Source organism: Sporomusa rhizae, assembly GCF_041428845.1.
In the GTDB taxonomy this organism is placed as follows: Bacteria; Bacillota; Negativicutes; order Sporomusales; family Sporomusaceae; genus Sporomusa; species Sporomusa rhizae.
Genome location: NZ_CP156925.1, coordinates 4,592,229 through 4,707,571, shown reverse-complemented (window position 1 = coordinate 4,707,571; position 115,343 = coordinate 4,592,229). Strand labels below are relative to the sequence as shown.

87 protein-coding genes and 2 riboswitches (2 of these 89 cut by a window edge) are annotated in these 115,343 nt (G+C 44.8%); of the genes, 59 read left to right on the top strand and 28 right to left on the bottom strand.

Annotation, left to right across the window (positions count from 1 at the left end):
- From SRRS_RS22015 to SRRS_RS21920, 20 genes are all read left to right on the top strand, one after another.
- A protein-coding gene (locus tag SRRS_RS22015; RefSeq protein ID WP_371363544.1) for a tripartite tricarboxylate transporter permease crosses the window boundary here: on the top strand, positions 1–194 show its 3' portion. 1,327 nt of this gene lie to the left of the window's left edge; the window shows 194 of its 1,521 coding nt (coding positions 1,328–1,521); its start codon lies beyond the left edge, outside the window; its stop codon occupies positions 192–194.
- Positions 195–269: 75 nt separating this feature from the next.
- Complete coding sequence (locus SRRS_RS22010) at positions 270–1,211, top strand: tripartite tricarboxylate transporter substrate binding protein (protein ID WP_371363543.1); 942 nt, start codon at positions 270–272, stop codon at positions 1,209–1,211.
- 111 nt (positions 1,212–1,322) lie between these two features.
- The gene (locus SRRS_RS22005; protein WP_371363541.1) at positions 1,323–2,264 is read left to right on the top strand and encodes a Bug family tripartite tricarboxylate transporter substrate binding protein; all 942 of its coding nucleotides are present in this window, start codon (positions 1,323–1,325) and stop codon (positions 2,262–2,264) included.
- An 80-nt stretch (positions 2,265–2,344) separates the two neighbouring features.
- Positions 2,345–3,316 (top strand): Bug family tripartite tricarboxylate transporter substrate binding protein, encoded by a 972-nt coding sequence (locus tag SRRS_RS22000; RefSeq protein ID WP_371369910.1) that lies wholly within the window; start codon positions 2,345–2,347, stop codon positions 3,314–3,316.
- Between the two features lie 412 nt (positions 3,317–3,728).
- Positions 3,729–4,895 carry an ABC transporter substrate-binding protein gene (locus tag SRRS_RS21995; protein WP_371363540.1) on the top strand — a complete coding sequence of 389 codons (1,167 nt, stop codon included), beginning with the start codon at positions 3,729–3,731 and terminating at the stop codon, positions 4,893–4,895.
- Positions 4,896–5,013: 118 nt separating this feature from the next.
- Positions 5,014–5,203, top strand: a riboswitch (cobalamin riboswitch).
- 170 nt (positions 5,204–5,373) lie between these two features.
- Positions 5,374–6,414: a nicotinate-nucleotide--dimethylbenzimidazole phosphoribosyltransferase gene (gene cobT / locus SRRS_RS21990; protein ID WP_371363538.1), complete on the top strand. Its 1,041-nt coding sequence runs from the start codon at positions 5,374–5,376 to the stop codon at positions 6,412–6,414.
- A complete protein-coding gene (locus SRRS_RS21985; RefSeq protein WP_371363537.1) occupies positions 6,407–7,465 on the top strand; it encodes a nicotinate-nucleotide--dimethylbenzimidazole phosphoribosyltransferase in 1,059 nt (352 codons plus the stop codon). The genes cobT and SRRS_RS21985 overlap by 8 nt, the downstream gene beginning before the upstream one ends.
- A gap of 5 nt (positions 7,466–7,470) precedes the next feature.
- The gene (locus tag SRRS_RS21980) at positions 7,471–9,273 is read left to right on the top strand and encodes an LTA synthase family protein (protein WP_371363535.1); all 1,803 of its coding nucleotides are present in this window, start codon (positions 7,471–7,473) and stop codon (positions 9,271–9,273) included.
- A gap of 792 nt (positions 9,274–10,065) precedes the next feature.
- A complete protein-coding gene (locus tag SRRS_RS21975) occupies positions 10,066–10,827 on the top strand; it encodes a sensor histidine kinase (protein WP_371363534.1) in 762 nt (253 codons plus the stop codon).
- The gene (locus SRRS_RS21970; protein WP_371363533.1) at positions 10,809–11,450 is read left to right on the top strand and encodes a response regulator; all 642 of its coding nucleotides are present in this window, start codon (positions 10,809–10,811) and stop codon (positions 11,448–11,450) included. The genes SRRS_RS21975 and SRRS_RS21970 overlap by 19 nt, the downstream gene beginning before the upstream one ends.
- 29 nt (positions 11,451–11,479) lie before the next feature.
- Positions 11,480–12,175, top strand: coding sequence for an ABC transporter ATP-binding protein (locus SRRS_RS21965; protein ID WP_371363532.1), 696 nt, complete (start codon positions 11,480–11,482; stop codon positions 12,173–12,175).
- A 24-nt stretch (positions 12,176–12,199) separates the two neighbouring features.
- Positions 12,200–13,324 (top strand): FtsX-like permease family protein, encoded by a 1,125-nt coding sequence (locus tag SRRS_RS21960; protein WP_371363531.1) that lies wholly within the window; start codon positions 12,200–12,202, stop codon positions 13,322–13,324.
- A gap of 930 nt (positions 13,325–14,254) precedes the next feature.
- Positions 14,255–15,226, top strand: coding sequence for a VirK/YbjX family protein (locus SRRS_RS21955; RefSeq protein ID WP_371363530.1), 972 nt, complete (start codon positions 14,255–14,257; stop codon positions 15,224–15,226).
- Positions 15,227–15,250: 24 nt separating this feature from the next.
- Entirely contained in the window at positions 15,251–16,156 is a 906-nt protein-coding gene (locus SRRS_RS21950; protein ID WP_371363529.1) for a VirK/YbjX family protein, read from the top strand.
- Between the two features lie 597 nt (positions 16,157–16,753).
- Positions 16,754–17,515: an ABC transporter ATP-binding protein gene (locus tag SRRS_RS21945; protein ID WP_371363528.1), complete on the top strand. Its 762-nt coding sequence runs from the start codon at positions 16,754–16,756 to the stop codon at positions 17,513–17,515.
- On the top strand, positions 17,508–19,940 hold the full coding sequence (locus SRRS_RS21940; RefSeq protein ID WP_371363527.1) for an ABC transporter permease: 2,433 nt from the start codon (positions 17,508–17,510) through the stop codon (positions 19,938–19,940). The genes SRRS_RS21945 and SRRS_RS21940 overlap by 8 nt, the downstream gene beginning before the upstream one ends.
- A gap of 21 nt (positions 19,941–19,961) precedes the next feature.
- The gene (locus SRRS_RS21935) at positions 19,962–20,879 is read left to right on the top strand and encodes an HlyD family secretion protein (protein ID WP_371363526.1); all 918 of its coding nucleotides are present in this window, start codon (positions 19,962–19,964) and stop codon (positions 20,877–20,879) included.
- Between the two features lie 176 nt (positions 20,880–21,055).
- Positions 21,056–22,846: a WG repeat-containing protein gene (locus tag SRRS_RS21930; protein WP_371363525.1), complete on the top strand. Its 1,791-nt coding sequence runs from the start codon at positions 21,056–21,058 to the stop codon at positions 22,844–22,846.
- Between the two features lie 82 nt (positions 22,847–22,928).
- Positions 22,929–23,837: a helix-turn-helix domain-containing protein gene (locus tag SRRS_RS21925; RefSeq protein ID WP_371363524.1), complete on the top strand. Its 909-nt coding sequence runs from the start codon at positions 22,929–22,931 to the stop codon at positions 23,835–23,837.
- Positions 23,838–24,007: 170 nt separating this feature from the next.
- Complete coding sequence (locus tag SRRS_RS21920; RefSeq protein ID WP_371363523.1) at positions 24,008–24,622, top strand: HD-GYP domain-containing protein; 615 nt, start codon at positions 24,008–24,010, stop codon at positions 24,620–24,622.
- Between the two features lie 113 nt (positions 24,623–24,735).
- Here SRRS_RS21920 and pdxT read toward each other — a convergent pair whose 3' ends face one another.
- Both pdxT and pdxS read right to left on the bottom strand, forming a co-directional pair.
- Entirely contained in the window at positions 24,736–25,347 is a 612-nt protein-coding gene (gene pdxT / locus SRRS_RS21915; protein ID WP_371363522.1) for a pyridoxal 5'-phosphate synthase glutaminase subunit PdxT, read from the bottom strand.
- Position 25,348: 1 nt separating this feature from the next.
- Positions 25,349–26,227 carry a pyridoxal 5'-phosphate synthase lyase subunit PdxS gene (gene pdxS / locus SRRS_RS21910; protein ID WP_371363521.1) on the bottom strand — a complete coding sequence of 293 codons (879 nt, stop codon included), beginning with the start codon at positions 26,225–26,227 and terminating at the stop codon, positions 25,349–25,351.
- Between the two features lie 120 nt (positions 26,228–26,347).
- Here pdxS and SRRS_RS21905 point away from each other — a divergent pair, with 120 nt between their 5' ends.
- Entirely contained in the window at positions 26,348–27,802 is a 1,455-nt protein-coding gene (locus SRRS_RS21905; protein WP_371363520.1) for a PLP-dependent aminotransferase family protein, read from the top strand.
- Positions 27,803–27,820: 18 nt separating this feature from the next.
- On the opposite strand, the gene SRRS_RS21900 is transcribed toward SRRS_RS21905, so the two are convergent.
- Complete coding sequence (locus tag SRRS_RS21900; protein WP_371363519.1) at positions 27,821–28,813, bottom strand: YeiH family protein; 993 nt, start codon at positions 28,811–28,813, stop codon at positions 27,821–27,823.
- 247 nt (positions 28,814–29,060) lie between these two features.
- Here SRRS_RS21900 and SRRS_RS21895 point away from each other — a divergent pair, with 247 nt between their 5' ends.
- The 6 genes from SRRS_RS21895 to SRRS_RS21870 all read left to right on the top strand — a co-directional run bounded on the left by SRRS_RS21895 (position 29,061) and on the right by SRRS_RS21870 (position 34,500).
- Entirely contained in the window at positions 29,061–30,320 is a 1,260-nt protein-coding gene (locus SRRS_RS21895) for a purple acid phosphatase family protein (protein WP_371363517.1), read from the top strand.
- A gap of 259 nt (positions 30,321–30,579) precedes the next feature.
- Positions 30,580–31,476, top strand: coding sequence for a substrate-binding domain-containing protein (locus SRRS_RS21890; protein ID WP_371363515.1), 897 nt, complete (start codon positions 30,580–30,582; stop codon positions 31,474–31,476).
- A gap of 113 nt (positions 31,477–31,589) precedes the next feature.
- Complete coding sequence (pstC, locus tag SRRS_RS21885; protein ID WP_371363514.1) at positions 31,590–32,456, top strand: phosphate ABC transporter permease subunit PstC; 867 nt, start codon at positions 31,590–31,592, stop codon at positions 32,454–32,456.
- Positions 32,456–33,280, top strand: a complete 825-nt coding sequence (locus tag SRRS_RS21880) for a PstA family ABC transporter permease (protein WP_371363513.1) — start codon at positions 32,456–32,458, stop codon at positions 33,278–33,280. The genes pstC and SRRS_RS21880 overlap by 1 nt, the downstream gene beginning before the upstream one ends.
- On the top strand, positions 33,273–34,007 hold the full coding sequence (locus SRRS_RS21875) for a phosphate ABC transporter ATP-binding protein (protein ID WP_371363511.1): 735 nt from the start codon (positions 33,273–33,275) through the stop codon (positions 34,005–34,007). The genes SRRS_RS21880 and SRRS_RS21875 overlap by 8 nt, the downstream gene beginning before the upstream one ends.
- A 19-nt stretch (positions 34,008–34,026) precedes the next feature.
- Complete coding sequence (locus tag SRRS_RS21870; protein WP_371363510.1) at positions 34,027–34,500, top strand: HAD family hydrolase; 474 nt, start codon at positions 34,027–34,029, stop codon at positions 34,498–34,500.
- A gap of 65 nt (positions 34,501–34,565) precedes the next feature.
- Here SRRS_RS21870 and SRRS_RS21865 read toward each other — a convergent pair whose 3' ends face one another.
- From SRRS_RS21865 to SRRS_RS21850, 4 genes are all read right to left on the bottom strand, one after another.
- Positions 34,566–35,453, bottom strand: a complete 888-nt coding sequence (locus tag SRRS_RS21865; RefSeq protein WP_371363508.1) for a LysR family transcriptional regulator — start codon at positions 35,451–35,453, stop codon at positions 34,566–34,568.
- A gap of 330 nt (positions 35,454–35,783) precedes the next feature.
- Positions 35,784–36,650: a CoB--CoM heterodisulfide reductase iron-sulfur subunit B family protein gene (locus SRRS_RS21860; RefSeq protein WP_371363507.1), complete on the bottom strand. Its 867-nt coding sequence runs from the start codon at positions 36,648–36,650 to the stop codon at positions 35,784–35,786.
- Positions 36,650–37,597, bottom strand: coding sequence for a succinate dehydrogenase/fumarate reductase iron-sulfur subunit (locus SRRS_RS21855; RefSeq protein ID WP_371363505.1), 948 nt, complete (start codon positions 37,595–37,597; stop codon positions 36,650–36,652). The genes SRRS_RS21860 and SRRS_RS21855 overlap by 1 nt, the downstream gene beginning before the upstream one ends.
- Positions 37,597–39,306 (bottom strand): FAD-binding protein, encoded by a 1,710-nt coding sequence (locus tag SRRS_RS21850; RefSeq protein WP_371363503.1) that lies wholly within the window; start codon positions 39,304–39,306, stop codon positions 37,597–37,599. Before SRRS_RS21850 ends, SRRS_RS21855 begins: the two co-directional genes overlap by 1 nt.
- A gap of 198 nt (positions 39,307–39,504) precedes the next feature.
- On the opposite strand from SRRS_RS21850, the gene SRRS_RS21845 reads away from it, so the two are divergent.
- Complete coding sequence (locus SRRS_RS21845) at positions 39,505–40,257, top strand: DUF3794 domain-containing protein (protein ID WP_371363502.1); 753 nt, start codon at positions 39,505–39,507, stop codon at positions 40,255–40,257.
- A 172-nt stretch (positions 40,258–40,429) separates the two neighbouring features.
- Positions 40,430–40,987, top strand: coding sequence for a flavodoxin family protein (locus SRRS_RS21840; RefSeq protein WP_371363501.1), 558 nt, complete (start codon positions 40,430–40,432; stop codon positions 40,985–40,987).
- Between the two features lie 194 nt (positions 40,988–41,181).
- Here the strand turns inward: SRRS_RS21840 and SRRS_RS21835 are convergent, their stop codons facing one another.
- Positions 41,182–42,396, bottom strand: a complete 1,215-nt coding sequence (locus SRRS_RS21835; protein WP_371363499.1) for a DUF401 family protein — start codon at positions 42,394–42,396, stop codon at positions 41,182–41,184.
- 107 nt (positions 42,397–42,503) lie between these two features.
- The gene (locus SRRS_RS21830; protein ID WP_371363497.1) at positions 42,504–42,890 is read right to left on the bottom strand and encodes a helix-turn-helix domain-containing protein; all 387 of its coding nucleotides are present in this window, start codon (positions 42,888–42,890) and stop codon (positions 42,504–42,506) included.
- Between the two features lie 160 nt (positions 42,891–43,050).
- Between SRRS_RS21830 and SRRS_RS21825 the strand changes: the two genes are divergently transcribed.
- The 5 genes from SRRS_RS21825 to SRRS_RS21805 all read left to right on the top strand — a co-directional run bounded on the left by SRRS_RS21825 (position 43,051) and on the right by SRRS_RS21805 (position 47,886).
- A complete protein-coding gene (locus SRRS_RS21825) occupies positions 43,051–43,755 on the top strand; it encodes a nitrogen regulation protein NR(II) (RefSeq protein WP_371363496.1) in 705 nt (234 codons plus the stop codon).
- A gap of 199 nt (positions 43,756–43,954) precedes the next feature.
- Entirely contained in the window at positions 43,955–44,677 is a 723-nt protein-coding gene (locus tag SRRS_RS21820; protein ID WP_371363494.1) for an MBL fold metallo-hydrolase, read from the top strand.
- Positions 44,678–44,715: 38 nt separating this feature from the next.
- On the top strand, positions 44,716–45,081 hold the full coding sequence (locus SRRS_RS21815; RefSeq protein ID WP_371363492.1) for a VOC family protein: 366 nt from the start codon (positions 44,716–44,718) through the stop codon (positions 45,079–45,081).
- Between the two features lie 189 nt (positions 45,082–45,270).
- A complete protein-coding gene (locus tag SRRS_RS21810) occupies positions 45,271–45,642 on the top strand; it encodes an ArsR/SmtB family transcription factor (RefSeq protein WP_371363490.1) in 372 nt (123 codons plus the stop codon).
- Between the two features lie 96 nt (positions 45,643–45,738).
- Positions 45,739–47,886, top strand: a complete 2,148-nt coding sequence (locus SRRS_RS21805) for a heavy metal translocating P-type ATPase (protein WP_371369908.1) — start codon at positions 45,739–45,741, stop codon at positions 47,884–47,886.
- Between the two features lie 103 nt (positions 47,887–47,989).
- Here the strand turns inward: SRRS_RS21805 and SRRS_RS21800 are convergent, their stop codons facing one another.
- Positions 47,990–49,285: a dicarboxylate/amino acid:cation symporter gene (locus tag SRRS_RS21800; RefSeq protein ID WP_371363489.1), complete on the bottom strand. Its 1,296-nt coding sequence runs from the start codon at positions 49,283–49,285 to the stop codon at positions 47,990–47,992.
- Positions 49,286–49,981: 696 nt separating this feature from the next.
- On the opposite strand from SRRS_RS21800, the gene SRRS_RS21795 reads away from it, so the two are divergent.
- From SRRS_RS21795 to SRRS_RS21785, 3 genes are read left to right on the top strand one after another with little or no spacing between them, the layout of a single operon-like run.
- The gene (locus SRRS_RS21795; protein ID WP_371363488.1) at positions 49,982–51,685 is read left to right on the top strand and encodes a ShlB/FhaC/HecB family hemolysin secretion/activation protein; all 1,704 of its coding nucleotides are present in this window, start codon (positions 49,982–49,984) and stop codon (positions 51,683–51,685) included.
- A 55-nt stretch (positions 51,686–51,740) separates the two neighbouring features.
- The gene (locus SRRS_RS21790) at positions 51,741–60,503 is read left to right on the top strand and encodes a hemagglutinin repeat-containing protein (RefSeq protein WP_371363487.1); all 8,763 of its coding nucleotides are present in this window, start codon (positions 51,741–51,743) and stop codon (positions 60,501–60,503) included.
- Between the two features lie 29 nt (positions 60,504–60,532).
- Positions 60,533–61,333: a hypothetical protein gene (locus tag SRRS_RS21785; RefSeq protein ID WP_371363485.1), complete on the top strand. Its 801-nt coding sequence runs from the start codon at positions 60,533–60,535 to the stop codon at positions 61,331–61,333.
- Positions 61,334–61,528: 195 nt separating this feature from the next.
- Here SRRS_RS21785 and SRRS_RS21780 read toward each other — a convergent pair whose 3' ends face one another.
- The 5 genes from SRRS_RS21780 to SRRS_RS21760 form a co-directional block, all read right to left on the bottom strand.
- A complete protein-coding gene (locus SRRS_RS21780) occupies positions 61,529–62,899 on the bottom strand; it encodes an ISL3 family transposase (protein ID WP_371363023.1) in 1,371 nt (456 codons plus the stop codon).
- Positions 62,844–63,287 (bottom strand): transposase family protein, encoded by a 444-nt coding sequence (locus SRRS_RS21775; RefSeq protein ID WP_371363025.1) that lies wholly within the window; start codon positions 63,285–63,287, stop codon positions 62,844–62,846. Before SRRS_RS21775 ends, SRRS_RS21780 begins: the two co-directional genes overlap by 56 nt.
- 121 nt (positions 63,288–63,408) lie before the next feature.
- On the bottom strand, positions 63,409–64,986 hold the full coding sequence (locus SRRS_RS21770) for an IS66 family transposase (RefSeq protein WP_371363483.1): 1,578 nt from the start codon (positions 64,984–64,986) through the stop codon (positions 63,409–63,411).
- 98 nt (positions 64,987–65,084) lie between these two features.
- Entirely contained in the window at positions 65,085–65,441 is a 357-nt protein-coding gene (tnpB, locus tag SRRS_RS21765; RefSeq protein WP_371363482.1) for an IS66 family insertion sequence element accessory protein TnpB, read from the bottom strand.
- Complete coding sequence (locus SRRS_RS21760) at positions 65,431–65,808, bottom strand: IS66 family insertion sequence element accessory protein TnpB (protein ID WP_371363481.1); 378 nt, start codon at positions 65,806–65,808, stop codon at positions 65,431–65,433. Before SRRS_RS21760 ends, tnpB begins: the two co-directional genes overlap by 11 nt.
- A gap of 599 nt (positions 65,809–66,407) precedes the next feature.
- Here SRRS_RS21760 and SRRS_RS21755 point away from each other — a divergent pair.
- The 7 genes from SRRS_RS21755 (at position 66,408) to SRRS_RS21725 (ending at position 86,767) form a co-directional block, all read left to right on the top strand.
- The gene (locus SRRS_RS21755; protein ID WP_371363480.1) at positions 66,408–74,750 is read left to right on the top strand and encodes a hemagglutinin repeat-containing protein; all 8,343 of its coding nucleotides are present in this window, start codon (positions 66,408–66,410) and stop codon (positions 74,748–74,750) included.
- Positions 74,751–74,766: 16 nt separating this feature from the next.
- Positions 74,767–75,240 carry a hypothetical protein gene (locus tag SRRS_RS21750; protein WP_371363478.1) on the top strand — a complete coding sequence of 158 codons (474 nt, stop codon included), beginning with the start codon at positions 74,767–74,769 and terminating at the stop codon, positions 75,238–75,240.
- A gap of 527 nt (positions 75,241–75,767) precedes the next feature.
- Positions 75,768–78,185, top strand: a complete 2,418-nt coding sequence (locus SRRS_RS21745) for a filamentous hemagglutinin N-terminal domain-containing protein (protein ID WP_371363477.1) — start codon at positions 75,768–75,770, stop codon at positions 78,183–78,185.
- Positions 78,186–78,272: 87 nt separating this feature from the next.
- Positions 78,273–84,587, top strand: coding sequence for a hemagglutinin repeat-containing protein (locus tag SRRS_RS21740; RefSeq protein ID WP_371363476.1), 6,315 nt, complete (start codon positions 78,273–78,275; stop codon positions 84,585–84,587).
- 19 nt (positions 84,588–84,606) lie between these two features.
- The gene (locus SRRS_RS21735) at positions 84,607–85,011 is read left to right on the top strand and encodes a hypothetical protein (RefSeq protein WP_371363475.1); all 405 of its coding nucleotides are present in this window, start codon (positions 84,607–84,609) and stop codon (positions 85,009–85,011) included.
- A gap of 1,003 nt (positions 85,012–86,014) precedes the next feature.
- Positions 86,015–86,278, top strand: a complete 264-nt coding sequence (locus tag SRRS_RS21730) for a hypothetical protein (RefSeq protein ID WP_371363474.1) — start codon at positions 86,015–86,017, stop codon at positions 86,276–86,278.
- 108 nt (positions 86,279–86,386) lie between these two features.
- Positions 86,387–86,767, top strand: coding sequence for a hypothetical protein (locus tag SRRS_RS21725; protein WP_371363473.1), 381 nt, complete (start codon positions 86,387–86,389; stop codon positions 86,765–86,767).
- A gap of 257 nt (positions 86,768–87,024) precedes the next feature.
- Here SRRS_RS21725 and SRRS_RS21720 read toward each other — a convergent pair whose 3' ends face one another.
- Together SRRS_RS21720 and SRRS_RS21715 are read right to left on the bottom strand one after the other, a co-directional pair.
- Positions 87,025–87,417, bottom strand: a complete 393-nt coding sequence (locus SRRS_RS21720) for an ACT domain-containing protein (RefSeq protein WP_371363472.1) — start codon at positions 87,415–87,417, stop codon at positions 87,025–87,027.
- Positions 87,418–87,490: 73 nt separating this feature from the next.
- Positions 87,491–88,270 (bottom strand): potassium channel family protein, encoded by a 780-nt coding sequence (locus SRRS_RS21715; protein WP_371363471.1) that lies wholly within the window; start codon positions 88,268–88,270, stop codon positions 87,491–87,493.
- Positions 88,271–88,748: 478 nt separating this feature from the next.
- Between SRRS_RS21715 and SRRS_RS21710 the strand changes: the two genes are divergently transcribed.
- Together SRRS_RS21710 and SRRS_RS21705 are read left to right on the top strand one after the other, a co-directional pair.
- Positions 88,749–89,714 carry a S8 family peptidase gene (locus tag SRRS_RS21710; RefSeq protein WP_371363470.1) on the top strand — a complete coding sequence of 322 codons (966 nt, stop codon included), beginning with the start codon at positions 88,749–88,751 and terminating at the stop codon, positions 89,712–89,714.
- 504 nt (positions 89,715–90,218) lie between these two features.
- Positions 90,219–90,782, top strand: coding sequence for a YcxB family protein (locus tag SRRS_RS21705; protein WP_371363469.1), 564 nt, complete (start codon positions 90,219–90,221; stop codon positions 90,780–90,782).
- Between the two features lie 350 nt (positions 90,783–91,132).
- Here the strand turns inward: SRRS_RS21705 and SRRS_RS21700 are convergent, their stop codons facing one another.
- Positions 91,133–91,555 carry an RDD family protein gene (locus SRRS_RS21700; protein ID WP_371363468.1) on the bottom strand — a complete coding sequence of 141 codons (423 nt, stop codon included), beginning with the start codon at positions 91,553–91,555 and terminating at the stop codon, positions 91,133–91,135.
- Positions 91,556–92,151: 596 nt separating this feature from the next.
- Here SRRS_RS21700 and SRRS_RS21695 point away from each other — a divergent pair.
- The 13 genes from SRRS_RS21695 to SRRS_RS21635 all read left to right on the top strand — a co-directional run bounded on the left by SRRS_RS21695 (position 92,152) and on the right by SRRS_RS21635 (position 104,657).
- The gene (locus SRRS_RS21695) at positions 92,152–92,382 is read left to right on the top strand and encodes a hypothetical protein (RefSeq protein ID WP_371363466.1); all 231 of its coding nucleotides are present in this window, start codon (positions 92,152–92,154) and stop codon (positions 92,380–92,382) included.
- A gap of 78 nt (positions 92,383–92,460) precedes the next feature.
- Complete coding sequence (locus SRRS_RS21690) at positions 92,461–93,027, top strand: glycerol-3-phosphate responsive antiterminator (RefSeq protein ID WP_371363465.1); 567 nt, start codon at positions 92,461–92,463, stop codon at positions 93,025–93,027.
- 193 nt (positions 93,028–93,220) lie between these two features.
- Positions 93,221–94,480 (top strand): PTS transporter subunit IIC, encoded by a 1,260-nt coding sequence (locus tag SRRS_RS21685; protein ID WP_371363464.1) that lies wholly within the window; start codon positions 93,221–93,223, stop codon positions 94,478–94,480.
- Between the two features lie 69 nt (positions 94,481–94,549).
- A complete protein-coding gene (locus SRRS_RS21680) occupies positions 94,550–96,070 on the top strand; it encodes an FGGY-family carbohydrate kinase (protein ID WP_371363463.1) in 1,521 nt (506 codons plus the stop codon).
- A gap of 15 nt (positions 96,071–96,085) precedes the next feature.
- Positions 96,086–96,844, top strand: a complete 759-nt coding sequence (locus SRRS_RS21675) for an SDR family NAD(P)-dependent oxidoreductase (RefSeq protein WP_371363461.1) — start codon at positions 96,086–96,088, stop codon at positions 96,842–96,844.
- Positions 96,845–96,860: 16 nt separating this feature from the next.
- A complete protein-coding gene (locus SRRS_RS21670) occupies positions 96,861–97,715 on the top strand; it encodes a ketose-bisphosphate aldolase (RefSeq protein ID WP_371363460.1) in 855 nt (284 codons plus the stop codon).
- Positions 97,716–97,753: 38 nt separating this feature from the next.
- Entirely contained in the window at positions 97,754–98,794 is a 1,041-nt protein-coding gene (locus tag SRRS_RS21665; RefSeq protein WP_371363458.1) for a 2-hydroxyacid dehydrogenase, read from the top strand.
- A gap of 330 nt (positions 98,795–99,124) precedes the next feature.
- Positions 99,125–99,727 carry a nicotinate (nicotinamide) nucleotide adenylyltransferase gene (nadD, locus tag SRRS_RS21660; RefSeq protein ID WP_371363457.1) on the top strand — a complete coding sequence of 201 codons (603 nt, stop codon included), beginning with the start codon at positions 99,125–99,127 and terminating at the stop codon, positions 99,725–99,727.
- Between the two features lie 23 nt (positions 99,728–99,750).
- A complete protein-coding gene (nadE, locus tag SRRS_RS21655) occupies positions 99,751–100,554 on the top strand; it encodes an ammonia-dependent NAD(+) synthetase (RefSeq protein ID WP_371363455.1) in 804 nt (267 codons plus the stop codon).
- 14 nt (positions 100,555–100,568) lie between these two features.
- Positions 100,569–101,459, top strand: a complete 891-nt coding sequence (locus SRRS_RS21650; protein WP_371363454.1) for an NUDIX domain-containing protein — start codon at positions 100,569–100,571, stop codon at positions 101,457–101,459.
- Positions 101,460–101,464: 5 nt separating this feature from the next.
- The gene (locus SRRS_RS21645; RefSeq protein WP_371363453.1) at positions 101,465–102,295 is read left to right on the top strand and encodes an NAD(+)/NADH kinase; all 831 of its coding nucleotides are present in this window, start codon (positions 101,465–101,467) and stop codon (positions 102,293–102,295) included.
- A 19-nt stretch (positions 102,296–102,314) separates the two neighbouring features.
- Positions 102,315–103,652, top strand: a complete 1,338-nt coding sequence (locus tag SRRS_RS21640) for a nicotinate phosphoribosyltransferase (RefSeq protein ID WP_371363452.1) — start codon at positions 102,315–102,317, stop codon at positions 103,650–103,652.
- Between the two features lie 45 nt (positions 103,653–103,697).
- Positions 103,698–104,657 (top strand): hypothetical protein, encoded by a 960-nt coding sequence (locus SRRS_RS21635; protein ID WP_371363450.1) that lies wholly within the window; start codon positions 103,698–103,700, stop codon positions 104,655–104,657.
- A 223-nt stretch (positions 104,658–104,880) separates the two neighbouring features.
- On the opposite strand, the gene grdD is transcribed toward SRRS_RS21635, so the two are convergent.
- The 10 genes from grdD to SRRS_RS21585 all read right to left on the bottom strand — a co-directional run.
- A complete protein-coding gene (gene grdD / locus SRRS_RS21630; RefSeq protein ID WP_371363449.1) occupies positions 104,881–106,035 on the bottom strand; it encodes a glycine/sarcosine/betaine reductase complex component C subunit alpha in 1,155 nt (384 codons plus the stop codon).
- A gap of 10 nt (positions 106,036–106,045) precedes the next feature.
- A complete protein-coding gene (gene grdC, locus SRRS_RS21625; RefSeq protein WP_371363447.1) occupies positions 106,046–107,572 on the bottom strand; it encodes a glycine/sarcosine/betaine reductase complex component C subunit beta in 1,527 nt (508 codons plus the stop codon).
- A 184-nt stretch (positions 107,573–107,756) separates the two neighbouring features.
- Positions 107,757–109,064, bottom strand: a complete 1,308-nt coding sequence (gene grdB / locus SRRS_RS21620; protein ID WP_371363446.1) for a glycine reductase complex selenoprotein B — start codon at positions 109,062–109,064, stop codon at positions 107,757–107,759.
- Between the two features lie 16 nt (positions 109,065–109,080).
- The gene (grdA, locus tag SRRS_RS21615) at positions 109,081–109,551 is read right to left on the bottom strand and encodes a glycine/sarcosine/betaine reductase complex selenoprotein A (RefSeq protein ID WP_371363445.1); all 471 of its coding nucleotides are present in this window, start codon (positions 109,549–109,551) and stop codon (positions 109,081–109,083) included.
- 41 nt (positions 109,552–109,592) lie between these two features.
- Positions 109,593–110,879 carry a glycine/sarcosine/betaine reductase component B subunit gene (locus SRRS_RS21610; protein WP_371363444.1) on the bottom strand — a complete coding sequence of 429 codons (1,287 nt, stop codon included), beginning with the start codon at positions 110,877–110,879 and terminating at the stop codon, positions 109,593–109,595.
- Positions 110,880–110,897: 18 nt separating this feature from the next.
- Positions 110,898–111,224: a thioredoxin family protein gene (locus tag SRRS_RS21605; RefSeq protein ID WP_371363443.1), complete on the bottom strand. Its 327-nt coding sequence runs from the start codon at positions 111,222–111,224 to the stop codon at positions 110,898–110,900.
- Complete coding sequence (gene trxB, locus SRRS_RS21600; RefSeq protein ID WP_371363442.1) at positions 111,224–112,159, bottom strand: thioredoxin-disulfide reductase; 936 nt, start codon at positions 112,157–112,159, stop codon at positions 111,224–111,226. The genes SRRS_RS21605 and trxB overlap by 1 nt, the downstream gene beginning before the upstream one ends.
- Positions 112,160–112,355: 196 nt before the next feature.
- Positions 112,356–112,751, bottom strand: a complete 396-nt coding sequence (locus SRRS_RS21595) for a GrdX family protein (RefSeq protein WP_371363441.1) — start codon at positions 112,749–112,751, stop codon at positions 112,356–112,358.
- A 138-nt stretch (positions 112,752–112,889) separates the two neighbouring features.
- A riboswitch (glycine riboswitch) is annotated at positions 112,890–112,977 on the bottom strand.
- Between the two features lie 1,188 nt (positions 112,978–114,165).
- Positions 114,166–114,810: a pyroglutamyl-peptidase I gene (gene pcp, locus SRRS_RS21590; RefSeq protein WP_371363440.1), complete on the bottom strand. Its 645-nt coding sequence runs from the start codon at positions 114,808–114,810 to the stop codon at positions 114,166–114,168.
- 13 nt (positions 114,811–114,823) lie between these two features.
- A protein-coding gene (locus tag SRRS_RS21585) for a DUF979 domain-containing protein (protein ID WP_371363438.1) crosses the window boundary here: on the bottom strand, positions 114,824–115,343 show its 3' portion. It continues 395 nt past the right edge of the window; 520 of the gene's 915 nt are visible here — the last part of the coding sequence; its start codon lies off the right edge, out of view — the gene reads right to left on this strand; it ends in the stop codon at positions 114,824–114,826.

The window sequence follows — 115,343 nt, the reverse complement described above, 5'->3', positions numbered from 1 at the left end:
TTGGGCCAACCCTAGAAAGTGGCCTGGCGCAGGGGTTAATCATTGGTGACGGCAGTATCTGGTTCTTTTTCTCGCGGCCAATATCGGGAACGATCCTCTGGTTAGGGGTAGCTTTGCTAATTTACCAATTTGCTAATAGGCTCATGACCTGGAAACAGGCTAAAAAATATAAATCTGAGGTGGGAGGTTGTTAAATGGGCTACAGGAAAAAGCTTCTTAGTCTTCTGGTAAGCTGCTCGTGTATAGCCATTATATTAGGGGGGTGTAGCATGTCAACGGGAAGTGTAACTTCTGCTAAATATCCTACTAAACCTATTACTGTGATTGTACCTTTTGCCGCCGGAGGAAGTGCAGATTTAATGGCACGGGCGTTAGAAAAGTCTTCCAAAAAATATCTTGGCCAGCCCTTAGTGATTACTAATGTGACCGGCGGTGCGGGGACGCTTGGTATGAATGAAATAGCTGGAGCAAAACCGGACGGCTATACGATTGGAGCTATTGGGGCGAATGTTATACTGCAACCTCTTTATGGGGAAACGAGATATCATTATCCTACCGCTATGGAGCCTTTAGTTCAGGTAGTAAGCTCGCCCTCGGTAGTAGCAGTGCTTGCTGATAAGCCGTGGAATAACATAAATGATTTGGTTGATTATGCAAAAAATCGTCCTGGAGAAATTAAGTTTGGACATGCAGGATTAGGAACAACAGCACATGTTGTAGGTGAAATGTTTGCCAAGGAAGCAGGTATTAAAGTTGTCCAGGTTCCCTTTAAAGGTGACTCGGAAGCTCTTACTGCTTTGCTTGGTGGACATGTGCAGTTCATTCCAGGTACTCCGTCTTCTTTGAAAGAACATGTAAAAAGCGGGAAAGTTAAAATACTTGGGGTTGCCGAGGAAAACCGCTTGACTATTCCTGGTTTTGAAAATGTGCCGACTTTAAAAGAACAGGGAATTAACGTTGCCTTTAATTTCTGGATTGGAGTAGTTGGGCCCAAAGGCATTCCGGCAGAAGAACGGGCAAAACTCACTGCTGGTCTTAAAGAAATGATTAACGACCCTGAGTTTAAACAAAGCATGCTTGATATTGGAATGTCAGTTGAATACTTGGGCCCTAATGAGTTCAGTGATTGTTGGGCAGAAAATAATGTAAAATTGACCAAGATTATAAAGGAAACCGGTATTGCCGATATCATTAAGGCACAAAAAAAATAGGAGTTTATAAATTTTTTAATTGGGGATAGTCAGATGGGCTATAAAAATAAAGTGCTTACGCTAATGGTAGTTTTTTTATGCATGTCAATTATATTAGGGGGGTGCAGTAATATGTCAAAGGAGAGTACAACTTCGGGACAATATCCTTCTAAATCTATTAATATCATTGTGCCTTTTGCCGCCGGAGGCGGTATGGACTTATTGGCAAGGACGCTAGAAAAGTCTTCTCAAAAGTATCTCGGACAACCTTTGGTTATTGTCAATATAGCTGGCGGTGGAGGTACGCTTGGTATGAACGAAATGGTTGCCGCAGAACCAAATGGATACACGATCGGTGCCGTCGGCACTAGTACAATATTACAATCCCTTTATGGTGAGACAAGATATCATTATCCTACCGCTTTGGAGCCGATCGTTCAGGTAGTGAGTGCACCTAAAGTAATAGCTGTTCTTGCTGATAGACCTTGGAACAACTTAAGTGATTTAGTCAATTATGCCAAAGAGCATCCTGGTCAAATTAAATTTGGGCATGCAGGATTAGGAACAGCGACACATGTTGTGGGTGAGATGTTGAACAAAGAAGCAGGCATTAAGCTTGCTCAGGTTCCATTTAAAGGTGATTCAGAAGCGCTAACTGCTTTGTTAGGCGGACATATACAAATTCTTTCAGGCAATCCGGCTGCTTTAAAAGAACACGTGCAAAGTGGAACAGTCAAAATATTGGGTGTTGCTGAGGAAAAACGCATGACCATCCATGGATTCGAAAATGTGCCAACATTTAAAGAGCAAGGAATTAATGTTTCGTTTAACTTTAGCAATGGAATAGTAGCTCCTAAGGGTATTCCGGCAGCTGAAAAAGCAAAATTAGTAGCTGGACTTAAGAAAATGATTAATGATCCTGAGTTTAAAAAGGTCATGATGGATATAGGAATGGAAGTGGAGTACTTAGGTCCAGATGAATTTAATGACCGATGGGCTGAAGATAATGTGAAATGGACTAAGATTGTAAAAGAAACAGGTATCGCCGATATAATTAGGGCGCAAAAGAAATAGGGGTTTATAAATTTTAAATTGGAGATAGTCCGATGAGCTATAAAACTAAATTACTTGTGGTGCTGATAGGCCTTTTATGCATGTCAATTATATTAGGGGGGTGCAGTAATTTGACAAAGGAGAGTGTAATTGCGCGGCAATATCCTACTAAGCCCATTAATATCATTGTACCGTTTGCTGCCGGGGGTGGTATGGACTTACTGGCAAGAGCGCTGGAAAAATCATCTCATAAACATCTTGGACAACCGTTAGTGGTTGTTAATGTGACCGGGGGTGCCGGTACAATCGGCATGAACGAAATTGCTGGTGCAAAACCTGATGGATACACAATCGGGGTCGCTGGTACTAGTGCGATATTACAACCGCTTTATGGCGAAACGAGATACCATTACGCTACAGCCTTGGAGCCTCTGGTTCAGGTAGTAAGCTTACCAATGGTCGTAGCAATACAAGCGGATAAGCCCTGGAATAGTGTAAACGATTTAGTGAATTATGCTAAAGAACATCCTGGTGAAATCAAATTTGGACATGCGGGATTAGGATCAACAAGTCATATTGCTGGTGAGATGCTTGGCAAAGAAGCAGGAATCAACGTTGTGCAGGTTCCTTTTAAGGGCGATATGGAGTCCCTTACTGCCTTATTAGGTGGTCATGTACAATTTATTTTTGGAAATCCGGCTGTTATAAAAGAACATGTAAAAAGCGGGAAAGTTAAAATATTGGGTGTTGCTGAGGAAACACGTTTGACTATCCCTGATTTCGAAAATATACCTACATTTAAGGAACAAGGAATAAATCTTGCGTTTAATTTTTGGATTGGAATAGTTGCCCCAAAAGAGCTTCCAGTTTCGGAAAAGGAAAGGTTGTTGGCGGGTCTTAAGGAAATGATTAACGACTCCGAGTTTAAGAAAAGTATGGCAGATATCGGAATGGAAATAAAATACTCAGGTTCAGAGGAATTTGGTGATCGATGGCTAAAAGATAACATAAAGCTAACGAAGATTATAAAAGAAACTGGAATAGCCGATATAATTAAAGCGCAAAAGAAATAATAAATGAGTTAAATTAAAGTGTGCTATCTTCTTTCGGGAAGAGGGCACACTTTAATATTTATAAGAAGAGTAAAAATAAAAGAAAAATATAAGCCAAAAGACATGAGTGACGGACAAAGAAACCGTATGTACATTCGATGAGTACAAATGAATAAAAATATAATAATAGTTAAACAAAAAGAGCTAAAAATACCTTGAAATAATAAAAAACATGTAATATAATTTAGAATTATAATGGATAGAGGTTGAAAAAATACTATAAAAGTATTTTAACAGTATACTTTTGCAGTATGTAAGCAAAGGCTCATTTTATATTTTTTGCCTGATATAAACTTATATTATAAAGTTTATTGTGCAATTTTATGCATTCAGGACAAGCAGCTGCAGCCAAAAAAGAGGAGGAATTTTAGCAATGAAGAAGACAGGGGTAAAAACGGCAGCCATGTTAATTATCATGTTGCTCATGGCAGGTATTGTAACTGGTTGCGGGGGAGCGAATTCCAATGAAGTCAAAATTGGAATTTTAAATGAGATGACTGGCGGCAATGCAACTATGGGGACTTCTTCAGCCAATGGTGCGAAGATGGCAATTAAAGAAGCCAACGCCAAGGGTGGGGTACTTGGCAAACAAATTAAAGCTGTTATTGCCGATAACAAAAGTGAACCCTCTGAAGCGGCCAATGCTATGACTAAATTGGCGACGCAGGACAAAGTTGTAGCCATCACCGGTATGTTTGCCAGCTCCAATGCTATCGCTGCCTCTAGTGTAGCTGAGTCCACCAAAGTACCGTTTTTAGCAGTGGGTGCAACTAATCCCAAAGTTACTGTTGATGAGAAAACCGGCAAGGTAAAAGACTATACGTTCCGTGTTTGCTTCATCGACCCGTTCCAAGGAACGGTAGGCGCTAACTTTGTTCTCAATACCCTAAACCTTAAAAAAGCTGCAATGTTGGTTGACAGCAGCAGCGACTACAGTAAAGGTTTGGCTGCATTCTTTAAAGATGCTTTTACCAAAGGCGGCGGCGCGGTTTTAGCCGAAGAGGCCTACTTGCAAAAAGACCAGGATTTTAAAACAATCCTGACCAAAGTTAAGGCACTAAATGTCGAAGTTCTTTATGTACCAGGTTATTACGAAGAAGTTGGCAAAATCGTAAAACAAGCGCGGGAGCTTGGTATTACCGTACCTATTGTTGGCGGCGACGGCTGGGATTCGCCAAAGCTTGTGGAAATAGGGACAGCAGCGGCACTCAACAATACTTATTTCACGAATCATTATTCGGTAGATGATACCAGTGCTACTTCTAGAGAATTTGTTGAAGCCTACAAAAAAGAATATGGACAGGCACCTGACGCTATGTCCGTACTTGGCTATGATGCGGCCAATGTGCTGATTGACGCTATCAAACGCGCCAACAGCCTGGACCCGACTAAAATTCGTGAGGCTCTTGCCGCTACCAAAGACTTTACTACCATCACTGGTTCGACGACTCTGAACGCAACTCATGACGCAGTGAAAAATGCTGTTATTATCGAAATGAAAGACGGCAAGCAAATGTTTAAGGCTACGGTTAAGCCATAGGTATCGTATATAAATTGAAGGGCAACCCTATTATTGCTGTAAGGCATAGATAGGGTTGCTTCTTTATTACTTTACCGTTGACGCTATTTCGCGGGTTTGTTATAATTAGGGCATTAAATGAATAGTATGCGGTTAAGGTGCCTTTAGCTAACGGCTAGGGAGAATAGGGAAGTCTGAGCATGATTTCATGCATAAGCGCGGGCCCGCCACTGTACCGGGGAGAGCTTACAGATGTCACTCGTCAAGGGGAAGGCGTAAGTATTGATGAACCGGGAGCCAGGAGACCTGCCTTACACCGTCTTTACCATCCTTCGTGGAAAAAGAAGGCTTTTTTGGAGATTTACCAAAAGAGTCTTTTGTTTTTGTACTGGCAAAAACAGGTAACTTTGTCTGGATAAAGGCAAACCGGCTGTTGTTTTGGGCGAAGGGTTGGCGAATGAAGTGTTTTCTTTACTTTGTAATTTTTATGGGGGTTGCTATGAGTTTACTCAATGATGCACTTTTACACATTACTTCTACCGACACCGGTATTATGCAGCAAGTAGAAGAATCCTTGCTGGCTGTAGCCGGGCAAAGCGGCAGTCTTGGCCATCTAGGGCAAATGGTTAAGCAGTACGCAGGTATTACTGGTGAGCAATGGCCGGCTTTGCCTAAGACTTGTATGGTGATTAGTTCGGCCGATCACGGAGTTGCCAGGCAGGGAATCAGCGCTTACCCTGTGGAAACTACTATGCATATGACCGCCAACTATCTGATATCAAAAGGTGCCAGCGCTAATGCTTTTGCGAATTTCTGCGGCGCCGATATGGTGGTTGTTGATATGGGTATTGCCGGCGATATGTCCCATGTGCCCGGATTGCGGCACCGGAAGATTGCCTACGGCACCAATGATTTTACCCGCGGCCCGGCCATGACGCGTGAACAGGCTGTGCAGGCAATAGAAGCCGGGATTGAAATTGTTAATGAAAAGGTACGGGAAGGTTATAGATGTTTTAGCCTAGGGGAAATGGGTATTGGCAATACTACCTCTAGCGCTGCTGTTGTGGGCGCGTTTACAGGGTTGTCGCCGGAACAGATTACCGGCAGGGGAACAGGCATTTCTGATAGCCGGATGCAGGTGAAGATTGAAATTGTACGCCAGGCACTCGCTCTAAACAAACCGAATGCCCAGGATGGGCTCGACGTGTTGGCTAAGGTGGGAGGCTTTGAAATTGGTGCGTTAGCCGGAGTCGTTTTGGGGTGTGCTGCTAACCGCTGCGCCGTAGTTATTGACGGTCTGAATACCACGGCGGCGGCGTTGATTGCTAATGCTATTAATCCGTTGTGTAAAGAGTATATATTTGCGTCCCATCTGTCAGGTGAGCCGGCTCATATCATTGCCCTTAGCCATTTACATTTGGAAGCCTGCCTGGATATGGGGGTACGGCTGGGCGAAGCTATTGGTGCGTCGGTTGCTATAGATATGTTACAGGCGGCGATAAAACTTCTGAATACTCTGGGAGGCCGGACTCATGCTTGAAGATATAATTACATCAATAAAACCTCTGGATACGACGGCAATGGAACGCTGCCAATTGCGGTTGGATAACCTGACCAAACCGCTTAACAGCCTGCATTATTTTGAACATATAGCCAGACAACTTGCGGGCATTACCGGTAATCCCCGTCCGAGCGGTCTGGAAAAAAGTATTATTATTATGGCGGCTGATAATGGCGTAGCTGCTGAATTTGCCTGGGACAACAGGCAGTTGACAACAGCACAGAAACTTCACCGATTTTCCCAGGGTAAGTCGATCATCAATGTACTTGCCGGGCATGCTCAGGCAAAGCCGCTGGTTATTGATATTGGCGTGGCCTCCGATTTACCGCCTTTCCCGGGAGTACGGCCGGAGAAAATAGCCTATGGCACTGAGAATATGGCGAATGGTTCGGCCATGACCCGGGAACAAACCATGCGGGCTATTGCTTTGGGAATCACCATTGCCAGAGAACAAATAGCGCAAGGCGTACAGATTATCGGTTTGGGCGAAATGGGGATGGCCGGAAATCTTCCTGGTCTGGCTATTGCCGCTTGCTATGGTGCACCGCTCGCGGCAGACTGGGAGGAAAAGACCTGCGCGATTGTTAGACAGGCACTGCAGGTGAATCATCCGGATAAGCAAAATCCGCTGGATATGCTGACAAAAGTAGGAAGCTTAGCCATTGCTGGGCTTGTTGGCGTGATACTCGGCGCCGCATCGGAGCGTGCAGCGGTGGTACTGGACGGAGTTGCCAGCGGTGCGGCCGCCTTGCTGGCAGTAAAAATAGCACCGCAAGCCAAAGAGTATCTGATTGGTTCGCATTTTGCCGCCGAACCGGGGCATGCCGCTATTCTTACGCTGCTGGACTTGCCTGCGTATTTAAAGTTAGCTATGAATGTCGGCGAGGGCACCGGGGCTGCTATGGGGATGTCGCTACTTAAGGCTTCGCTGCATGTTCTGAGTGATATGAAAACCTTTGGCGAGGCCGAGGTTGCTGTTGCACAGGACGGGCCGGGGGCGCTAAAACAAAACAAGTCAGTCAGAGGGTAGCCGCTATGAAGCAATCCTACAACGTTTATTTGCTGTGGCTTGGTACCTTACTGGCACTGCTGTTTAAATCGGCCCTGGTAATCGGGGTAGTTAATTATACGGAATTTCAAAAGGCTTATTTCGCAGATTTTTGTGCGGTTGTGCCTAGTTACGCGGTATATCTTGCTTTTATCATTATCGTTTTATCACCGGCCTTTTTACTTAAAGGCCGGAATAGAGCATGGTTCTTAATCGGAATCAATCTGATACTGTCCTTCATTTTTCTTTTTGATTTATGGAATTACCGGGCGTTCGCAACATTTCTCTCGCTGCATGCGATAAGTCAGGCCGCCAATCTTGAAAACTTAGGCAGCAGTATATGGTCAATGAGCAGAGGCGAAGATAGTAAGCTGTTCTGGGATATCCCGGTTTTAATGGCGGCAACAGTGTTTGTTTATCGACGCAGTCACCAAATAAACAGAAACAAATTGCTGTATGTTCTATTAACCGGGCTTGCTGCTGTTTATTTGGGCTATGCTCATTACATCTTTGATGTTTCGGAAGAGCGCGGTCAAAAGCAATGGCTATTCTCCATGTGTTGGGCACCCAGCCAGACAGTGACCGGGTTATCGCCCCTGGGCTACCATTTATTTGATGGGTACAACTATATTGCTGACTGTCGGCCCTTGGAGCTTACCACGCAGGAAAAAAATGATATTACGGCTTGGTACCGTGAGAAGAACGAAGTGTTGCCAGGCAATGAGTATAAAGGATTGTTTAAGGGACAGAACTTGATTTTTATTCAAGTAGAGTCGTTGGAGACTTTTTATTTGAAGCATACGTTAAATGGCCGGGAAATCACCCCTGTACTTAACCGTTTACTCGAGAATAGTCTATATTTCGCCAATTTTTATGAACAGGTTAGTAACGGGACTACCGCGGATGCTGAATTTATGGCCAATAATTCGATATACCCGCTGCGCCGGGGTACCGAGTATTTTCGTTATCCGAATAACACCTATAATTCGCTGCCGAAGCTGTTTCGCAAAGAGGGATACTCAACCTTGGCTGTGCACCCCGATAATAAAGCCTATTGGAACTGGCAGTATAACATGGAGTCGACAGGTTATGAATTATGTTTGGACGCGACTAACTTCCAATTAGATGAACAAATTGGACTGGGGTTAAGTGACGGTTCTTTTTTCCGTCAGACGGCACCGCTGATTGCTGAGCGCAAATGGCCATTCTTGGTATTTATGATTACTTTGACCAATCATAGTACCTATGAATTGCCGGATAAATACAAGGAATTAACGGTTGACGCGAAATTTTCCGGAACTATGCTGGGGAAGAGTTTTCATACAGTCCACTACACGGATACCCAGTTAGGCCAGTTTTTGGACCGGCTGGAGAAAGCCGGAATTCTAGACAACACCGTTGTCGTGATTTACGGCGACCATACTGGAGTACATAAGCTGTATCCGGAAGAAGTAAAAAGTATTGCACCGGCGGAAGACTGGTGGCTGGATGACGAGCATAGGGTTCCATTTATCGTTTATCATAAAAATCTACAAGGGCGGGAAATACCAACCATAGGCGGACATATCGATATATTGCCAACAGTAGCCTATCTCATGGGAATCGATGAGCAGGAGTACACGACCACCGCTATGGGGAGGAATCTTTTGAATACCGCTAAAAATTTTGCCGTTCTGTCTGATGGTCAGTTTATTGGTCAGGCGACGACAGAGCGGGATAGGGAACAGGTAGTATCCGGGTGGGAGATAGCAGATAAGATTATTCGCAGCAGTTATTTTGGTACAAGGTGAGATTATTCTGTGAATTATGGTAGATGGTTACTGTGTGCAAATCAGGCAGTCCTTTATAATTAAAGGGCTGCCTGATTGAACTTTACTTGGGATATAGTCGTAGTATCTTAACGTAAATCATGTTAGTTGAATGTAAACTAGCAGGATTATTTTGGTAATAATAGAAACTTTTAAACAGAGATTATACTTGAATTTATTTTCTAAGATAATAACCTGGATGCACTTGTTTAGTAATAATTTCAAAAATATATTATTTCTGTTGCTTTTTTAGCATTAGCGATTAGCTATTATGATTTAATTATATGTGAGGCGGAACAAATGAGGTTTTCAGATAGCAATTTGACTACTGATGAAAAGACCGAAACTACGATTACCCTATTAATATATTTAATTTTATTAATAGGAATAGTTTTAATTGTTATAAAAAATTCGGAAAAATGTTGGTTGCTTTTCTTTATTTCCAGCCTACTGGTGACATCCGTAACAATTCGCAGAGCCATATTATATGACTCAACTCGATATTTGTATCTAGGCAAAATTAATATTATTCTTGATCTGATTATGGTTTTTACCATTAATTATTTTGACCAAAGTTCTTTTTCCTATATTTTTTATTTGGTACTAATTATCGATGTTTCCTTAACTTATTCAACCATTTTTACTGGTGGAGTCACATTGATCGGGTATATTATACACGGATTTGAAAGATACCTTTATTTTCAACCACCTAATTTTAGCTTTTTAGTTTCACAACTCTTGGTCGATTTTATGATTTTTTTAGGCTGCTTCATCATGATGACGTTTATTCGTTATCAAATTCAGCAGAAAGAACATTTGCGACAAGTGACGATTCAATTGGGAATTAAGACCAAAGAACTGGAAAAGACTTATCAAAAACTGAAAGAAACCTCCATGGAGTTGGAGGATATTACTGCTCTGAGGGAACGAAACCGAATAGCCCGAGAAATTCATGATACAGTTGGTCACACGTTGACCACTGTTTTACTGGGACTGGAAGCTGGAGAACGTTTAATTGCGATTGATCCCGGCTTGGCGGCATCCAAAGTCAAATTGGCCAAAAGTCAAATTCGCAAAGGTCTGAAAGATATTCGTACCTCTGTTGAAACGCTTAACTCAGGAAACAATATGCTAGATTTTATTTCTACGATTAAATCTTTGATTCTCGAAACAATGTTACATAGCGATGTTCATATACGTTATCAAATTGACGAATTGCCCAAGCTTACCTCAGAAGAAGAGAAAGCACTCTACCGTGCTCTCCAAGAAGGTATTACCAATGGAATTCGTCATGGAAAAAGTACCGCTTTTGTGTTCAATCTAACGCGCACTAAAGAATGGATTGAGTTTTTACTTCAGGATAATGGCGTCGGCACTAAAAAGCTAATCCCCGGCTTTGGTTTGACAACCATGGAAGAACGGGTTAAAGGGCTGGGAGGAATTTTTAGCATTTATTCAAAACCGGGGGAAGGTTGTCTAATTCGTATTTCAATTCCACTGCAGGAGGGCCCAAAACTATGCCAGTTAACATCATGATCGTAGATGATCAACTGTTATTCAGAGAAGGATTAAAAACAGTCCTGAATTTGGAGGAAAGTATAAATATTATCTCCGCTGTGGCAAGTGGTAAAGAAGCTCTGTCGTTACTTAATCCGATCGCGCTTCCAGATTTGGTATTGCTCGATATCCGAATGGCTGAAATGGATGGTGTTGAGACTGTTAAACAAATTAAGCAAACTTATCCCGAAATTAAAGTTCTTATGTTGACAACTTTCAATGATGAAGAATATATCATGGAAGCTCTGGCTAACGGGGCTAACGGATATGTACTTAAAGACATTGAAATCGAAAAATTAGTGGAAGCCATCCATGATGCTATCGGTGAAAAAATGATTTTACCGCCTTCTGTCGCCGCCAAACTTGCCCAGGGACTGCTTAAAATTACCCCCAAAAAACCAAGTTCAACATTAGCTGAGCTGTCCGAACGGGAAAAAGAAATTGCTACCATGTTAACGCAGGGCTTTTCGAATAAACAAATTGCGATGGGGCTTTTTATTTCCGAAGGTACGGTTCGTAACTATATCAGTAACATTTATAGTAAGATTGGTGTTAATGATCGGACTAATGCTGTATTATTATTAAAAAGTTACTGCCTTTAAAAAAAGATATGACATTAAAGGAGCAAGCAATGTTAGAGGCACGAAATTTAAGTCTTATTTATCGCAATGAACGAAATGATGAGTATTACGCACTTCGTGATGTCAACTTTTTGGCAAACCACGGCGAAATGGTTGGAATGATCGGCCCCTCCGGAAGTGGGAAAAGTTCGCTATTGTATATTCTGTCCGGATTAAAAAAGCCCACTGTTGGTACGGTGTATTATCAAGACCGTGCATTAGAAGGCATGTCTTATAATGATCTGGCGGAAATCCGCAGAAAAGAATATGGATTTATCTTTCAACGCCATTTTCTCATTGATTATTTATCAGTGCTCGACAATGTTTTAGCCGTGGTTAATCAAAGCCAAAAAGCCTGGCACAATACCGCTATAAACCTCCTTGAAATTTTGGGCATTGCCGATTTTGCAAATCAGAAACCTTACAAAATGTCAGTTGGACAACGTCAAAAAGTTGCCATTGCCCGTGCTTTGGTGAATCAACCCAAAGTCATTTTTGCCGACGAGCCGACCGCTTCCCTCGATCACAGCAATGCTCGAATGGTAATGGATATTTTGGCGAGTTTAAAAGGTCAGACCACTATCTTGGTGGCCACACATGATTATTCGATCTTGGAGCAGGCCGACCGAGTAGTTCATATGTGGGATGGTCGTACTATTAAAACTACTCTCCCCTCAAGTCTCCCTAAATCAACAGAAAATGTGTAATTCCAGACAAGGACAGGAGTTAAAATGATCAAGCCGCTTTCCGTTTTGAAGTATTACCAAAATAATCAAAGAAAAATTATAATAGTTTTCTTGGTGACTTTTCTCAGCGCCTTCTTACAATCCGTACTATTGGTTTCTTCAACGACCATGATTAATTTTTATCAAGCGGCAACGCTCGAACCTGTGTCGAGATTGGCCATGATTGATAGTTCAAAACAATCCCCGGAAAACCGAGACCGCTTAAGACAATTACTTGACCAAAACCAAGCAATCTCTAAAGTTCTACCAATTGCAGTTGAAGCCGTCTCGTTGTATGGTATCGAATCTGCCTACATTCTTTTTTTACAATCAAAAGATATTGAAGACGTGATGGACGATTTAAATCTTACCTTAATCAATGGAGAACTTCCAACCCCGGGTATCAGTGATGTAATCTTACATTGGAAAATTGCCGCCAATAAGGGATTGAAAATCGGCGACCATTTTGGCAATAACATCTCTCAATCCGAATTGTTAGAGGGAGAATATCGATTAGTGGGCCTTTTTGATGGACAAACAGTCATCGGATTATCTGAATTAGGCTGCATTAAACAGCAAATTGCTGAAGATCAGCTCTCAACTTTGATTATTCCCCAAAAAGGGCAAATTGCTCAAGTTAAAAATTATTTAGCACACCTTTTCCAACAGGATAGCAAGCTAATTACCACAACTGCGCTAGAAGTTTCTTTTAATAATGTAAATAACAGCATTATCATGATTTTTAACATTGTTTATTTAGTAATTACAGGTATTGTAACCATTTGTGTCAGTTTCCTGTTTTATATCTATTTTTACCAAAGACGTCCTGAGTTCGGCCTGTTGGAAGCGTTAGGGCATACCAGGCAAACTATTATTGGAAAAGCGTTTCTGGAAATTTCCGGGATTAATTTGTTGGGATTCATCAGTGGGCTAGTTGTCGCTGCAGTATGTGAATGGGCTCTAAGCAGCTTTATTTTGATGGAACACGGTCTGCCATTAGTGCTATGGGATCAAAGTTATACTTTCAAACTATTATCCATGCCCTTATTTGTCACTTTCAGCAGTTTATTGCCTGTTTGGCGCATGCTAAAAAAAGTCGATCCGATATCAATCATTGAAGGAGAAGTATAATAAGGATTGGCCTGCTGTTTTATTGAATATTTTGTCATATGATAAATGTCATTTTATTTATTACTCAAAACATGACTTGAGTAAATGGTAAGATGGCATTTTTTTATTTATTATTTAATTGAGGAGATGATGCAACATAGCCCTTTGGAAGGACAGATTCTGACTATATGAATACATCAAAAGTAATGCACCGGCCATTGGCATCTGGGGAACTTGCCCCAGCATTTGCTATTGTAGCCGGTGCTGTACTGTTATTTTATCTTTAACTATTCCTTTAGCACTAAATCCTATGCTCATAATATTGAGCATTATGTTCACTGACACCCAGTACTTTTTTCTTTATATTCTTGCCAGCACATTCAGCAGTTTGGGACACTGAACACATTGCAATTTATCAAAATGATCTTATAAACATCATTTTGATTTTTATATTTTAGGGCACCTTCTTCCGGGTGTTATTACCAATTTCCAAAACCCACTGATCGCTATTCTTTAGTTTGAGAAAATGTAGATATGCTGACTTTGGGCAGTAACTTGAGCCCAGGGAGCATTTTCCGGTCGGGTGGATAGAAAGAGAGGAGTCTAGGTATTGGAACAGATAGATGCGCTAACAGCGTTTATATGGTTTGCACCCAAGATAGTTCTTATTTTCAGTATTCTATTTATAACCAGTGGTTTTTGTATCTTTTATGTCATTTGGCAAATCTATATTGACCCTGAAGATATGGATCGTCATCGTCGTACTTAGTCCACACCCACTGTAAATCCATTTCATATATAAATTCTATCAAATCTTTATTGTAAGTAAATCTGCCTTCATCTATTTTGTAGACACGAAAGTTTACTGAAATGATGGCTCCCGCCGAGTCAGTTTGTAAGATAAAAATAGCTATAGCAATTGGTTTTAGTTTAGAAAAAGAGGTAACGGTAATGACGAGTAAAAATGGTTCCGCTTTTATGGCGTATAAAGAATTTTCATATTGGCAAAAGTTATTATTTTATATACAGAACAAGGACATATGGGGAGGCAATAGTCCAGCACGTTTGATTATTTGGAGACGATTAATTTTTGCCGTGCACGGCATATTTAAGTACAAATTTATGACCAGATTATTGGATTATTTCGGAGTTAATCCTCTAATTTTCAGTATAACACTTAAGCACCCATGTATTATTGAGCAAACGACGCGCCAATGGCTATACCATAAATCAACGATGGAAGAAAGATTTAAAATATTGAAGCAACACTTTTCGCTTTTGCAATTTCATCTATCAGAAGCGGCGCTAAGAAATATTTATTTTGGCGAAGGGATCGTTTTATGGAGTCAACCATATCAAGAAGAAGTCCTTTTTTTGAAATTACACTATGACCGTATATATAGAAAAGAAGGGTTAATGGCAATTAGCTTTAACCTTGGTGAGAAAAGGTTTTATTCAGTGAGTTTTTGGATAGCTCCAGATCGGAAGGACAAACCGGCATTGTGGATTGGTTGCATTCAAGGTGCTCAAGGCGAAGCACAAACTATTCGCGGCTTAACAAAAGCATTCTTTGGTTATAGGCCTAAAAATCTTATGGTTTTTGTTATACGCGTGCTTGCTCGCTTTCTCGAGATTGAGCAACTTTATGCTGCGTCTAATTATGGCGCATATGTTAATCACCGTTTTTATGCGGATCGTAGACTTAAAACGTCATTTGATGAATTTTGGGGAGAAGTAGGTGGTCAAATATCTGACGATGCTCGTTTTTTTGAGTTGCCATGTTACGAAATGCGGAAAAGCTTGCAGCAAGTGGTAACCAATAAACGTAATCTGTATCGAAAGAGATTTGCTGTTTTGGATGCCATTGACATGGCTATAACAAAAGAGCTAGAACAAAATGCCGCAAAATTTAAAATACACTAATATTACCTAGGGGGTATAAAAATTATGATATATTACGTCAAGATGAGCGCTAAAATTTACGATGATAATAATTTTAATGCTTACCGACGTTCATTAGTATTTATCATTCGTTCAATGGTTAATTATAAAAAAATGCAGGAATTAAGAGAATTTCTTCATTCGAATTCTTTACGACGCGATATTCTTTCCGCTCATCCGGCGATTTATGAGCAGGTTACTCGTTGCATTTTTTATCGGGGATCTACCTTCAGTCAAAGAATGGCACTCATTAAAGAACACTTATTCTTTTTCGAAAATAAACTGACTCAGGACGCAATACGACAGATATATATGGGCAAAGGCATTACTATTTGGGAAAGTGATTATCACGGCGAAAGTATCTCTTTAGAACTATGTTTGTTTCATACTTATTATAGAGAAGGCATGATGGGATTAGTTTTAAAAATAGGCGGTTATGCAGCCTATACGGTAACCTTCTGGGTTGAATTGAACAAAAAAGGGGAGCCCATACTAAAAATAGGTGCCCTTCAGGGAACACGGGAAGGTTTAAAAATTAATCGTGAAATCACTAAATATTTTTTCGGCTATAGACCTAAGAACTTTATTCTTTTTGGGTTACGTACATTTGCCGAAGAGTTGTCAATTAAACAAATTTTTGCAGTATCTGATTATGGTTATTATGCTAATAACCACATTCGTCTCAATAGAAAGTTAAAAACATCTCTTGATATATTTTGGAATGAAACTGGAGGATCAGTTTGTGATGACCCTTGTTTCTTTGAACTTCCTATAAATGAATCACGAAAAACCATAGATGAAGTTGTGTCACACAAACGTAATTATTATCGCAAAAGATTTGCCTTACTTGATGAAATTGGAGTAGCAATAAAACAGTCGCTTGACTTACATACTAAAAAATCGATATCTTAAAATCTAAAAGCGTAAAGAGATTCGTAAAATAACTAATAATCAATAACGTTGCATTAAAATCTGACCAAAAATAGTAACCAATAATTTTTGACGAATATCATGAAATATAGCCATATTGGTTTGATTTACCATATTTATCTTGTTGATTAATAAAAAACTCCTTATAATAGAGGCATAGCAGGTAACCCATTTGCTACGGAAGGGTACAGCAGGCTCTATCTACTTCAAAGACTTTGTTGGAGGTAATGAGGCTGTAATTTGCTTGTATCATCCATTTGTGAAAATGGTCAATATTTTCAAGCGATCACTAAAGAATTTATCTGGCCGACAAAGCTTTGATTACTTGTACGAATTTAAGCAACTATCCAAACAACTTGAATTGAATGATATCAGCTATTTAGATGAGGTGCCGAGGAGTTATACGCACAAGACGTTTGCAATGATTATATTTGAATAAATTGTAAATGTGAACACAGGGTTATCTTTAATCCGGTGTTCTTTTCAGTAAGGGAGAAAAATATTGAGTTCTGATTATTCAACTTAATGACGGTTGTTTAAATGCAAAGAACGCGGTGAATGGGAGAAAAGGAGAAATTTATGCTGGGAAAATGGTTGTCCGGACTTGTTAGTGTTGATTTACCGCCGCCTCTTCAGACTAAAGCGGCTGTCGAACTGGCAGCGGTGCGTAAAATATATACGACCGGAGCCGGCGAATTTGAAGCACTAAAGGGCATCGATCTCACGGTTAACGCCGGTGAATTTGTTGCTGTTGTAGGAAAATCGGGTAGTGGTAAATCTACCTTAATTAATATGATTACAGGTATTGATCGTCCGACAGGCGGTGAAGTATGGGTAGCAGGGACGCCGGTACATACCCTGACTGAAAACCAAATTGCCGTGTGGCGGGGACGGACGGTAGGGGTGGTTTTTCAGTTCTTTCAATTGTTGCCTACGTTAACAGTTTTGGAAAATGTTATGCTGCCTATGGACTTTTGTAATATGTATGGGCTGTTAGAACGGCAAAAGCGGGCACTATCCTTGCTGGAAATGGTGGGAGTTCACGAACAAGCCCACAAGTTACCAGGAAATTTGTCAGGGGGACAGCAGCAGCGGGTGGCGATCGCCAGGTCACTGGCCAATGATCCGCCACTCTTAGTTGCTGATGAACCGACAGGCAACCTGGATAGCAAGACGGCATCGGCAGTGCTCGACTTTTTCAAAGAACTCGCCCGACAGGGAAAAACCATTTTAATGGTAACTCATGACAATGATTTAGCCGGCCGCAGCGGCCGGATTATCACCGTATATGACGGGCAGGTTGTAGCGGCTGAAACGCCGGAGCGTGTCAGCCATGTTTAATTTCACAGTAGTTCCGCCGCGCTGGCGCAAGGTAATGGCCGATTTGTGGGGCAATAAACTAAGAACCCTGCTGGTAGTACTGTCGGTTACGGTAGGTGTTTTTGCGGTCGGCATGGTGTATAGTGCCTATCTGATGTTTGAGAGGGATTTAGCCATTAGCTGGAAGTCGGCAGCGCCGGCGAGTGCCAGCTTGTATGCCGATCCGTTTGATGAAGAACTTGTTGACAGCGTCCGTAGTTTGCGTGGGGTTAAAGAGGCTCAGGGCCGGCGTAATGTCGATTTGCGGGTGCAAACTGCAAGCGGCGAGTGGCGGCAGATGTATTTAACCGCTTTGCCCGATTACACGGAACAAAAAGTGAATATCATTAAACCTCAATCCGGAGCTTGGCCGCCCGGGGACGGTGATGTACTGCTTGAACGTACTTCGCTGGCCGATTTGGGTGTAGCCCAAGGCGGCAGTATTCAAGTGGAAACTCCTGCCGGCAAGAAACGGACCTTGAAAGTGACCGGTGTAGTATATGACTCCAGCCAGATTTCCAGCATGTTCAGTGGTCGGTCTTACGGTTATATCAATATGGATACTCTGGAAAAGCTGGATGAAGAACGAAAGCTGGACCAGGTGAATTTTGTTGTCGAACCCTGGGTACTAAAGGGGCAGGAAACCGCACCGATCGAAGCGATCGGACGGCGGGGCTGGAGCAAGCTGGAGCAAGGCAATACAACCGTGTTCTGGCTGCAGGTTAACAAGCCGGGCGAACATCCGCTGCAAAGTATTATAAATGCCTTAATCCTCTTGTTGACCGTTCTGGGAGTTCTCTCATTATTATTAGGAACGTTTTTGCTTGTGAATACAGTGTCGGCTATACTAACGCAGCAAACCCGGCAGATTGGAATTATGAAAGCCATCGGTGCCAGGCGTGATCAGATATTAAAGATGTACTTAATCCTGGTGGGGGCGTATGGCATACTGGCATTGGCCGTTGCTGCTCCGCTGGGAGCGTTGGCGGCAAGTGCGGTTACCGGGTTTATGGCGCAGGTGTTTAATTTTGATTCCGGCGGCCTGGAATTACCGCCTAAGGTTTTATTGGTAGAGGCCGTGGCAGCAATTATTGTGCCGGTATTGGCCGCCATTTGGCCTATCTGGCGCGGGACGGGGATCACTGTGCGTGAGGCTGTCAGCGATTACGGGATTGGCAATGTTGCCGCCAAAAACCGGATCGATGTCTGGGTAGACAGACTATTGGAACGGCTGAGTTCATTGTCACGCCCAATTCTGCTTTCACTTCGTAACACCTTCCGGCGGAAATGGCGCCTGGCGTTAACGCTTTTGACTTTGACTGTTGCCGGTACGGTATTTATGGCCGTTTTTTGTGTCCGGTCTTCGTTGTATTCTACACTTGATGATGCGCTTGATTATTTTCGCTATGATATATCGATCAGTTTTACCCAAAACTACCGGGCTACCCGGATTGAACATGAAGTCCTAAAGGTTCCCGGTGTAAAAGCTGCAGAATCGTGGGGATTTTCTTCCGGCCGGATTCTGCGGGATGAGCGGAAAGAATCTGAGGATGACGCCAGCAAAAATGTCTTTGTGTTGGCACCGCCGGTAGATACCACGATGATTCAATCCAAAATTATTGAAGGACGCTGGCTTGTTGCTGAGGATGAAAGTGCGTTGGTAGTAAATACCGAGGCCGTAAAAGATAACCCGCAGCTAAAAGTGGGCAGCCAGGCGATTATTAAGGTCGGTACCCGCAAACTTAAGTTTACAGTAGTCGGTATTGCTAAGAGCACGTTAACCGGGCCAATTGTTTACGCTCCGTATCCTTGGTTCACCGGAGCCATTCAAGAGGCTGGCGGGGCCAGGTCTGTACAAATTGTTACCCATTCGACTAATTCAAAGGAACAGACTGATTTGGGGCGCAAGCTGGAAAAACACTTGAAGGATAATAACCTGCGGGTACAAAATGTTGATGTTACTTGGGAACAAAAGCAGCGCATTCGATCTCAGTTCGATGTATTAACTGTATTTTTATTGATTATGGCAGTATTGCTGGCTTTTGTCGGAGCCTTGGGACTTACAGGTACAATGGGAATAAATGTACTGGAACGAACCCGGGAAATTGGGGTTATGCGGGCAATTGGCGCTTCCAGCATAGCGATTGGCAAAGTATTTGTAGTGGAAGCGCTGTGTATTGGCGTGTTGAGTTGGCTGTTTGGCGTCATTTTGGCTGTGCCGATAGCCTTTCTCTTAAGTTACCAGGTGGGGGTAATGTTTTTGCAAAGTCCGCTGTCCTTTTCCTTTAGCTTCCTGGGTGTGGGGATATGGCTGCTGCTATCTGCCTTACTTTCGGTTCTGGCGAGTCTGCTGCCGGCACGAAATGCGGCGCGGCTGAGTGTACGCGAAGTATTGGGTTATGAATAAGTGGAGAACGGAGAGAGAGTAATGAATACAGGACGTTTGGGCAGATTGGGCCGATGGCTGAAACGCCACTGGCTATTGACAACCCTTTTTATTATAGCAATAGGTGCCGGTGGCTGGTGGTTTAGCAGCGGACGCCAAGGGGAGAAAAAAGAAATACTTCCGGTTAAAGCCGACAACCGGGTATTGGCGGAAGGCATAGTCTTCCCTGTACGGTATTCCCAGATGGTCATGCCGATCGAGGGCATGATTGGTGAGGTACTAGTGCACGAAGGCGATAAAGTACAGGCCGGGCAGTCAATTATCCGGCTGGTACGCCAAGACTATCAGGCTAAGGTAGGCAGTACCAGCGCCGATATTAGCCGTGCGGCAGCGGCTGTGGAGCAGGCGCGTGTTAACTTAGCCGATGCTGAGCGCGAACTCGACAGGCAAAGACGCCTGGAACAGGCTGGTGCAGCTTCTAAGCAACAGTATGATCAGGCTAAAACCGCAGCCGATCGAAACAAGGCGGCGCTGGCTCAGACTGAGGCCGAACTTAAAACCCAGCAAGCCCGGTTGGTTGAAGCCGAAGGTTTGCTTGACAAAACGGAATTGAAGGCTGCTATCAGCGGTACGGTGTCATATCTCGATGTAAAAGTCGGCGAGCATGCGGCAGTCGGTTCAGTATTGGTGCGAATTGCTGATGAAAGTGAATGGGAGATTCGAAGTGACGACCTGACAGAACTCACTATTGCCAAAGTAAAAAAAGGCGATCAGGTAGCCTTAACCTTTGATGGTATTCCTGGTTTAGAGATACCGGGCAGGGTAAAGTCCATCCGGGCTTACGGCGAGAAGAAACGCGGTGATATTACCTATACAGTCTCTATCGCTCCCGAACGCTGGGACGAGCGGCTGCGCTGGAATATGACGGCTCAGATCGCTATAACACCTACCGGATTGTAGAATCTTAAACCGGACATAACAATAGCCCTTTCAAAAGGATGCCTTTTGAAAGGGCTATACTTTTTGCTAAATTATTTTATTTTCGACAAAGTTCCGTTTTTTCTATCAAAAGAAAAGTATGGGAAAAGGAGAATATTACTAATGACGAACGTGAATTATAACGGAGGCAAATGAATTTGAAAAAATACAGACAAACCCCAAAAATATTCCATTGGCTTATTCTTGCTATTGTCGTGTGTTTCTCCACACAGGTTCAGGCAAGTCCCGAAGCGGATTATGATAATGTGACTGATCTTAAGGTAATATTATCCGGCGGGGAAAAGAATGGGTATATTTTGGCGTCAAACGGCAAGTGGGTGATTGAGCCACAATATGATTTTGTTCAGCCTATTAGAGAAAAAGGGTATAGGGACAATTGGATAAAAATAAATGGTCAGTACGGTTATATTGATCGGACCGGCAACACGGTGCTGGAACCTACGGGGAACGCCAATTTCTTTGAAGATGATGACATAGTAAGAGTAAACCTGAAAAATAAATGGGGATACATTGATAAATTTAACAAGGTAGTAGTTGAGCCTAAGTTTGATGCAAATGAAGGGATGCTCCTGTACTTGGCGGAAGGGTTGGCAAAAGTAAAAATAAATGGCAAATATGGTCTTATTGATAGAAACGGCAAAATTGTAGTACGGGCTGAGTATGATCATATTCAGCCTAATTTTAACGAAGGTTTGACAATAGTAACGGTAACAAGCAGCAAATATGGCTTTGTCGATAGAACCGGCAACATAGTACTCCAGCCGCAATATGATAGAGCCGAGGTTATCGGAGAAGGCCGGAGCCTGGTGTCTTTACATGGTAAATGGAGTCTTTTCAATCATAAAACCAGTCAACTGGTAACAATGCCTAAGCTGAGTGACATTGGCCAAAGTCGTGAGGGTCTGACTCAGGTGAAGGTGAACAACAAATGGGGTTTCGTCGATGGAACAGGCAAAATGGTGCTAGAACCACAGTATGACGAGGTTGGCTCTGTTTTTGAAGGTCTGACCAAGGTCAAACTGAATGGCAGATGGGGTTTTATTGATAAAACCAATAAAATGGTAATAACTCCGCAGTACGAGAGTGTTCGGGATTTTAACGAAGGGTATGCCCAGATAAAAGTAAACGGCAAGTGGGGCTTAATTGATAAAACTAATAACATGGTGATACCGCCTAAATACGACGAGTTTACTACCGTGTTTAAAGGGTGGGCGCAGGTACAGGTCAACGGTAAATGGGGCCTTGTTGAAACAACTGGAAGAGAGATTGAATCAAAGTATGAGTTTGCAGGTCTCTTTGACAACGGTTTGGCAGACGTAAAAATAAATGGCAAATATGGCTTGATTGATGAAGCAGGCAATACCATAGTTGAGCCTAAATATGATTGGATTTTTAAATTTCAGAACGGCTTGGCGATGGTAAGAGTAAATGGCAAATTTGGCTTTATTGATAAAACCGGTACAGAAATAGTAAAAGCTGATTATGATATGATCGGATATTTTAGCGAAGGCTTAGCCCCGGTAAAAGTAAACGGTAAATACGGTTTTATGGACAATACGGGTAAATTTGCAGTAGCTGCACGGTATGACAGGGTTGAAGATTTTAATGAAGGTACGGCTAAGGTCAGCTTAAATGGCAAATATGGGATTATTGATAAAACCGGTAACTGGGTGATACAACCGGTATTTGATAAGCCGATTACCGGATATTTTCCACAGCAGGGAATAATCCGGGCAGGAGATTACTTCTACGATTTAGCGGGAAATAAACTGGATCACTATGCGAATCATATGCAAGATGGGTATCAAGCTTTACAACGGAAAGATTACAAAGCCGCCTTTGTTTTATTTCAAGCAGCATTGAGAATCAACCCTAATGATCAAGCGGCGTTGTATGGTTGTGAGCAGGCTGCGAAGTTTTTAGATTAAGGTTCATAGAACGCCATAAGTTAGCAAAGCAAGTCAAGAGTGAAAGCAACGTCCTGTGCTATGCTTTATGCGGGGTGATTAGATGAACAACTGGGATAAAATCAATGCCGTACAGCGTGTGCAAAACTATATTGAAGAGAACATCAATGAACCAATAACTCTCCATAGGCTGTCGCAGGCGGCCGGTTATTCGCCTTGGTACACTTCGCGTATATTTAAGCAGCTAACCGGAAAAACCCCACTTGAATATATTCGTGTCCTGCGCCTTTCCCGGGCTGCGGTCAAGCTTTGGGATGACGATAAACGGATTATTGATGTAGCTCTTGACTTTGCCTTTGATTCGCATGAGGGGTTTACCCGGGCTTTTTCCGATAACTTTGGCATCACACCATACCGCTACCGTCAAAAAACACCGCCGCTGCCATTGTTTAGGCCCAGTCCTGTTCGTAGTTATTACCTAATGCTGCAAAAGGGGGTACTAAAAATGACAGAGAAGAAACAGATGACAACTGTGTTTGTTCAAGTAGTCGAAAGACCGGCACGAAAGCTGATTTTGAAGCGGGGAATTAGTGCAGATAACTATTTTGATTACTGTCGGGAAGTTGGCTGCGAGGTGTGGGGAATACTGTGCAGTATAAAACAAGCGCTATATGAGCCTGTTGGGCTATGGTTGCCGGAGCGGTTCCGGCGACCGGGCACCTCGGAATATGCACAGGGAGTCGAAGTCCCAATCGACTATAGCGATGAGGTGCCGGACGGATTTGAGATAATCGAACTGCCGCCATGTAAAGTGATGGTTTTTCAAGGGCCGCCATTTGAAAATGAAGAGTTTCAGGAAGCAATTGCCGACGTATGGCAGGCGATTAGTAACTACAACCCCGAACTGTACGGTTTTCGCTGGGCTAAGGAAGACGGCCCGAGATTTCAGCTGGAACCTTGGGGTGAGCGGGGATATATTGAGGCAAAGCCGGTCAGGCCGATTAATGAGTAATAAAGGTTCAGGAGCAAGAAAACTCACAGTCTAGTTCTGTGAGTTTTCTTTTGGTTGTGTTGCTATTTGAAATTATGTTGGGAAATAAAAAATGAACCCCTGCGGGCAGGAAAAAAAATACTAGGCGCAGAATAACGGACTAGAACTACGACTTGCGGGCTATAGGTGACATGGTGGACAAAGAAAACCAACAGCAACTATCTGTCATAAACAAAGTTAATATGGAGGCAATAGAAGAGTTTTGCCGAGAGGTATATTATTGCGATCCCTATACTTCCATGCATGCAGAACATGTTGCTGACCTAATGGCCGGTTTATCCAGTCAAATGTGCATGACCTCGGATGAAATCAGTTTAGCGTTTATTGTCGGGTTAATTCACGATGTCGGAAAAATCAAGGTTCCTCATGATATTCTGAACAAGCCCGGGAGACTGGATGATGAAGAGTTCACAATTATGAAGCAGCATGCTGAGCATGGGGCAGAAATGCTGGCAGTCATTGATGGTGCTGAAGCCATTATTCCCATTATGCGGCATCATCATGAACGATATGACGGCAGAGGTTATCCAAACGGGTTGGCCGGAGAAAACATACCGCTCTTAAGTAGAATGCTTGCTCTCTGTGACTCGTTTGACGCTATGACCACTAAGCGGTGTTACCGGCAGCCTGTGGCATTAGATGAGTGTATTGAAGAAATCAAACGCTGTTCAGGCAGCCAATTTGACCCGGTATTATGTGAACTATTTATTGAGTTTCTGGAAGATCGTTTTGGTGTTCGATTTTAGAGGTAAAAGAAAAGTACTTGCTGCTGGAGTCATCTCCAATCAACAAGTACTTTTTTTATTTATCCTCCATCGGCTGCTGCTTTGGTCAAGACTCGGCGTAAGTTGAGTTTTCTTTATCTTGCAAGGCAAGAGCAGATTGAGTTGTTTTTACTCGCTTTAACTTTTGCGGCAAAATAGCTGTGAAAGGCCAAGTTGTTAGTTAGTTCGGGATGAAACGCTGTTGCCAGCATGTTCTTTTCCTCGACGGCGACTATTTTTCCATCGACAGTTGCCAGGATTGTTACATTGACTGCCGCGTTTTCGACATACGGAGCCCGGATAAACACCAGTGGAATAGCGTCAGGCGAAATTTCCGGGATAACAGCCTCGGTTGTGAAGCTGTCAAGCTGGCTGCCGTACGCATTGCGTTGTACCGTAATGTCCATAAGTCCGAGGTGGCAGTTGTCTTGGCCAACGATTTTTTTGGCCAGAAGTATCATTCCGGCACAGGTGCCCCATACCGGCATACCGGATTGTACTCTATCGATGATTCGCTGTGACAGGTCGAATTCCCGCAGCAGTTTGCCCATAGTAGTGGACTCGCCGCCAGGAAGGATGAGGCCGTCAACAGCGTTGATTTCAGCCGCCTTTTTTACTGCAATGCCCTCAATATCAGGGAGCGCATTCAGACAGTCAAGATGTTCTTGAACCGCACCCTGCAGAGCAAGTACCCCGATTGCCGGCATATTACCAGCCTCTTTCGGCCAACCGTTCAGCAGCATTGATTTTGTCAATTTCTATGCCGACCATAGGTTCGCCCAGGTTTTCGGAAATTTTCCCAAGCAGTTCGGGATCGTTGTAGTGAGTGGTGGCTTCCACGATGGCTTTGGCCCGTTTGGCCGGGTCGCCGGATTTGAAGATACCTGAGCCAACAAAGACTCCGTCGCAGCCTAGCTGCATCATCAGGGCTGCATCAGCCGGGGTAGCAATGCCACCGGCGGCAAAATTAACGACAGGAAGTTTGCCGTGTTTCCAGATGTATTGAATTAAATCATAGGGCGCGCCCATTTCTTTCGCAATGCTCATAAGTTCTTCCTGAGGAGCTGCTTTGACCCGGCGCATATCGGCCAGCATTGTTCTCATATGTCTTACTGCCTCTACGACGTTGCCGGTACCGGCTTCGCCTTTGGTACGGATCATGGAAGCGCCTTCGCCGATCCGGCGCAGTGCTTCGCCCAAGTTTCTGGCGCCGCAGACAAAGGGGATTTTGAAAGCATGTTTATCAATATGGTAGGCTTCGTCGGCAGGAGTTAACACTTCACTCTCATCGACATAATCGATACCGACGGCTTCAAGGATTTGGGCTTCCACAAAATGACCAATGCGGGCTTTAGCCATTACCGGAATGGAAACGGAAGCTTTGATTTCCCGAATCATTTTAGGGTCAGACATCCGGGAAACACCGCCTTCGCGACGAATGTCGGCTGGTACTCTTTCCAGTGCCATAACAGCCACTGCGCCAGCTGTTTCAGCAATTTTGGCCTGTTCCGCATTGGTGACATCCATGATGACGCCGCCTTTTAGCATCTGTGCTAAATTTTTGTTGAGTTCATACCGGTTATCCATGTTAAGAATCCTCCTCTTTGCTAAGAACATTTTTTTTGTTACAATAATTGTACTGATACAATTTTTGGCTTTCAGTACGGAATTTTTGTAATTATAGCAAAGGGGAACGAGAAACTCAATATGAGTGAGGAATTTTTGAATTTTGTATCGATACAATTAAATAAAGAAAACAAAACAGCCCTGTATGTACAATTGTACGATGGGCTGCGCGAGCTTATTTTAGCGGGTAAATTAAGCTATGGTTTTTTGTTGCCGCCGGTGCGGAAACTGGCCGGCTTTTTGGGCGTCAACCCCGGAACGGTTGTCAGCGCCTATAAGTTATTAGAACAAAACGGCTACATATTTTCACGGGCCGGTAGTGGCAGCTATGTTGCCGAGATACCGGATTTGCCGACAGAAGAAGAGCAAGCCGCTCTCCCTGACCCGGAGGTTGAGCTGATTCCCAGTCCGCCTACCGATCTTACAACCGGTTGTATCGACTTTGCAACTGTGATGCCGCCGCCTGACTTGCTGCCCATTGACGATTTTAAAGAGGTTTTGATTGAGGTATTAGACCGGGATAAGGGCAATGCCTTTAGCTATCAGGACAGTCAGGGCTTTCTGCCGCTCAGAGAAGCTATTTCCGTTTATCTGAAAGAACAGGGAATAAGGGCTCAGGCTGGCAATGTGCAGATCATATCAGGAGCGCAGCAGGGGATTGATATCGTTGCGAAAACGCTCTTGAATTTCGGCGATTATGTGTTTACTGAAAACCCTACTTATCCTGGCGCTATTGCTGCTTTCCGTTCCCGGGGAGCCAAAATTGTCGAGATTACTATGCAGGATGATGGGATTGACATACCGGATCTCGAAGCTAAAATTAGAAGCTTCCGGCCAAAACTGATTTATGTCATGGCAAATATTCAAAACCCGACCGGTTTTTCCTATTCGCTGGTTAAAAGAAACCGGCTGCTGGGGCTTGCCCGGCGCTATAACGCCATTGTGCTGGAAGACGATTATATCAGTGAACTGGATGTTTCAAATAATCCGTTAGCCCCGCTCAAAGCACTGGATCGTGATAACCGGGTTATTTACCTTAAAAGCTTTTCAAAAATTTTCATGCCCGGGCTGCGACTGGCTTTTTTGCTAATGCCGCCGGAACTGGTCACCAAAGTATTAACAAGTAAGCACCACTCCGACATATCTACCTCCGGCCTAACGCAGCGCGCCTTTGACCTATATTTGCGCAAAGGTATTTGGCAAAAACATATTGCTGCTGTGCGAAGAATATATTTGGAGCGATACCAGACCACTCTGGCAGCTATGGAAGCGTTTTTGCCGCCCAAGGTGGTCTGTCATCGGCCCCATGGCGGTTTGACATGCTGGCTGGCATTGCCGGAAGGCATATCAGCGCAAAAAGTTGTGCAAGAGGCCCAAGCGCAAGGCTTGCTGCTAACTCCCGGCACTGCTTTTTTTCCGCGACATGCTCCGGACCGTTTTATCCGTCTGAGTTTTGCCGTAACCTGTTCGGAAGCAATAGTGCAGGGTATCCGGAAATTAGGCAAGCTCCTTAATTCCGCGAATACCCTGCGTTAATACTGTACTTTTCTTTTTTTACCACATGCTATAATAGAATTGGGCTCCCAGGGAAACAAGGGCCACGGCGGCCCAACAGACCAGACCCAGCAGAATTGGTTTAAATCCATTACTTAAAAGACTGCCAAGATGGGTATTGAGGCCAATGGCGGCCATCGCCATAACAATAAGGAATTTGCCTGCAGTCGTTAGTCCGCTGCAAATGGCAGCAGGCAGAATCCCCGTTGTGCTGATAATACAGGTTGCCAAGAAGCCCAACACAAACCAAGGAAAAATCTTTCTGAAATTAAAACCGGCGGTATTTCGCTGTTGGCGGGAAATCCAAATAGCTAATACTAAGGTTGTGGGGATAATCATTAAGGTACGCGTAAGTTTGACAATTGTGGCAAAATTACCGGCGGCATGGCTGTAGGAATAGCCTGCGGCTACGACCGAGGAGGTGTCGTTGATGGCTGTTCCTGCCCACATCCCGAACCCTGCATTACTCATTCCGAATAAGTGACCCAAAAAAGGAAAAACAAAGACGGCAGCGATATTAAAGAGAAAGATAGTGGAGATAGAATAAGCTACATCTTTATCATTAGCGCCAATAACCGGGGCAGTTGCCGCAATGGCTGAACCGCCGCAGATAGCAGTTCCGACACCGATGAGGATGCTGGTTTTTCGTTCTATCTGTATAAAGCGGCCGATTAGCCAGGCGGCGATGAACGCGGCGCTAATAGTAAACAGCATGATAACTAAGGATTGACCTCCTACTTCTAAGACAGTAAATAAGTTCATTTCAAAGCCGAGCAGGATGATGGAGGCTTGCAGCAGTTTTTTTGAGGTATAAGTTATCCCTGCATTATATTTTTCCGGTCGTTTCCAAAAGGCAAACAACATGCCAATCAGAATACCAAATACCGGTCCGCCGATCAGCGGAATGGACTTACCCAGCAGCCAGGCTGGAACGGCTAATATACCGGCTAGTGCTACTCCTGGTGAAAATTTACTAAATGAATTACTTGACATAAGATATCCGCTCCTTGTGAGAAGTTTAACCTGAGACTACCCTGTCGTAGGACTTTCGGATTCCAGAACTGAGAGCCTTACAACGGGTCAGTTCCTGGATAAGAATGGCTTAAACCAGCAGATGGGTTAAACCACACCTGTGGTAAGTCTGCTTTATATTTGTATCATACTCCTTGAATAACCATATGTAAAATACTATAATTCAATAAATATCATAGGTAATTACTTATGAATCGGAGGGAACAGTATGCGGAAACCGAAGATCTGGTTATATATTTTATTCTTAGTTGTTGTGTTAGTATTAAGTTCCTCGTCAGCGCTTTTTTCGTCGATAACGGTTGGTGCAACTGAGGCGCCCGACCATATAACCCTTACCTGGTCGGGCGATCCTAAGACAACCCAGACAATAACCTGGCGAACAGGGGCAGGTATTGTGAACGGGCAAGTCCAGTTTGCGGAAGCTGCCAAAGTCCAGCTGTTTCCGTGGCAAGCCGCCACCGCAGCCGCAGGGGTCGAGCCGCTCAATACTAATGTTGGCGATATGGGTATTCACTCAGTTACCCTGACCGGTCTGAAACCGGGAACGCGCTATATTTACCGGGTGGGTGGCTCTGATGGCTGGAGTCAGCCGCACTATTTTACCACAGCGCCGGCCACAGCACGGCCATTCACATTTCTGGTGTTTGGCGATTCTCAGAGTATCAATTATGATGTTTGGCGTACTACGGCGCAGCAAGCCTATAGAGCTACTCCGGAAGCCGTATTTTTTGCCAATGTCGGCGATCTTGTCGATGTTGGTCAGGATTATGCCCACTGGAACGGCTGGTTTGCCGGCGTTAAAGGTATGATTGATACCATCCCGGCTATGCCGGTAACGGGAAACCATGAATCATATACGCCAGCACGAGTATTCTCCATGCCGTTGTTCTTTACCGCCCAATTCAAATTACCGCAAAATGGACCGGCGGATTTAGCCGGGCAAGTGTATTCCTTTGATTACGGTGACGTACATTTTGTCATGCTGGACAGTCAGGAAGGGGAACAAGCAAAATTTGTGCCGAATATGCTTGAGCAACAAAAGATTTGGCTGGAAAAAGATTTGCAGTCCACCAATAAAAAGTGGAAGATAGTCTTCCTGCATCGCCCGCTTTTTAATAACAAGGAAGGCGAGGGAGATAGCCATATTCGCAAAGTGTTTGCGCCGGTTTTTGATAAGTATCATGCCGACGTCGTGTTTACCGGCCATGACCATGCCTATGCCCGTACCTACCCACTACATAGCGGTATCCGAACCTACAGTACGGTCACTGGTACCGTGTATGTGGCGACTGGCCGCAGCGGCACTAAAACGTACCGGAACCTTATCGCTAAAGAATGGCATGAGTTTTTTTACAGTCCGGCTGATGAACCTAATTATCTTACGGTAGAAGTAAATGGCGGGTTGCTAAAGGTCAAGGCCTACAAGCAAAGCGGCGTATTGATTGACGCTTGGGAAATTCATAAATGAGACTTGCTTCAGATGGGGTTTTAACCCCACCTGAATCTTAGTCGAATTATCCTAACGTCTAGCCGTTCTTTACTCCCGCCTGCAGAGGACGGGAGTATTAGAACGGGTTAGTCATCGGATAAAGATAAATAAGGCAAGGCCTATCACCGCAATGCATGTGGCGATAGGCCTTTGTGCTGCTATTTGTTAAATTTTACATTGACAATTTATGCATATGCTATAGAATTATTGTATGAGTTAACAAAATAAGGAGGCAGGCATGAAAAAGTTAATTACTTATTTTCTAGTAGTAGCACTACTGGCTTTTGTTGCCGGTTGCGGCAGTTCACCTACCAATAATCAACCAGCAAAGGATTTATCTATTAAGATTGGCGGTTCCAGTACCTTAGCACCTGTAGTGGCCAAGCTGGCCGACGATTATACCGAAAAGTATAAGACCTGGAAAAAGGTTAAAGATAGTTTTTCTGATGAACCAATTGCTATCTTTGTGGCAACCGGGGGTTCAGGCTTCGGTGTTAAGTCAGCTACCAATGGGACAGTAGACATTGGCTTGGTGTCACGGGTAGTAACTGAGGCCGAAAAACAAAAACTGCCTAACCATAAACTATACACTGTGGGTTATGATGCGCTTACTATTGCCGTACATCCGCAAAACCCGGTTGCAAAAGTTAAACCTAATCTGACCAAAGACGAAGTCAAACACATTTTTTCCGGTGAGATTAAAACCTGGAAACAACTTGACGCTGCTTTGCCTGACCGGCCCATTGTTTTGGCTATCCGTGACCTGGGCGGCGGCGCCAGTCAAGCATTTGATGAAGCTGTGATGAAAGGTACGCCTGTTGCTAAAGAGGCGATTCAATTCCCGTCCATGGGAGCGTTAGCCGGCAAGGTGCAAGAAAATGTGGATGCGGTTGGTTATGTATCTACCGGTTTAGTTCAGCAGAACAAAGGGAAAATCGCCGTATTGTCGGTCGATGGCGTCGAACCAACGAACGAAAATATTGTAAGCGGCAAGTATACAATTGCTCGTCCGTTAATCCTTATTGCCAAAGCGCAGCCTGATGAGCGTCAGCAGGAATTTATCAATTATCTCCTATCCGACACAGGCCTGAAAACTCTTGAAGATATGGGTTTTGTGCCTGCAAAAAATAAATAGGACTCTAAGGTGAGATTGCCTGTTAGTGTTGCAATCTCGCTTTTTCTTTCCTGATGATTTGGATAGAGTTATACTGCTTGGCAGTTATAAGATTTTGCTAATGGAGAATTGGTATGGCAAGTGATCAAAAGGATATAATGCTGCGCTGGTGCAGTCGCTTTTGTGCCGCCGGTTCGGTGCTGGTATTGCTGTCTTTATATATATTTATTGCCGGCGAAAGCTTGCCTTTCTGGCAGCAAAGCAAGGTGGCTTCCCTCGTTAGCAGTCAGTGGCAGCCGCTTGATAATCCGCCGGTGTTCGGATTTGGTATCATGCTGGCCAGTACACTGTGGTCGGCGTTCGGAGCCATGGTGATCGCAGTGCCGCTGGGAATCTGCTGCGGAATATTTTTGGCCGAATATGCGCCGGCATGGTTGTCGGCCGTAATTCGTACAATCCTGTATATACTTACCGGGATTCCGTCTGTAGTTTATGGCTTCCTGGGAGCCAGCGTGATTATTCCCTGGTATGAACGAGTGATCGGCGTACCCAGCGGTGAATCCTTGTTTTGCGCATCCCTGGTATTGTCTATTATGGTTGTTCCGTATATTGTTTCAGGTACGTATGCCGCGTTTGCGGCCATTCCGGCGGCCTACCGGGAGGCTGGTTTTGTGCTGGGTGTGTCTAAACCATATATAGTCGCCAAAATTCTAATGCCGCTGGCCGGGCGAAATATGATTAGTGCTGTAACTCTGGCATTCGGGCGGGCGGCAGGGGAAACTATGGCCGTGTTACTGCTTGCCGGGAATACGCTGGATTTGCCGTTGTCCTGGTTTAGCAAAGGCGAACCGCTGTCGGCGCTCATCGCACTGGAGATTGGTACAGCGCCTGTTGGCAGTCCTCAGTATCATGCCCTGTTTGCGGCAGGATTACTTTTACTGCTGTTTGTTTCTTCCATTAATTTTTCCATTTATTACTTGAACAGCAGGGGGAAAAGCTAATGGGTCGAATGTTTTTATGGGGTTCAGGTTTACTGGTGATTGCCATCCTGGCAGCCATCATGGGGCTGCTTATTTGGCGCGGGGGCGCCGTGTTGTCTTGGGATTTTTTAACCATGAATCCCAAGGGGCTGTTCTTAGGAACCGAGGGCGGAATTTTACCGGCTATCACCGGTACCGCCAGCCTGGTGGCTATTGCTACCTTGACGGCTGCTTTGCCTGCGCTGCTGACAGCAATCTATCTTGTCGAATATGGAGAAACTTCAGCCTTTGCCCATGCCGTTAATTTTATTATTCAGGCCATGATTGGCATACCGTCAATACTTACCGGCTTGTTCGGGTATTCCTTGTTTGTCGTTACTTTAGGTTTTGGCATGTCACTTTTGGCCGGGGGACTTACTTTAGCTCTGATGATTTTGCCAACCTTAGTAGTGTTAATGCGGGATGCATTACGGGCCGTTAATGACGACTACCGGCTTATTGGGGAATCGTTGGGTGTGTCGCGTCAGTATCAGCTAAGGCGTGTCATACTGCCACTGGCCAGTCCGCATCTTGTAAGCGCAGTACTATTGGGTATGGGTTATGCGGCCGGAGCTACAGCACCAATCATGGTTACGGCAGCAGTCGTCATGTCCCGGGGGTCTGTAAGCCTGTTTAATCCGGTTATGGCTTTGCCGTTTCACCTCTATATTTTATTTAGTCAGCACATATCGTTGGAACGGGCGTATGGGACAGCGTTAGTGCTTGTTATTCTGTTATTAATTTTAAACGCTATCAGTCTTTATTTGCGCAGCCGCTACGGAAAGAGGGTAGTATCCTATGATTGAAATCCAGGACTTTGCCGCGTCTTACGGTGAAAAGCAAATACTCCATACTATCAATCTTGCGTTTAACGGGAGTGACATTACGGCGCTAATCGGGCCATCCGGGTGTGGGAAGACGACACTGTTAAAATCAATGAATCGGACGGCCGAATTGCAGCCAGGTTTTCGGGCGAGCGGCCGGATTCTTCTGACAGACAAAGATGTTTATACAGTTAAAAACCCGGCCAACGTGCGGCGGCAAATCGGTATGGTATTGCAAAAACCTATAGCGCTGCCACTTAGTATCAAGGAGAATATTTTATTCGGCCCCAGATATTATGGCGGTAAAACTAAGGCTGAACTGGAAAGCATAGTGGAAGGCACGCTTACGAGTGTGGGGTTATGGCAGGAAGTGAAAGAAAAACTGAATTCGCCGGCCGGTCAGTTGTCAGGCGGTCAATTGCAGCGGTTATCGATTGGTCGTATTCTGGCAGTCGCGCCCCAAGTGCTGCTCTTAGATGAGCCATGTTCCAGTCTTGATATTAAATCAACTCAAATGATTGAAGAATTATTGTTGGAACTACGCAGCCGGGTGACAATTATTATTGTTACTCATAATCTTGCCCAGGCCAGACGAATTGCTGATAAAACAGTGTTTATGGCGGAAGGCCGGGTAATGGAACACAATACTACCAAGCAACTATTCGAACAGCCCGAGAATCCGGTGACCCAGGAATTTTTGGCTTTTTAAAGCCTTAAGGAGTGCTGAAATGATAAATTTTACTTTACCTGATGGCCAGGAGTATAAGCTAACCCAGGCGGTATTTGACTATAATGGAACGTTGGCTGAAGATGGCATACTTACGGAAGAAACCAAGACGCTGCTGCGAAAAGTGGCCGAGTTGGTTAAGGTGACTGTTTTAACTGCCGATACCTTCGGGTTGGCGCGGGAACAACTCGCGGACGTTACCGGGGCTCAAGTCCATATTATTGATAAAGGTGCCGAAGCTGCGCAAAAGCGGGAGTTTGTCAAAAGCTGCGGTAAAGAAAATACAATCTGTTTTGGCAATGGGGCCAATGACCGGGAGATGTTTGGCGAGGCTGTTTTGGCTGTCGGCGTTATTGGTCCTGAAGGCGCATACCAGCCAACCTTGGCGCAGGCTGATGTTGTTGTGACAAATCCGAAAGCTGCCCTTATGCTGCTGTTAAAGCCGGGACGGCTTGTGGCTACCTTACGCGCCTAAAGAAAATAAGGAAAATAAGGAAAAGGTTCCGGATCTGATAGCATATCAGGTGCGGAACCCTTTCCTTATTTATTTTTCGAAAATATTTGGGTGGTTGTGATTAGGTTAATTAAAGCTTTGGCTGCATGGGACAGGTATCTGTCGCGGTTCCAGGCTAAAACGATTTCAAATGGAATGGGGTCGGCTAAGGGGCGGGTTTGAATGCCGGGATGCTTTTTTACAATGGCGTCAAAAAGCAGAGAGATACCCAGACCTTCCTCAACTAAACTGATAATTGTGCCTAGTTGGCTTGACGAGAATACAACCTGCGGGCTAAACTGATGTTTTGTGCATTCGGCTGCGACCGCTTGCCGGATGTAGTTATCTTCTTTTAATAAAACCAGCGGCTGGTCTTTGAGTTCTTCAAAGGGGATGCTTGACAGTTTGGTTAATGGATGATCAGGAGGAAGGCATACAAGAATTTGTCCTTCAGTCAGTGGCAGGAGTTTAAAAATTTCGGACTCCGCTGACTTGGTAATAATGCCCACATCGATTTTTCCCTGTTCAATTAACTTTTGTACTGTCAAAGAGCCGCCTTCGATTGCGGTAAGTTCAAGGTTCGGATATTTCCGGCGAAACTGAGCAAAGATGCGGGGGAAGAATAAGGCGCCAATCATCGGCGGAATGCCAATCTTTATCGAGCCTTTCTGCAGCAACCGCAGATCCTGCATTTCTGTTGCTACGTCACGGACACGGGAAAGAATCTCATTGACCCGCTGGAAAAAGATCACTCCCTCGGCGGTAAGCATAATTTGGCGTTGACTGCGGTCAAACAGCTGTATTCCCAACTCTTCTTCTAATTTTTGGATGGCAATAGATACCGAGGGTTGGGCAACGCTTAATTGCTCAGCGGCTTTGGAGATGCTTTTGAGGCGGCTTGCCGTATAAAAGTATTCTAGTTGCCGAAGTTCCATAGAACAACTCCTTACTATAGTTTAAATATATATTAACATAGTTAAACCATATTTTAAATTAATAAATTAAAAATATATAATAGAAAGAGAGCTTTTTTGTAGGTGGGTGAATCAATTTGTACAACAAAACGATAAATATTCAGTTAATTTTGAAAAAAATGCAGGATGACACCAATTGCGGAAAATTGACCAAGCTGATCCTAAGCCGGTTTTCAGTTTTAGGAGGTTTCTGGTGTGAACTGCTCGAGTGGGATGAAGTATATATTTGATCTATGAACCTGAACCATCACGTAAGAAGATGGTTCGGTTTTTTTTATTGCCGTGTAATGTTTATATGACCTTATTTTTGATAGCCTCGCGGCCGGCGATATGCATATTTAGCCCTAATTGATCGGGGGCCAGACCAATAGCCAGACCAACTAGCTGAGCCAAGTGTAATACCGGCATTTCCATATGGCAGTTAACAGCCTTCTGCCCTTCCGGCTGATTCATGTCGAGTGACATTTGACAGAGCGGACAAGGGGTTACGATACAGTCAGCACCGGCTTTGACAGCGCACTGATTAGTTTCGCCGGTAATACGGATAATATCCTCCGCCGCCGTATAGGTGGCATGAAAGCCGCAGCAGGAAAGTCTTGCCGGGAAATCAACAGATTCTGCTCCCAGAGCACGGATGAGCTTTTCCAGAGTTTGGGGATTAGCATGGTCCTCAACATTCATTATGGCAGGCGGCCTCAGGATGTGGCAGCCGTAATACGGGGCAACTTTGAGTTTGAATAACGGCTGGGTTACATTGCTTTGGAGTTTTTCCAGGCCGTAGTCGTTTACGAGTATCCAAAGTAAATGCGTGATATGACTGGTACCCTGGTATTTGAGACCGGCAGAAGACAAAATGGCGTTGACTTGATCTTTTTGCCCATTGTCCAGTTTGGTTTTGGCGCTGCGCAGCATTAGCGTACAGGTGTTGCATACGGTAAGCAGCGGAAGGTTCATTTGTTCGGCAAGCGCTATGCTGCGCGCGTTAATTGCCGTTGCCGCCAAATCGTCGACGTCCTGGACATGGGAAGCGCCGCAGCAGGTCCAGCCAGGAATTTCGATAAGTTCAATATCGAGTGCTTTGGTGACTGCAGTAGTAGCCAGATAGTTTTCTTTAGCCGCTCCCTCCAGTACGCAGCCTGGGAAAAAGGCGTATTTCATTATTGTTCACTCTCCCTTACTGCCTTTAGGATAGCTGTAATTTGTTCATGGCCTTTGACTTTGCGCGGGAAATGCAGTGGATTAAGTTTGCCACGGCGAACGAGACGCAGAGCAAAAGGGAGTTTGGTGATAGAGCCAATAAGCCCAATGCTTCTTACGGATAGTTTGGTTTCGTTCAAACGGCCGGTATCGGAAATGTCCTTAAAGAAGGCCAGGGCATGACGGGCACCGGCATTTTTGGTGTGACCCATTTTTATAGACAGTTGGCGGAGGCGGGCAATATCGGTACCCGGAGCCAGTCCTTTGGGGCATTTGGTGGCACATTCGGTGCAGTGCAGGCATTTCCACAGGCCTTTGTCGATAATGATTTGCATCCGCGCCGCGGCCGATTTGTCGCGGGTATCGGCAACAAACTTCCAGACTTTAGAATAGGTGAATGGTTCGAGAAAATCGTTATTGTTAGCGCTCAGCTTAGCGCACTCTGAAGCGCACGCGCCACAGAGGATGCAATTAATCTGGGGGGTAATTTTTTTGAAGTCGGCGATGGATTGCCGGCAGCCTTCTTTGGCACTGAATTCATCTTTCGGAGCCAGCCAGGTCTTGGCAGCGGCCATACGCTTGGCTTGGGGTTCCCAGTCAACAACAAGGTCACGTATGACTTTGAAATTCTGGATCGGTTCGAGTAAGAGAGTATCGCCAAAACGGCTCAGGATATTGTCAAGCGGTGTTTCACAGGCCAGGAAGGCTTGACCGTTGACCCTTACGGCGCAAGCACCGCATACGGCCGCCCGGCAGGCTGCCGTAAAGGCTAGTGTGGGATCCGTGGTTTCCTTGATGAAGAGTAAGCCCCACAGGATGGTTTTACCCGGTTGATGAGGGAAGGTATATTCTTGTAGGAAGGATTTTGCTCCATCATAGCGTTGAATATTATATGTTATCTGACGCATTAATATTTCCTTTCTGCCGGCGGGTAGTTAGTGAGTGCTACAGGCCGGTACGAGATTGCGTAATTCGCGCCTTCCTTGCTTATAATGGTGTGTTTAAGGAAGTTGGTGTCATCCCGGTCAGGGAAGTCGGCCCGGTAGTGGCCGCCACGGCTTTCCCGGCGGTTAAGCGCCCCCAGGACTACCGCTTTGGCAACGGTAAGCATGCTGCCGAGTTCAATGTAGGTAACGAAGGCTGTGTTATATAATTTATTTCGATCGGGTACCATAACTGACTGGTACTCTGTGAGGAGGCTGTCCACTACGGTAAGGGCTGTTTCCATTTCAGCGGCAATGCGGAATACGCCGACATGGTTCCACATAATTTCGGCCAGGCGGTCGCGGATAGCGGTTGTGGTTACACCGGTATCCCGGCTGGTAACGGTCGCAAATTTATTTTCCCAGTCCTGTGCCACTCGGTCTAGCAGGTCTGGTCTGCACTCCTGGCGCTGTCTGGCGCAGTCGGCGGCGCCTTGACCGGCAAACTTGCCAAAGACGATAATATCCGACAGTGAATTACCGCCAAGCCGGTTTGCGCCGTGAATGGAAATACAGGCGGCCTCGCCGGCGGCAAATACGCCTTCGACTGCCGTAGCGCAGGTGCGGTAGTCGATCACATCGATGCCTCCCATTACATAGTGGCAGCTGGGACGGATGGGGATAGGCTGTTCTATTGGGTCAACTTGTTCGAACGTCATAGCCAGTTCGCGGATTTGCGGCAAGCGTTCCATGATTTTATTATGGCCAAGATGCCGCAAGTCTAACTCTACATACGCGCTCAGGCCCTTACCGAAACCGCGGCCTTCTTTAATTTCGGTTTCAATGGCTTGTGATACCAGGTCTCGGGTGGCAAGTTCCATTTTTTCCGGTGCATAACGAGACATAAAGCGCTCACCTTTGCTATTAAGCAGATAACCGCCTTCGCCGCGGGAAGCTTCGGACATCAAGATACCGGTACCGGCTAAGCCTGTAGGATGAAACTGGACAAATTCTGGATCTTTTATGGGAATACCGGCGTTAAAGCAGGCGGCAATTCCGTCGCCTGTCGAAGTAAATGGGTTAGTGGTGCGCAGCCAATAGATCCGGCCGGCCCCTCCTGTTGCTACAACAATGGTTTTGGTGGCAATGGGGACAATGCGTCCGCCTTTCAGGTCATAGGCGACAACGCCGCACAGTTTATTTTTGTCGATGGCGATTTCCAATAAATACCATTCGGCTAACATTTTTACACCATGTTTCAGACATTGCTCGTATAATGTGTGCAAAATAACATGGCCTGTAACATCAGCCGAGAAACAGGTACGGGGCGATGACGCGCCGCCGAAATTGCGTTGAGCGATACGTCCTTCGCTGTCGCGGGAAAAGGGAACGCCAAAGTAATCCAGCTCGCGGATGGCAGCAGGCATGGTTTGGATAAAATGCGCAATGGCATCCTGATCGCCTAAATAGTCGCTGCCTTTTACGGTGTCGAAAATATGTTTTTCTATCGAATCGCTGGGATCCGCATTTTGTAGTACGCCGTTTATGCCTCCCTGAGCACAGCCGGTAGCTGAGCGGGTAGGAAACATTTTCGTCATCAGGCCGATGGAAAGACCTTCCTGACGACTGGCTTCTAAGGCGGCTCGCATACCGGCGCCGCCGCTGCCGATTACTAAAACGTCAAAGTTTAGCATGATTCACCTCCTAATATTAGCATTGGCACATAACTATGAAAAATATTAATATACTATGGTACAAAAGGCATTGACTTGCACCAAATACCCGGCTTTTCGCGGTGTAGGAAACAAAATCCCCAATAACAGTAAACAATAATGGGTGTCTTATTTTCTCTTCCTGCATATATATGTTATAAGACGAAAGGGGGGGAAATAATGACACATATAGAACCATGGGAACGCCCTCAATACTGTACGGCGGGAATTGGCATGGGGCCAAAACCAATTGTAGTGATGCAGGTGCTTGGTGAAGATCAAGTCCAGAAATCTATCGACATCCACGTTGTTGTTCCTTGTCATAAGCCTGCTATTGAGCAAATTGTTGACGTTTTTGTAAAAAAACTGCAAATTATAAGTGTTGATGTTATACCTAACAAAGTAGTAGTTAGAGGAGAATTTGAGGTAAAGGCTCTGTATGTTGCCTGCAGACCAAGACAACCGGTACATGCGGTGGAAGTATGGCCGGTTCGGTTTACGGCGCATGCCTGTATACCGGGAGCATGCCGGGGCATGGAAGCCGAAGCGAATGTTATGGTTGAATTCGTTGATTATGATGTGGATATTCATACCCGAGCCCACTGGCATAAGAAGAAAGGGCATGATTATGATTGTGATGACGATTATGATGACGATTATTATTGCGACGATGACTATGATGATTGTGATGACGAGTGCGAGGATTGCGATTACGCAGAAGAATGTCATCATCCGCCGAAAAAACATAAGTGCAAACCTGAATGTAAACCGGACTGCGATTATGATCATCACCACTGTAAACCGCATAAACGGCCGCGCCGGTGTACCCGAAAATTTGATGTTTGTGTAGTATTGAAAGTAACGGCTAGAGTAATGACCCCAAGGAAACTTTTTGTCCAACCCGCCGTTCTTCCCGCCAAACCTAAAGGATAGATTTAGTTAAAAAAGCTCTGCTTTTACCAGCTGGGTAAAGGCAGAGCTTCTTTGTTATCACGAGATAACAGGGGCGCAACAGGAAATACTTGACAATTGCGAAAATAATGTCTATGTTTTTATTATACCAATATTACATAGCCACATGGTTTTTAAAGGAGGAAAGAGTACTATGAAAGTGTTAGCAGTGATCGGCAGCCCGAGGAAAAACGGGAACACTACTGCCATGGTTAATGCTGTTTGCAAAGGAGCGGCTGCCGCCGGACATGAGATTGAGGTAGTTCATCTTACCGATTACAAAATGCAAGGCTGTGTTGCCTGCTGTGCCTGTAAAGCCGGTAAGGTCGAGTACTGTGCCGTTAATGATGATATGCAGAAACTTTACGGCAAAATTGTTGCAGCCGACTGCCTGGTTATCGGAACACCGGTATATATGGGACAAGTAACCAGTCAGATGAAGGCTTTTTTTGACCGCTGGTACACTTTTCTGGATAGCAACTATCAGATTCATCATTTACCAGGCAAGAAGTTCATTACTGTTACCGCCAGCGGTGCTCCCGCTGAAGCCTTCCAGTCGGTGACTGACTACTTAAATTATTGGCTGGGCAGTTTCTTTAAGATGCAGCTTGTTCAAAACATTGTTGCCGGACAACTGGGGCCTGAAGATGCCATCAAAGGTCAGCCCGAAATCCTTGCTATGGCCGAAGCAGCCGGACGCAATTTGAAATAACTTTAGTAAGAACGAGAAAAAGACGGTTTGCGCCATGTTGGCACAAGCCGTCTTTCTTTGTCCTGATAGGAAGTTTAACTTCCGCCTGGATAAGGGCAACATCGACTTCCGCTTTCGCCAAAGGCTCGGCGCAAGCCGTGTTTTCTTTATCCTGATAAAAGTATAACTTTCGCCTGAATAAGGGCAATAAGCTGCTAACTCAACTTAACAGCAATACAAACAGCAGCAACCATAACAATTTCCAACACCGCTATTGGCCGCAGTGTTTTCAAAAAGTCGGCTTTAAAGTAATCCAGTGTTACCAGTAAACAAAGGTGAGCCGGTGAAAGCATTTGGCCGGCGGTCCCCAGCACAAAGCAAATCATTGCGAGGGTGACATCGCCCGGGGCGAGAACCATAATAAACGGGAAAGTAATGGCGACAAAGCCCTGGGAGGTGCCTACCAAGAGACCGGAGACCAAGGCGATAACGCCGACAATAATTTCATTCGGTACAGCCATGCTGTTTAATAGTAAACCAACCTCTTTAATCGTGCCGCTTTGCTGTAAAATGCTTTGGAAGAATAGGATACCGGCAATTCCCCAGAGGAGATTGCGATCAAAGGAGTATAGTAGCATAGCCTTGATATCGCTTACGCTTTGGCGCAGTATAAAGATCATGGCGAGAACGACGAGTCCCATAGCGATTGAGGCCGGAGATTTCAAAAATACAACCAGGAAAAAGTTTGCTATAATTGGGCCTGCTGCCAGCAGAATGTACTTGTAGCCGGCATCCTGCTCCGTCGTTGTAGCCGCCGGGATTTCGGCAGAACTGTCTTTTCCTTTGAGCGGTGAAATAAAATATAGCCAGCCAACGATAACCGCCAGAACGGTTAGCCAAAACATATTGGATATCAGTACACTGAGGGGTATGCCGGAAAGCTGGCCAGCCAACAGCATACCGGAAAAAATGGGGTTGGAATACTCCCAGATATGGCGAAACCAATAATTAATCGCCGTCTTGGTTTCGCCATTCAGGTTATAAGGCTTACTGGCGCTTTCGACCAAGGGAGCGGAGAAAATAGCGCCGCCTAAGGAAGGCAGACACCCCAGAAAAGCAGGCATCAGAGGTAACAGAACCCGTTCGCTGCGCAGCAACCGGCGGGAAGCAGCCATAAGCCCGTCAACGATTCCGCCTGTCCTAAGCTGGTATTCCAGGCACATGACGAAGTAAAGAGCAAATAACAGTTCCCAGGTACCGTAACTGGTAGCTGTTTCTGTCAGGGCGGAAACTAAATTTCCTACGGTGGGATTAGAAATCAAGAATAGTAAACCCGAGCCCGCAAGCATGGCATTACCCATTTTTACTTTGCGATTCAGCAAAAACACAATAAGACTAAGCGTGAGGACGATTTTAAAAATAGCAAACATGTGGTAGCTCCTATCGGTTTAAATTACAAAAAAGATAATTCCTGGCTGTCACCTGTAGTGCGGTAGCCAGGAATTAGTACTCTATAAGCGCTATCTTACCAGCACACTTATTTGGATGTATTCCTTTGCAGGGAAAGGGCAATCTTGGCGTTGGCTTCAATCAGTTGGCAGACGGTTTCTGGTTCGATACCATAACCTTTAGCGGTCTCGACTACTTTTCGCCAATCGCTGTCTAGGAGAATGGAGTAATCGGCGGTAGTTTCCTGTACCTGAGCTGCGGGGAATGCCGTTGGTTGGCTGGGAACATGTCCGACAAGCCAGTCGATACTTACCCGGAAATGGGTTGCAATGCGGCGCAGGGTTGCTATATCCGGTTCCCGGCGGTTGACTTCCCAGGACGCTAAGGTTGAACGTTCTACTTTAAGAATGGCAGCCAACTCTTCCTGGGTTAATTTGTTGCGTAATAATTTAATTTTATCTCCAAGGGTTTCCATAAGCCACACACCTCGCTTACTGCTAACAATAACGTGCTTATGCCCCTGATTCAATTGTTGTGTCCATAAGACATTTATAGAAGGAGATATGGCTACAACTAGCGAATAAAGTGTCTTAATGACACTGAAAATGATGGTTACATCCAAGGGGGCGTTATCGGTGGATAGTATTTGTCAAAAGTTGCTGGATAATGAGTCAGCTAAGACACTGCGCCGGAATATAATCGGGTGTATGGCTGTTGGGGTAGCGCATGAGATTCGCAATCCACTGACTGTTATTAAAGGGTATTTGCAGCTGCAGGAGAAAAAATCCGCGTGCTGTACAAGTGAGACGCTGGGGATTGTCTTTCAGGAATTACGCCGGATTGAAACATTAATAACCAATATTATATCATTGGCGCAAAACAAAGCGATTAGCAAGGCTCCGGAAAATCTGAACCGTCTTCTGGAAAGAGTTTACCCGGATGTGCAAAGTGCGGCTGATGACTCTGATATTCTTACCGAATTGCAATTGGACGAAAATTTGCCTATGTTGGAGTTGAATGCGGAAGAGATAGAACAACTGGTACTCCATCTGGCCCGCAACGGTATCGAAGCAATGCAGGCGAATGGCCGGTTGACCATTGGTACGATTTACAAGGCAAGTTGGGTTGTACTGTATGTGCAGGATGAAGGCAGTGGCATTGCCCCGGAGCAATTGGAGAAGATCTTTGATCCGTTTTATACAACCAAGGAGACCAATACCGGTTTAGGACTTGCTGTCAGCCTCAGTATTGTCGAACGGCACCAGGGAAAAATTGAAATTGCCTCAAACGTAGGCATGGGCAGCGTTGTGCAAATTCTGTTGCCGGTCCCGGAATCCTAGTCAACCGGCAATTGCATATTTTTCCATCTATAGGTATAATATAAAGAAAACCGGTGTGGGAGCCTGTGACGGCTAGGGAAGCCAAGGCTGCCCTCAGCAAACCGCACACCTCAGCTAGGGAGCGGTTTTTCTGTTCATAATGAGCGCAACTTGCTCATTGCAAATTGCCTAACTCCCTTAGTAGGAGAGGAGGATGGAAATGAATTACCTGTGTACTGAACTGGTTCCGGGTGCTTATGTAATTGCTATCGAAGACAAAGAGACTTGGGATGTTATGTCTTATACTAATTTATATGTATTACGCCGGGGTGACCAGATTATCTTAATCGATGCCGGTGCTAAGAATTATCAGCCTGTTATTGTCAAGGCGTTAGCTGAGATAGGAATAACACCGGAGATGGTAACCCACGTACTGCTGACCCACGGTCATCATGACCATTGGGAAGGAGCGGCGCTGTGTAAGAAGGCTGCGAAGTATGTGCATAGTGCAGATAGGCCGATGGTAGCGCCGCCGCTAAAAGCGGAGTTTGCTGCTTATTCTAAGACCGGGCCGTTTACCTTTGCCGCTCCTGGGGTCGGTGATGTGGAAATTGTGCTTGTCAATACCCATTCTCCGGGCTCGGTGGCTATTTATGACGTTATTTCGCAAGCCTTGTTTGTCGGCGACTTTTTCTGTTACTGGGGCGAAGATTTGCCGGCAGGGCAGTTGGTGACAGACAGCGAGGCTATTAAACAGGGATCGTGCCAGTATGTGGCCGGGCAGGCGGTGCTAGAGGAGCCGGGGTTTGACAAGTTTATGCAAGGGCTTAGCAGGTTGCTTACGTTTAAGGCGGAATTTTTTTGCACCGGCCATGGCGTTGTCGTCCGCGGGGAGATTCAGCAGTTTCTGACAAACATGTGGCAAGCAGGCAAAAGCAAATAATTAGTTGGATAATAAAAAGCTAAAAGGGGGAGACAGTTGTGAATTTTAGATTTGCGCACAATAATATTAATGTACTGGATTTAGAAAAGAGCATGGCCTTTTACAAAGAGGCGCTGCAGCTTACCGAAACCCGTCGTATCGAAAAACCAACCTTTACGATTGTTTATCTGGGTGATAGCCAAACTCCGCACAAACTTGAACTGACCTGGCTGAAAGAACGCAAGGAAGCTTACAATCTGGGGGAAAACGAATTCCACCTGGCCTTCATCACCAGTGATTTTGAGCAGGCCTATAAACATCATAAGGCGATGGGCTGCATCTGCTATGAAAACAAAGACATGGGTATCTATTTTATCTCAGATCCGGATGGCTACTGGTTAGAGGTATTGCCGGAACGGTTCTAGTCGTAAAATAATTGGTATCAATTTAGCGAAACCATATATTTTTTGCAGGAATCTGGTGTTATAAACAGGTCCCCGGAAGATTTCGGAGGGTAATTCCGAAACTTTCGGGGATTTTTTTCTTGACAGTTTTGGTATATTCATCATACAATAACATATGAACATACATTCATATGAAGTGAGGTGGGCGCCATGAAGGCAGCCGAAAGAGATACTTGTGAAGAGTGTTGTATCCATCCACAAGCAATATGTCTTGCAAAAGCAGCAATGCTTGAAGACAATACCATACAGGATTTATCGGAAATGTTTAAGATTTTGGGTGATCCCACGCGGATTAGAATATTGCATGCGTTAACAAAAGGAGAAATGTGTGTCTGTGATATTACCGAAGCCTTAGGGATGAATCAGTCGGCAGTATCACACCAACTGAGGACATTGCGTAATGCCAGGCTTGTTAAATTCCGTCGCGAAGGCAAGATCGCCTGGTATTCCCTTGACGATGATCATGTAATCAGCTTGATGTGCCAAGGATTGGAGCATATATCACATACTGACAGGGGGTAGAAAATTATGGGAGGCAAAGAACACGGCCAATGTCAGTGCGGGTGTGGCTGCAGCAGCAGCCAGGCGGTGCTGGCAGAGGCTGACTATGGCATGGCTATGGATAATGATAGTCTGATGAAAAGTACTTTTCTGGTGACTGGTTTGGACTGCGCCGATTGTGCGGCTAAGGTCGAAAAGGCTGTTCAACGTCTAAATGGCGTAACTGGCGCGCAACTAAATTTTGCCGCAGCGAAATTAAAAGTCACATACGATAAAACGATTTTGAGTATAGAGGAAATTACCCAGGTGATTACCGGCTTTGGGTATGGTGCGAGTCTGGTTAAGGACGGGCAGCTTGGCAGCAAAGTCGCAGAGCAAGCTGCTGTAACAGAGCAGGTATGGTGGCAGAAGCCCCGGATGCTGTCAACGATTGCGTCCGGACTGTTGCTCGGTGCCGCCATGATCGCTGATTATACAGATGCGCCGGCAAGGCTGCAAATCGTTTTATATGCCCTTACCATGCTTGTTGGTGGGTATCCTGTGGCAAAAAGCGGGTTTACTGCGCTGAAAAGTATGATACTTGACACTAACTTCTTGATGGTTATTGCCGTAATTGGGGCAGCGGCTATTGGGGAATGGAGTGAAGGGGCGACCGTTGTTTTCCTCTTCTCGCTGGGAAATGCTTTGCAAGCCTATACGATGGACAGAACGCGTGATTCTATCCGGTCACTGATGGACCTTGCGCCGCGTGAAGCACTTATCCGGCGGCAGGGGGAGGAGCTGCGGCTGCCGGTAGAAGAAATTATGATTGGCGATGTTCTTGTTGTAAAACCGGGAGAGCGCATTGCCATGGATGGCCAGGTTATCAGCGGCTTTTCCACCGTCAATCAGGCGGCGATTACCGGTGAATCCATGCCTGTGGAAAAACAGACCGGTGACGGAGTGTATGCCGGTACGGTTAATGAGCAGGGCGCTTTGGAAGTTGTCGTAATGAAGCTGGCCGAAGACTCTACGTTGGCGACCATTATGCATTTAGTAGAAGAAGCGCAGGCGGAAAAAGCTCCAATGCAACAGTTGGTTGATGTTTTTGCCAAATACTATACGCCGGCCGTAATTCTGGCCGCCATTGGCTTGACAATTATTCCTCCGCTTCTGTTTCAGGGTTCGTTTGATATTTGGTTTTACCGGGCGCTGGTACTGCTGGTTATATCCTGTCCCTGTGCGCTGGTTATCTCTACCCCGGTGTCAATTGTGTCGGCGATCGGGAATGCATCACGGCATGGCGTATTGATAAAGGGCGGGGCTTACCTGGAACAGATGGGAAAAATCCGGGCGGTGGCTTTTGATAAAACAGGCACACTGACCTATGGCAAACCCCAGGTAACAGATATTATTCCTTTGGCCGTAGCCTACGAGCCACAGCAGATACTCGTAATGGCGGCTGCTGTGGAAACCTGGTCAGAGCACCCGTTGGCCCAGGCGATTGTGACTCACGCCGGTGAGCAGGCATTGCCGCCGGTGAGCAATTTTAAAGCCTTGCTTGGCCGGGGGGCGCAGGCGGACATAGAGGGTCGTACCGTCTATGTCGGCAATATCCGGATGTTTAAAGAATTGGGCTATCCGCTTGCCGTTCAGGAGAACAGCGTAGCGGCATTGGAACAACAGGGCAAAACAGTTATGTTGGTCGGCAGTGACGGTGAAATTTATGGCGCCATCGCTGTTGCCGATACCCTGCGCGATAATAGCCGGGAAGCCGTAGCCACGATCAAAGCTGCAGGTGTAGAACAGGTAATTATGCTGACAGGCGATAATGAACGGGTAGCGAATGCCATTGCCGGCAAGCTTAACCTTGATGCCGCCTACAGTGAGCTGCTGCCTGAAGATAAGGCCGGTACCCTTAAAAAGCTGGCCGGACAATATGGTAGTGTGGCCATGGTCGGCGACGGGGTAAACGACGCTCCGGCACTGGCAATTGCCGATGTGGGAATTGCCATGGGCGTGGCCGGTTCCGACACGGCGCTGGAAACAGCCGATATCGCCCTCATGTCTGATGATTTAGGCAAACTGGCCTATGTAATGCAGCTTAGCCGCAAGACAGTTCAGATTATCAAGCAAAACATCTCGTTCTCATTAGGGCTGAAATTGCTGTTCGTATTTGGCACTTTCTTCGGCTTTGTCAATCTCTGGCTGGCAGTGCTGGCCGATACCGGAGCAGCGCTGCTGGTTACGCTGAACGGCATGCGGCTGGTGCGGGAGTTAAAGTAAATTAAACATTAAAGTCTTATCTACTCAGACAAAGGGCATGGTTTCGATCAGGCTAAAAAAGGGTTGCCTCATTTTTTGAGGCAACCCTTTTACGAGCAAAATTTTAAGCGCCAATATTAGTATTTTCGCCGTACGCCTCTGTTTCACTTACGTTAGACGAAACAAGTTTGGCAATAACCAAGTCACCAGATACGTTCAGGGTAGTTCTGCACATATCCAGGAAGCGGTCAACGCCGAGTATTAAGCCCAAACCTTCAACAGGCACGCCAACGTTTACACACAGAATGGCGATTATCGGCAAAGTGCCGCCAGGAACGCCTGCTGTGCCGATGCCGCCCAAAACTGCCGTTAACACTACTACAACCTGTTGGCTGATTGTTAAATCAATTCCGTAAACCTGAGCCAGGAAAAGCAATACCGCACCTTCATACAGTCCCGAGCCGTTTTGGTTGGCCGAAGCGCCGCAAGTCAGTACAAAACGGGAAATCTTGGAAGGGAGCTTAAGAGATTTTTCCGCAACCTCCAGGGCAATTGGCAAGGTGGCATTGGAAGAAGCAGTTGAAAATGCATATACATAGGCCTCTTTACAACCCTTAAAGAATTTCCAGGGGTTTGTTTTGGCAAAAACCTTAAGGAAAACAGCATAGGTAACAAACTGTTGAACTAACAGGCTTAGCACAACTACGCCGGCAAATAAAGCAACATTACCCAGGAAGCTGGCGCCCATACGATAGGTAGTGTTAAACACAATGGCAAAGATACCATAAGGAGCAAGCTGCATTGCCCAGTCGATTATTTTGAGCGAACAGTCAAAAACTGCTTCCAGCATCTTAACAAAGGGATGGTTTTCATCCTTAACACAGATGCTCAGAGCATAGCCGAACATTAACGCAAAAACCATAACTGCAATAATTTCGCCGCCGAAGGCTCTGGCAGCAGAATCAATTGGGTTTTGAGGAATTAAATCGGTAAGATATTGAGTCCAGGGCTTATCTTTGGCAATCTGCATGTTTTTGTTAATTGATATGACAGCCTGATTCTTGGCAAGCTGTTCCTTATCAAACTGCAAGCCGACACCTGGCTGCAAAGTGTTGGTGAGTATAATGGCAATAAAAACTGCAATAAGGCTTAATACCACAGTATACGTTAACGATTTAGCAGCAACCTTTCCCAGGCTGCGGCCTTTGCCAAGCTCGTAAACGCCGAGCATGAGAGCTGAAACCAGCAAAGGAACAACGACCATAAAAATCATTTTCAAAAAGACAGCACCGGTTAAGGTACAAAGGTCAGTGAATGTATCCATGAAAGGAAAAGCTTTTTGCGGTAAATTGTAATACGCAAATATTCCGGCAATAACACCCAAAACGAAACCTAACAGTAGTTTTTGATATTGCTTCATATTCATCCCCTACCCTTTCTGTTATATAAAGACTAGGTATTACGAAAGCACCACTTGTTGCGCATCCCCCCCTCAGTTTACGTTTTATAGCAAGCTAAGTTTCTCTCCAGTGTACGCAGCATCAGCCTCCCTTTTTGAATATTCGGAAATACCTAATAATACCTATACTGTCTATTATTGTATATGAATACATTATAACTCAAAATATTCAGTAATTACAGTATAACATTACAAAAATAAAAAAAATAATCCTAATAAGCTTGTATTAATATTATTGTGCATATATGAGATACATTTAGTTACCCTAATCACTTGCCGATAATTGTTAACGATAGAAGAACAGGAAGTTGGCAGTTATGATGATAAGTAAGGTGCCTGTCATGGGAATGGCTATCCGAAATGAGTCGAGGTCTGCTGTCTCGTGACTCAAATAAACATTAAAATAAGTAACCACGAAGGGTAACGGGACATTGTCCCGCCTTTCGTGGTTTTTGTTTTTAGGGGGGGGAGAGCATCGCTTACCGTAAAAGGACAAAACAACACTGCAAAAAAAGCCATAAAATCTAGAGGGAATATACGGGTAGTAAGGAAATATATAGAAGAGAGAAATTTTAACAATTTTGTTATATTAAATCCAAAAACCAAAAAATCTATCAGCTCACTACCCCAAAACACAACCTAAGGAGACCAGACCACATGAACCCACACGTACTCGCACAGCTCAGAAAAACCTGCGCACTCACCCTAACCGTATTGCTTACTAGTACCAACCTAACCTGGGCGGCTCCACCGCCGACCAGGACCGAAATCGAAGACCAAAACCGCAAAGCCCGGCAAGAACAAGAAGCCCGTCAACAGCGCGAACAAACCCCGGACGTCTTCCTGCAAAAAGGCAAACAAAGCACCGACGACCTTAAACTGCCCGAAGAGACCCCCAGCTTTCTCATCACCACCATCAAAATTGCCGGTGATGACCAGGGAAACTTCCCCTGGCTGCAAGAACGGGCCAGTCTCTACCAAGGCCAAAACATCGGCTGGCAAGGCATAAATGCCATCGTCAAACACCTCACCAACGCCTGCATTGACCGGGGCTACGTCACCACCAGAGTCCTCATCCCTCAACAAGACATCTCCACCGGCGTCCTCACCCTCCAACTCGTCCCCGGCACCATCCAGGACATCCGGATTGCTGATCCCAACATCCGGGCCGATTGGAAAAGCGCCTTTCCCACCCGACCCGGACACATCCTCAACCTGCGCGACCTCGAACAAGGCTTAGAACAAATGAAACGAGTTCCCTCCCAGGATGCCAGCATGCAACTCCTGCCAGGAGACAAGCCCGGTGAGTCCATCGTCGAGATCACCGTCAATCAGACTAAACCCTGGAAACTCGTAACCTCCCTCGACGACTCCGGCAGCAAAGCCACCGGCAAACTCCAGGCCTCCGAAACCTTCGCCCTCGACAACCTCTTTGGCGTCAACGACCTATTTAACATCTCCCTCAACAAAGACGCCGAAAAAAACGACACCCAATACGGCACCAAAGGCAACAGCTTCAGCTACTCCGTACCTAACGGCTACTGGACCTACTCCCTCTCAAGCTCAGTCTACAAATACCACCAGACAATCCCAAACCTTGGAAACAACTTAGTTTACTCCGGCCGCACCAGAAACATTGAACTAAAAGCCGAAAAACTCCTCCATCGCGACCAAACCAGAAAAACCCATCTGGCCTTTAGCGTCATAAAGTCCAAAAGCAAATCCTTTATCGAAGACGCCGAACTAGAAATGCAGCGGCGCAACACCACCGCCGCCAAACTTTCCCTCAGCCACAAACAATACAACGGACAAACCGTTGTTGACTATAACTTAGCCTACAAACGCGGCGTACCCTGGCTCGGCGCCACACAAAACCCCGGCGACAACGAACCAGGCCAGCCGACGACAAAATACAACCTCTGGACCTTTGACACCAGCATTACCACTCCCGTTACCCTTGGTAAAACCAAAGCCCAATACAACCTAACCCTGCACGGCCAATACACCAAAGACATGCTCTATGCCTCCGAGTTCCTCAGCATTGGCAACCGCTACACCGTGCGCGGCTTCGACGGCGAACAAACCCTGTCGGCCGAGAACGGCTTCTATCTTAGAAATGAACTAAGCATACCACTTAACCAATCAGGCCCCGAAGTATACATAGGCTTAGACCTAGGCAGAATCAGCGGACCATCCGCGAACCCTGATACTGGCAAAAGGCTGGCCGGTACAACCCTGGGACTTTGCGGCAGCGTCGGCAGCGCCCAGTACGACCTATTTATCGGCACACCCCTAAAACACCCGGCCGGAATCCAAGTACCGTCACACGTATACGGTTTCCAGCTAGTTTATCAACTATAACTAGCTAACAATAGCTTTTGAATAGATAGGAAACCAAACCCAAGGAGGGGATAACATGTCCGGATTTTCTCTAAAAAACAAAGCCCAAAAACTAACTGCGTGGATCACCCTAGTACTATTTACCCTGCAGCCAATCTTCGTTGCTGCTCAAACCGTAGCCGATCCCAACGCAGCCAAACAAAGCCGGCCAACCGTCGAAAGTGCCCAAAACGGCACCCCGGTCGTACAAATCGCAGCGCCAACCGCCGGCGGCGTATCTCATAACCTTTACCAACAATTCAACATCGACCCCCAAGGACTCATCCTAAACAATTCCTATGGTTTTTCTAAAACACAACTTGCCGGATACATACAGGGCAACCCTAACCTCGCCGGCGGTTCCGCTCGGGTTATCTTAAACGAAGTTACCAGCAACAACATCAGCCACCTCCGCGGCTATCTAGAAGTCGCTGGCCAACGAGCCGACGTCATCATTGCCAACCGCAACGGCATCATCGGCAACGGCTTCGGCTTCATCAACACCAACCGGGGCGTACTCACCACCGGCACCCCCATCTTCGGTGGCAACGGCAGCCTAGAAGCCTTTCGCGTAACCGGTGGCCAAATCGCCGTCCAAGGTGACGGCATCAACGCCACCGGCGCTGACCGTGTCGACCTCATCAGCCGGGCCGTCACCGTCAACGCCGGCATCTGGGCCAAAGAACTAAACGTAGTAACCGGCCCGAATGCCGTAGACTACAATACACTAACCACCCAAACCATAGCAGGCGACAGCACCGAACCTCAGCCCCAAGTGGCGATTGACGTCAGTGCCTTAGGCGGCATGTATGCCAATAAGATTAAACTGGTAGGCACCAAGCAAGGCGTCGGCGTCAATAGCCAAGGTACCTTATCCGCCGATAGCGGCAACCTCGTCCTAACCAACAACGGTCAAATCACCCTCGCCGGCAAAACCAGTGCCGGCGGCAGTATAAACATAAATGCCACCGACAACATCAATGCCCAAGGCACAATCTTTGCCAAACAAAACACCAGCATTAACAGTACCGGTACCTTAACCAACACCGGTACCATGGCCGCAGGCAACAACACGGAACTCACCGCCAAAACTATAGCCTCGACCGGAACAATAGCCTCTGGTATAAAAACCGACGGTACCGTCGGTACTGCAGGAAACCTAACCGTCACCGCTATGGAAACTATAACAGCCACAGGCAAAAACATTGCTGGCGGCAACCTTACCCTAACTGGAACCAACATCGACGTAAATGGCGCTTCCACCTACGCCGGTGGTTCCGCAAGCATCACCGCAACCAATGGCGACATTGACCACAGTGGGGCAACAACCCAAGTCAACGGCCAATTAACCCTGAACGCAACCGGGGCCGTCAAAAACCTGAAAAATACAAATAACGTAGCTGGACAAATCACCGCTGGCCAAATCGCTATCACCGCAGGCGATATACTAAACCAGGACGGAACCATCCAGCAAACTGGCTCCGGCGATACCACCCTAACCGCCACCGGCGCCATCGATAACACTGGTGGAATCATCGCCACCAACGGCACAAACCTTACCATAAAAACAAGCACAATCAACAACAGCCAAGGAAAACTCCAGCACGCGGGAACCGGAACGCTGGGAATACAAATAACCGATGGCATACAAAACACCAGTGGCACCATTGCTACCAATGGGCATGCCACACTCAGTGCTCAAAACCTAGATAATACTCAAGGCACTATTACTGCCGGACAAGATCTGGTAATATCCCTAAATGCTAACCTAACCAACAACCAGAATGGCCAACTAAGAGCCAACCAAAACCTAACCATGAACATCGGCGGTACCGTTACCAATGCCGGAACCATCACCGCCGGTAAAGACGCCAATATAAATGCCAAAGACATAACCAACGAAACCGGTGCTACTATCATCACCGGCAATAACCTAAACCTAATAACAAGCGACACCCTAACCAACCAAGGGACAATCTACGCCCAGGGCAATACCAAACTGGAAACTGCCGGTACCTTAACCAACACCGGCTTGCTTGCCGCGGCCAAAGACACCACCTTAGCCGCTAACACCATTTCTTCTAGCGGTGTCATTGGTTCTGGCCTCAACAGCGACGGCCGCGTAGGCAATACTGGTAACCTTACCATCAAAGCTAATACTACCGTTGCCACCACCGGACAAACACTAGCTGGCGGTGACCTCGCCATCACCGGTACCTCTATCGACCATACCGGTGGCAAAACCTCTGCCGGTGGAACAGTCAGCTTAACCACCACCAGCGGTGATATCAATAACACCGGCGGCGAAATCCAAACGCACGGCGCGCTAACTATAGTAGCGGCCGGCAGCATAAACAATGATAAAGACGGCCAAGGTAAATCCGCTCAGATAACCGCCGGCAAAATAACCGCCGTAGCTAATAGCATCAGCAACAAAGGCGGCACCATAAAACAATCAGGTGCAGAAAATACAACCCTAACGGCGACAACTACCATCGATAACACCGAAGGTACCATCGCTACCAATGCCGATAATTTCACCGTGGAAACCGGCACCTTAACCAATACGAACGGGAAAATTCAACACGCGGGAACAGGTGCACTGACAATACAGGCTGCCAATAACCTGACCAACACCAGCGGCAGCATCGCTACTAACGGCCAACAAAATATAGAGGCTCGGGCGCTAGATAACACCAAAGGTACCATTGTAGCCAAAAAGCAACTTATAGTAAAAGCGCCTTCCCTTGTAAACAGTCAGGGAACCCTTGCTGGTGATTCTATACACATTACTTCCCAAACAATTACCAACAACCAACAAGGCTTAATCCAGGCACAAAAAGGCCTAACAGTAAAAGCCCAAGCCCTGGATAACCAGACAGGCAGTCTGCTAAGCCTTGACAACAGTGGTGCCATCATTGCCGTTGACCAAACCATCCAAAACTCTAATGGTGTAATCGGTGGAAACGGCGATGTAACCATAACCGCTGCAAACCTAACCAGCCAAAACGGACAAATCCTAGCCCAAGGCAATCTTAACATCACCACAAGCCAGGGACTAGATAACACGAATGGTAAGATAGTATCCAAGCAAAACATTAACCTCAGCCAAAACAACACGACAGTAAATAACACCGGCGGTACAATTAATGCCGGTGGGGAATTAAGCGTTAAGGCAAACACAATTAACAGCACCGGTGGTACCCTGACCGCCACCAACGATGTTAACCTTACCGCTCAAAATCTAATAAATGGAACAACCACGGCAGGGCGTGACGTCAACCTCACCGTAAGTGGTGACTATACCCAGGAAACCGGTCAAGTACAAGCTAATCGTGATGTCAATATTCAAGTAACCGGGACAGCGACAAACAAAGGCAGTATTAATGCCGTAAATGAGGTCAAACTGACTGCTGCAACGGTTAATAACAATACAGGTGCTGTTGTATCTGCTAATAAACAGTTGAAAGTATTGGCAACAAACGATGTCAACAACGGTGGCAAACTTGACAGCGACTTGGTAGATGTACAAGCACAAAACATCAATAATACTGGAACCGTCATGGCAAAGATCCTAACCATGAATGCCAACACCATCAAAAACACCGGCGACGCGGCCATGCTGGCCACAACGACCGAGATGAACCTTAACGCCAAAACCGCGCTGGAAAACAAGGATGGCGCTACTATTTACAGCATCGGTAATATTACCATCGCTGGTAGTGATAAACGCGACGCAACCGGACTGCCGGTAGATAGCACCGGTTCAGTACTTAATCAGTCGGCTAAGATTGAAGCTGATGGCAGTATTGCGATATCTGCCAAGGATATTACGAATACGAGAAGGGTAAATGAGGTTAGTCAAAAGGTTGTATCAGATAACACGTATTCCAAAATTGAAGAGAAAAATTTAAGATTCATGCATCATAGCGATAGACATGGAGACGAAATTTACTGGCAGTTATGTAAGATCGTTGATCCTAAAACAGCAATTTTGCTTGGTGTTAGAAAAGAGAGAGCTCCAATCTTTAATTTTGAATATGAAGTTAAGACATGGATGTTAGGACAAACCGTTACTGAAACTGATTTTATCCAAGACTCGCCCGAGAGTAAAATTGCAGCTGGTGGAAATATATTATTACGAGCTGACAAGATTGAAAATAATAATAGTATGGTCGTGGCTTCGGGTACACTCGATGCTATAGGATCAGTAAAAAATACTTCACAGGGGCGGGTAAGAATAATTACTCGTCATTTAGCTGACGGAAATGATATTGAAGACATACATGGTCATCGGTATCACGAAGCTTATAAAATTTATGACGAAACGATCTACGAACAGCTACCTGGTACTCCCGCCATCTTTGATGGTCAAAAACAAGTAATCATCAACGGCCCCAGCGTAACTAACATCACTAATAACCCTGCAAACATTACCGGAGGAAATACTTCAACCCTAAAACCTACGCAGCAATCCGATGTCTCCAAAATCCAAACAGTTCTAATAAACACCACTGCAACACCAATAGGTCAGACAGGGACGACTGGCAGTGTATCTAACATTGTCAACAAAAACAGCATGAACATAATCCTGCCCTCAAATAGCCTCTATACCATTCACGCTGAACCGGGCAGTCGCTATTTAGTTGAAACAGACCCTAGGTTCGCTAATTACCAAACCTTTATTTCCAGTGACTATATGCTGAAAAACCTAGGCTTAGATCCCTCTAAAACCATGAAGCTGGTCGGCGATGCCTTCTATCAGCAGAAGCTGGTTCGCGAACAAGTCAGCCAGTTAACCGGCAGGGAATTTCTCGGCGACTATTCCTCCAACAATGAAGAATACAAAGCCTTAATGGATAACGGTACGACTTATGCGAAGAAGTTCAACCTACAAGTCGGTATTGCCCTGACCCCTGAACAAATGGCGCAGCTTACTTCCAACATGGTTTGGATGGTAGAGCAGGAAGTACAGGGACAAAAAGTACTGGTTCCCGTAGTCTACCTGGCTCCGAATCAAACTAGCAGCCTGAGGAATAACGGCGCTATCATCTCCGGCGAAAATGTCAGCATCACGGCAGAACAGGACATCGTCAACCAGAACAGTAAAATAACCGGCGGTAACATCAACCTGGTAGCTGGCCGGGACATCAAGAACGAGACAACGACCTTTATTGCCAAAACAGGAGATCATTTTGAATCAGGCAACGAAATCAGAACAATGGCCGGACAAACCGCCGAAATTACCGCTAACGGCAATCTAACCGTTAACGCCAAACAAGATGTAAAAATCGTCGGAGGTAAATTATCGGCAGGAAACAACGTAACCATTGACGCTGGCCGTAATCTGGAAATAGGGGCAGTGGCTACCGGCGATATAAATACCAGGAAAAATTATCTCCAAGAAACCACCACAAACATAGGCAGCAGCATCACTGCCGGAGATAATATAACTTTAAAAAGCAAGCAGGACACTAATCTAAGTGGTGCTAAAATAGCGGCAGGTAAAAATGTTACACTCACGTCTACCGAAGGTAACATTAATATTAACGCAGTAAAAGATGAAGAATTAGTAGACACTAAAAGTCGCAGCTGGTTTAAAACGAACTCGTACCATAAAGAAAAAACGAGTAATGTAATCAGCAGCATCACAGCTGGTGAAAACATCGGCATGTCAAGTAAGCAAGATACTAACCTGAGCGGAGCTGACTTGAATGCTAGTAAAGAATTTAACATTACTGCCAACGGCAATGTCAACATTACTGCAGTAAAAAATGAAATACTGCAAGATGAAAAAACAGGATCAAGCAGCAATTGGAAACGAACCCGTACTGACGATGAAACAGTCATCGGCAGTAATCTACACGCCGGCGGCAACGTCAATATCGCAACTGTTCAATCTAACGACAACAAAGAACCTAATAAAGGCAATATCACAATTGCCGGCAGCAACGTCACCAGCGATAACGGTAAAATTGCCATCAAGGCCGATAAAGACGTAACAATTCAAGAGGTCAAAGAAAAACACGAATCACTCGTACAGACCCATAAGAAGAAAAGTGGTTTCTTTTCCTCGAAAACCACAGATACTCTCGACTATTCCCTGACGAACCAAGTCAAAGGCAGCACCATTTCCGGGGATCAAGTCGACATCAATTCCGGCAACAACCTTACCGTCAAAGCCGGCACCGTTGTCGCCACAAACGACGTTAAACTGCAAGCCGACAACGATGTAACCCTTACCTCCGCCCAAGAAACAGGCAAAGAAGAACACTACAAACGCGTCAAAAAATCCGGTCTATTTGGTGGTGGCGGCTTAGGTTTCACCATCGGATCACAAAGCACAACAACAACCCTAAATGAACAAGTAAAAGACGAAATCGGCACCACTGTTGGTTCCATCAACGGCAATGTAACCGTCACCGCCGGCAACAAAGTTAAGAGCGAAGGCACAACCTTTATCAGCGGCAAAGACACCAACATCACCGGCAAAGAAGTAACCATTGACAACACTATTAACACCTATGATAGTCAGTACAAATTCGAATACAAAAAAAGTGGACTTACCGTGTCTTTGGGTGGTACAGTCATTGAATCCGGTCTCAGTATGGCCAATCATTTGGACCGTTCCGGAGAAGTAGAGGACAACCGGTTACAAGTGCTTCATCTCAAGAAGACTTACGAGGACTATAGAAAAATAGATAAAACCTTCGATGAACTCGGGAAACTCAAGGATGATCTTAACAAAGCAATCGAAAAAAGTAAGATAACCAATAGTAAGGTCGATCAAGACGCAGCCACAAAAGCCGGTAATAGCCTAAAAGATAGCATAGACAAAGCCTTTTCCATTAATGTCAGCCTTGGTACAGCTAAAACAACCATGGAGCAGAACACCCATGTAGAAACAGTGAATGCCTCCAACGTATCGGCAGGCGGCAATGTTACCATCAAATCCACTGCCGGCGACGTTAACCTCAAGGCTACCAATATTAATGCGACCAATATTACAATCGGCGCCGTAAAAGATCTCAACATCGAGTCTGCTCAAAACGTTTCGAAAACCGATGCCAAGACAAATTCATCCTCCGCATCCGTCGGTGCAACCATCGGCCTAGGCTCAGGCTCTTTCACCGGATTCAATGCTGGTGTTAACTCCACTAAAGGCAAGGAAAACCAAGCATCCGTTACCAACGCCGAAAGCGTAGTCAATGCAAGCGGTACCGTAAACCTGAAATCAGGCAACGATACCAACATCATCGGCTCTCAAGTTAAAGGGAACAAGGTAGAAGTCACCGTAGGCAATAACCTCAACATCGAGAGCAAGCAGGACAGTGAAACCTTCACATCGGAAACCCAAAGTAAAGGAATCAACGCAACAACAGGATTCGAGAAAAGTAAAGAGGATCCGACGAAAAAAGTAGGTACTTCCAATGTAACTGGATCTACAAACACCGGAAAGATGAACTCCAGTTACACCAGCGTAGTTGATCAAGCAGGCATTTTCGCAGGAAAAGACGGTTTCGATATCCAAGTAGGAAAGAAAACCGACCTAAAGGGTGGGGTCATTAGTAGCGAGGCTACACCGGATAAGAATAAGATTAGTACCGATACGCTGGCTTGGCAGGATTTGCACAATAAGGCGAAGTATGAGGCAAGTAGTAAAGGTGTAGGTATTGGTATGAAAGATGGAAAGATAGGTATGCCAACACCTAATTTGGATATACCTGTAAAAGGTGATGCGGATAGTATTACGAAATCTGCTATTTCACCAGGAACGATTGAAATACGAAGCAATCCGAATCAAGACTTGTCAAATCTCAGTCGTGACCCAGAAGGCGCATTAAATGAGTTAGGTAAGATTTTTGATAAGAAGACGGTTCAGGAACGGCAAGAATTAATACAGGTATTTAGTGAAGAAGCTAATAAAATCGTAGGGGAAATCGCAAGTAGTTATCAACAGAAAGCTCTTGATAAAGGCAAAATAATTAACCAATATATGAATGAAGCACAAAAAGCTTATAATGAAGGAAATGAAAGCAAAGCTAAAGAATATTTAGCTTTAGCTCAAACAGAACTTGATGATGCCAACAAAATCTTATCTCAATGGGCACCCGGTGGCACAATGAAGATCTTACTTCATACTGTGGTCGGAGGTGTAACGGCTGACTTATCTGGTGGTAATATCTTATCAGGTGCTGTTAGTGATGGTACTAGAGAAGCAAGTAGAAAAATATTAACTAATTTATCGCCTGAAGAACGTCAATGGGCTGCAGTAGTAATTGGCGCCGCTGTTGGTAAAGTAACAGGGGGCACAAGTGCTGATGTGGAAACAGGTGCAGGAACGGCGGTAAATGGCGCTAAGAAAAATCATGATATTGATGATGTATTTAATAATCCAGACTATCTTGCTTGGGCTGTTTTTGGACGAGAAAATGAGGCTTCAAAAGATCGATTGTGGAAAGATGTTGTATATAGAAAATTAATGATTGGAACTTTGAAGTGGTGCCAATCAACAGCAAGTCTCATGGGTAAGGCTGGAATACCTTTTCAATTTGGGTTCGAAGTTCAAAAAAATTTATGTCAACATTATGATGATCCTAATTATGGTTTAGATCAAGCCAGTTATGATGCAGCTGTATCAACTGGTATCGGCTATATGCAGGGGAAGATAGTAGATGGTACTGCTGATTATTTGGGCAAGTATTTTAAGCTTTCTGATACGCAAACGGAATGGTTAAAAAAATTAATGAATAAGACTGTTGAATTAGCCAAAGAGAAAGCAGGACTTGATAAAAGCTAATTGTTTTAGCAAGTTTAAGGAGGAATAGGATGTTTCGGTTAATCGACATTGTTCTTTTTGTTATATTGGTACAATTTTTCGGAGGCGGCTTTTTTGCTTATTTACTTTTGCGTGAAATAGGAGATGCATTTTGTCGTTATCGGAAAGATGGAGTAATTTCATCTGGTACTATAAAATTCAAAAAAGGAAGCCAAGAAATAGCTTTAGGTGATGTAAATAATATTGAAGGAGGATATGAAAGAAGTTTTATTCTTCCATTCACAGTATTTATAGATGTGGACACTAAAAATGGATTACAAAACATTTGTTTGGATGATGAAGAAATTGTAAAATTTGTTAAGACAGATTTAAATCAAATAACAATTTCTACAAAATGGGACATTGATAAGAAACTTATTTCAATAACGCCAGCAGTAAATGGTGAAGAGCCATGTATTTTATATAATCCAGTGGGTAAATATGCACTGGAACCATATATGCCTAATTTACTTGGATTTCTTGTATTTACAGTTGCAGTAGGAGGATTATATTTCAAGTTGTTTGGCATTGGTATTTTTTGCACACTTTTTGCGATACTTGCGTTGATTTGTTTTATGCCGATATTTTACAAACAAGTATCAGTTATGATTAATAGTAGGGGAGTAGTATTAAAAAACAAAAATGGGGAGCATTTTATAGCTTTTAATGAGATATCAAAAGCTGAAAAGAAAATATTTCAAAATAGGGTTATTACAAAAAACGGTGATATAGTATATTTCCCAAAAGCTTGCTATTTACTCCCTGAATTTGTTGTGGAAATGACAAAAGGTAATAATTTAGCAACAGCTTAAAAGCAAGGTCAGCAGACGTAAAATCCACTGACGTCTCTTTGTACCCCAGGTTTTTCTCCTTAAATCACTTGAAGACATCAAACATTAAGAATGAGTCAGGGGGCGGTTTCTTGACTCATCCGACTGGCAATGCTGGCCGATGCCGGAGCAGCAATGTTGGTTCTGTTGTAAGCGTCCAATAGGTTCTTTCCAACTTTAGTTGATTTTCTGCAATTCTAATCTTAATAATTTAGATTTTAGTAATTTGAAACTGCAACGACCATACATAATTCTTTTAATCACTTTTAATTTATTGACACTACCTTCTGCTAAGCCATTGCTAAATTTTAGCCTTATTGCATTTTTGACCGCAGATATATCATTATTTAATCCAGATACATAGGAACTGATTTCAGATATATCTAATTTTTCCGCTTGGAGCATCCAGCTATCTAATAAATCAACTTTTTTAGAAAATACAAGTTCATGAAACTTTCGGAGCAATTCATATATCTGTCCCAAAACCGGATATTTTTTTATGATGGCTTCATACTGCTCATTGGTAATTCCCTTGATGGATTCGATCTTACGATAGATAAGCTGAACCATCCACTTACGCGCAACATATTCATTTGCCGTATTCGTTTTTTGGTTTTCTATATTTTTCTGATGTTCCCGTTCTTTTTGCATAAATACCCTCAATGCATCAACGGTTCCCGTATATCCTTTTTTACGAATGATTTCTGTTATCTTTTTATAAGTCATTCCTTTCGAACGTAGTTCTACTACTTCTGCTTCATACTCTTGTAGTTTTCCTGGCCTACGATTATCATAATGACCATTTACCAGTGTATACTTACCAGAAACATACTTCATAATAGTCTGGTAAGTATGTCCTGTAATACGACCTATTTCTTCGACTGGTTTTCCTTGTTTAAATAACTCTTGTACATGATTAACTCTAGCTTGTTTTCTTTCCATTTCCAGCCGGTGCTGCCTCTCTCGTGCAGAAATAGAAGGATACGGGATATCCTTTTCTTCCATTTTTAAATATTTGGATATCGTTGAAACCGACGAATGTAAAAGCAAAGCAATTTCAGACTGTGTATAACCTTCTACATATTTCGTCCTGGAAAACATAATTCTTTCATGGCGATTTCTAGTATTTAATAGCGCCTGCATTTCCAGGCTTTGTGTTACTATAGTTGCTGGTATTTCTATGCGTGCTGGATATAAACGGTACATATACTTTTCGACCGCTTCTGAAAGATTTTTAATAAGATGAAATCGATCACAAACTTGTACTGCATTCGGATGTGCCTGTGTTATTGCGGCAGAATAGGCAGGGGATCCATCTCTTGATACAACCGAAATATTAGGATATTGCATTAACCATTCTGAAACATCGTCCTTCTCACGTGAATCTAACAAATCAACAACTCGATGTGTATCCATATCAATCAAGATGGTTCCATATGTATAGCGTTTTTTCAATGCGAAATCATCTATACAAGCGTTGACTATGGCCTTTTTATCTATATTCTGAGGCATTTTTTTTAAGCAATCTACAAATGCTGCTTTTTCCAATCGTCGCAGTATTATCTGATAATAAAGAGGCAGCGGTAAGAGAACTTACATTGGAAGAAACCTTTAAAATATTATCTATCAATCTTTCTGTTTTACGGGCATTAACAGCTAAAAAATCAAATCGCTCAGCAAATGTTTTGTGTTTACATTCAGGATTTGTACAAAACATTTTCCGGTTATTCAAGAGAATGATGACCTTTTTGTTCATTATCGGTAAATCCTGAAACTCCCTTTGATATGTAGAATGTACTTTTGTTGAATAGGTTTTACAGTAGGGACATAGGACAATGGTTCGCGACGAAGCAACTTGAATAATTATCTTATCTTCTTTTATTTTATGCGCAATATATATTAAATTTGGATCAAGCATTGCTATAAAATCATTCATATTTTATAATCTCCAACTTTAATTTTAAATTAATTTTATTGCTTTTATACTATAAAATCAACTAAAGTTGGAAAGAACCGTCCAATAAGAAGGTGGCTAGAAAAAAACAAAACCGGCAATCTCATTTGCTGGTTTTGCTAGAAGAGCACTTTTTCTGAATGTCTGGGTGCCATGGAAGATAGTCATCTAAAATATCGGGATATTGCCGAAAAGGAACACCGGGTAAGTCTCCTAAAATATACTCTAAATAACGATGGGGACTTAATCCGTTGGCTTTTGCTGTCTCTACCAGGCTGTAGATGGCAGCACTGGCGGCTGCCCCTTTGGGACTGCCGCTAAATAACCAGTTTTTCCTCCCAATCGTAAATGGCCGAATACTGTTTTCTGCCAAGTTGTTCGAAATAGAGCAATTTCCATCTTTCAGATAGTTCATCAAACCTTCTTTGTACTTTAAAGCATATAGCAAGGCTTCACTAGTTTTGCATTTGGGCAGTATGGCTTGCCTCGAAGATTCTGCCCATGCCCAAAAAGCCACTAACATAGGCATTTGCTTCGTTAGACGCTCTTTGTAGCGCTTGTCTGCCGATAAGTTGCGTAGTGCTTTTTCCATTTCAAATAACTGGTTGCAATATTGAATTCCCTGTGCAGCCACTGTCGCCTCTGTTGATTGCACATCTTTCGGTAGGGCATCGACGAATTTTCTTCGCACATGGGCCCAGCAGTAGCACCGGATGATTTTTTCAACTTTGTCATATCCGGGATATGCATCGGTATGCAAATATCCTTGAAATCCTTTCAGAAATTTCTTAGGGTAATTGCCGCCACGACCCGGCTGATATTCAAAAAGCCGGATAGGATGCTCTCCATACTGACCGGTGCTGTAGACCCACATGTACGACTCCGTCGTATTTTTCCGGCCTTCTTCCTGTAAGACCTGGGTGGGAGTCTCGTCTACATGCAAATATTTTTCTTTCAGCAGTTCCTGCTGCAGGCGCTCAACCACCGGTAGCAGCCAATCTCGTGCGACCAGCATCAGCCAGTTAGACATGGTAGCCCGACTTAAGGTGACGCCCAGCATTTGCCACTCCGCTTCCTGCCGGTATAAGGGAATGGCATTGACAAACTTTTGATGCATAATCCAGGCCAGCGTAGAAGGCGAAGCCAAAGAATGCAAGATAACCGGGTCGGGAGTCTCGGCTTTTTCCATATAGGGTCTATCGTTTTTTCGGCAAGTCCGGCATTCGAGCGTCTCACAGTAATAGTCGATAACTCGGACCTGAGCCGGAATAAATTCCAGCTCAGACCGAACGAATTCTTCACCGACCGCCACCAGTTCGGTACCGCAGGTTTCGCAGGAACGTTCCGCATCGACCAGGTGATAAACTTTTTTCACATGTTCCAGATGTTTAACTTGATCCTTGCGCTGTCCTTTGTAACGTTTCTTGGCAAACTTGTCCGCTTCTTGCTGCAGGTTTGGCTCAGCTATTTTAGGATCAGCTTCTATTTCCGCTTCGTTGAACACCGGCGGTAACTCATCAAAAAGAGACACCTGCCCCTCAGAAAGGGAAGATGTCTTCTCCGAGCGCTTGCCAAAGAGCTGTTTCGTTAAATAGGCCACCGTATCATGCAGCCGTTTGTTTTCTGCTTCCAGCTCTGTAATTCGTTTTTCAAAAGCTTCCATCCGATCTAGAAACGTCATCTGCCAATTCCTTTGTACGATCTTTTTGCTATTTCCATTATACCACAAAAAACGTCAAAAACCCAGGAATTATCGGGATTTGCAGATGATTTTCTTTACTATACCCAAGCCGAAGTATCCAGCTTTTGTACTGCCTTGGGCGGATCAATGCACAGACCTTCCATCAGCCAACGAAGCTGCTGGGAAGTAATGGCCCGGACCGCCTCAGCGCTATGGGGCCATTGAAAGCGACCCTTTTCCAGGCGTTTATACAGCAGGACAAAACCGTCCCCCTCCCATAGCAGGGCTTTCATGCGATCGCGCCGGCGGCCGCAGAATAAGAACAGGCTGTTTTGAAAAGGATTGAGGGCCCAGTGCTGTTTGATGAGCATAACCAGCCCATCAATGGATTTTCGCATATCCGTGTAGCCGCAGGCAATATAGATTTGATTGGCTTGGGTAATGTCACCGAACATGGCCAAGGGCCTTTACGGTATGGGCGATAAGTTCTGGCGATGCACCATTACGAAGTTCTACGGTAGCCGAGCCTAGGCGCAGAATAAGAGGTGCAGGCGACCCGGCAATAGCCGGAGAAGTCGAATTTGCTTTGAGTAGCGAACCGGGAAGAGTTACTGGCACAATGCTTGACTCATCGTCGCCGCTCATCGGCAATGCTTCACAGGCTGCCTGCCGCACACAGCGCAACCAATAATAGTATCGCTTGGGATTAATGTTATTTTCAGCACACCAGGCAGATACCGTCTGACCGCTGCTACGGCACTGGCAGACGATTTCAATCCACTGGTTCAGTCTGTATTGTCGTTTTACTTTTTGGGTATCCAACTCTAAACCTCCTTGGGAGTTTTTCGACTTACTTTAAAAACTCCGTATCTCTATTTAGAGTTAATTATCTCATGGCTAGTTTTTAATTTCTATCCACTGTCTTGTTAGACGCTTACGTTCTGTTGAACGGAATGCGGCTTGTGCGGGAATTAAAAGGCGAGCCAAGATAGGGAGAGCTATTAATCCCTGAAAAAATGAATGAATAAAAACTTATCTACGAAGGGTAGCGAGGGAAACCTGTTCCGTTACTCCTTCGTATTTTTTATTTTTAGGGGAGCGAATAGCCTGCTAGTAAGCAAGATATTCGTTCCGAACCCTTAACGTAAGGAGACAAAATACATCAAAAAAATCATAAAATCAAAGGAAATTAACGGATTACAAGGAATGTATAGAAGAGAGAAAATATAACAATTTTGTAAAATTTAAGCCTATATAGCCTTAGACCTAGGGAAAATCAGCGGGCCTTCTGCTAGTCTCGAAATAGGCAAAAGCCTGGGCGGTTCAACCCGGGAATTTCGCGGTAGCGTCGCTGGCGTCCAACCGCTCTACCAAATATAAATAACCTTAGATAGGAAACCACAGCCCAAGGAGGGGATAACATGTCCGGATTTTCTCTAAAAAAGAAAGCCCAAAAACTAACTGCGTGGATCACCTTAGTACTATTTACCCTGCAGCCAAGCTTCATTGCCGCTCAAACCGTAGCCGATCCCAACGCAGCCAAACAAAACCGGCCGACCGTCGAAAGCGCCCAAAACGGTACCCCGGTTGTACAAATCGCCGCGCCAACCGCCAGCGGCGTATCTCATAACCTCTACCAGCAATTTAACATCGACCCCAAAGGACTCATCCTAAACAATTCCTATGGATTATCCAAAACCCAGCTCGCCGGATACATTCAGGGCAACCCTAACCTCGCCGGCGGCTCCGCAAGGGTTATCTTAAACGAAGTCACCAGCAACAACATCAGCCATCTCCGCGGCTACCTCGAAGTCGCCGGACAAAGAGCCGACGTCATCATTGCCAACCGGAACGGCATAATCGGCAATGGCTTCGGTTTCATCAACACCAACCGGGGCGTACTCACAACCGGTACACCCGTATTCGGCGGCAACGGCAGCCTCGAAGCCTTTCGCGTAACCGGCGGCCAAATCGCCGTCCAAGGTGACGGCATAAACGCCACCGGCGCCGACCGCGTCGACCTCATCAGCCGGGCTATTACCGTCAACGCCGGCATCTGGGCCAAAGAACTAAACGCAGTAACCGGTACGAATACCGTAGACTACAATACCCTAACCACCCATCCCATAACCGGCGACAGCACTGAACCCCAGCCCCAAGTGGCGATTGACGTCAGTGCCTTAGGCGGCATGTATGCCAACAAAATAAAACTAGTCGGCACCGAACAAGGCGTTGGCGTCAACAGCCAAGGCACCCTATCTGCCGATAGCGGCAATCTCATCCTAACCAACAACGGCCAAATCACCCTTGCCGGCAAAACCAGCGCCGCAGGCAGGATCAACATAAACGCCACCGACGACATAAACACTCAAGGCACAATCTTTGCCAAACAAAACACCAGCGTCAACAGCACCGGTACCCTAACCAACACCGGTACCATTGCCGCAGCCAATAACACAGAACTCACAGCCAAAACCATAGCCTCGACCGGAACCATAGCTGCCGGCATAAAAACAGACGGAACCATCGGGACCGCAGGCAACCTAACCGTCACCGCTACCGAAACATTAACGGCCACAGGTAAAAACATCGCCGGGAGCAACCTCGCCGTAACAGGAAAAGCTATCGACGCAAGCGGAGCTGCCACCTATGCCGGCAACGCAGCTACCATTACCACAACCAATGGCGACATTGACCACAGTGGGGCAACAACCCAAGTCAACGGCCAACTAACCTTGAACGCAACAGGGACAGTCAAAAACCTGAAAAATACAAATAACCAAACGGGACAAATCACCGCGGGAAAAATCGCCATCACCGCCAACGACATACAAAACCAGGACGGAATCATCCAGCAAACCGGTTCCGGCGATACCACCCTAACCGCCACCGGTACCATCGATAACACCGCAGGGATCATCGCCACCAACGGCACAAACCTTACCGTAAAAGCCAATACAATCAATAACCGCCAGGGAAAACTCCAACACGCGGGAACAGGAATCCTGGCAATACAAACAACCGATGGCGTACAAAATACCACCGGTACAATAGCCACCAATGGACAAGCCATAATCAATGCTCAGAATCTAGATAATACCCAAGGCACTATTACCGCCGGACAAGATCTGAAAATATCCTTAAACGGCAACCTAACGAATGCAGGAACCATCACCGCCATTAAAGATGCTGAAATAAATGCCAAAGACATGACCAACAAAACCGGTGGAACGATCATCACCGGCAACAACCTGAACCTAGTAACAAGCGGCACACTAACCAACCAAGGAACCATCTACGCCCAAGGAAATACCAATTTGTTAAACGCCGATACCTTAACCAACACCGGCCTCCTTGCCGCTGCCAAAGACACCACCCTTTCCGCCAACACCATATCTTCTACCGGAGTCATTGGTTCTGGTCTAAACAGCAACGGCAGCGTAGGCAATACCGGTAACCTTACCATAAAAGCCAATGCCACCGTTGCCACCAACGGACAAACACTAGCTGGCGGCGACCTCACTATCACTGGTACCGCCATTGATCATACCGGCGGTAAAACTTCTGCCGGTGGTACAGTCAGCCTTACCGCCACCAACGGCGATATCAACAACACCGGCGGCGAAATCCAAACACACGGAGCGTTAACAATATCAGTGGCCGGCAGTCTCAAAAATGATAAAGACAGCCAAGGTAAAACCGCTCAGATAACCGCCGACAAAATAACCGCCGTAGCTAATAGCATCAGCAACAAAGGCGGCACCATAAAACAATCAGGTGCAGAAAACACAAACCTAACAGCGGCAACTGCCATCGACAATACCGATGGCACCATTGCCAGCAATGCCGATAATTTCACCGTGGAAACCGGCATTCTAACCAACACCAATGGGAAAATCCAACACGCGGGAACCGGTGCGCTGACAATACAGGCGGCCAATACCCTGACTAATACCAGCGGCAGCATCGCCACTAACGGCCGGCAAACTATTCAAGCTCAGGCGCTAGATAACACCAAAGGTACCATTGTAGCCAAAAAGCAACTTACAGTAAATGCGCCTTCTATCGTAAACAGCCAGGGGACTATTGCTGGTGACACAATACATATCACCTCCCAAACCATCACCAACAACCAACAAGGCTTAATCCAGGCACAAAAAGGCCTAACAGTAAAAGCCCAAAACCTGGATAACCAGACAGGCAGTCTGCTAAGCCTTGACAACAGTGGTGCCATTATCGCCATTGACCAAACCATTCAAAACTCTAACGGCGTAATCGGTGGCAACGGGGATGTAAGCATAACCGCCGCCAACCTAACCAGCCAACAGGGACAAGTCCTGGCGCAAGGCAATCTTAATCTCACCACCAGCCAGAGAATAGATAACACCAATGGCAAGATGGTATCTCAACAAAATATTAACCTTAACCAAACCAACGCTACAGTAAATAACACCGGCGGCACGATCAATGCTGGTGGTGAACTAAATGTCCAGGCAAATACAATTAACAGCACAGGCGGTAACCTGACCGCAACCACCGATGTTAACCTTACCGCTCAGAACCTGGTAAATGGCACAACAACGGTCGGACGTGATGTCAACATCAACGTAAGTGGTGACTATACCCAGGAAAGCGGCCAAGTGCAGGCCAACCGGGATGTTAATATTCAAGTAACCGGAACAGCGACAAATAAAGGTAATATTAATGCCGTAAATGATGTCAAACTGACTGCCGGAACGGTTAATAACAATACAGGTGCTGTTGTATCTGCCAATAAGCAATTAAAAGTATCGGCAAACGCTGTCAACAACGGTGGCAAACTTGACAGCGATTTGGTAGATGTACAAGCACAAAATGTCAACAACACCGGAACCGTTATCGCAAAGAACCTAACCATGAACGCCGATACCATCAAAAACACCGGCGACTCGGCCATGCTGGCTACAACTACCGAAATGAACCTTACCGCTAAAACCGCACTGGAAAACAAGGATGGCGCTACTATCTACAGCGTAGGCAACATTACCATAGCTGGTAGTGACACGCGGGATGAAAAGGGACAACCAGTAGATAGAAGTAGTTCGGTGCTTAATCAGTCAGCTAATATTGAGGCTGATGGTAATATTGCTATATATGCTAAGGATATCACGAATAAGAAACGAGTAACTGAGGCTGGACAGACGGTTGTTTCGGAAGTTATTTATTCCAAGCCAATTGATAGGGAGGTATATATAAATTGTTACTCAGGTGGAGGTGATAGTGGTTTCAGCTGGACTGAAAAGGACTATGTCAAAAATTTATTTAACCCCAGCACTGCAATTAAATTAAGTGATACGGGTGGATTAGACAACCGTGGTGGAAGGCATGGAACGATTTGGTTACTTGGGACAACAGTAACTGAGACTAATTTTATCCAAGACTCTCCTGAAGGTAAAATTACAGCTGGTGGGAATATTACACTGCGAACCGATACCGTAAACAATAACAATAGTTCAGTTACTGCTGCCGGTAAATTGGATTCAACTGGAAAGTTAAATAATATTTCACAGGGACGAGTGAGAATAACTACTCGGCATTTAGCCGATAGCTACCGACATCATGTAATGTACTGTGGTGATATGGTCTATTATTACTATAACGAAAGTGACATTGGCGAAACTAATGCAGTAAAGCTTTATAGATCCACTCAACTCCACGACGAAAACACCTACGAACAATTGCCTGGTGCTACCGCTATCTTCGAAGGTAAAAAGCAAGTAATCATCAATTGCCCAAGCGTAACTAACATCACAAATAATCCTACAAACATTACCGGGGGCAATTCCTCAACCCTAAAACCTACACAACAATCCGATGTCTCCAAAATCCAAACAGTTCTAGGAAATGCTAATACAACGCCGATAGGGCAGGTAGGAATAACAGGTAGTGTATCCAACATAGTCAACAAAAACAGCATGAATATAACCTTGCCCTCCAATAGTCTCTATTCCATTCACACTGGACCAGGCAGTCGTTACTTAGTAGAAACAGACCCTAGGTTTGCTAATTACCAAACCTTTATTTCCAGTGACTATATGCTGCAAAACCTAGGCTTAGATCCCTCTAAAACAATGAAGCTGGTCGGCGATGCCTTCTACCAACAAAAACTCATTCGTGATCAAGTTAGCCAGTTAACCGGCAAGCAATTTCTCGGCGACTATTCCTCCAACAATGAAGAATACAAAGCCTTAATGGATAACGGTACGACCATTGCGAAAAAGTTCAACTTGCAAGTCGGTATTGCCCTAACCCCGGAACAAATGGCGCAGCTTACTTCCAATATGGTATGGATGGTAGAGCAAGAGATACAGGGACAAAAAGTACTGGTTCCCGTAGTCTACCTGGCCCCAAATCAAACAAACAGCCTGAGGAATAACGGCGCTATCATCTCCGGTGAAAATGTCAGCATTACGGCAGACCAAGACATCGTCAACCAGAACAGTAAAATAACCGGCGGCAACATCAACCTGGTTGCTGGCCGGGACATCAAGAATGAAACAACTACCTATGTTGCTAAGACAGGCGTTCATTTCGAATCAGGTAACGACATCAGAACCATGGCCGGACAAACCGCCGAAATTACCGCTACCGGCAATCTAACCGTTAACGCCAAACAAGATGTAAAAATCAACGGTGGCAAACTTTCCGCAGGCAACAACGTAACCATCGAAGCTGGCCGCAACCTAGAAGTAGGGTCAGTAGCTACCGGTAATATAACTACCAGAAGAGATTATCTCAACGAAACTACCGCAAACATAACCAGCAGCATCAAAGCTGGCGAAAACATAACCATGACAAGCCACCAGGATACTAATCTGAGCGGCGCTAACATTGATGCCGGTAAAGACCTGAGCCTTACTTCTACTGGCAATGTTAACATCACCGCAGTCAAAGACGAAGCACTGTTAGATGAAAAAATAGGTTCAAGCCGAAACTGGAAACGTACCCGTACTGACGATGAAACAGTTATCGGAAGTAATCTCCACGCTGGCGGCAACGTCACGATTTCGGCAACTCAGTCAGAAGGCAACAAACAATCTAACAAAGGCAATATCACCATTGCCGGTAGCAACGTCACCAGCGATAACGGTAAAATTACCATCAAGGCAGATAAAGACGTAACAATTCAAGAGGTCAAAGAAAAACACGAATCACTCGTACAGACCCATAAAAAGAAAAGTGGTTTCTTTTCCTCGAAAACCACAGATACTCTCGACTATTCCCTGACTAACCAAGTCAAAGGCAGCACCATTTCCGGTGACCAAGTCGACATCAATTCCGGCAACAACCTTACCGTCAAAGCCGGCACAGTTGTCGCCACAAACGACGTCAAGCTGCAAGCCGACAACGACGTAACCCTTACCTCCGCCCAAGAAACCGGCAAAGAAGAACACTACAAACGCGTCAAAAAATCCGGTCTATTTGGTGGTGGCGGCTTAGGTTTCACTATTGGTAAAGAAAGCACAACAACCACCTTAAACGAGCAAGTAAAAGACGAAATCGGTACCACTGTTGGTTCCATCAACGGTAATGTAAGCATAATCGCCGGCAACAAAGTAAAGAGCGAAGGCACAACCTTTGTCAGCGGAAAAGACACCAACATCACCGGCAAAGAAGTAACCATCGACAACACTATTAACACCTACGACAGCCAGTACAAGTTCCAATACAAGAAAAGCGGACTTACCGTGTCCTTGGGGAGTGGGGCAATTAGCGCCGGACTCAATCTCACTGGCGACTTGGAGCGAGGAAGTCAGGTAAAAGATGAACGCCTCCAAGCCCTCTATGGATACAAGGCAGCAAAAGACCTAAAAACCCTCGGAAAAGAACTTAAAGGTAATCTTAAAGACGGCTTATCTGTTAATGTCAGTCTTGGTTCCACTAAGATGACTACGGAGCAGAACACCCACGTAGAGACAGTCAATGCATCAAACATAACAGCAGGGGGTAACGTTACCGTCAAAGCAACTGGGGGCGATGTCGACCTTAAAGCTACAAACATCAATGCTACCAATATTACAATCGACGCCGTAAAAGATCTCAACATCGAGTCAGCCCAAAACAAAATGGAGTCCAACACCAAAACAAAGTCATCCTCCGCATCAATCGGAGCATCTTTCGGTATTTCAGGCTCTTTCGGGGGATTCGACGGTAGCTTTAACTCCAGTAAAGGTAAAGAAAATGAAAACTCTACTACCAATACCGAAAGCGTACTCAACGCTAGCGGTACGTTGAATCTAAAATCAGGTAATGACACAAACATAATTGGTTCTCAAGTCAAAGGCAAAAAAGTAGAAGTAAACGTCGGCGACAACCTTAACATAGTCAGCCAGCAGGACAGTGAGAATTACACATCGAAAAATCAAGGTATTGGTTTCGTATTCAATACGGGAAAAGTTGATGGAAAACCATTACCTTCGGATGTTCAAGGGCCAGTTAATAAAGTAAACTCTGTTGATGTCAAAGGCTCATTTAGTTCAGATAAAACTAACTCAACTTATACCAGTGTGATAGAACAAGCAGGTATATACGCGGGCAAAGAGGGCTTTGATATCAATGTAGGGAAAAATACAGACCTTAAAGGTGCGGTCATTGCCAGCGACGCTACACCGGATAAGAATAAGATTAGTACCGATACGCTGACTTACTCGGATATTGAGAATAAGGCGGAGTATAAGGCGAGTAGCATTGGGGTTAATTACGATAGCAAGAAATACAGTCCTGAGGATAAAGAAAATTATAAAAATCAAGGTCTGACGCCTAATATCGGGGTAACATCTTCTGGAGATGCTGATAGTACAACTAAGTCGGCTATTTCACCTGGAACCATTGAAATCAGAAGCAATCCAAATCAAGATTTATCGAAACTTAGTCGAGATACTAATAAAAGTTTAAATGCTTTAGGTAAGATATTTGATAAGAAGAGCGTTCAAGAACGACAAGAGCTAGCGAATTTATTTGGACAAGAAGTTTTTGATGCTATTGGTAATCTAAAATTAAAAGAAGGTAGCCCAGAGAAAGTTACTCTTGATGCCTTGGCGGGTGGCTTAATGGCACAATTAGGCGGGGGGAACTTTACCTCAGGTGCTGCAGGGGCAGGATTTAATCAATTAGTTCAAACTGAATTAGCTAAGATTAAAGATCCAGCTTTACATCAGTGGGCTAGTGTGGTTGTAGGAGGGATAGCTGCCCAGTTAGCTGGGGATAGCACTTTGACAGGGGCAAGTACGGCAGTTAGTGAGACAAGGAATAATTTCTTTAAGCATTACTACACAGTATGGTGGAGTATTTTCATAGCACATACAGACAAAATTAAAGGGGTTATTGCTCAAGCACAAATTGAAAAAGCAGGTACTGGCTCGGAAATATATAATTTGGATTTTGGTGATGGTGACGTTTTGCGAATAAAAACGGGCCATGGTTATCGAGATAATCATCGTTCACAGACTGAGGGTACAGTTCCGCCGTTTACAGCAACCGATAAAGATACTATTATCCAAGCCGTCACAAGTGCAGCTTTAACAGCATATGCGGATCATCAAGTAACGGGCACGAGCTTTCCTGTATTAGGAGAAAGTGAACCCCAAACAATATATACTAATATGTTCTTATTTAACCCAGGAACGGGAAGAAACGAATATACTCGAGTTGAGATTAAAGTGGGATATAATAGTTATAAAGGTGCTGTTGAAGTATCAGATTTTTATCCTGTATTAAGACTTTAAAGGTAAGGGATTTAAAATGAACTTTAGACAATTGGCAAAAAGATTTATATGTGTATCTGGGTGGTATAAAAGTTACCCAAAAATGGAAATGCGTATAAAGTGTAATAGGGTGCTATATGATATTAGTAATCGATTAAAGCCTATTATTAACTCATCTACGACGGAAGATTTGCGATTGATACATCAATTTACTAAAACACCGCTTGCATACATGTCAGATGACACGGAATTTACGGTGTTACTTTTCCAGCGAAATATATTGCTTGATCCGGTAGATGCTGATGTATTAAAAAAATTTGCTATGTTTATCTGCACTTACGGATGGCAACTTGAAGCGAATAAAATTGAGCAATTGTTAAATGAGAGAAAGATAGAAAAGGCAGCTAAATTTTCAATTAGTTTGGAGCTTTATAGAAATGGACGTCAACATGAAATGACTGAGAAGGAATTAAATATCTATGTTGATAAAATCATGAAAACTCTTGACTAAATAATTCTGGAATGAGTGACAAGAGCTACTGGACAACACCTCTACTCCTAAAAGCCTCAAAGGTCAACAGACAAAATCTGTTGACTCTTCTTTTCTCCAAAATACCTGCGGTGTCTTCTGGTTGCTTCTATTGTTGGAGGTAATAAAAAATGGAATGCTGATGTTGCGGGAATAAAAAAAAGAACTAAGATAAGGAGAACTATTAACTCCTACAAGAAGTGAATAAATTAAAACTTATCACGAAAGGTAACGGGACAATATGTGCCGCCTTTCGTGTTTTTTTATTCTTAGGGGGGAGAGAATCGTTCTAGTGAGAAGCAATTATCTCAAACTCTTAAATAAGGAGACAAAACAAAATCAAAAAAGCATAAAAGCAAAGGAAATTTACGGATTGCGAGGAAATATATAGGAGAGAAAAAATATAACAATTTTGTAAAATTTAAGCCTACAACTAACAAAATCCATCAGATTATTTACCACAAAACACTACACTTGAGGAGTTAACCACAGCCCAAGGAGGGGAAAACATGTCCGGATTTTCTCTAAAAAAGAAAGCCCAAAAACTAACTGCGTGGATCACCTTAGTACTATTTACCTTGCAGCCAAGCTTCATTTCTGCCCAAACCGCAGCCGATCCCAACGCAGCCAAACAAAACCGACCGACCGTCGAAAGTGCCCAAAACGGCACCCCGGTCGTACAAATTGCCGCGCCAACCGCGGGCGGCGTATCTCATAACCTCTACCAGCAATTCAACATCGACCCCAAAGGACTCATCCTAAACAATTCATACGGGTTATCAAAAACCCAACTTGCCGGATACATTCAAGGCAACCCTAACCTCGCCGGTGGTTCCGCGCGAGTCATCCTCAATGAAGTCACCAGCAACAACATCAGCCACCTCCGCGGCTACCTTGAAGTCGCCGGACAAAGAGCCGACGTCATTATTGCCAACCGCAACGGCATCATCGGCAACGGCTTCAGTTTCATCAACACCAACCGGGGCGTACTCATCACAGGCACCCCCATCTTCGGCGGTAACGGCAGCCTCGAAGCCTTCCGCGTAACCGGTGGTCAAATCGCCGTCCAGGGCGACGGCATTAACGCTACCGGCGCCGACCGCGTCGACCTCATCAGCCGGGCCGTCACCGTCAACGCCGGCATCTGGGCCAAAGAACTAAACGTAGTAACTGGCCCGAATGCCGTAAACTACAATACCCTAACCACCCAACCCATAGCTGGCGACAGCATCGAACCCCAACCCCAAGTGGCGATTGACGTCAGTGCCTTAGGCGGCATGTATGCCAACAAAATAAAACTAGTCGGCACCGAACAAGGTGTCGGCGTCAACAGTCAAGGCACCCTATCCGCCGATAACGGCAACCTCATCCTAACCAACAACGGGCAAATCACCCTCGCTGGTAAAACCAGCGCCGGTGGCAGCCTCAACATAAACGCCACTGACGACATAAATGCTCAGGGCACAATCTTTGCCAAACAAAACACTAACATCAACGGCACCGGAACCATAGCCAACACCGGTACCATTGCTGCAGGCAACAATACAGAACTCACAGCCAAAACTATAGCCTCGACCGGAACCATAGCCTCCGGTATAAAAACAGATGGTAACGTCGGTACCACAGGAAACCTAATCATAAATGCTAGTGAAACCCTAACCGCCACAGGCAAAACCATCGCCGGCGGCAACCTTAAAATGACTGGAACCAACATTGACGTAAGCAGCGGAACCACTTACGCTGGCGGCTCCGCCAGCATCACTGCATCTAATGGTGACATTGACCACAGTGGGGCTACAACCCAAGTCAACGGACAACTAACTCTGAATGCAACAGGGGCTGTCAAAAACCTGAAAAATACAAGCAACCAAGCTGGTCAAATCACATCCGAAAAAATCGCCATCACAGCGAAAGACATACTCAACCAGGACGGAACCATCCAGCAAACCGGTTCCGGTGATACCACCCTAACCGCCACCGGCGCCATCGATAACACCGCAGGGACAATCGCCACCAATGGTACAAACCTTGCCATAAAAACAAATGCAATCAACAATAGCCAGGGAAAACTTCAGCACGCGGGAACAGGCGCCCTAGTAATACAAACACCCGATGGCATCCAAAACACCAGCGGCACCATTGTCACCAATGGACAAGCCACACTCAACGCCCAGAACCTGGATAATACCCAAGGCACTATTGCCGCCGGACAAGACCTGAAAATATCTCTTAAAGGTAACCTAACCAACAGCCAAAATGGCCAACTAACAGCCAACCAAAACCTAACTATGAATATCGGTGGTACCGTTACCAATACCGGAACTATTACCGCCGGTAAAGACGCTGATATAAGCACCAAAGACATGACCAACGAAACCGGTGCTACTATTATCACCGGCAACAACCTAAACCTAGTAACAAGCGGCGCCCTAACCAACCAAGGGACAATCTACGCCCAGGGCAATACCAAGCTGGAAACTGACGGTACCTTAACCAACACTGGCTTGCTTGCCGCGGCCAAAGACACCACCCTATCCGCCAACACCATTTCTTCTAGCGGAGTAATCGGTTCCGGCCTCAACAGCGACGGCAGCGTAGGCAATACCGGTAACCTTACCATCAAAGCCAATACCACCGTTGCCACCAACGGACAAACACTAGCTGGCGGTGACCTCACCATTATCGGTGCTGCCATCGACCATACCGGTGGTAAAACCTCTGCCGGTGGGACCGTCAGCCTTACCGCCACCAGCGGTGATATCAACAACAACGGCGGCGAAATCCAAACGCACGGAGCGTTGACAATAGCAACTGCTGGCAGTCTGAAAAATGATAAAGACACTCAGGGGAAGAACGGCCAGATAACCGCCGGCAAAATAACCGCCGTAGCTAATAGCATCAGCAACAAAGGTGGCACCATAAAATAATCAGGTGCAGAAAACACAAACCTAACAGCGGCAACTGCCATCGACAATACCGATGGCACCATTGCAAGCAATGCCGATAATTTCACCGTGGAAACCGGCACCCTCACCAACACCAACGGTCAAATCCAACACGCGGGAACAGGCGAGCTGGTAATACAGGCTGCCAATACCCTGACCAACACCAGCGGCAGCATCGCTACCAACGGCCAGCAAACTGTTCAAGCTCAGGCGCTAGACAACACAAAAGGTACCATTGTAGCCAAAAAGCAACTTACCGTACATGCGCCTTCCTTTGTAAACAGTCAGGGGACCCTTGCTGGTGACACCATAAACATTACCTCCCGGGCAATCACCAACAACCAACAAGGCTTAATCCAGGCGGAAAAAGGCCTAACAGTAAAAGCCCAAACCCTGGATAACCAGACAGGCAGCTTGCTAAGCCTTGACAACAGTGGTGCCATCATTGCCATTGACCAAACTATCCAAAACTCTAACGGTGTAATTGGTGGTAACGGGGATGTAACCATTACCGCGGAAAATCTAACCAGCCAAAACGGACAAGTTCTGGCGCAAGGCGACCTTACCGTCACCACCAGTCAGGGACTGGATAACACCAAGGGCAAAATGGTATCCCAGAAAAATATCAACCTTAACCAAACCAACACAACACTAAATAACACCGGTGGCACAATCAACGCCGGTGGAGAATTAACCGTCCAGGCAAATACAATTAACAGCACAGGCGGTACCCTGACCGCCACCACTGATGTTAACCTTACCGCTCAGAACCTAATAAACGGAACAACAACGGCCGGACGGGATGTCAACATCAACGTAAGTGGCGGCTATACCCAGGAAAACGGCCAAGTACAGGCTAACAGGGACGTCAATATTCAAGTAACCGGGACAGCGACAAACAAAGGCAACATTGCTGCCGTAAATGATGTCAAACTGACCGCCGCAACGGTTAATAACAATACAGGTGCTGTTATATCTGCCAATAAGCAGTTAAAAATATCGGCAACAAATGATGTCAACAACGGTGGCAAACTTGACAGCAACTTGGTAGATGTACAAGCACAAAACATCAACAATACCGGAACCGTTATGGCAAAGAACCTAACCATGAACGCCGACATTATCAAAAATACCGGCGATGCGGCCATGCTGGCTACAACTACCGAGATGAACCTTAATGCCAAAACCGCACTGGAAAATAAAGACGGCGCTACTATCTACAGCGTAGGTAATATTACGATAGCTGGTAGTGACAAGCGGGATACACAAGGACAACCGGTAGATAGAAGTGGTTCGGTACTTAATCAGTCAGCCAAGATTGAGGCTGATGGTAATATTGCTATATCTGCTAAGGATATTACGAATACGAGAAGGGTAATCGAGGTAGGGCAGAGGATTATTTCGGATGTAACTTATTCTAAGATTCGTATTGGCGATATAGGCTGGTGGGGGACATATGGTGGTTCTGGTGGTGGTGAAGAGTATAGAACGGCATATCGTCAAAATATACTTGATACTAACACAGCAATTCTGGTAGGTGCTAAAATAGTTACTAATCCTAAGTTCCCTATAAAGCGTGAAGCTAAAATATGGATGTTAGGACAAACCGTTACGGAAACTGATTTTACCCAGAATTCACCTGAAGGAAAAATTACTGCTGGTAGAAATATAACGCTACGTTCTGATACCGTGAACAATAACAGTAGTATAGTTATTGCTGCTGGTAAGCTGGATTCAAGTGGAACGTTAAATAATATTTCTCAGGGACGGGTAAGAATAACTACTCGTCATTTGGCAGATAGCTTTATGCGCGCTTACGATGATCTTCACGACAATTCTAAACAGGTTTATATAGCTGACCTTCGCGACGAAACAACCTACGAACAACTGCCTAGTACTACTGCAATCTTTGAAGGCAAACAGCAAGTAATCATCAATGGCCCCAGCGTAACTAACATTACTAATAACCCTGCAAACATTACCGGAGGCAATACTTCAACCCTAAAAACTACGCAACAATCCGATGTCTCCAAAATCCAAACAGTTCTAGTAAACACCACTGCAACACCGATAGGACAGGCAGGGACGACTGGCAGTGTATCTAACATAGTTAACAAAAACAGCATGAGCATAATCCTGCCTTCCAATGGCCTTTATACCATTCACACCGAACCGGGCAGCCGTTACTTAGTAGAAACAGACCCTAGGTTCGCTAATTACCAAACCTTTATTTCCAGTGACTATATGCTGAAAAACCTCGGCTTGGATCCCTCTAAAACCATGAAGCTGGTCGGGGACGCCTTCTACCAGCAGAAACTCATTCGCGAGCAGGTTAGCCAGTTAACCGGCAGGCAATTTCTCGGCGAATATTCTTCCAACAATGAAGAATATAAAGCCCTAATGGATAACGGAACGACCTTTGCGAAAAAGTTCAACCTGCAGGTCGGTATTGCCCTAACCCCGGAACAAATGGCGCAGCTCACTTCCAACATGGTTTGGATGGTAGAACAAGAAGTACAGGGCCAAAAGGTACTGGTTCCCGTCGTCTACCTGGCCCCGAATCAAACCAGCAGCCTAAGAGATAACGGAGCTATCATCGCTGGTGAAAACGTCAGCATAACGGCAGACCAGGACATTCTCAATCAGAACGGTAAAATAACCGGTGGAAACATCAACCTGGTAGCTGGCCGCGATATCAAGAATGAAACAACAACCTTTGTTGCCAAAACAGGAGATCATTTTGAATCAGGCAACGAAATCAGAACAATGGCCGGACAAACCGCCGAAATTACCGCTACCGGCAATTTAACCGTTAACGCCAAACAAGATGTAAAAATTATTGGTGGCAAGCTATCGGCAGGCAACAACGTAACCATCGACGCTGGACGCAATCTAGAAATAGGGGCAGTGGCTACCGGCGATATAAATACCGGGAAAAATTATCTTCAAGAAACCACCACAAATATAGCCAGCAGCATCACTGCCGGAGATAATATAGCATTAAAAAGTAAGCAGGACACTAATCTAAGTGGTGCTAAAGTAGCAGCAGGTAAAAATGTTACACTCACGTCTACCGAAGGTAACATTAATATTAACGCAGTAAAAGATGAAGAATTAGTAGACACTAAAAGTCGCAGCTGGTTTAAAACGAACTCGTACCATAAAGAAACAACGAGTAATGTAATCAGCAGCATCACAGCTGGTGAAAACATCGGCATGTCAAGTAAGCAAGATACTAACCTGAGCGGAGCTGACTTGAATGCTAGTAAAGAACTTAACATTACTGCCAACGGCAATGTCAACATTACTGCAGTAAAAAATGAAATACTGCAAGATGAAAAAACAGGCTCAAGCAGCAATTGGAAACGCACCCGTACTGACGATGAAACAGTCATCGGCAGCAACCTCCATGCCGGTGGCAACGTCAATATCGCAACTGTTCAATCTAACGACAACAAAGAACCTAATAAAGGCAATATCACCATTGCCGGCAGCAACGTCACCAGTGATGACGGTAAAATTGCCATCAAGGCAGATAAAGACGTAACAATTCAAGAGGTCAAAGAAAAACACGAATCACTGGTGCAGACCCATAAAAAGAAAAGTGGTTTCTTTTCCTCGAAAACCACAGATACTCTCGACTATTCCCTGACGAACCAAGTCAAAGGCAGCACCATCTCCGGAGACCAAGTCGACATCAATTCCGGCAACAACCTTACCGTCAAAGCCGGCACCGTTGTCGCCACAAACGACGTTAAACTGCAAGCCGCCAACGACGTAACCCTTACCTCCGCCCAAGAAACCGGCAAAGAAGAACACTACAAACGCGTCAAAAAATCCGGTCTATTTGGTGGTGGCGGCTTAGGCTTCACCATCGGCTCACAAAGCACAACAACAACCCTAAACGAACAAGTAAAAGACGAAATCGGCAGCACGGTTGGTTCCATCAACGGCAATGTCACCGTCACCGCCGGTAACAAAGTAAAAAGCGAAGGCACAACCTTTGTCAGTGGCAAAGACACCAACATCACCGGCAAAGAAGTAACCATTGACAACACCATCAACACCTACGACAGCCAGTACAAATTTGAATACAAAAAAAGCGGACTTACCGTGTCTTTGGGTGGTACAGTAATTGAATCCGGTCTCAGTATGGCCAATCATTTGGACCGTTCCGGAGAAGTAGAGGACAACCGGTTACAAGTTCTTCACCTCAAGAAGGCATACGAGGACTATAAAAAAATCGATAAAACCTTTGATGAACTTGGGAAACTCAAGGATGATTTTAACAAGGCGATAGATAAAAGTAAGCTAACTAATAGTAAACTCGATCAAGACGCAGCCACAAAAGCCGGTAATAGTCTAAAAGATAGCATAGACAAAGCCTTCTCCATTAATGTCAGCCTTGGCACAGCTAAAACAACCATGGTGCAGAACACCCATGTAGAAACAGTGAATGCCTCAAACGTATCAGCAGGCGGCAACGTTACCATCAAATCCACTGCTGGCGACGTTAACCTTAAGGCTACAAATATTAATGCGACCAATATCACAATCGACGCAGTAAAAAATCTCAACATAGAGTCTGCTCAAAATGTTTCGAATACCGACACCAAGACAAGTTCATCCTCCGCATCCGTCGGCGCAACTTTCGGCCTAGGATCGGGATCCTTCGGCGGATTCAACGCTGGATTCAACTCCAGTAAAGGCAAGGAAAACCAAGCATCCATTACCAATACCGAAAGCGTAGTCAATGTAAGCGGTACCGTATCTCTAAAATCGGGGAACGATACCAACATCATCGGTTCTCAAGTCAAAGGTAACAAAGTAGAAGTCAACGTTGGCGATAATCTCAACATCGAGAGCAAGCAGGACAGTGAAACCTACAAATCGGAAACAAAAAGTAAAGGAATCAACGCAACAACAGGATTCAAACCAAGCAAAGATGATCTAACGAAAAAAGTAGGTACATCCAATGTAACTGGATCTACAAATGCAGAAAAGATGAACTCCAGTTACACTAGTGTAGTTGATCAAGCAGGCATATTCGCAGGAAAAGATGGTTTCGATATCAAAGTAGAAAAGGTTACCGACCTGAAGGGTGGTGTCATTGCCAGTGACGCTACGCCGGATAAGAATAAGATTAGTACCGGTACGCTGGCATGGCAGGATTTGCACAATAAGGCAAAGTATGAGGCATCTGGTTATGGACTTAATTACTCTTCTAAACGAGGAGAGCAAGGTTCAGGCATAGCTAAAGGAATTACGCCATCCATTACTCCAACTGTAAAAGGTGATGCAGATAGTATAACAAAATCAGCAATATCTCCTGGAACTATTGAAATTCGCAGTAATCCTAACCAAGATATTAGTGGACTTAGTCGTGACCCAAAAGACTCAGTTAATGCTCTGGCGAAGATATTCGATAAGAAGACCGTTCAAGAAAAGCAAGAGTTAGCAAGTTTGTTTGGTCAGATGGCTTATGAAGCTGTAGGGGAAATAGCAAGGAAACACCAGATGGAAGCTGGTAAAAAGAACTATGAGGCAGCAATGCTTGAAAAAATAGACCCTAATAATCCGCAGATTGCAGTACTTCGCCAAGAAGCAAGTAGTATTCTATCTGAGTGGGGTCAAGGTGGAACAAGTAAGATAGCCTTACATGCTCTTGTCGGGGGCATGATGTCCAGCTTATCAGGCAATAGCTTTGGTGCTGGAGCGACTTCTGCAGGAATAAATGAAGCTTTACAGAAAGGGTTAGGAGCATGGGAAGAAAAAAATCCAGCTCTTAACCAGTGGGCGAGTCTTGTTATTGGTGGAGCAGTAGGTGGTTTAACAGATGGAAATGCAGCTAATGCAGGAAATGTAGCCCTCTCTGGAACAAAATATAATGCAGATGTGCCCAAAGTACTGTTAGGACCAGTGTTAGGTGCAATTATTCCGGACGAATGGATAGACAGAGTATTTAATCCAGGGCTGAAGAAAATATTTAAATGCGTAGGGACGGGCGGTCTTAAGCCTAACGAATATAAATGCTATGCAGTTGACTTTGGGGAAGGAATTGTGGGAAGGGTTGGATATATCATTGATGGAACAGGAAACGTCTTTGAAGTTACAGGAGCTGGAGTCGGTGGATCCATATTGCCTATTTCAGCAGGAGAAACGGTTGGGATAGTGTTAAAGAAAGATGGAAAAAGTTATGATGCAAAAAAGATGCAAGATGCAATGGAAGGATTGTCCATTGGCTTTAGTTTCCAAGGAGGGGTTCAAGGAGGGGTTTCTTGGTCCCCTAGTGGCACGTGGTATGGCGAGGTTGGCGTGGTTGCAAACGCTGGTGTAGGTGGCACTCTAGCCAAAACTCATTATCTGTTTAATATCAATGATTAGTAAGAACGGGGGTGTAAATATGAACAGAGGGATGATTTTCTTACTTGGATTTTTGGTACTATTTATTGCTGGATATTTGGTTTGGAATAACGAGGATGGTAAATCACGCGAAGTAAGGATTGTTGCCGAAAATCAAGCCATCCAGCACCCCGAAGGAACTAAATTAATTTCGTATGAAGTTGGACGAAAAATTATTAAGCGATGGGTTTCTAGCAAGTATACGTATCCTATCAGCGATGATGAAGTGAAAAAATATTATGATCAAGAGTTTGAAAAGAAGGGATGGGAAAAAGTACCGTACTCTTATTCAAGACCAGGAGATATGTTTTATGCATATAAAAAAGATAATTTAGAAGTGGTTTTAGGATCACATAAGGAAAATTATTGGACGCTATATATGACCTATCTGGATGCTAAATATTAAACAATCTAAGAGTAAGTTAGGGGATCGAAAAGAAGCAAGGGGACGGTACTCGCTAAGGAGGGACAATGAATCTGCCTGTGACACCCTGTGGCTGGCAGTGCGGGCGCTACCGGAGTTACACTGTTAGTTACACTGAACGGAATGCGGCTGGTGTGCGGGAATAAAAAAAGAACTAAGATGAGGAGAACTATTAACTCCTACAAGAAATGAATGGGAAAGCTGTTCAATATGAAATTCCGTATCCAGATCGATTGATAGTACTAATGCAGAAATTCAATCTAACTACTACAAGCAACTGCAAGATGCAACCCTAGTATACGGATTTAAGAGTGTACTTGCATTTAGTGTAAAAAAAGTGGGGGATTTATTACGAGTACCAGCAAGTGAAACGGGATCAGGGATTGCTGAAACTGGAGCTAATACGGCATCTAAAACTATACAAACTGAAACAACGATTAAACAGGGACCGAGTAATGTTAGCGTGGCGGGTGATTCATCAAAGATTTCCTAATGCAAATGGGACCCGGCTTTAAGAGCAACACGAAGACCTATATTTGATAGTTGGGTACAAGATGGTGTAGAAATAAACGGAGAGACTTTTAAAATGAACCAACATGCCAACAGATGTTAAAGTCTGTTGGCTTTTTACTAATATAGTAATGATGGTAGTAGCCTGACAGTTTTAGGCTTAAGGGGTCGAGTACAGTTGAGCAATTGGCAAAATCAAGTCCAATAGAAATTCCTTCTTCAGCTACTTAAAGAGTAAGGTAAAACTGGATATGACTAGGTGTACCAGAAGAACAAGGTAATACTTGGGTTGTTACTAGAACCTTACCTGGAGAAGGAGCCAGAAGACTCCGAAGAAATTCTAACTGAAATAATGAGTGGACGCCACGATGGAAATGGCAAGAAGCTATAACTGCAAGGCAAAATTGTACTGCAACTCCAGAACAAGATGCAATGCTAAAAAATGGACACTGGTCAGCGCCTTAGGAGGAGAAACATGGGTAGATATGTATTGATATTGACCCAAAAGCTTTTGGTGTTAAAGATAAGTCGGGATGGTTTGAGACTGCTGAAAAAGTTGCGTTTTTGTAAACTTGAGCACGGCGGAATAAGGGTTTGTAGGTCTGTCTTTCCGAAAAAAATGGACTTTTTCAGTGGTTTCGGACGGTTCCTTGACTCATCAGGCTGGCAGTGCTGGTTGCATGCTAGAGTAGCACTGTTGGTTCTGGTGAACGGAATGTGGCTGGTGCGAGCCAGATAGGGAGAGCTATTTAGTACTACCTAATTTGTATCATTATTGAAATATAATCATACTGAATTAATAATCCATATTATAGATAAGGACTATCGGAAGGAATGCGGTGATTGAGTGTTTGAAGAGATAAATAGCCGTGGATTGGAAGTCTTTACTGCTCTTCTATTGCTCTCTGGAGAAGCAAATATTATTTCAGTCACTCTAAATAAACAACAAGGTTTTTTTTCATTGAACGTCGGTTCTAAATTTTTTGATTGGCGAACTCCTTTAGAAGTTACAACATCGACGAATCAAACTCAAACAAGGCCAGCATCAGCAGATATGGAAGACATTCCTATAAAGCCTCATTTAGCATTTGACAGCTGCTTGTCTAATGGTACCGGAGATGCCGAAACGACTACTTCCGATGCAATGATTCTTCTTGGTATCTTTATTATTGCAGTTTTCTTACTGGAAGACCCTTTTATTGATATCACTCATTCAACAAATACATAAGTTAAAATCCTATTTCTAACATACTCCCATGTGCTTCCTTCAATCTTTGGAACCAGAGTACGTCACGTATCCGCTGCTGAAGAAAACGGACCAAGTTCAATAAACTGATCTGGACCAAATTGACAGTGTTGCTAAAACTGGCGACCTACAGCATGCCGCCATAGGCAGCCAGTGATATACGGTCAAAATCTATGATGGGCAAGGTTTGGTCCAAGAAAAATGCTTATCCACAGTAACTATCGAAGTTAGCACCCAAATTAATCAGTTTCAATTTCAAACCCCTCAGAACGAAGGGTCTGCAAAGCATTTGCGAGGTCTTTTTCTTTTACTAAAATATAATCCGTATTATACGTTGAAATGGCAAAAATACTAACGCCGGCTTTGGCTAGTACAAAAGAAACTATAGACAATATGCCTATTAAGCTAAAATCTAGTATTCCCACGATCTTTAGTGCTCGCCAACTTCTTTCACATACGGCATCTTTAGGTATACCTGATTCTGAGCATACTATCGAAAGCTCATCTGAAGTCTTCGTAATAGAGAAAAACTCGCCTTGATAGGCCCAACGGGGGACATCTTCGCTAGAATCCAGTTTGCAGACACCAAGTGTATCATTCAATAATTTGAACTTTAATTTAATCGCAGCCATTTTAATTCTCCCATCGTGTTTTACAGATCTTACAAAGTATATATCCAGCGCCAAGTATTTGCAAAGCAAATCTTTACTTACGTTCGTTTTGTTTCAACGTTAGTAATACAGAATGAATATTATTTATATCATCAATAGTTAAGGAGTCGAAATCTTTTAGTTTGTTAATGGTTTGATTGACGATTTCACTACTATAACTGGACTTCGCCTGAGTGGTAATAAAAAATGTGGCTACTGTTCCAGTTAACATACTTAAAAAACCAATACCAACAATCATTAGAACTACTGCAACGATACGTCCGCCAATCGTATGGGGCGCAATATCTCCATAGCCAACTGTTGTAGTGGTGACAAAAGACCACCATAGTGCATCTCCGATGTCCATATCATCAACAAATGCTATAGCTATAGCTCCGCAGAAAATTGTTGAAAAAGTAAACCATAAAACATGATGGAAGTCATTAGTGGTTACTATTGCACTTAATCGCTTATATACACGATTTAAATAGATAAATACTCTTAGCATGTATAATACTCTAGCGAGGCGTAAAGCTCTTAGTCCTTGAAAAGCAGTGTCAAAAGGTATTATAGAAACTAGGTCTATAATGTTGGTGCGGAAAAATTGCTTTTTATTTTCCGATACTATAAATCTAACAATATAATCAACTAAAAATACTGCCCATATTAAAATATCAATGTAGTTTAGAATGAGTAATTGGCCAGATGTTAGATTTGTCCTGCTCTGCAAAATAAGTGACGCCACAATTGACATTGCCAGGAATGACATTAATAAGTCATAGTAAATTTTATAAGGTCCTGTATCTAGATTTCTAATATTAGCGATAATTTTCATTTTTCACCTCGATGTGGGGAGATACAAGATCAGACATAAAAACACAGGCTGCTCAGCACAGTGCTCTGTTTTTTGCTGTGAAAAATCAGAAATGTAAATATGAAATATAAATTATATCGAATATTATCGTATAAGAAAATTATATGGTAAAGTGACATGAAAATGTGTCGATTTGTCATGTTGTATATTGATGATTTTTGTAAATAAAATAGTGTGTTTTGCGCTTATCACTAAAAGAAATATAAAAACACAGCCTGCCTAGCAGTGCTGTGTTTTTTCGCCTAAGAATAATCATGAGAAGTTGTGTTTTTTTTACTCTCGCCAGTGTTTTCAAAATATATGGTTATAGACACTTCCAGTATTGAAATTGGACGGAAGACGGAGAAGTTGAATTAAAAATTTTTAAAAAAATTTACAGGAAAATATTGGAATAAATTAGAAATAATTATATAGTTAAGAAAGGAGGGAGGAATCAAGTATGAATGAAATGAGCCTGGTACCTTTCGAGATCAAAGAAGTGATTGATCAATTTACAGAAATTCCCGAAGGCGTAAAACTAATGAAAGCTCCAGAAGTATGGAGTGAAAGCAAGAAAGGAAGTGGAGTAGTAATTGCTGTCTTGGATACGGGTTGCCAAAAAGATCATCCCGACCTCGAAGATCGAATAATTGGTGGACGCAATTTTACTGCTGACTTTAATGGCGACGAGAACAATTTTGATGACAATAATGGACATGGGACGCATGTTGCCGGAACAATAGCTGCTTCGGAAAACAATCAAGGAGTTCTCGGCATGGCACCACAGGCGAAACTGCTGATACTCAAGGTCTTAGAAGGGAATGGAAGTGGAAGTATTCAAGGCATTGTAGATGCTATTCAGTATGCTATTGACTGGAAAGGGGCGAATGGAGAAAAAGTACGGATTATTTCGATGTCCTTAGGCGGTCCCCAAGGTTCGCAGGAATTCCATGATGCTATCATTAGAGCGATAAACTGCGGTATTCTGGTTGTCTGTGCAGCCGGAAATACAGGTAAACAAGAAGTACAGTTTCCAGGCGCTTATAATGAAGTTGTCGGCGTAGGGGCAGTAGACCTGAACAAAAAATTTGCGTATTTCAGCACTATGAATAATGAAGTCGATGTCGTGGCCCCAGGTGTTGATATCATATCGACATATCCAGGCAATAAATATGCGAAACTTTCTGGTACATCCATGGCTACTCCTCATGTCGCCGGTGCGGCGGCTCTAATCATTAACCAGTGTGAAAAAGATTTTGAGCGTACCCTTACCGAAGTTGAAATATATGCGCAACTATGTAAAAGAACGAGTACGCTGGGTTATAAAAAGATGAAGGAAGGCAATGGTTTTTTAGATCTTACTGTGGGATATCAAATTGTCTTACACCCTATGGAAGTAGAAACAAAGGAAGTTACTCTGGTATAAGCTTATAAACGATCTCGCGGTATTGTGTCCTTTTCGGGGGAGAGAAGCGCTTACCATAATTCTTCCATCAGTGTCAGAAAAGCAACTTCCTACATATAGCCCGAACGTATAAAAAACACAGCCTGCTTTAAGCAGTGCTGTGTTTTTTATTGCAGAGAAAATCAGAAACAAAAATATGAAATAGGATCTTTATTATTCAGGAGTTTCAGGCTTTACGGGGCTTATAGTCGCTTTCTTGCAAAACTGTTACATAAATTAGTGCCGTGGTTTTGCTGAAAAAGATAGAATTATTAAATGAAAGCTTATTATATCGAAATTTATCTTATAAGAAATTATATATTAAAGTTACATAATTAAGAGCTACGGGCTCTATGTTTATGCCCAAAACATAAATGCTTCCCCGGGTCGCTGAGCTGTGCTTCCTTGCAGTTAACGGCTGTTTATAAAGGGAAATGCACTGTTTTTGGAGAATATTGGAACAGAGTATTTTATTACGGAGGCTATATGGGAGAACAACAGATTCAATTAACAGAGGAAAAATTGGAATATCAGGACTTTCTCGAAATGGTGAGATTATCTAATAAAAGAGGGCGGTATATACTTTGTGGTTTTTTTATTTCTGCAATATTATTGAACATCATTATTAGAAGCGTGAGTGGAGTAATAACTTCCCTTATATTATGGGGTTGTTATGAATTATATTTAAAATTCTCAAATAAGAAGAGTTTTCAATCGAACAAGTTTTATCAAAAAGAGAAAGTTACTACTATTACAGAAGATGGTATAGAACTAACAGCAATGGATGATAGTTTCCATTCGATTACTAGGTGGGATGAATTATGCAAAGTAAAAGAAAACAAGAAGATGATTTATTTAATGACAAGTAGTAATGGTGCCGGCCATTTTTTTCTGAAGAAGGAATTCACTCCCGAGCAGCTTGTTCAATTTAACAATTTAATTAAAAAAATGTTAGATTCCAAGCTGTTTGTGAAGGAAAATCCTCTGAAATATATGGGCATTGGTATGCTGATACAAGTCTTCTTCTTAGGGTTAGCTTACATTACTTGATTCTTATGATAGTGATAGGAATTTGAATCATAGGGTATGGGAACTCAATTTTAGCTTAAATTCTTTATTAACTCAGCGTCCTCGGGGGGGACGTTTTTCTATGTCCACAAGCAGCAGGCGGTAACACTCATGCCCTACTGCTGGCCCTTTATTCCATTGGCCGTGAGCACGCTGTAGAAAGGGAAAAGGATGTTAACTTTTCCTGGTAACTTGATAGTGAAAGAACAAGATCAGCGGACGTAAAATGATATGCCCCCTTGTGGCAGCCAGTTTTATCATTTTAACTGTCTACTACAAGGGGGCAAAATCTCTCTCTGTATCTTAGGTGTAGATGGGCTTAGTCTATGTAATTATTCTTTCATTACAAAAACACATTTAGTAATCATATCATGCGAAGTCTGATGTCTTTTTGATAAATGAATAACAAACAGGTTAATAAGAAGATAGAGTGAACATGTTAAGAAGGTCATCAATGTACAAAGAAGTACTCGTGCGGAAATTCTTAAAAAGGAAGGTCTTGCTCCTTCCACGGTTGTAACCTTAAAGCCAATAAACTTTTCTCCAATGCTCGCCTGTCTGGGCGAACTTTCACAGAAAGCAAAATAAAGCCATGGAACTATTAGTATATAAAGAGGGACAAATACAATAACATCGATAGTGGTTATTGGCTTAAAATAATTTAGGAGTATTAATAGTAGGATGCAAAGAGGTCCTAATAGTAGCCAATCAAGTAAGAAAGAGAGTAGTCTTTGTTTTACACCTGCATATTTCATTAAATAGATCATCTCCAAAGTGGTTTTCTATGGAGATTATACCATATAAAAGCTTTTAAGGTTTTTTAGCTTGTAATAAAATAATAAAAGTGTCCTGCTAACAAATTAATATTTTTTGCCTTATCTACTTGCAATTGATGTAAGAAAATACTATTATTGAAAATAGGTGGAAATTAAAAAGTAAAGTCGCCGTGTCCCATAGGTGGTGGAACACCTATAGGCACGGGCAGGTGCCCTAACACCTACACGCAACAGCGAACTGTCCACGACGACAATCTTATTATACCTGCTTGCTATCTTGATTACAAGTTTTGGCAAATAAGGTTTGAGGTTGGCGTATAAAGCAAGGGCTGAGCGACTGCATGCACTATTCGCTTAAATATATCTTGATACCGGTCTGGCGGGACGCGTTGACGGGTTCTGCTAGCGTGTTTCCTGTATCATGATTCTGTAGCAATAAACGATAGAATCGCATGTGTAGGGTGAATAATCCTGCGTATGTGATTCTTTTTAATTTCCTCCTGTAAAAATCCCATTCATGGGTTATTACAGGAGGGTATAGAGCCTCCGTAAGGTAAAAGGGAGAGGTATTTATAATGGTGACGCTGCATATAGCGGATAAAGAAATTGAATGTGCCGAAGTTAGGCCAATCAAATTAACCATGCTCATTACGGAAGGTGGGCAAGAGTATTTACTCATAAACGATTGGGGCCAGCAATATTTGTATGCTGTAGCGCGTGAGGAAGGGGCGCAGCCGCAATTTACCTATATTGATCAGGTGGTGAGGGTGGAAGAGGCATACAAAAGTTATAGATTGACAATTTGATATATTTTGATATAATTAACAACGATGGAAAATAGAGATGTTTAAGTCGCCCTATAGCTAGATAATTGGAGTTTTGTTATGTTAGGTAATAATTTTATTATTATTCCATCTATTAGATCTATGAAAGATTTTGAGCACGCTTTATCGGCGGAATCAAAATACGTATTTTTATCAGAAATACATATTGGCAATCTTAAGGTAATGGTTGAAAAATGCCATAGCAGTAACAAATTAGTAGTTGTTAATATTGAATTAATAGGCGGTTTTTCGGCAGATCAAGTCGGGCTGAAGCTGCTCAAGTCATTTTATAATGTTGACGCAGTTTTATCTTCCAATGCGATGAAGATTAATATTGCTAAGTCGTTAGGATTTAAGACAGTACAACGCTTTTTCCTAATGGATTCGCGATCATTTGATTCAACGCTAAAATCACTACAAACAACCAAAAATGATGCTGTTGAAATCTTACCTGGACCAATAGCACCCCAATTTATTGATGCTATCAAAAAGGTAAGAAACGTGCCAATGATTGCCGGCGGTTTTGTAAGTACCAAAGACATGGTTAAAGAGCTTTACAAAGCTGGTTTTTCCGGAGTTACGAGTAGTACGCGTGATTTATGGAAATTAAAGCTTACAACAAAATAGAATTGTAGGATAGTGAATTTGAATCCTACTAAAAGAGATTGAAGGTTATATCAATCTCTTTTAGTAGGTTTTTTTATTTTTTTGCGTGATCTGTTTTCCTTTCGGTACCAAAGGAATTTAGATAACATTTCTTGATTAGGAGGTGTTGGCTGACAGTTTTTTCCCAAGCTATAAAATTTGAGGGGGAATTGGTATGGAGTTCATTCAAACAGTAATTAGCCTGGGGCCATCGATTATGATGCCAATTATCTTTTTCTTATTGGCGCTATTATTTGGTGTGACACTCGGTAAGGCCTTCAAGGCCGGTATGCTTGTAGGTATCGGTTTTACCGGTATTGGCTTAGTCATTGGGATGCTCCTGGAAAGTTTAGGACCTGCAACAATAGCTATGGTGAAAAAGTTTGGGCTTAATTTGACGGCGGTGGATGCCGGCTGGCCTGTTGGGGCAACGATAGGCTGGGCAACGCCCATTGTTCCCTTTGTAGTCTTTGGCGGGTTGGGTATTAATCTTATCATGCTGTGCTTTAACCTTACCAAAACAGTCAACATTGATATTTTTAATTATTGGCACTTCCTGTTAACAGGTGGCGTTGTATATGCAATATCCCATAATGTTATGATTGGTACGGCAGCCGCATTGGTGCATTTTCTGATTATCCTTATTATTGCAGATAAAACTGCCGTAAAAATTCAACAAGAGTATGACCTAAAAGGGATATCTTTTGCACACGCTACGTCGGCAGCCTTTGTACCCGTGGGTATAGCGGTCAACTGGGTTATTGAACAGATTCCCGGTCTGCGCAGTATCGAAGCTAACCCGGATATGATTATGAAGAAATTTGGTGTTATGGGCGAACCGCTAACATTAGGTACGATATTGGGATTGGGACTGGGATTTTTGGCAGGATGGGATACCAAAGATACTGTAATGCTGGCTGTAAAAATCGCAGCAGTAATGGTGTTGCTGCCGTCCATGATTAATGTATTGGTTGAGGGCTTAGTTACTGTACGTGATGCGGCAGAAGCGTCCTTGAAGAAGAGATTCCCGCACAGAGAATTTTATATCGGATTGGATACTGCACTTCTTATCGGTGACCCGGCAGTATTGGCAACAGGTTTGTTAATGATTCCGGCGGCGCTGATACTGGCCTTGCTGCTTCCCGGAAACAAAGTTTTACCGTTTGTTGATTTATCGGCATTGGCGTTTCTAATTCCCATGGTGGCCCCGTACTGTAGACGCAACATGTTGCGAATTTTTCTGGCGGGCGTTGTCATTTTAATAATCGTCTTATACGCTGGAACATATTGTGCAAGCTACTACACTGAGGCGGCACACATCGCCAATGTTTCCATGCCTAAAGGCGTGAACAGTACTGAAATAGTGAACATGGTTGGCGGCCATGCAACGCCTATCGGCTGGATATTGATTATATTGACTAAAATCTTTGGCTAGCGGTATGGAGTCTGGATAAAAGATTACTGGGGATCTTCTACAGTGTACAAAACTTTAGGGGGAGAGAGCATGAATAGCCAAAAGTATTTGTTAGGCATAGATAACGGGGGAACTATGTCCAAGGCCGCTATTTACGATTTAAGCGGGCGGGAGGTAGCTGTAGCCAGTGCCAAGACTGAGTTATTAATGCCGCAGCCGGGATTTACCGAACGGGATATGAATGAAATGTGGCTGGCAAATGTGCGGGTAATCCGTGACGTAATTCAGCGGGCAGGTATTGATGCTAAAGATATTGCCGGTATTGCGACGACCGGTCATGGTAATGGAATGTACTTGGTAGGTTATGACGGACAACCGGTCTATAACGGAATTATCTCGACAGATACCCGGGCCAAGGATTATGTGGCAACCTGGTATAAAGACGGAACTGCCGACAATATCCGGCCTAAAACGATGCAGTCTATTTGGCCGGGGCAGCCGGTTGCCTTATTAGCCTGGTTTAAAGGAAACAAACCGGATGTACTTGAGAAAACGCAGTACATTTTTATGTGTAAGGACTATATTCGCTATAAACTTACCGGTGAGGCCTATGCTGAGATCACGGATATGTCAGGCACAAACCTGATGAATGTTCGCGATGTTAAGTATGACGAAGCGTTGCTGAGTGAATTCCGTTTGGCTGAAATGATTACCAAATTACCACCGCTGAAATATTCCGGGGAGATCTGTGGTTATCTCAGCCCGGAAGCCGCCAAAGAGACCGGAATGGAAGCAGGGATTCCGGTTGCAGGCGGGTTATTCGACATTGATGCGTGTGCCATTGCCAATGGTATTATCGATGAAGATAAACTTTGTATCATTGCGGGGACCTGGAGTATAAACGAGTACATTACCAAAAAGCCGATTATCTCTGAGGATTTATTCATGACTTCGCTATATTGTATGGAGGGGTATTGGCTGACAACCGAAGCCAGCGCAACTTCGGCCAGTAATCTGGAATGGCTTGTTACCAACCTGTTGGACGGCGACCAGATTCAGTGTAAGGCTGCAGGTAAATCAGTGTATGATTATGTCAATGAGCTTGTCAGTACAGTAGAGCCTGGCGATGCTGAAATGATTTTCCTGCCCTTTCTTTTCGGAACCAATGTCGATGCTGATGCCAAATCCTGTTTTCTTGGTATAAATGGCTGGCATACCAAGGCTCATATCTTGCGGGCTTTATACGAAGGCGTGGTATTTTCGCACAAAAGCCACATTGACAAATTATTGGCTAATCGACCCCGGCCAAGTTCTATACGGATTGCCGGTGGAGCCGCCAATTCGAAAGAATGGGTACAGATTTTTGCCGATGTCCTGCAGATACCGCTTGAAGTGACGGCCTGTACAGAATTGGGAGCTTTGGGGGCAGCTATTTGTGCAGGCGTAGCTACCAGAAATTTTGAGTCTTTTGACTCGGCGGCTGCAACTATGGTTACTATTAAATACATTTGTTACCCGGATGCCGGCAAAAAAGAGTTATATGAGAAAAAGTATCATCATTATTCCAACGCTGTTAAAGCATTAGGCAGCTTTTGGCGAACTATCAAGTAAAAGGGAGAGAACGCTATGGACTTAAAACTGAGTGGGAAAACGGCCCTGATTACCGGAGCTTCTTCGGGAGTTGGCCGCAGTATTGCCCTGGAACTGGCGCAGGAGGGGGCCAACATTGTTATTGGGCATTTCAAGGATGCGCAGAATGCCCAAACGGTAGTAAGTGAGATTGAGCAGATTGGCAGCCAGGCTATAGCCATTGATGCTGATATTTCAGATGCAGAAAATTGTAGAAAGTTATTCCACGCCGGTGAACAAAAATTTGGTGGTATTGATATCTTAATCAATAATGCCGGATTATGGCCGTCCAACTGGATTCAAGATATACCATTGGATGAGTGGAATAAGACGGTCGAAGTAAATCTTACTGCTGTATTTCTTTTAAGCCAGTTATTTATTAAGAACAAATTAGCCAGTAAAAAAACCGGCAAGATCTTAAACATTACTTCCCAGGCAGCTTTTCATGGATCGACAACCGGGCATGCCCACTATGCGGCAAGTAAAGCCGGTGTGGTCTCTTTCACAGTGTCGGCCGCGCGGGAAGTTGGCCCGCACGGTATCAATGTAAATGCGATTGCCCTGGGAATTGTCGAAACAAATATGACTAAAGCCGCTCTTGCGGCAAATCCTGACTACTATCTAAAACGAATACCCATTGGCAGGGTGGCACAGCCTGAGGATATTGCCAAGATCGCTGCTTTTATGGTATCAGATGCCGCCAGCTATATTACCGGTGCTACAATCGACGCCACCGGCGGAATGTTAATGCGCTAAACAGGAGGAATGTTCAATGTTAACTACAATAAATGAAATCTTAAGAAAAGCACGGGCTGGACATTATGCAGTGCCTGCTTTCGATTGCACAGAAGATGTAATGATCCGGCCGATATTGGATACATGTCAGGAAATGAAATCGCCAGTTATTTTAATGGCTCTTGAACATGATTTGAAAGGCAAAGGTTTTGCCTATATTAGCTCAATTGTCCGTGGGGTAACGGATCACTATGATATCCCCATTGCCTTACACCTGGACCATGCTCTGGAATTCGATTTGATAAAAGAAGCAATTGACTACGGGTTTACCTCGGTCATGTATGATGGTTCCATGCTGCCTTTTGCCGAAAACGTTGCTAACACAAAGCGGGTTGTAGAATTGGCACATAGTCACGGGGTTGCGGTAGAGGCAGAATTGGGTCATGTTGCCGGCAATGAACTTGATGGCAGTGTCGGTGCAGGCAAAGAAATGCTTACAGATGAAAATGAGGTCCAGGACTTCGTACAAAAAACAAATGTGGATGCGTTAGCCGTGTCCATCGGGACAGCACATGGGGTTTATGTTAGTACGCCTAACTTGAATATTCCAAGACTGAAAGCCATCAATAAGTTGAGTACGGTGCCACTGGTGCTGCACGGTGGGTCAGGCACGCCGGAAGATCAGGTAAAAGATGCTATTATCAATGGTATTACCAAAGTAAACATTTACGCTGATCTTAGAATTGCCATGCTTGCAGGAGTAAAAAAGGCCATAGAAAGTCAAAAACGGGTTGATCCCTTACCCAATGAATTGTTCCAGCCGGTGAAAGATGCAATCAGAAAAGCGGTTATGGAAAAAATTGATATGTGTATGTCAAACAACAAAGTCTAAAAATAATAGCTTTTGCAGTATACCTAGGAGGAGATTTTATGAAGATACTAGCTGTTGGCGATACTTATATACCGGAAAGCGTTATGAAAGCAGGTCTATGGCAATTGGAAAAGGCCGGATATGACGTGACTGTACGGCAATGGAAACATCAAAATCTAGAAGCATTACAGATGGATAACTTACTTATTGAACAGCAGGGGCCCGAAGCCGTCGTTATGCCTGACGACCTGTTTTCGGATATTCACCAATATGATATTGTTATCGTTCAATTTACCCCGCTTTCCCAAAAAATACTGGCGCGGGCTACAAATTTGAAACTAATTGGGGTATTAAGAGGTGGTACCGAGAATATTGATGTCAAATATGCTGCAAGCAAAAATATAGCCGTGGCAAATACGCCTGGCAGAAATGCCAGAGCAGTAGCAGAATTTACAGTAGCACTAATGTTCTCTGAAATCCGAAATATTGCCAGATCTCATACAGCCTTGAAAAATAAGGTATGGCTAAAGGAGTTTCCCAATAGTGCGGGCATCCCGGAACTGTTAGACAAAACTGTCGGACTTGTTGGGGTGGGGCATATCGGGCAGCTCGTGGCAGGCTATTTAAAGGCTTTTGGCTGCAGACTTATTGCCTATGATCCTTATGTTGCTAATGCTGAAGGTATTGAAATGCAAAGCTTAGAAGCAGTGATGCGGCAGTCGGATATTATTTCTATACATGCCAGATATACAGAAGATACACACCACTTGATCTCCCAAAAAGAAATAGCGCTGATGAAACCCAATGCAGTGCTTATTAATACTGCCCGTTCAGGGTTGGTTGACCAACAGAGTCTTGTGCAAGCGTTAAAAGAAAAACGGATTCAGGGGGCTGCATTAGATGTATTTGATGCTGAGCCAATACCGGAAGATGATGAAATTCTGCATTTGGATAATATAACAATAACGCCGCATTTAGCAGGGTCTACGGCAGATGCATTCAGTAACAGCCCTAAACTGTTCTGCAGCAGATTGATGCAGACAATAGAACAAGGGTGCGATATGACAATTGTGAATGGTGTAAAGTTGAATTTACCTTAACATTTCTTTAGTTTCTGCCACTTTAAGAACAAGCGTCCAAGTATGTACCATGGCAGGAAGCCGTGGTGTATTTAAAATATGATTGATTGAAATTGATTCATTGTATAGTCCTTTTCAAGCAAACTAGTGTAGGGCAAGCGATAAGCTTGCCCTTATTTTTTTATTTGGGAAAACCTCAATCATGGAAAAAAACACCTTGACATTCGCTCTTCTGTTCTGTATGATAAGAACAACAATATTGATATATTCAATATGAATATATCAATAGGATGAAAGATAATCGTAAAGGGTAGAAAGAAATTTTCATTTTGAACATAGGGAGGATGAAATATGAAAATAGGAATCTATGGTTCTTCGTTCAATCCAATTACTAACGGCCATCTTTGGACAGCAAATACGGTAGCCCACCGGCAAAAACTGGATAAGGTTATTTTCCTTCCGTCCTCCAATAAACGAATGGATAAAAGCATAACCACGCAGGATTTTCACCGTATCGAAATGTTAAAATTAGCGATTGACGGCAATGAAAAATTCGAGTACAGCGATTATGAAATGAAAGCAAATGTAGGAACGTATTATACCTACTACACCATGGAATATTTTAAAAAACTGTACTCCAATGACGAAGTGTTTTTTATCATGGGAGCCGATTTATTACAAGAAATACCTGACTGGAAATACAGCGAAGAATTAATAAAAAATAATCGTTTCATTGTAATGGAACGAAATGACATCAATATGTACAAAGTAATCGCAGGGAGTGTACTCCTGCGGCGATATGAACAGCAATTTATCCTGATGGGGAAGGGAATTGTAAATGAAATCAGTTCAAGCTATATTCGGGAAGAATTTGAATTCGGCGGTGACCCAAGATATCTACTGCCGGAAGCAGTTTATCAATACATACGAGAAAACCAGGTATATATCATATAATTTTGCGGCTAGGGAGTGAGAAAATGCTGAATAAAAACATCCAAAATCAGATTATTGCGGAGTTAAAAGTAAAACCGGTAATTGAACCGGCAGAGGAAGTTGGTAGGAGAATCGATTTTCTCTGCAACTTTCTAAAAACCAGTGGCTTAAGAGGCTTGGTATTAGGTATTTCAGGCGGCCAGGACTCCACCCTTGCGGGTAAATTAGCGCAAGCAGCAGTAAAAAAAGCCGGGGGTACATTTATTGCCATGAAATTGCCCTATGGAACGCAAGTAGATGCCGACGATGTGGAGCTTGCCCTTGATTTTATTAAACCGGATGAAGTTATACATTTTGACATCAAACCCACGGTGGATGCCCTCTGTTCTACTTATGCGCTGGCAGCAGGTACAATATTAACCGATTACCATAAAGGTAATGTTAAAGCAAGGATTCGCATGACAGTGCAGTATGCCGTCGCCGGGCAACGCAATATGGCAGTTATCGGCACCGACCACGCATCAGAAAACCTAACTCGCTTCTTTACAAAATTCGGCGACGGCGCGGCCGATATTTTACCGCTGTTCGGTTTGACTAAATTTCAGGGCAGAGCTATGCTAAGAGCCTTTCCGGGCTATCCTGAAAAAATTTGTACGAAAAGTCCGACCCCGGATTTACTTGACGGTATCCCGGCCAGACCGGACGAAGAGGAACTGGGCATAACCTATCAAGCGATTGAAGACTTCTTGACCGGGAAGGATATAGACGATAAAACCTTCAACCGTATTTATGAGCTATATAATAAAGGCGGCCATAAAGCAAGACCGCCCATTACACTATACGACTAAGGGGGATAAGTAAGATGGAGCAAATGACAAAAGCAGAATTTAACGCTCGCCATAATATGAAAGTTGCTGCCGACATCGTGTTATTTACCGTCAGGGATGAAAGTATTGATAATCCCCGCAAAACTCCGGAACTTAAATTACAAGTTTTATTAATAAAACGAAAATCGTCAGCCGAACAGGGCAAGTGGGCGTTGCCCGGCGGAGCGGTAGAAAACAACGAAGATGTCCATACTGCGGCCTACCGTGAACTCAAAGAAGAAACTAATATTGACAATGTTTATATCGAGCAATTGTATACCTGGGGCAAGCATGACCGTGATCCACGGGCCGAGGAAGACCCTCAGAACCGGTCGGTAAGTGTATCCTACATGGCGCTGGTGGACAGTGAAAAGCTCAATATTCAAGCCGGGGATGATGCTGAAGATGCCCAGTGGTTCACAATCGAAGCAAAACTGATTAGCAAAACAGAAAAGCCTAAAATAAACGGATTTGCAATGGAATATCTTTATGAACTGCATTTATCCAACACCGCTCATGCCTTTAACAGTAAGGTAATCGTAAAAAGAATGATTGATGGCTCTATTGTGAAAACCGAATTGGAATTCCAGGAATCGCCGATTGCCTTCGATCATGCGCAAATTCTGTATTATGCACTGGAGAGACTGCGTAACAAAACGGAATATACGAATATTGCCTTTAATTTGATGCCGGAACTATTTACTCTTGGCGAAATACAAAAGGTGTACGAAGTGATTCTTGGTAAAAAATTGAATGATTCCAATTTTCGTACCCGCACGATTAAAAACATGGTTATTGAGACGAATCAAAAACGTAAAGAAGGGCAATATCGTCATGGGAAACTTTATCGGTATAATCCCGAATGGTCCCGGGACAACATTTGGTGATTTCTATGAGATTCGGAATTATACGGAGTCCCTATAAACCGCTTGCTGAAGCTTTTATTGAAAAAATGATGGCCTGTATAGATTCAGTTGGCGCTGCGGCCGTTCCTTTTTATCCTGACAACGGCATTCCGGAAGTGGATATGATTATTTCTATCGGCGGCGATGGCACAATGCTGGCTGCTGCAAGACAGGTTAAGGAAATTCCAATTTTGGGAATTAATCTTGGGCATCTAGGGTTTTTAACAAATATCGAATTTGATTGCTGCAAAGAAAAAGAAAGTTTCTTAAAGCTTAGACAAGCTATCCTTAAAATCGCACATGGACAGTACAAAATCGACCAGCGGTGCCGCATTGAACCCGTCGTTAGAAGAAACAACGCAGAAATTGCCTGCTGTACGGCGCTGAATGATGTAGTTATAAAGGGTGCCATCGCGAAATTAGTCAGGCTTCAGTTATTTATCGGGGAAGAATATGTGGGAAACTTTCCTGCAGACGGAATCATTATTTCTACCGCAACAGGTTCTACCGGTTACTCTCTTTCCTGTGGCGGGCCGATTATCCCGCCCGATACCGATGTCAACATTGTTACGCCGATTTCCAGCCATCTGCTTACCGCGCGTCCCCTCGTTGCCTGCAATAATAAAGAAATAAAAATAGTCGCGGAAGCTTATCACAGCAAACTATTATTATCGGTAGACGGGCAAATGGATATGGACTTGGACATAGGTGATGAAGTAATTGTAAGAAAAGCAAAGTTTACTACTAATTTAGTGCGAGTGAACGAAGAAGCATTTTATCCGCTGTTAGCGAGAAAGATGAATTGGGCTAATTGCTAAATAAGAAGGGAGAATCGTTATGAGCATATTCAATAACCGGAGACTTCCCGAAGGGTTATTCCAAATAGACGCGGAACGTATCCGGCAGGGGTGGTATTCTGATAAATATTTTTGCAATAACGTTATAATGCTGGAATTGCTTGCTGACGAAGGCTATCAATTCCAGGGGGAAAGCGATCTGAAAGATGTCGACTGTTCAACCACTCGCATTGGCGACTTACAGGTTGAAATGCAGTTCTTCACCAGACGCCGCCCCTTTAGTGTAGTAGCCGGCGTGGATGAGGCGCTGGCAATCCTGAAGCAATGTACAGGGTATTATGATAAAAGCGGGCAGTTTGTTAATACATACGGTGAGTTAGAAGTGGAAGCGGTACAGGACGGAACGTTCGTTTTTTATGATGGGAATCCGCTGGAAGTGCAACCGGTAATTAAAATCAGAGGCAATCATCGCTATTTTGCCAAGCTGGAGACGGTTATGCTTGGCGCATTGGCGGAACCAACAAGAATTGCTACGAACGTGTTTAATACTTTGGTTGCGGCCCGAAATAAAGATGTATTGTTTTTCCCGGCCCGCTTTACCCCTTATAAGATACAAGCCTTGCATGGCTACGCGTATTCGCTGGCCATCGAGGCTTATAACAAGAAATATGGTAAGAAGAAAGGTACTTTCGTTTCCACCGACAGCGGCGGAGCTTATTGGGAAGGCAGCGGTATCGGGACAATTTCGCACTCAACCATCGCGAGTTTCCTTGGTGATACCGCGGAAGCAATGTACCAGTTTGCGCGGCTGTTAGACCCGTCCATTAATAGAATTGCGTTAGTGGATTTTCACAACGACTGTGTGGGTGAATCCAAGAAGGTTATGAAGCGGTTATGGGATACGTATATTGAACTCTATAAAGACGGAAAAACCGAAGAAGCGCTGCGTTACAAACTACTCGGCGTTCGTCCGGACACATCGGCAACCATGAGAGATAAGTCCATTGTTCCTACAGGCAATAAGGCGCTGGATATGGGGGTGTCGCCTAAATTGGTTTGGAACCTGCGGGAAGGGATCGATAAAGCCTATTTGGAGTGGAACGTTCCGGCCGAGTACGAGGAGCTTGCGAAGCAATACTGCCAAGACGTAAAAATCTTCGTGACCGGTGGTTTTAACGCCGCTAAGATCCGTGAATTCGAAGAGCAGGATGTACCGGTAGACGTGTACGGTGTAGGAAGTTCTTTGATTGAGAATTCCCAGGAAACCAATAACGATTTTACTGCTGATATTGTCAGAGTGAAAATCAATGGCAACTGGCAAAACTTTTCTAAAACCGGACGGTGTGCCTGCGAAAATCCGGAACTAGAACCAGTGTAATTACAGAAAGCAAACTTCTTGAAGCTGAATAAGGAGAGAGTTTATATGACTTTGCCGAAGTTTTATGACCCTTCTATGGTAGGAACTTTGTATATGCCGCGTAAAGCGGTAATCCGGGAAGCTGTTAAAGAAAGGAAAAATGACTTTAAAGCGGATGCTGCCGGCAATCAAACATCGATTCTGATTATTGATGCGCAAGCCGACTTTTGTTTACCGGGCGGAAGTTTATTTGTTCCGGGGGCGGTTGAGGATAACACCCGGCTGGTTGAATTTTTGTACAGGAATATCGAGAAAATCAAATACCTGGACTTCACCCTGGATACCCACCTGTATGTACAAATTTTTTTCCCTCTGTTTTGGCGGGACAGCCAGGGGAATCATCCTGAACCATATACCGTAATATCGTATGCTGATGTCGTACATGGCAGGTGGATTCCGGCTTTGTCGGAGGAGATAGTTCGCGAATATCTTCGTCAGCTTGAAAGTACCGGCAAGTACAATTTAACAATATGGGAGTATCATACCGACGATGGTTCGGTGGGCGGGGCTGTAGTGCCGGCGCTTACCGAGTTGGCTGTATATCATTCCTTGTTATGGGAAAACGACCCCAAGTTTCACCGCAAAGGGTTACGGGAGTTTTCTGAGTGTTACAGTGCAATTGGAGAAGAAGTAAGAGCGGTAACTATTGAAGGCAAACAATATTCGCTTGGCCAGTATAATGACAAATTGCTGGCGAGTCTATTAAGCAGAGAAAAGATATACATAGCGGGGCAAGCATCCAGCCACTGCGTAAAAGCAACGATTGAAGACCTGATCTTTTATGCGCAACAGAATCTGTCTAACCCCAGAGAATTCCTTTCAAAATTCTACATTCTTGAGGATTGTATGAGTCCTGTTCCGGCAATTCCCGGTGTTGTGGACTTCCCCCAAATTGCCCGGGAAGCTTTACAAGGTTTTGCCGCCGCAGGAATGCATGTGGTAAAATCCAGCGATGAAACCGCATGAGTCAGGGGACGGTTCCTTGACTCATACTAAAAATAATAGCAAGGCTCAGAATTTCTGAAGCCTTGCTATTGTTGTATTTAGCTGGTACGCCGGTAGGACTCGAACTTTCCGTAAGACGCGGTCTCAAATAGAAAACAAGATATATCTTTAGAAAAAATAAGGAATGCATCAAATATAGAAATCTCAAAAAGTCATGATTGGCTGTTCAGACAGTCTTGCTGTATCATCCGGCGACGAGGATGTGATTTTCCTGCAAGATAACCCTCGCCGGGGCCAAATCTTCGGGCGCCACCAAGATAATGGGTCCTGTGCAGCCCATGCCTGTCTCCGCGTAAATGCCCCCAGCCCATAAGAGCTGCTGGGCTTGGTCCAGTTCCAGCACATCAATGCCGGCTATTTGTTCACTTACGATTTTTTTGGGTGGTGCTTTTTTTACAGACGCCTGCTGTTGGCCGCACTGAGGTTTGGCAATGTCCTTTAATCCGGCTTTGCCGGCTGCGGCGATTTCCTTTGCCGCCACCTCGGTTAACCTGCCTTTGGCCATAACGGCCGCATAGTGGATAGCGTTGGCGATAACCGGCGCGCCCGACGCCCGGGAAATAATATGGATGATCTTGTGATAACCTTCCCCAACTCCCGGCCCGTAACCATACCCCAGCGATTCGTAGCTGCCACCGGTAGTGTAGGCTGAAAAAAGCTTCATGAGCAAGTTGCCGGTAAGGCTATCGGTGACCATTACCTGCGGGGTTCCGGTTAAAAGATCATTGCCGCGCATGATGACGCCGCCGTCGCTGCGGCCTGAGGCCGCGAAATAAATTTCATAGCCCCGTGCCTGCATTTCGGTCAGGCAGCGTTCGACCTGCCGGGCGCCGTCGACGTTGAGAATGCCGACGGTGGGCTTCGTTATGCCGAAGGCTTTAGCCGCAGCAATGCCGTGCACGGCGCTGCGCACCATGGCTTCCACCCGGTCGGTGGCGGCGGTCCCGGTGGTCGAAGCGATAAACATTTTGTCACCGCGGCCAGGAGTAACTACTAATCCTACGGTGGCAACCCCAATAGGAAAATTGTAATGCATGGTAACCGCCGCGTCGAGTTCGCCGGCTGCCAGCAGTTCATCCATTTTCGCATGACATGCTTCATCACTGTCGGCAGGAACTAGGGTAAGCTGTGTTTTGACATCGGCAGGACCAATAGCCACTACTTTGACGTCCCCAAGCTGCCGCTGAGCGGTCTCTGCGCCCGCCAGCACTTCGGCGACACCGTGTTCACTGCCAAGCAGGGTAATGCCTACCTTTGCCTGAATAGGCGGATTGCCGGCAGCCAGCATATCGGCGGTTTCCTTTAAAACTTCGGCAACAAGCTGTTTTACATCGTGCATACCATACCTCCTAGCCCAGGCTTTTGGCCATATCGCGCAGGGCTTCCGCCACCAGCAAACGGATACTGTCCTTGCTGATCTTCGCTTCTTCCGTCTGCAGGCCGTTATTTTTTTCAATAATAATCGACAGACCATCGAATAAATTGGTCATCCGCCCCAAAAACAAGCTGCCTTTGCCGATCAGCATCGCGGTAGTCATGTTTCCCGCCAGCATTTGATCGCGGATAAAGCCGAGCAAGGGTACGCCGGATGGGATATGTCCCTGGGTGGGCGCAAATCCGGGCAAGCCGTGAGCTTTAACAAAGTCCGGTATGTCGTCTCTGGCAATTTCACCCGCCAGAACAGCAAGTGCCGCAATCATTTTGTAGTTGGCTTCCGGAACATTGCCCGCCCCGGCCGGCTCGGTGATTTCGGGATTTTGCATTTCAACGGAATAATAATCGACATCCGTTATTTTCATGTTCAGTTTACCCAACGGATCAGCGACCAGCGCCTTCATGACTTGCTGAGGCGCAGAACCGGTGCCTACATTGTGTTTGCCGAGAACGTCCAGGCGAATGCGAGGGCTGATGCCGTCATCCTTGGAAATGAGCAGGGCAAAGCTGCCAAGCACATCTTCCAGTGCCGGTATTTCCTTGGCCACATGGTCCCGGCCGTTCATGCCCAGCTTTGCCACACAGCCGCCACCGACAACAACGACGTTGTCGAAGACTCCTGACTGGACCAGCGAGGCGGCTTGGAGAAGGGCGTGGGAGGGACCGGCGCAGAAACCGCGGATATCGCTGCCGGTGGCATTGGTCAGCCCGGCGATTTCCGCTATGGCCTTGGCAAAATTGCCGCCGCCGCGTTGGTTCATGTCGCCGCAAGCCTCTTCCGAGCATTCGATAATATAGCTGATATCGGTTGCAGGTATGCCGCTGTTTTTAAGCAGCTCAAGAACAACTAAAACACTCGAGGCTTTGGTTGCAAGGTTCTCCAGCATTACATGGGCGGAAAGCGAAATATCAACTTCGTGGGCCTGACGGACACAGCCTACCAGACGATCCTCAAGATAGAGGCCCTCTGCGGTATGTTGGTCAACCAATTTGTTTATTTCCGCAATGTCTTTTCCTTCGCCGATCCGGGCAAGATGGGAGTCAGCGAGCAGTGGGTGATGGGCCAGTTTGGCTTTTACTTCTTTGGCAAAGTTTGCTTCCAGGATAACAAGCTCAAAGGAATCGACGATTTTCATCAGGCCGTAAAATTCGTCTTCCGGTAATATTTCGCCGTATTTTCCGGTACGGCAGGCCTGTTCAAGTGGTTCTTTATACCACGGGCGCGGTATATTTCGTAATTCGTCAAGCGCAATGTTGCCGATGTAGGCTTGATTCGGTGCGTACGCCACGGCGGCGTCATAGGGGCGCAACTGCTTTTTTAGCTTAAGCAAATATTCTGAGCCGGGGTTTTTGCGTTTTTCGGTTACCTGAGTGCTACCATTGTGGTACAGAATATTCGGGGTATGGACCAGTGAATAGGCCACTCCTTTGATTACAGGCATAGTAACGAACCTCCGCAATTTAGTGTAAAGGGGAAGGGCGCACGGCACCATTCCCCTTTTGTTATCATCTCGTCGGCAAGTATAAAATTCATTACTTTATCTAAGGAATAAGAAAAATCTTAGAGCTTGTGCCGGCGTTCTAACGAACTTGTCAAAAGCCAAGTTTTTCTAATGCATTCCCCGGCTATTGCTCAAACACGGTTTGCCCGTCAACTTCGGTGGTAAGTGCTTTTAGTGCCCGTTCCACCAGTTCGCGGCGCAACGCTTTTTCTTCCTCACGGGAAACCGCGGGATTGCCCAGCGGATGAGGAATAGCCACAGTCGGTACAATTCGGTTTGCACCTACCGTTTTACTGATAGGCACGATAGTGCACATATGAACCACCGGCAGGCCGGCCCGTTCGATTTCCTTGACCATCGCTGCACCGCAGCGAGTACAAGTCCCTCAGGTCGATGTCAGGATGACGGCCTGAACTCCTGCCTCCTTAAGCTCGCCGGCGATACTCCGGCCATATTGGGCTGCGCTGGCGACCGCGGTACCGTTGCCGACGGTTGAATACCAGTATTCATGCAGCTTGCCGATCTTGTTTTCTGCTGCAAGGTCGCGCAGTACATCCACCGGCAGAACGCGATCAGGATCTTCGTTGGCGGCTACGGGATCATAACCACCGTGAGCGGTGGCGTGCGTTTCGGCAGTCAGGTCGTTGACGCCTGCCAGTGAATATTTACCGTATTTGGATGCGGAGGAGGATTCGATATGGTCCGGATTACCCTTGGGAACAATCCCGCCGGAGGTAACCAGCGCGATGGTTGCTGTGGTAATGTCCTTGACCGCGGGGTTGGGCGGAACACGGTCAAATGTCGGCATTGGCAATTCCGTAGTGAACGGCTGGTTGTGCAGTTTGGCGACCAGCATATCCACAGCCCGCTCCGCTCCGGTTTTTTCGGCGAAGAAGTTGTTACGGGCACCGCGGGGAATATAATGATCCTTATCCGGGCTTACCGGCTGTTTATTAAATAACTTCAGAGCCAGGGCCGCCATCTTGGGAACGGCGTCTCTCATACCGGCTGCCGAATTGGGAGTATTAACAATGTATATCGACTTTTTGTACATATCAACGCCAGGGTTTTCAATGTACATGCCGGTTACTGCCGGGATACCGAGTTGTGCCTGGACGGCTTCGGCGACCGCGCCGCAGGCCGTGCCGTACCGGCCGGCGTTGAAAGCCGGGCCCGCCAGCACCAGGTCGGGTTGATATTCCCTGATATAGTCTATAATCTGGCCTAAAGCGGAATCCATGTTTTCTGCGAAATGACTATCGCCGCAGATAACGGTGCCTACCACTTCGGCGTCGTCCTTCAATGCCACGTTCAGGGCCAGGCCGGGACCGACAGCCCCGTCCTTTTTGAGCGTGGCGGTATTTGCTTTATCTTCGCCGCCAATCTGGCCGAAGAACTGATTCAGATAGTGAACTACCCGCAGTTTGGACACGAAATTACCCCCTTTTTTAGAATTTACTGTTTTCCTTACGCATTTTCGTGACTTCGTCGGTAAGGCGGTCAACATCCAGAACCATTTCCATCATGGCGACTTGCTCTTCGTAAACGTTAGGAAGAATTTCGGCTTTAATTTCCGGTTCGATAATGTGATACACTGAGAGTCCCAACGGGACTCCTGCCAATACACCTGCATAGGTCGGATCGCCCAGAGTGACTGTTTCCGCGGCGATAGAAGCACTGCCGGGTTCAGCGGCCCCGAGCAGTACGACAAGATTGTCGCCGCCTACCTGTTCAGCCAGTTCTTTGATCCGGGCCTGATTCTGCAAGTCCATTGAGCCGGCAGCAGTTCAGACGAAGCATTCGGTAGTGGCAAAAGCCACTTCCGCTTTGGCGCTGAGCGCGCATTCGGCAATCGCCGGACCGGGAACGCCGTCGCGGTCACCGATGATGATAACTTTCTTTCCAGCTAAAATAGCCATACGTTTTCCTCCTTTTATTTGATGGTGAATTGCATTTTTTCTTATAAGCCTAAAGCGCTTAGTTTGCCAAAACCGACTTCGCTGGTGGCGCCGGTAATTGCCTGAATTTCTACTTCTATGCTGCCGTCCTGGCGCAGCGAGCCGTTGAAACCGCCGGCAATCACGTCAACTGCCTCGGCATGGCCGATGAGAGTATCCATTTTAGGCAGGACGATGGTTTGATTGGCATTCCCCGCCGTGACTACTGCCGTGGCTTCGGAGGCAGTGTCCGCCAGAGACTGGGAACTGCCGTCGCGGCCGGCATATTCGTCGGTGACCAAAACGGTCTTGATGCCTTGTTGCTCCAGCTTGCGGCAATTCATTACCAGGTCGGCGTCAGGATTGCCAAAGCCTTCCTCACTTACGATCGCCGCGTCGATACCCAGCATTTCCGCCAGTCTGGCCGTATAGTTGGAAGAACGCTCTTTATCGGCCAGGGTAACATTTTCATTGGTAATGATCACGCCGACAAAATTGTAATCCTTGCCGTGACGTTTGAACAGTTCGGTGATGATCGGCTGATTGAGGTGCACATAGGTAGGGTTCTTATCGCAGGCTGAAACGCAGTTGCCGCTCACAATCGCCCCGTCAAACACCTCTGTCGGAGCAATCAGCGTCGGCAGGATGCGTTTGGCGTCAATGCCGTACACATAGGTGTCATGCAGCAGTCCCTGAGTCTGAAGCATATACACATAGGCCACTTTGGGCAGATTGGGGTAAAGGCTCATAGCTTCCTTAAGACTCGGCCAGTCGAAAATTTCTTCGCTGTCCGGAACGACTGTCCTGCCGGCTTCGCCCAGGTAGGCGGCAGCCTTAAATCCGGCCATCCGGACAACATTCTCGTGTTCGTGCTGATTGAGGCCGGCAACCGGTTCGATTTTGACTACCACGTTAAAGGTCTTGGAAAATGGCGTATATTGCGCACCGGGACCGGTCATGTCGATGATGCCTTCCTGAAAACCGACAATCTTTCCGCAGGTTACCACTGCGGCGCCCTGCAGCACATGGGTGCGGCCCGTACCGACGGTGTCAACCTTGCCCAGAAAGCCGGGAAAAACATTGCCGGGGCCTTCTACCTTTACGCGGGGCTCGATAACGTCTTTGACCGGCACAATCCTTGTATTTTCGCCGGGCTTGGCAAGAAATAGCTCGATGCCGGCGATACGGGCATCTTCACTGAGCAGCCCGGTTAGCTCCTGTTTGTTGACAAACAGCACTCCGTTTTCGATTTTGGTGGTATTGCCAAAATTTACTCCTTTGATATGAATCTTACCAAGAGTAAGGCGCATCCTATTCCCTCCTGTTCGTTAGCCTATCAAAGCATTTAGTTTTTCTTCGATTTCTGTCTGACCAAATTGGCCGTTTAACTCAGCGACCAATTCCCCCTTGTTGTAAAACTGAAAAGTCGGCAAACTCATAACTTTGACCTGTATTGCCAGGCGACGGTTTTCGGTGGTGTTTACTTTGCAGAACTTAACTTTGCCGGCATACTTTGCCGCCAATTCTTCGACCAACGGCATGAGACCCATGCAGGGAACGCACTTTGGTCCCCAAAAATCAACAAGCACCGGCAAATCACTTTGGAACACTTCCTGCTCAAAATTTTCTTTGGTTAGTTCAGTCAAATTGGCCATTATTTTCCCTCCTTGTCAAAATGATTTTCTATATATTTTTCCGCATGGAAAGCGGCGATGGCACCATCAGCCGCCGCGGTAACTACCTGCCGCAGCAGTTTGGTCCTAACATCACCTGCGGCATATATACCCGGAAGGTTAGTACGCATGTTTTCATCTGTCGGAATATAGCCATGTTCATCCAGTTCGATTAGGTTTTCCAGCCAAGCGGTATTCGGTTCCAGGCCAACATAGATGAAGATTCCGTCGACCGTCATTTCGGTTTTTTCATCAGTAACCCGATTGCGCAAAGTTACGGTTTCCACCACACCATCGCCGTCGATCTTCTCGACCACCGAGTTCCAGATGACCTCAAGCTTGGGATTTGCCAAAGCCCGTTCCTGAACAAGCTTGGTTGCCCTTAATGCGTTGCGGCGGTGCACCAGCCACACTTTGTCAGCGAATTTCGTAAGATAGTTAGCTTCTTCAACCGCTGAGTTGCCGCCACCGACTACCATGACGTTAGCCCCCTCATAAAAAGCGGCGTCGCACGTGGCACAATAGGAAACGCCCCGGGCCCGGAATTCGAGTTCGCCAGGGCAACCGAGAAGTTTCGATGTGGCTCCGGTAGCTATGATCACGGCCTTGGCACTGAAATCACCTTTATTGGTCTTAATAATACGGTAGTCTCCGTCACTCTGTATTCCCTGGACCTTAGCCACCAGTCTTTCCGCTCCGAACCGTTTGGCCTGCTCCTCCATTTCGGTGGCGAGTTCGGGGCCGGTAACGCCCTTAGAAAATCCCGGATAGTTCTCAATCTCGTCGGTAGTGGCGGCTTGACCGCCACTGGCTCGCATTTCAATATACATTGTCTTAAGCTTGCTTCTGGCGCTGTAAATGGCCGCCGTCAAGCCGGCCGGACCAGCGCCGATGATCATAATGTCATAATGCTGCATTTTTATCCTCCCTTCATATATTGTGGTTTAGTAGGGGCATCAGGGCTTCCGCCTAGTGGTCTGACTACGTTGAAAGCGTAAAAGAATTCGCGGGAATTTTTTCGCAAGGCGAGGCGGAGGAGGCGCACATATCGGACATATGTAAACCGACGACAACGAAGCATTGCGGAAAAAGGCCCGTGAAGTAATTATGATTTCAGCGTAGACAGACCGCTAGATAGCTCAAGAAGAAATCGAGGTCGATTACCGCGAAGTCGTCAAGATGGCGAAAAGCCGCCTCAGGCCGAGGTCTATCACGAAGCATTGCAACTGTTTTTGCTAATGCGGTTTCAGCAAGCACAACAGAATCCGGTTCGGGAACCTGTGCAGAAGTGTTTTCCATTACCACGGTTTTATAGGGCGTTTGGTTTGGCTTGATGCTGCCTGTCAAGGGGTGGGTAAGCAGACGATGACACTGATGGCTTAGATCCCGGACGGAGTGAAGAACATCTTCGGTATAGCCCTCGACCCAAATGAGTTGGTAGCAGCGCTCCAAATGCCGGGCAGCAAAGCAGTCCCTGACCTTGGGATTATTGGTGACCACAAACCGCATTCATTATCTCTCCTTCTTATGTTGATATATAAAAAGACAGAAGCCATAATTGGCTTCTGTCTTTTAACCTGAGAGATTCGCGACCCATTCCATTCGCATACCCCATCGGTGCCGCATTCAGCGGTCTCTCCAGAGACTCGTCAAGGTACGGTCCTTTTGCCTGAGAGATTCGGTCCACTTGCTCCTTCGGCGTCCACTCAAGGTGGATCTCTCCCGTACCTATCATCCGACAATATTTAACATTTTTTGGCGCAGGTAGATATGCTTTCTCTGCGTTTTTTCGAAAAGAACTTAAATCATGTTCGCGTATGACGAACATAATGACAATATTTACTATTTCTTGATTTCATTCTATAATGGCTTTTGGCATCTGTCAAGCAGGTTTTGATGAAATTTACTCACTGAATAACTTGTTTAAAATATAGATATAGAGCGGATTTTATAGGGGATGAAGATTTTATCTTTAGCTATGAAACCAAAATGGCCAGATAAATTCGACTAAAAAATATCTTTCTGAGGTGGACTTGGTGTTGAGAATTGAGTGATCTTTCAGAAAAATAAGGGAGGCAGCAATCCACATCATTCCGCTGCTTTCATTCACAAAATAACAGGTAAATGTATTTTAAGAATGGACAAAAGGGAGCATGGCTGACATTGCCGGAGTTTTATGCGCCAACCCTGGTTGGAACTTTGTAATGAGTCAGGGGACGGTTCCTTGACTCATCGCCTTTTGGCGTAAAATACAAGAAAAGGGTGGAAAAGATGCTAAGGGAAAGCCGGAAAAGAAGTGAGAGTAAAATATATCATGTAATGGTCAGAGGAAATGAGAGAAAAGAAATCTTCCTTGATGCCGATGATAAAATAAGATTTTGAATTAATATTGAATAAAAAAACAAAGTCAAGTTTATCAGTGTGACAAATAGCAGAAATGCTGGGTAGTGGTAGAAATATACTTCAAAAATTACAATGAGTCAGGGAACCGTCCCCTGACTCATGTAAATAGGAATGGACAATAACTATGTTTTTTATTGATTAATGTACCTCTCATAATCATTAACATATTATATATCAATGATACTGCATCAATTTTATCATGGCTGCCACTACGAGAGATTACTAAAAATATATCACGTAATGGTCAGAGAAGACGAGAGAAAAGAAAGCTTCCTTTGATGACGATGATAAAATAAGATTTTGAATTAATAATTGAAATAAAAGCATAATCAAGTTTATCAGTGCGACAAAATAGCAGAAATGTTTGGTATTGGTAGAAATATAGTTCAAAAATTACAATGAGTCAGAGAACCGTCCCCTTGACTCACACTAAAAAACGAGAACTAGCCTTGCGTAAAATGGCTAGTTCTCGTTTTTTTTATATAAATATCGCTAATGAGTGGATTTTTAACTCATGATATCAACAAATCGTCCCGCCGCTATGCCGTTCATCGGTTTTTGCCATTATTGTCGCCTCGATTGCTTTTTTCAGCCCGCGAACAATTATATCCAACGCCATGCTTGGCTGTCCGGAAAGCTTTGCTGCTTGCTGTGGCAAATAGGGGATGTGAATAAAGCCGCCTCGCCGGATACTGCCTTCTTGTTGTAAATGATGCATCAAGCCATAAAAAATATGATTACAAACAAAAGTGCCTGCAGAGTTAGACACGCTGGCCGGAATTCCCTCTTGCCGCAGTTCGGCTACAATTTTTTTTATCGGCAAAGTAGACCAGTAGGCCGCAGGACTTTCAGGAACGACCGCCTCGTCAATGACCTGATTTCCCTCATTATCGGGAATCCGAAAATCATCGACATTAATAGCAATCCGTTCCGGCGTAATCTCCATCCGCCCGCCGGCCTGGCCAACAGCAATCACAATCTCCGGCTGCACATCTTCTATCGCTTTTTTTAAAGCAGCAATCGATTTACCGCGTACAGTAGGAATCTCCCGTGTCACCACTTTCGCTCCGGCGATTTCGATTCCGTCCAGCTGTTTGACTGCTTCCAGGGCGGGATTTACGGTTTCCCCGCCAAATGGGTCAAAGCCTGTTATCAATACTTTCATTTTATCCTACCTCCTAAAAAGCCAACCAATAAATGAGTACTATTTGAATCAGTAACAGTGGGAGAGCTGTGGCAATTTGCGCTTTGATAACCCCGTTCTTATTCTTCATCTCCAATAAGGCAGCTGGAACTACATTGAAATTAGCGGCCATCGGTGTCATTAAAGTACCGCAATACCCGGAAAGCATCCCCAGTACGCCCATAATGGCCGGGTCGGCTCCGTGAAGCTGAATCACTAAGGGGATGCCGATACCTGTCGTGATAACGGCAAAGGCGGCAAAAGCATTGCCCATAATCATAGTAAATAAGGCCATTCCCACACAGTAAGCCACCACGACCGCTAATAAATTGCCGGTCGGTACGACGGATGCCACCATAGTTGCAACTACTTTGCCAACGCCGGCTTTATCAAACAGAGCGCCTAAAGCTGCTAAGAATTGCGATAAAATAACAGCCCAGCCGATAGCGTCAATGAGACGTCTTCCCTCGTTGCCGGCTACAGATAAGGATTCACGGGTCATAACGAGTGCCGCA

Bases quoted from the DNA above. Each gene is read 5' to 3' on its own strand.
- SRRS_RS22010 (WP_371363543.1), top strand. From the start codon at position 270: ATGTCAACGGGAAGTGTAACTTCTGCTAAATATCCTACTAAACCTATT.
- SRRS_RS21750 (WP_371363478.1), top strand. From the start codon at position 74,767: ATGAACTTTAGACAATTGGCAAAAAGATTTATATGTGTATCTGGGTGG.
- tnpB (WP_371363482.1), bottom strand. From the start codon at position 65,441: ATGTTCGGTGACATTACCCAAGCCAATCAAATCTATATTGCCTGCGGC.
- SRRS_RS21995 (WP_371363540.1), top strand. From the start codon at position 3,729: ATGAAGAAGACAGGGGTAAAAACGGCAGCCATGTTAATTATCATGTTG.
- pdxS (WP_371363521.1), bottom strand. From the start codon at position 26,227: ATGGATAACCGGTATGAACTCAACAAAAATTTAGCACAGATGCTAAAA.
- SRRS_RS21860 (WP_371363507.1), bottom strand. From the start codon at position 36,650: ATGAAATACGCCTTTTTCCCAGGCTGCGTACTGGAGGGAGCGGCTAAA.
- SRRS_RS21985 (WP_371363537.1), top strand. From the start codon at position 6,407: ATGCTTGAAGATATAATTACATCAATAAAACCTCTGGATACGACGGCA.
- SRRS_RS21955 (WP_371363530.1), top strand. From the start codon at position 14,255: ATGACGAGTAAAAATGGTTCCGCTTTTATGGCGTATAAAGAATTTTCA.
- SRRS_RS21960 (WP_371363531.1), top strand. From the start codon at position 12,200: ATGATCAAGCCGCTTTCCGTTTTGAAGTATTACCAAAATAATCAAAGA.
- SRRS_RS21950 (WP_371363529.1), top strand. From the start codon at position 15,251: ATGATATATTACGTCAAGATGAGCGCTAAAATTTACGATGATAATAAT.
- SRRS_RS21745 (WP_371363477.1), top strand. From the start codon at position 75,768: ATGTCCGGATTTTCTCTAAAAAAGAAAGCCCAAAAACTAACTGCGTGG.
- SRRS_RS21795 (WP_371363488.1), top strand. From the start codon at position 49,982: ATGAACCCACACGTACTCGCACAGCTCAGAAAAACCTGCGCACTCACC.
- SRRS_RS21820 (WP_371363494.1), top strand. From the start codon at position 43,955: ATGAATTACCTGTGTACTGAACTGGTTCCGGGTGCTTATGTAATTGCT.
- SRRS_RS22005 (WP_371363541.1), top strand. From the start codon at position 1,323: ATGTCAAAGGAGAGTACAACTTCGGGACAATATCCTTCTAAATCTATT.
- SRRS_RS21710 (WP_371363470.1), top strand. From the start codon at position 88,749: ATGAATGAAATGAGCCTGGTACCTTTCGAGATCAAAGAAGTGATTGAT.
- SRRS_RS21945 (WP_371363528.1), top strand. From the start codon at position 16,754: ATGCTGGGAAAATGGTTGTCCGGACTTGTTAGTGTTGATTTACCGCCG.
- SRRS_RS21880 (WP_371363513.1), top strand. From the start codon at position 32,456: ATGGGTCGAATGTTTTTATGGGGTTCAGGTTTACTGGTGATTGCCATC.
- SRRS_RS21895 (WP_371363517.1), top strand. From the start codon at position 29,061: ATGCGGAAACCGAAGATCTGGTTATATATTTTATTCTTAGTTGTTGTG.
- nadD (WP_371363457.1), top strand. From the start codon at position 99,125: ATGAAAATAGGAATCTATGGTTCTTCGTTCAATCCAATTACTAACGGC.
- SRRS_RS21975 (WP_371363534.1), top strand. From the start codon at position 10,066: ATGATGACGTTTATTCGTTATCAAATTCAGCAGAAAGAACATTTGCGA.
- SRRS_RS21905 (WP_371363520.1), top strand. From the start codon at position 26,348: ATGAGTGAGGAATTTTTGAATTTTGTATCGATACAATTAAATAAAGAA.
- SRRS_RS21855 (WP_371363505.1), bottom strand. From the start codon at position 37,597: ATGCGTCAGATAACATATAATATTCAACGCTATGATGGAGCAAAATCC.
- SRRS_RS21870 (WP_371363510.1), top strand. From the start codon at position 34,027: ATGATAAATTTTACTTTACCTGATGGCCAGGAGTATAAGCTAACCCAG.
- SRRS_RS21650 (WP_371363454.1), top strand. From the start codon at position 100,569: ATGGAGCAAATGACAAAAGCAGAATTTAACGCTCGCCATAATATGAAA.
- SRRS_RS21775 (WP_371363025.1), bottom strand. From the start codon at position 63,287: ATGAATGATTTTATAGCAATGCTTGATCCAAATTTAATATATATTGCG.
- SRRS_RS21875 (WP_371363511.1), top strand. From the start codon at position 33,273: ATGATTGAAATCCAGGACTTTGCCGCGTCTTACGGTGAAAAGCAAATA.
- SRRS_RS21695 (WP_371363466.1), top strand. From the start codon at position 92,152: ATGGTGACGCTGCATATAGCGGATAAAGAAATTGAATGTGCCGAAGTT.
- SRRS_RS21940 (WP_371363527.1), top strand. From the start codon at position 17,508: ATGTTTAATTTCACAGTAGTTCCGCCGCGCTGGCGCAAGGTAATGGCC.
- grdC (WP_371363447.1), bottom strand. From the start codon at position 107,572: ATGCCTGTAATCAAAGGAGTGGCCTATTCACTGGTCCATACCCCGAAT.
- SRRS_RS21605 (WP_371363443.1), bottom strand. From the start codon at position 111,224: ATGGCCAATTTGACTGAACTAACCAAAGAAAATTTTGAGCAGGAAGTG.
- SRRS_RS21805 (WP_371369908.1), top strand. From the start codon at position 45,739: ATGGATAATGATAGTCTGATGAAAAGTACTTTTCTGGTGACTGGTTTG.
- trxB (WP_371363442.1), bottom strand. From the start codon at position 112,159: ATGCAGCATTATGACATTATGATCATCGGCGCTGGTCCGGCCGGCTTG.
- SRRS_RS21830 (WP_371363497.1), bottom strand. From the start codon at position 42,890: ATGGAAACCCTTGGAGATAAAATTAAATTATTACGCAACAAATTAACC.
- pstC (WP_371363514.1), top strand. From the start codon at position 31,590: ATGGCAAGTGATCAAAAGGATATAATGCTGCGCTGGTGCAGTCGCTTT.
- pdxT (WP_371363522.1), bottom strand. From the start codon at position 25,347: ATGCCGGCAATCGGGGTACTTGCTCTGCAGGGTGCGGTTCAAGAACAT.
- grdD (WP_371363449.1), bottom strand. From the start codon at position 106,035: ATGCACGATGTAAAACAGCTTGTTGCCGAAGTTTTAAAGGAAACCGCC.
- SRRS_RS21890 (WP_371363515.1), top strand. From the start codon at position 30,580: ATGAAAAAGTTAATTACTTATTTTCTAGTAGTAGCACTACTGGCTTTT.
- SRRS_RS21735 (WP_371363475.1), top strand. From the start codon at position 84,607: ATGAACAGAGGGATGATTTTCTTACTTGGATTTTTGGTACTATTTATT.
- SRRS_RS21900 (WP_371363519.1), bottom strand. From the start codon at position 28,813: ATGTCAAGTAATTCATTTAGTAAATTTTCACCAGGAGTAGCACTAGCC.
- SRRS_RS21690 (WP_371363465.1), top strand. From the start codon at position 92,461: ATGTTAGGTAATAATTTTATTATTATTCCATCTATTAGATCTATGAAA.
- SRRS_RS21865 (WP_371363508.1), bottom strand. From the start codon at position 35,453: ATGGAACTTCGGCAACTAGAATACTTTTATACGGCAAGCCGCCTCAAA.
- SRRS_RS21850 (WP_371363503.1), bottom strand. From the start codon at position 39,306: ATGCTAAACTTTGACGTTTTAGTAATCGGCAGCGGCGGCGCCGGTATG.
- SRRS_RS21685 (WP_371363464.1), top strand. From the start codon at position 93,221: ATGGAGTTCATTCAAACAGTAATTAGCCTGGGGCCATCGATTATGATG.
- SRRS_RS21635 (WP_371363450.1), top strand. From the start codon at position 103,698: ATGACTTTGCCGAAGTTTTATGACCCTTCTATGGTAGGAACTTTGTAT.
- SRRS_RS21845 (WP_371363502.1), top strand. From the start codon at position 39,505: ATGACACATATAGAACCATGGGAACGCCCTCAATACTGTACGGCGGGA.
- SRRS_RS21730 (WP_371363474.1), top strand. From the start codon at position 86,015: ATGGGTAGATATGTATTGATATTGACCCAAAAGCTTTTGGTGTTAAAG.
- SRRS_RS21925 (WP_371363524.1), top strand. From the start codon at position 22,929: ATGAACAACTGGGATAAAATCAATGCCGTACAGCGTGTGCAAAACTAT.
- SRRS_RS21785 (WP_371363485.1), top strand. From the start codon at position 60,533: ATGTTTCGGTTAATCGACATTGTTCTTTTTGTTATATTGGTACAATTT.
- SRRS_RS22000 (WP_371369910.1), top strand. From the start codon at position 2,345: ATGTCAATTATATTAGGGGGGTGCAGTAATTTGACAAAGGAGAGTGTA.
- pcp (WP_371363440.1), bottom strand. From the start codon at position 114,810: ATGAAAGTATTGATAACAGGCTTTGACCCATTTGGCGGGGAAACCGTA.
- SRRS_RS21705 (WP_371363469.1), top strand. From the start codon at position 90,219: ATGGGAGAACAACAGATTCAATTAACAGAGGAAAAATTGGAATATCAG.
- SRRS_RS21715 (WP_371363471.1), bottom strand. From the start codon at position 88,270: ATGAAAATTATCGCTAATATTAGAAATCTAGATACAGGACCTTATAAA.
- SRRS_RS21720 (WP_371363472.1), bottom strand. From the start codon at position 87,417: ATGGCTGCGATTAAATTAAAGTTCAAATTATTGAATGATACACTTGGT.
- SRRS_RS21700 (WP_371363468.1), bottom strand. From the start codon at position 91,555: ATGAAATATGCAGGTGTAAAACAAAGACTACTCTCTTTCTTACTTGAT.
- cobT (WP_371363538.1), top strand. From the start codon at position 5,374: ATGAGTTTACTCAATGATGCACTTTTACACATTACTTCTACCGACACC.
- SRRS_RS21935 (WP_371363526.1), top strand. From the start codon at position 19,962: ATGAATACAGGACGTTTGGGCAGATTGGGCCGATGGCTGAAACGCCAC.
- SRRS_RS21675 (WP_371363461.1), top strand. From the start codon at position 96,086: ATGGACTTAAAACTGAGTGGGAAAACGGCCCTGATTACCGGAGCTTCT.
- SRRS_RS21920 (WP_371363523.1), top strand. From the start codon at position 24,008: ATGGTGGACAAAGAAAACCAACAGCAACTATCTGTCATAAACAAAGTT.
- SRRS_RS21670 (WP_371363460.1), top strand. From the start codon at position 96,861: ATGTTAACTACAATAAATGAAATCTTAAGAAAAGCACGGGCTGGACAT.
- SRRS_RS21840 (WP_371363501.1), top strand. From the start codon at position 40,430: ATGAAAGTGTTAGCAGTGATCGGCAGCCCGAGGAAAAACGGGAACACT.
- SRRS_RS21800 (WP_371363489.1), bottom strand. From the start codon at position 49,285: ATGAAGCAATATCAAAAACTACTGTTAGGTTTCGTTTTGGGTGTTATT.
- SRRS_RS21755 (WP_371363480.1), top strand. From the start codon at position 66,408: ATGTCCGGATTTTCTCTAAAAAAGAAAGCCCAAAAACTAACTGCGTGG.
- SRRS_RS21965 (WP_371363532.1), top strand. From the start codon at position 11,480: ATGTTAGAGGCACGAAATTTAAGTCTTATTTATCGCAATGAACGAAAT.
- SRRS_RS21810 (WP_371363490.1), top strand. From the start codon at position 45,271: ATGAAGGCAGCCGAAAGAGATACTTGTGAAGAGTGTTGTATCCATCCA.
- SRRS_RS21610 (WP_371363444.1), bottom strand. From the start codon at position 110,879: ATGCGCCTTACTCTTGGTAAGATTCATATCAAAGGAGTAAATTTTGGC.
- SRRS_RS21680 (WP_371363463.1), top strand. From the start codon at position 94,550: ATGAATAGCCAAAAGTATTTGTTAGGCATAGATAACGGGGGAACTATG.
- nadE (WP_371363455.1), top strand. From the start codon at position 99,751: ATGCTGAATAAAAACATCCAAAATCAGATTATTGCGGAGTTAAAAGTA.
- SRRS_RS21595 (WP_371363441.1), bottom strand. From the start codon at position 112,751: ATGCGGTTTGTGGTCACCAATAATCCCAAGGTCAGGGACTGCTTTGCT.
- SRRS_RS21665 (WP_371363458.1), top strand. From the start codon at position 97,754: ATGAAGATACTAGCTGTTGGCGATACTTATATACCGGAAAGCGTTATG.
- SRRS_RS21790 (WP_371363487.1), top strand. From the start codon at position 51,741: ATGTCCGGATTTTCTCTAAAAAACAAAGCCCAAAAACTAACTGCGTGG.
- SRRS_RS21835 (WP_371363499.1), bottom strand. From the start codon at position 42,396: ATGTTTGCTATTTTTAAAATCGTCCTCACGCTTAGTCTTATTGTGTTT.
- SRRS_RS21970 (WP_371363533.1), top strand. From the start codon at position 10,809: ATGCCAGTTAACATCATGATCGTAGATGATCAACTGTTATTCAGAGAA.
- SRRS_RS21770 (WP_371363483.1), bottom strand. From the start codon at position 64,986: ATGACGTTTCTAGATCGGATGGAAGCTTTTGAAAAACGAATTACAGAG.
- SRRS_RS21645 (WP_371363453.1), top strand. From the start codon at position 101,465: ATGAGATTCGGAATTATACGGAGTCCCTATAAACCGCTTGCTGAAGCT.
- SRRS_RS21640 (WP_371363452.1), top strand. From the start codon at position 102,315: ATGAGCATATTCAATAACCGGAGACTTCCCGAAGGGTTATTCCAAATA.
- SRRS_RS21980 (WP_371363535.1), top strand. From the start codon at position 7,471: ATGAAGCAATCCTACAACGTTTATTTGCTGTGGCTTGGTACCTTACTG.